Here is a 115,343-nt window from a genome sequence, read left to right on the forward strand (position 1 = left end):
CGGTAAGTCTGCTCCGCAGTGCGCCACAAACTTCCCCCCCTATCGCTCAAAAGAGCCCAATTCTGGCACCATAATCTTGGCACTTAGAGGCAGTAAGACATGGCCCGACGACCAACCGCCGATGAAGGGATAGATCTGGCTCCCTTAATCGACCACTCGCTGCTCAGCCCCGTCGCAACCGCTGAGCAGGTGGCCCAGTGGTGTGCCGAGGGCGATCGCTATGGTTTTGCCTCAGTTTGTATTGCCCCCTGCCACGTGCCCCAGGCGGTCGATCTGTTGCACAACAGCAGGGTCAAGGTCTGCACGGTGATTGGCTTCCCTACCGGGGCGACCACCTCGGCCACCAAGCTCTTTGAGGCCCAGGAGGCCGCCGATCGCGGTGCCGACGAACTGGATGTGGTGATCAACCTGAGCTGGCTGAAGGCGGGCCAGACCGATGCAGTCCACCGCGAGATCGCCACCATCTGCGAAGAGACCGGGCTGCTGGTCAAAGCCATTCTCGAAACCGCCGTGCTGAGCCCCGCCGAAATTGCCCTGGCTGCCGACATCTGCATGGATGCGGGGGCGACCTTTCTGAAGACCAGCACCGGCTGGCAGGGCGGGGCCACCGTGGAGGTAGTGCGCCAGCTGGGAAATATTGCCCAGGGGCGGGTGGGCATCAAGGCCTCCGGCGGCATTGGTACCGCGGCCCAGGCGGTGGCGCTGGTGCAGGCAGGCGCTACTCGCCTGGGCACCTCGCGGGGAGTCGAGCTGGTGCGGCAGCAGCAGGAAACGGCCGCATCGCAGTAGGGGGTGCTATCGATGCCGACTGAATGGCCCAATCAAAATGGCCCAATCAAAATGGCTCAATCAAAATGGCCCAATCAAAACCGACCGATTAGGTTTTGGGTGAGGGCCAAAAGACCTATCAGGGTCAGCAGCCCCAGCGATCGCCGGAAGTAGTTGACTCCAGCAAACAGCTCCTGCCAGGCCCAGGTATACCAGGTGCCAAAGGCAATCAGCGTCACGACGGATTGCAGGGCGCTGCTGGGCAGAATCGCCTGTAGCAGGGTGGCAACAACGGCCACGATCGCGGGCAGGTTGGGCTTTTGGCCGATCACGATATTGCCCTCGCGATCGCGGAAGATGCGATCCAAAGCGGAGTTGGGGGCTGATGACTTTAACTCGGTATTTTGTGGAGATGACATAGCTCTGATCGTAGGAGTTCGGACTGGACAGGGCAGGCGCACAGTTAGGCTGCAATGTCTGCCAAAAACGGTTGGTAGCGGGAAGGGTGTGCGTTGCGACCGCGCGCTAAACGGGACGTTTTAATCTCTATTGGCCAATGGAGCGGTACCGGGCCTGCACCATAAAAAAGATGCCGTAGGCCAAGAGCCCAATGGCCACGGTTCCCAGCACCCAGGCTCCGTAGGGCTGCTGCCGCAGGGAGGCAAGGGCACCCCCCAACCCCATCGCCTGATCGGGATTGGACTGCCGGGCCGCCTGAATGAAGAAAAACCCAATGATGGCAAAGACAACACCCCGAGCCGCAAACCCAAACCGACCGATGCGAATGATCCAGGTCTCTTCGGTCCGGCTCATGTCGCCGAGTTTGAGCTGGCGCTTAAATGACGCCTTGTAGGCCCGGTAAAACTGGTAAACCCCAAGCCCAATCATGAGGGCACCACCTGCGCCCACCAGCCACTGGCCAAAGGGCTGAGCCAGCAATCGGGCCGTCCAGTCGCGGGAGGCGGCATCGCTGTCGCTGGCGCTGGCGCCCGCCCAGGCGATCTGCACCGCCGTCAGCGCTAAACCGAGGTAGATCAGGCCATTCCCAATGTAGCTACTGCGCTGGAGCAGCCCTTTCATGTCGTGGCCTTTGTGCTCAAAGTCCGCGATCGCCTCCACCATGCGCCACAGGCCGTATCCCAGCAGGCCAACGGCGACCAGGGTCAACAAAACCTGGCCAAAGGGCTGCTCGACAATGGTGGGCAAGACGCCCTGGGCGTCGGTTGTACGGCCTCCGGTGCCTATGGCCACCTGGGCCGCCAGCAGCCCCACTAGCGAGTACACAATCCCTTTGGCGGCAAACCCCGCTCGCGCCAGACCCTCCACCCAGGGATTGTCTGCGGCCTCCCTGGCGGTTTGCTTTGCCTGGCCTCCGACGTCGCCAGTCGAAAATTTTCGCCCTCTCATGGGTGTTTCCCTTTGGATAAAGATTTTGCAGACTGCTGTAGTGACTGCAATCTATCCTCGGTAGAGTAGCCAACTGGCAAGGGCGTTAACGTCTGCCCCAGGTATGGAGTCAAAGGTATAGAAATAAGACTTAATTCAACGCCATAGGGAGGCTTTAAGATTGGCCATTTATTTCGCCCCTTTTAGACCCGACCTAAGCGCCAAACGGGAAAGGCGGCAGGCCTGGCACGGGGGCCGCGATCGCAAACACATCCCCCGAGTAAAAGCCCTGCTGAATCTCCTTCTGGCTCAGCCCCACTGAGGCGGTGGTAACGTAGAGCGTCTCCAGATTGGGCCCCCCAAAGGTGGGGCAGGTGGGGCGCGGCACCGGCAGGTTTACCCGGCCCAGGGCCTCGCCGCTGGGGCTAAAGCAGACCAGGCAGCCCCCATCCCACAGTGCGGTCCAGAGGTTGCCCTCGCTGTCGATGGTGAGGCCGTCGGGTTCTACGGCGTCGTCCTCATCGTTGAGGTCGATGGCAACGCGGCGATCGCTGATCTCCCCCGTTTCGCCATTGAACTGGTAGGCAAAAATCTTGCGCTGGGGTGAGTCCGTCAAGTAAAAGGTGCCGCCGTCGGGGCTCCAGCCCAGCCCGTTGGAAATCGTCAGGTCGGTTTCCATTTTGCGCATGGAGCCGTCGGGGTCGTAGCGGTAGAGGGCGGCGTGGCCGGGCTGCTCCGGGCTCATGGAGCCAATCCAGAAGCGGCCCTGGGGATCGCACTTGCCGTCGTTAAAGCGGGTGCCAGGAGCGTCAAACTCAACGGTGTGCAGGGTTTCGACCTCGCCCGAGGTGAGGTCAAGGCGGGCGATGCGGTTGCCCATAGCTACCAGCAGTTGGTTGCTCCGCATCAGGGCTATGGCGCTGCCCACATCGCCCACATCCCAGTGGCAGTCGTCGCCGCTGCTGGGCTCAAACACGTGCACCCGGTGGTTGAGAATGTCAACCCAGTAGAGCGCCTGCTGGTCGCTATCCCACAGCGGCCCTTCCCCCAGGCGGGCGCGGGCATGGAGCACGTTTTGGGCGGAGAGATCGGGCAGGGTGGTCAGAGACATAGGCGAAAAACCGGGACTGTTTACTGCAGGGTCTCACAGCGGCCCTGGCGACATGCCTATCTAAAGGCAGAGGCCGAGCTTTTGGAGTCATACCATGGCTGGATTAAGTGGAGGTCAAGGGCGGTAGGGGTGAGGAGATGAGGGGCTGAGGGGGTGAGGCGTGGGATGGAGGTGAGTCATTCCCCGGTAGGGATAAATAGCCTGCTGGGGCAAGTTTTTTTCTAAGCACAAGCTCTCCTAGCTTTTGGGTCTCAGCCCTCTAGAGCCCCCCTGCCGCCTGCCGAATCGCCTCGGTGGCCGCAATTTGATCTGGGCTGAACCCTGCCTGGGCCAGGTGATCGAGGTAGGTGCGGCTGGCGTAGCGGCTGTCGAGGGCCAGCGCCTGGCGGTAGTTGGCGATCGCCTGGGGGCTGTCCTGGGCCGACCAGTAGGCCAGGGCCAGCGCTACCCAGGGGTGGGGGTTGCCGGGCTCTAGCTTGGTGGCAAGCTGGGCGGCGGCGATCGCCTGCTCCGGCTGCCCCAGCCGCTGGTAGGCCAGGCTGAGGTTGTAGTGGGCAATTTCGTTATCCGGCTGGAGAGATGCGGCCAGGGTGTGGGTATCGACCGCCGCCTCCAGCTGCCCGTCCACCAGGTAGACAATGCCCAGGGCGTTGAGGGCAGGCACGTGGTCGGGGTTGTGCCGCAGTGCCGCTTCGAGCGCATCGACGGCGGGGGCAGGGTAGCCCGCCAGATGCTGAGTCCAGCCCAGCAGCACCTGGCCCTCGGCGTTCTGTGGGGCCAGGGCAGCGGCAATTTTCAAAGTCGCGATCGCCCGCTCAAAGTCTCCCTGCTGCCGAAACGCCAGCCCCTGCTCGCGATAGCGCGCCGCCCGCTGGGTATCGATCAGAAAGGGTGGGTAGGCGAGGTTGTCCAGCGCTTCTAGCGACAGCGTGGTCTGCTGCCACGGCACCGCCGCCTCACGCTGGCAACCGACCAGGGCCAGGGTTGCAAGCAGCATCCAGGAGCAGGCTTTTCCCATTGTGGTGTCGAGGGGTAGGGGGCGATCGCTTCGGCGATCGCTTTAAACTGTAGCGGGTCTCGACCCCCCACGGCCTGCGCCTGGCCAGCGCCACCTCAGCCACTGCGGGCCTGGGCGCAGGTCCGTCGGCCCAAAAACCTCTCTCCAGAGAGTTCTCCATGGACTTTCTGGAGTCATCATTTCATGGCATACCAGTGGCCACCTGGCAAATGGAAAATAAAGGCAAAGAGTATCCATCGCTTTAGCTATCCCCAACCGGTAGATGCAGCCTAGAACGCCGTTAGCGAAGACCTTTTGCCTTAAAATTTGGTCAACGGCGGTTACCCTCCCGACAGCTCGGCTCTCAGTTCACTTCCTTTAACGGCAACCTATGGCTACCGGATATCTCGCGCTCGTGCTCCATGCCCATTTGCCCTACGTGCGTCACCCCGAGAGTGACTACGTCTTAGAAGAGGAGTGGCTCTACGAGGCGATCATCGAAACCTACGTGCCGCTGCTCACCATGTTTGAGGGGCTGAAGCGCGACGGGGTCGATTTCAAGCTCACCATGAGCATGACTCCGCCCCTGGTCTCCATGCTGCAAGACCCGCTGCTGCAAGAGCGCTTCGACGCCCACCTGGCCATGCTCGAAGAACTCACCGAGCTAGAGGTCGAGCGCCACGTCCACAACGGCCACATGCAGTACCTGGCTGAAACCTACGCCAAAGAGTTCAACCACGTGCGCGACGTGTGGGAGAGCTACAGCGGCAATCTGGTCAACGCCTTCAAGCAGTACCAAGACACCAACAATCTCGAAATCATCACCTGCGGGGCCACCCACGGCTACCTGCCGCTGATGAAAATGTACCCCGAAGCGGTGTGGGCCCAAATTCAAGTCGCCGTCGAGCACTATGCCGATACCTTTGGCCGTGCCCCCTCCGGCATTTGGCTACCCGAATGCGCCTACTACGAAGGGCTAGAGCGCATGGTGGCCGACGCGGGGCTGCGCTACTTTCTCACCGATGGCCACGGCATTCTCTACGCCCGCCCCCGGCCACGCTTTGGCGGCTACGCCCCTATCTTCACCGAAAGCGGGGTGGCCGCCTTTGGCCGCGACCACGAGTCATCGCAGCAGGTGTGGTCATCCCAGGTGGGCTACCCCGGTGCCCCCGAGTACCGCGAGTTTTACCGTGACCTGGGCTGGGATGCCGAGTACGAGTACATCAAGCCGTACATTATGCCCAACGGCCAGCGCAAGAATGTGGGCATCAAATACCACAAAATTACCGGCAAGGGCCTGGGTCTCTCCGATAAGCAGCTTTACGACCCCTACTGGGCGCGCGAAAAAGCCGCCGAGCACGCCGCCAACTTTATGTACAACCGCGAGCAGCAGATTAGCCACCTCCACGGCCTGATGCAGCGCCCGCCGATCATCGTCTCGCCCTACGACGCCGAGCTGTTTGGCCACTGGTGGTACGAAGGCCCCTGGTTCCTCGACTACCTGTTCCGCAAGAGCTGGTTCGACCAAAACACCTACGAAATGACCCACCTGGCCGACTACCTCAAGGGCCACCCCACCCAGCAGGTCTGCCGCCCCTCCCAGTCGAGCTGGGGCTACAAGGGCTTCCACGAATACTGGCTGAACGAAACTAACTCCTGGATCTACCCCCACCTGCACAAGGCCGCCGAGCGCATGATCGACCTGGCCCGCCGCGAACCCGCCGATGAGCTAGAGTGGCGCGCCCTCAACCAGGCGGCCCGCGAACTGCTGCTGGCACAATCGTCCGACTGGGCCTTCATTATGCGAACGGGGACGATGGTGCCCTACGCGGTCAGGCGGACGCGATCGCACCTGATGCGCTTCCAAAAACTCTGGGATGACATTCTGCGCGGCAAAATCGACTCCGGCTGGTTAGAGAAAATCGAAGTAGTCGACAACATCTTCCCCAACATCAACTACAGAGTGTATCGCCCGCTGTAGAAGGTTCCCAAGAGCCCTGAGTTTTCTGGGAAGCTCAGGGCTCTGTTAGTGCTGCCGAAATTTGTCATGCTAGTTTACGGCTATACTTAGGTGCATTTCCTAATTTAATTAAACCTCATATGACTTACACAATAAAAGAGCGAAATGAATGTGAACCTACAAAGTTGGGACAAACAGTTTTTCATATGACATATACATGGGATGGGTCGAGTGATGAAGTGAATGTTCTTGAGGAAGAGGAGAACGTGGGTTTTGCGTGGCCTGTTCCTCGGTGGGAACCATCACGCCGTAGTAAAGAGCGGTTTTCTGATCTTCCAGAACATATTCAGCAAGCGTTCTTAGAACAATTATCTTAGACTGCTGGTAATTAGAGAGCAGGCTATAAAACATAGCTTATTCAAAGTGAAGCGAATCTCAGCCAATTGAACTCGCCTGACTATATGAAATCTTGGAAGATCAAGTCCTTGAAACTTGCTTAAACCGTTGCGGAAACCCGCTCCTAACTGAAAGTACAGATTGAAATTAATATTACATAAGTTTGGGTCAAGAAATATAACATGAAAAAACTTAACTATTATGAAATATTGGGAGTGGAGAAAAATGCATCTATTGACGAGATTAAACAGGCATATAGGAAAAAAGCCTTCGAGTGTCACCCAGACCATGGGGGAACGGTTACTGAAATGCAGATCGTAAATGAAGCATGGGAAATTCTCTCCGATCCTCACGCCAGAGTTGTATATGACCGAGAGCAGACTAATCCTAATGATCAGGAAGCTCAACGAGAAAATCGCCAGAACAGAGCAAGGGCTCAGCAAAAGGCTGCTGAGTATCCTAAGTCATGGGAAGCTTTTGAAAAGTATCTGAACAACTTGCTGAACGATATTAGAAATGCAGAATATCAAACAGAGTATGTCACATTAAAAGGAATTAGAATAGGGCTTCCCACATCAAGCAACAGTTATTCTGCACAACTATTCATGGGCGTTGGGGGAGTATTAGGGCTAATATTTATGCTCTTTCTATTTGGTTTCTTTGCTCCCGGATCACTATTTATAACTGTGGCGTCAGGATTTGCCATTGCCGGTGCGTGGGTAGGATATTTTTTGCATAAAATACTCAAAAACGAACTATAAAATATAAAGAATATGTAGATTGGGTGAAACAGAGTGTAACCCAACACCAGACTCAGCTTCGTTAGACTCCATTGGCGCTCTGTCTAACTTACAGCGCTACAATAGCTATTATGACTACAGGTATTGAAGGCATATGTCAGAAGTTTGCTAAAGATCAATTTGAGTTTTCTAAGCATGCTGTTTATCAATCTATTGTGCGTCAGATTTTGGTGAGGGAGGTTCGAGAGGCGATTAGGGGTCGATAAACCGGGGATGCTACAGTGAACCAATCGTATACCCTGAATCCTTCAAGGGTCTGTTACCATCAAATTAGCGCTCTTGGTGGTTACTCATGACGTTAGCGATCGCGACTGAGCCCACGCCTCTCAAATCAAATGAGGATGGCGTCGTTCTTGTCGGCAACACTCGCGTCACCTTAGATACTGTGGTTACCGCCTTTCTGGAGGGTGCTACCGCAGAAGAGATTGCTGAGCAGTACCCAGTTCTTCAACTAGCTGACGTATATTCAGTGATTGCGTACTACTTGCGGCGAAAAGCCGAAGTTGATGATTATTTGAAAATCAGACAAGAGCGTGCCGCACAAGTTCGTCAAGAAAACGAGCGACGTTTCAGCCCAATTGGAATACGCGATCGCTTAATGGCGAGACTTGACCATCAAAACCAGAGCTGAGATGCTACGCCTCTTAGCGGACGAGAACTTCAACAACCAAATTGTTCGGGGTATTCTTCGGCGCAAACCTGAAATTGATATCGTCAGAGTTCAAGATGTAAATCTGTCCGAAACTGATGATCGAGTCATTCTGGAATGGGCGGCACAGCAGGGCCGAGTTCTGCTCACCCACGATGTAGAAACAATGACCCGCTATGCCTATGAGCGTGTACAAGCAGGGTTGGCAATGCCAGGAGTCTTTGAGATTAGCCGCAATGCCCCAGTTGGGCTAGCAATCGAAGAAATTTTGCTAATTACTGAAGGTAGCCTTGAGGGCGAATGGGAACGTGGTGTTTGGCGAAGACCCGCCGCCCGATCTGGTGGTTGAGGTCGATATTACCCACACCGATATTGCCAAAAATCAGTTTTACGCCAGTCTGGGGGTGCCCGAGTTTTGGCGCTTTAACGGCAGGGTTTGGCGGGTGTATGGGCTGCAAGAGGGGGTTTACGGCGAAGTGGAACTCAGCCCGACCTTTCCCCAGGTGCCTAAAGACCGGCTCTATGAATTTCTCGCTACCGCCAAGGATGACGAAATTGCTGCGGTGCAGGACCTGCGGGCCTGGTGGCAATCGAACAATTAACTCAGCGGCGGGCGATCGCACCTCAGCCTGCGATCGCATCTGGGCACTCTAAGCCCTGTAGCATTCTGTCGCACTGCATGGTCTTTAACCTTCGACAACCGCTGCGCTTTGGCATTGGGGCCATTGTGCTGGCCGGAGTTGGGAGCGCGATCGCAGCTCCAGCCCAGGCCCAAACAGGGCCTACCGTGGCCATTCCCCCCGCCTATTGGCAGGCTGTTGAAGATGCCAGAACGCCCGAACCCCACGAAGTCTTTCGAGACCTGACCGCCATCACCCGCCACAACAGCGCCCTCCGTTGGGATGAGCAGGGCCGCGTCTTGATGGCGACCTGGGCCGACTGGGTGGGCTATAGCCAAAACGTGGGCAGTCAGCTGATTGCGACCCGCGATGTGTGGGTGACAGCTGTGCCCGACCTGCAACGCTTCTGCCAAGCCTACACCCCAACCCCAGAGGTTCCCCTGGCGGCGCGCCTGGGTCAGGTACTTGGCCTGCCGCCAGAATCCGCCGATCGCTCGGCCCAGCGCCAGGTGGTGGAGATCTGGGTGGATCCGCAGTTTTTGTTTCGCCCCAGCCCCGACCCCGAAATCACCGACCATGAGGCCGAGCTGACCTTTCGTGCCGCCAGCGAATTTGTCACAGTGCCGATCGCCTATCAGCACTGGTTTTACGCCCAGTACGACCAGCGCTACCAGTACCAGGGCCAGCCGATCGCCCTTGACGACGCAGACCCCCCCAGCGCCCTGCCCTACCCCTGGACTCAGCTGGGCTACACCTACGACTGGGGGAACAGCGCCGACTGGGCCACCCTCGACCGCGATCGCCCCGAGCATGTGGGCCTGAGCGAGTTTGTGGTGCGCCAGTGGTCACCGATCGCTATCCAGGCCGTGCAGCCCACCGATGTTTACTGCCGCGAGTCGGGCTCGCCCCAGCGCTAATTCGTCCGTCTGATAGAGTCCCTTAGCCAAACCCCTGGATGACAGTGGGTGTGACGTCTATCTCTGGCTCAACCTATGACCGCCTATACCCTAGAGGCAGCGGCGACCAAAGCCGCGATCGCCTCGCTCAACCTCTACCGCACCCACCTTTCACCCCACAAAGGCTTTGCCTGTCCCCACGGTGTGCTCTACGGCGAATCCTGCTCAGACTACGTGAAACGCATTTTGAGCGATCAAAATTTCAGCGCGGCCATTCGGCAAGCTCCCCAACAGTTTAGAAACTGCCGACTGGCGGCCCAAACGCTACAATCTCGCCGGGCTCAGGGCGGCTGTTTCATCATCCCCTGCTGCATTCCAATTCCGCTCTAGCTCTACCTGATGGAGCCAATCCACCCGTGCCGTTCACAGTCTGGTGGATAGCCGCTGAGTGGTTCTTTGGGCGATGATGGAGGAATGGCAGAGTAAGCCCCGGCTTTGGGCCCCTGGTGGAGGGACCTGGCTGTAGGTCTGGCCAGCTAGCGGCGGGCCAAATATGCGGTAGTCTGAGGGTTTGACAAACCCAACGCAGTTGGCTTGTGGTCGGGAGGTGAACCGCTTGAGGCAGGGGCTAGCCGCCTACTCACCAGCCCCGCTCCGCCTGGGTTTAGCTCCGCGATTACATCAGCTCGTGTGATGACATTTCATGATCAATCGCTTCAAAATTGGCACCAGAATCGGGGCCGGGTTTGCCCTGGGACTAACCATCCTCACCCTACTCGGGGCCGTTGCCTATAGAACCACCACTAACCTGATTCGCAATGCCCAGCGCGAGCGGGCCTCTCACCAAGTTTTGGGGTACCTGGCCGATCTGGAGGCGGAGTTAGCCAATGCCGAAACCGGGCAACGTGGCTATCTGATCACGGGGCAGCCCCTATACCTGGAACCCTACAACCAGGCCCTAACCCAGATTGACGAACTCGAACGGATGCTGCGTCAGCTCGACTTGGGTGACTCGGCTACCTACGGTCGCTTAGATGAGCTGAGCCCGCTGATTGATGCCCGTCTAGCGAGACTGAGGGAGGGGATTAATCGGCGTGAGACCGGCGGGTTTGCAGCGGCCCAGGCCTTCATTTTGACGGATCAGGGGCGGCAGCTCATGGTACAGGTGCGCAATCTAATTGATGAGCTGCGCCTGGAAGAAGAGGCTCTGCTGGAGGCTCGGGCCGAGCAAGCCCAGTTGGCGGCCCAGCAAACCCTCTACACCATTGCCTTTGGTATCCCGGCCTCGTTTGTTTTGCTGTCGCTGGTGGGCTGGGCGCTGGCCCGCAACATCTCCCGGCCCCTGCGAAATCTCTCCGATACCGCCGAGCAACTGGCCAAGGGTGATCTGACGATCGACCTGCCCCAGAGCACCTCCCAGGACGAAACCGGCATTCTGACCCGCACCTTTAACCTGATGGTGGTCAACCTGCGGGAAACCATTCGCGCCAATGAGGATCAGCGCTGGCTGAAGTCTAACCTGGCCGATCTGTCCCAGCAGCTCCAGGGCCAGCGCAGTCTGGAAGCCCTGGCCAACCTGGTGCTGACCTATGTGGCGCCGCTGGTAGGGGCCCAGCAGGGTCTGCTGTACCTGCTGGACACCGACAGCCAGCCGTCGCGGCTGAAGCTGCTCAGCAGCTATGCCTACCAGGAGCGCAAGCAGCTGGCCAACGAGTTTGCCCTGGGGGAGGGTCTGGTGGGTCAGTGTGCCCTGGAGCAGCAGCGGATTTTGCTGACCGAGGTGCCAGGCGACTACATTCGCATTCGTTCGGGGCTGGGGACGGCCCCGCCGCTCAATATCGTGGTGCTGCCGATTCTGTTTGAGCACCAGGTGCAGGGGGTGATCGAACTGGCGTCGTTTCAGCGGTTTGACGATCTCCAGCTCTCCTTTTTAGAGGAGGCCAGCGCCGTGGCGGGGGTGATGATCAATGCGATCGCCGCCTACCTGCAAACCCAGCAGTTGCTGGAGCAGTCCCAAATTTTGACCGAAGAGCTGCGCCAGCAGCAGGAAGAACTGCTCCAGAGCAACCAGCTGCTAGAGGAGCGCACCCAGTCCCTGCAGGAGTCGGAGTACACCCTGCAGCAGCAGCAGGAGGAGCTACAGCAGTCCAACGAAGAACTCCAGCAGCTCAACGAGGAGCTGGAGGAAAAAGCCGAGCTGCTGGAAACCCAAAAACAACAGGTGGAGCGCAAAAACCAGGAGATCGAGCTGGCCCGGCAGGCCCTGGAGGATCAGGCCGCCCAGCTGGCCCAGTCGTCGCGCTACAAGTCAGAATTTCTGGCCAATATGTCCCACGAGCTGCGTACGCCGCTCAACAGCCTGCTGATTTTGGCCCAGATGCTCAGTACCAACAGCGACGGCAACCTGACCGAAAAGCAGGTGGAGTACAGCCGCACGATTCACTCCGCCGGGGCCGATCTGCTCGATCTGATCAACGATATTCTCGATATGGCCAAAATCGAGTCGGGCACCATGCAGGTGACCGTCGAGACCCTGCCCTTTACGGCCATTCAGCTAGAGCTGACCCGCACCTTTGAGCCCCTGGCCGCCAGCAAGGGGCTCCAGTTCGACATTGTGCTCGACGAGACCCTGCCCCCCAGCCTCTCCACCGACCCCAGACGGCTCCAGCAAATTCTCAAAAACCTGCTCTCCAACGCCATCAAATTTACCGATCGCGGTAGCGTCACCGTACAGGTTTCGCCCCTGGCGGGCGATCGGGTGGCCTTTGCGGTCAGCGACACCGGCATTGGCATCGCGCCGGATAAGCAGCAGACCATCTTTGGCGCGTTTCAGCAGGCCGACGGCACCACCAGCCGCAAGTACGGCGGCACCGGCCTGGGGCTGTCGATCAGCCAGCAGCTCAGTCAGCTGCTGGGCGGCAGCCTGGATCTGGTCAGCCAGCCCGATCGCGGCAGTACCTTCACCCTCTCGCTGCCGCTGCACTACAGCGCCCCCAGCAATGGCGCTCCCAGCAGTGGGGCCGAGCCGGAGGCACCGGTGGTTCGCAGCCGCCCCGCCGCTCCTGAGACAGCGGCTCCGGTAGAGGTGCCCAATCGCCTGGCCCAGCCTCTGCCGCCGCTACCCCACTCCCTGGAGGACGATCGCGACCGGGTGCAGCCAGCGGGGCAAGACGGCGCTGACCAGGTGCTGCTGGTGATTGAAGACGACCCCAACTTTGCTCGCATTTTGCTGGAGATGGCGCGGGGGCAGGGGTTCAAGGTGCTGGTAGCCCTGGAGGGGCAGGCCGGGCTGGCCATGGCCCAGCGGTTTGTGCCCAGCGCCATCACCCTCGACCTGCACCTGCCCGACATGGAGGGGCTGACGGTGCTGGAGCAGCTCAAGCAGGACCCCGCCACGCGCCACATTCCGGTGCATGTGATGACGGTGAACGACCAGCAGCAGCAGGAATTTCAGATGGGGGCGATCGCCCACATTCAAAAACCCGTGGCCCCCGAGGTTCTAACCCAAACCCTGATTGACATCAAACAGTTTGTGGAGCGGCGGGTGCGCTACCTGCTGGTGATCGAAGACGACCCGGTGCAGGCCCAGAGCATCATTGAGCTGATTGGTGGGCCTGAGGTGACCAGCACCGCCGTCCACACCGGAGCGGCGGCCCTGGCGGCTCTGCGATCGCAGCCCTGCGACTGTATCGTGCTCGACCTGGGCCTGCCGGACATGAACGGCTTTGACCTGATCGAGCAGATCAAGCAGAATCCGGCCCTGGTGCGGCTGCCAATCATTGTCTACACCGGCAAGGACTTGACGGAGGCTCAGGAAACTCAGCTGCGCCGCCTGGCCGAAACCATCATCATCAAGGACGTGCGATCGCCCGAGCGACTGCTGGACGAAACGGCGCTGTTTTTGCACCGGGTGCAGGCCGATCTGCCGCCGGGGCAGCAGCAAATGCTGGAGCGCCTGCACCACAGCGACCCGGCCCTGGCCGGCAAAAAGGTGCTGATTGTCGACGACGATGTTCGCAACGTGTTTGCCCTCACCAGCCTGCTGGAGCAGTACGACATGGAGGTGGTGTTTGCCGAAAATGGCCGCGACGGCATTGCCACCCTCCAGGCCAACCCCGATGTGGGTCTGGTGCTGATGGATGTGATGATGCCGGAGCTAGACGGCTACGAAACCACCCGCCTGATACGCCAGCAGGAGTCGTTTCGATCGCTGCCGATTATTGCCCTGACCGCCAAGGCCATGCAGGGCGATCGCGAAAAGTGCATTGAGGCCGGGGCCTCCGACTACATCACCAAACCAATCGATACCGAGCAGCTGCTCACCCTGCTGCGGCTGTGGTTATACCCGTGATTCTGGCCCAAAATCCTCTCTTGGGAGTACAGTTTAGCCAGGCAACTACGTGAGAATAGATGTCAAGGTCGATGCGCTGGTCATCGGCTCTGGTAGCGGGAACAAACGCCTCGCGGGGCTGGTTCCGGGGGTGGATCGACCGGGGTTGATGACGCTGTTTTCGAGTGGATTGACCCGTTAATTGACGTCATTGTGCAGGACCAGTGAGTATCTTAAAGGCAGACGAAGTAGATATTCACCTGCTGGTTGAGGGGCTATACCATCGGTATGGCTACGATTTTCGCAACTATGCCAAGGCCTCGCTCAAGCGCCGCATCCACAGCTTTTTAAAGGCCGAATCAATCGCCAGTGTGGCTGACCTGCAGGTTCAGATGCTGCGCGATCGCGCCTGTGCCGATCGCCTGCTGCTGGGGCTCACCGTCAACACCACCGCCATGTTTCGTGACCCCGGCTTCTACATCGCCTTTCGGCAGCAGGTGGTGCCCCTGCTGCGCACCTACCCCTTTTTTCGCATCTGGCATGCGGGCTGTTCCACCGGCCAAGAAGTGTACTCCATGGCCATTTTGCTGCAGGAAGAGGGGCTCTACCACCGCTGCCGCATCTACGCCACCGACGCCAACGAAAGGGTGCTGCAAACGGCGCGCCAGGGCATCTATCCCTACAAACAAATGCAGGAATACACCCAGCTTTACCTGAAGGCGGGCGGGCAACGCACCTTTTCGGAGTACTACACCGCCAACTACGACAACGTGATTTTGCGCCCTTTTTTGCGGGAGAGAATTGTCTTTGGTGAGCACAATTTAGTCACCGATGGATCGTTCAATGAATTTAACGTCATTATCTGTCGCAACGTGCTGATTTATTTCAACCAAGCGCTGCAAAACCAGGTGCACGAACTGTTCTACAACAGCCTCTGTAAATTCGGTATCCTGGGCTTAGGTAAACAGGAAACCATTCGGTTTACCAAGTATGAAACGGCCTATGAGGACCTGGCTAAAGCCGAAAAGCTGTACAGGAGACGGAGCTAGTGGCCTATGAACTCCTGACCATAGGCACCTCCTTAGGAGGGTTGACGGCTCTCAAGACTTTGCTAGGATCGCTGCCTGAGTCGTTCCCCGCCGCCCTGGCGATTGTTCAGCACCGCCATCGGGAGTCCGATCAGGGTCTGAGCACGTTTTTGCAGCAGTTTACGGTTCTGCCTGTGCACGAAGTAGAAGACAAAGAATTCATCCGGCCTGGGCACGTTTACTTCGCTCCCGCCGACTATCATTTGCTGGTAGAATATGGGTATTTCTCTCTTTCGATCGATGACCCAGTTTGCTATGCTCGTCCGTCAATTGATGTGCTGTTTGAGTCAGCGGCCGATGTCTACAATGATCGCGTTATCGGCATTATTTTGACCGGAGCTAACCACGATGGGGTACAGGGCTTATCGACGATTAAGTCGCGGGGAGGGCTAACGATTGTGCAGGCTCCAGGCACCGCCGAAAGTCCAATTTTGCCTGAGGCGGCGATCGCAGCGGTTCCCGTCGACATGGTTTTGCCTATCTCCCACATCGGGCCTCATCTGATCAAACTTTGCGCGGCAGCGGGAGCCTAGGGATGCAGACCCCATCGCCAGTCAACATCTTGCTTGTGGACGATCAGCCCGAAAACCTGGTGGCGCTGGAGGCCATTTTGGGCGAACTGGAGGCCAACCTGGTCAAGTCCACCTCTGGAGAGGAGGCACTGCGCTGCCTGCTGCAGGAGGACTTTGCCGTGATTCTGCTGGATGTGCAGATGCCGCAGATGGATGGCTTCGAGGTGGCCACGCTGATTCGGCGGCGGCCGCGATCCCAGGACACCCCGATTATCTTTTTGACCGCCTTTAGCAGCAGCGAACAGTTTATGTTCAAGGGCTACGCCCTCGGTGCTGTGGATTACCTGATCAAACCGATCGCGCCCAACATTCTGCTGTCCAAGGTCGCCATTTTCATCGAGCTGTTCAAAAAGACTGAGGCCCTGCGCCAGAAGACCGCCACCCTGGAGCAGCAGACCACCCAGCTAGAGGCCATCAACACCGAACTTCAGGTCAGCGAAGAGCGGTTTCGCCTGCTCAGCACCTGTTCGCCGCTGGGGGTGTTTGTCACCGACCCGGAGGGCCACTGCATCTACACCAATCCACGGTTTCAGGCCATCTGTCGGGGGGTGCCCACCGCCGCCGGGCCCAGCTGGCTCGATTCGGTCCACCCCTGCGACCTCGACGGGGCGCGCTCCAGCTGGGCCGCCTACCTCCAGGAGGGGCAGGAATACGCCCAGGAGTTTCGGCTGCGGTCCGAGGGCGAGCCTGCCCGCTGGGCCTCAATCCGTGCGGCCCGCATGGTCTCGGAGCAAAAGACCTTTCTGGGCTACGTCGGCACCGTTGAAGATATCACCGAGCGCAAGCAGGCCGAGGCCGCCAATGCTCAGATCATGCGTGAGCAGGTGGCCCGTCAGGAGGCCGAAACCGCCAATCGCATGAAAGATGACTTTATTGCGGTGCTGTCCCACGAGCTGCGAACGCCGCTCAACTCCATTTTGGGCTGGGCTAACCTGCTGCAGGCGGGCAAGCTGGATCCGCAAAAAGTTGAGTTCGCCATCGACACCATCGAGCGCAATGCCCTGGTGCAGAAACAGCTAATCGAAGACATTCTCGACGTATCGCAAATTGTCCGCGGCAAGCTGCAGCTGCACCGCCAGCCCCTCGATCTGGTCACCGTGGCCGAAACCGCCCTGGAGACGGTGCGGCCAGCGGCCACGGCCAAGGCGATCGCCCTGACCACCAATTTCCACGACTACAATCGCCTGGAGGTGGTGGGCGACGCCCTGCGCCTCCAGCAAGTGATCTGGAACCTGCTGACCAACGCCGTCAAGTTTACCCCCGAGCAGGGGCGGGTCGATGTGCACCTGTCCGTGGTAGCAGAGCTGCCCCAGGGCCAGCTACCCACCGGGTCTTGCGCCCTCTCGGGCGCTCCGGCCCCTGCCTACGCACAGTTGCGGGTCACCGATACCGGGCTGGGCATTGACGCCAATTTTTTGCCCCACATCTTCGATCGCTTTCGCCAGGCCGACAGCAGCATCACCCGCTCCCAGGGGGGGCTGGGGCTGGGGCTGGCGATCGTCCACCACCTGGTGGAGCAGCACCAGGGCTGCGTCTGGGCCGAGAGCGATGGCCTCAACCAGGGGGCGGCCTTTACCGTGGCCCTGCCGCTGACCGAGTCGCTCTCCCCTACAGCGCCCCCGCCGGCCCCGGCGCCCGCCGGGGAGGTTCCCCCCCAGCAGGCCCTGAGCGGCATGCCCATCCTGATCGTGGAGGACGATGGCGACACCCGCGATTTTTTGGCCTTCCTGCTGGAGTCCCAGGGGGCTGAGGTGACCGCCACCGCCTCCGGGGAGGAGGCCCTGCGCCTGATCGGCACCCTCCAGCCCGCCGTGCTGCTGTGCGACATCAGCATGCCCGACATGGATGGCTACACCCTGGTTGAAAAGGTGCGATCGCAGCTGCCCGAACCCCAGGCCCATACCCCTGCGATCGCCATTACCGCCCACGCCCGGCTGTCCGACCAGGCCAGGGCACTATCCACCGGGTTTCAGCACCACCTGCCCAAGCCCATCGAGGCCGAAGCGCTCATTCACGCCATTTTGCAGGTTGCCGGTGCCGGTTCTGAGCCCTCCGGGGCAGGGTAGGCCTGAACCTGTGGACCTGAACCTGAAGTCGATGTCCGGCGTCGTCTTCAGGCATCGGTACAGGCCCGCGGGCCAAAGCCGCAGGTAAAGAATTCTCTCAGTGCCCCCCAACCCAACCCTATCTTGGCGACAATCAAAACCGTTGGAAAAACTGTTGGGTCCACCGGCCTGCGCGGCTCAGGGTGTTTCGGCAAACTCACGCTGACCACCGCCACTAAGGAGACTCACCCGATGAAACTGGCCTACTGGATGTATGCCGGCCCGGCGCACATTGGCACCCTGCGGATTGCCAGCTCGTTTAAGAACGTGCACGCGATCATGCACGCGCCACTGGGGGACGACTATTTCAATGTGATGCGATCGATGCTGGAGCGGGAGCGCAACTTTACCCCCGTCACCGCCAGCATTGTCGATCGCAACGTGCTGGCGCGCGGTTCCCAAGAAAAAGTGGTGGATAACATCGTCCGCAAAGACCAGGAAGAGCGCCCCGACCTGATTGTGCTCACCCCCACCTGCACCTCCAGCATTCTGCAAGAGGACCTGGCCAACTTTGTGCAGCGGGCCAGCCTGGATGCCAAAAGCGACGTGCTGCTGGCCGATGTCAACCACTACCGCGTCAACGAGCTTCAGGCCGCCGATCGCACCCTCCAGCAGATTGTGCAGTTTTATCTGGCCAAGGCCCGCAAACAGGGCACCCTGGCCACCGAAAAAACTGAGAAACCCTCGGTCAATATCCTCGGCCTCACCACCCTGGGCTTCCACAACAACCACGACTGCCGCGAGCTACGTACCCTGATGGCTCAGCTGGGCATTGAGGTCAACCTGGTCATGCCCGACGGGGCCAGCGTCCACGACCTGGCCACCCTGGGCCGGGCCTGGTTTAACCTGGTGCCCTACCGCGAGGTCGGCCCGCTGACGGCGGAGTACCTCAAAGAGGAACTGGGCATGCCCTACGTCGATATCACCCCCATGGGCATTGTCGAAACCGCCCGCTGCGTCCGCGCCATCCAGCAGGTGCTAAATGAGCTGGGGGCCGAGGTCAACTACGACGCCTTCATCGACGAGCAGACCCGGTTTGTCAGCCAGGCGGCCTGGTTCTCGCGCTCCATCGACTGCCAGAACCTGACCGGCAAAAAGGCGGTGGTGTTTGGCGACAGCACCCACGCCGCCGCCATGACCAAGATCCTGGCCCGGGAGATGGGCATTCACGTGGTGCTGGCGGGCACCTACTGCAAGTACGACGCCGACTGGTTCACCGCCGAGGTGGGCGAGTACTGCGACGAGATTTTGGTGAGTGAAGATAACGGGGAGATCGGCGATCGCATCGCCCAGATCGAACCCGCCGCCATCTTTGGCACCCAGATGGAGCGCCACGTGGGCAAGCGCCTCGACATCCCCTGCGGCGTGATCGCCGCCCCCATTCACATCCAGAACTTCCCGGTGGGCTACCGCCCCTTCATGGGCTACGAGGGAGCCAACCAGATCGTGGACCTGGTGTACAACTCCTTCACCCTGGGCATGGAAGACCACCTGCTGGAGTTCTTTGGCGGCCACGATACCAAGGAAGTGCTGACCAAGACCATGAGCGCCGACGCCGCTGGCCTCGACTGGAGCGCCGACGGCCTGGCGGAACTGCAAAAGATCCCCGGCTTTGTGCGGGGCAAGGTGCGGCGCAACACCGAGAAGTTTGCCCAGTCCCAGGGCATTCACCAGATCACCGCCGAGGTTCTGTACGCAGCGAAGGAGGCGGTGGGGGCATAGAAAATCGGGTGTTGCTGAACTGAGGCATGAATCTGGGTAGGGGCAAACAGCCGTTTGCCCCTACGGGAGGCGTTGAATTTTTGATTTATGCCTGTGTTCAGCAACGCCCTAATAGAGGTGTAGGCTGGGCACGTTCTGCTTTGCCCAGCTGCCCCAAACTTCGTAAGGATGGGCATAGACTTGTTTTCTATGCTTACTTTACGTTCATCTAGGGCAGCAGCTATTCACCATGTCTACAAAAGCCACCATCGCCTATGGGCAGACGTTTCACTTCTATCATGAAGCGCTGGACGACGACTACGTGTACCTGGAACTAGAGCAGGTGCAGTTTGAAGCCTCCTATAATCGGGTTATGGTGCCAATTCCGGTTCACATTTGGGAGGTGATTCGGCAGTATCCCGGTATTGATCTATCCTGGGCTGACAAGACCGATACAGAGATTTCAGACTACGTGAGCCAGAACGTAGACGATCGCATTCGCGACTACGAAGCGGCTGATCCCGATAAGAAGGGCTGGGTTTCGCTCTGTGGTGGCTTGGTGTTTGGCAAAGCCGATGAACCTCGGGACGCTCAGATTGAGCAGGGGGTAGCCCACTACCAACGGCTGCGGCAGCACCAGCAGCAGGTCAAGGCTGCGATTGCAGAGCTACAGCAGGCCCAGCGCAACCCGGCCTAGTTTTACGGTGCCCCATGCTTGAGCTGAGCAAAGTGCAACATCTAGCAGAGACCTACGCGCCCCAAGAGCTGTTTGCGGCCCTGGTGTGGCAGCGGCAGTTTAACCTGTTCGACGGGCCGCAGGTGATTACTGATTTGGCGAACCATACTGACCTATGGGAGAGCTTTGTGTTCACCAAGCCCGTTTTTGCACCCGACAAGCGCGGGCTGAGCTTCAGCGGTGTGGTGGATACGCTGCTGGCGATGGCCAACTACCGCCCCATGCCAGACACCAGCATCATCCACTTTGTGCAGTACCCGGCGGATACGCTCTACATTTTGGCGGAGAACCAGGATGCGACTGTGGCGCAGCTGATGGAGTTGGGCAAAAAGTGGAAGGCTGATGAGGTCTCTGCGTTTGATGGCGCTCTCGCAGAGGAGGAGGACTGGAAGTTTAGAAACTATCTGTCGCTGCGGCTGAAGGAGGGTCTGTGGGGCAAGCAGTCTGATCAGGATCGAGATGCGATCGTCGTCTCCTACTGGTGGGATTAAGGCAGACAAGACCCCTATGCCACAATAGGATCAGGCGTCACTTCCATTCATCTCTATGACTGCTGCCACAGACCTGCGATCGCTGAGCGTACAAGCTATGGTTCGTAGATACGTCCCGGAAGGTAAGTCTTTGGTAGATGAGCTGATTAGCGATCGCCGGGCTGAGGCTGAACTATTTGGCGCTACAGCCTCTTGTGCCACAATAAGGTTAAGATTCGGGCTTTCTGATGGTGACCTATAAGTAGAACTTAAACTATGAAAATCACCCTAGATATTCCTGATAGCCTGGCCGCAAGCCACACCTTCTCTCAGGTTGACTGGTTACAAGAGATTGCCGTAGCGCTCTTTCAGCAAGAGCTAGTTACCCTTGGCACGGCTAGCCAACTCGCTGGGATGAATCAAGTGGCCTTTCAAGAGCTGCTGTACGATCGCGGCATTGGCCTGCATTACGATCTGGCCGATTACCAGGCCGACATTGCTAGCCTGCGCGACAACAACTGGCGGTGATTATTGTCAGCGATACGTCGCCCATCAGTAACTTGCTGAGAATTGGGCAATTGCCCCTGCTGCAAGTGCTTTATGGCCGCGTAGTGATTCCTGAAAGCGTCTATGAAGAAATTAGGGAATTAGAATCCTTTGGCATAGATACGTCCTGGTTGAGCAACACCGAGTGGATTACCATTCAGCCTGTGGGCAATAGAGCCTTTGCTGAAAGCCTAAAAAATGAGCTTGACCCCGGCGAAGCCGAAGCCATTGCCCTAGCGATTGAACTTAAGGCCGATCGTCTTTTAATGGATGAGCGTTTGGGGCGGCAGGTGGCCCAACGGTTTAGCCTGAAAGTAACTGGGTTGTTAGGAGTGCTGGTGGCGGCAAAGCAAGACAGGCTAATTGCTGAGCTGAAGCCCATTTTAGACGACCTGATAACCCAGGCTAAGTTTAGAGTTCACTCAGACCTGTATCGTCAGATATTGCAGGACGTTGATGAGTGGGGTTAGGTGAGCCAAAACCCCTGTGCCACAATGAGAGCAAGCAACACCCACCACGTATCTCTATGACGGCTGCTACAGACCTGCGATCGCTGAGCGTGCAAGACTACCACCGCATGGTAGAAGCGGGAATTTTGGCGGCGGATGAGCGGGTGGAACTGATCGAAGGACAGCTCTATACGATTGCAGCTAAGGGAACGGCCCACAGCGCCGCAGTGACGCGCATCGATCGGGTGTTGTCGCGGCTGTTGGCGGGGCGGGCGCTGTTGCGGTTTCAAGACCCGGTGCAGTTGAGCGACCTTTCTGAGCCGGAACCCGATGTGGCAGTTGTTCACATCAATCCACTGGACTACGAAGACCACCACCCAACGCCGGGGGAAATCTTTTGGCTGATTGAGGTGGCCGATGGCACGCTGCGGCGCGATCGTGACCTGAAGGTGCCGGTGTATGGGCGATCGGGCATTGCTGAATACTGGATTTTAGATGTGCAGGAGCGGTGCCTGTATGTGTTTCGGCAGCCAGAGGCGGAGAGGTATGGGATGGAGCAGAAGCTCTATGAGGGAGAGACTATTGCACCCCTGGCGTTTCCCGATTGCGAGATTGCAGTGCGGGAGTTGGTGCGATCGGGCGAGCGGAGATAATGAGCGGTAGTGGCGGTTCTGGCGGATATGAATACCAAGACAATGCTGTTGGATACGTAGCGGCTCATATTTTGGCTGCTAGAGCACTTGATTGGGAGCTTGAGACTGGAGCATTAGATATCCCAACTGCTGTAGCGGTAGAGACAAATGGGCCAGGGGATGATCTCTGTATTACTTTGCAGAACAATGTCATTACCGAACTGCAAGCCAAACACGGATTAACAAAGGACAAGCTTTTTAATCCACTCCTGAAGTTAGCTAAAGGTTTACATGAAAACCCAGCTATGTACGGAGTCTTACTTACAGACTCATCAGCAAGTCTGACTATTCGAAGGGATCTGCGGCAGGATCTCGTGAAGCTTGGGCAAGAACGTTATGACAGATTAAAATCCATAACCTTGGAATTTCAAGATCAGCTTTCTTCGGCCAATTTACCTAGACAAGATCCAAATATATTCCGTAGGCTCCGTATTATTGTTTTAGATCTAGATGATGACTTGCAAGGGGCAAAAATAGCTCAGAATCTCTTGTCAAATTTAATTTCAGACCAAAATCAGGCTAGCCTGGTCTGGAAGATTCTGTGTGATGAAGGTCGAAAGCTTGCCAGCAATCCAGGAAGAAGGGATATTTACGCTTGGCGATTGCTTCTACAGAAGCATTCTATCTTTATTTCAGGGCAGGGAAATAGCGAAGGGTTCAGTCAGCAAACAAGCTGGCCAGAACTATGCCGAAAAATGCTGCCAACGGAGCTAGATTCAAATCCCCTCATCTCTGGGGATGGTGTAACGCTTGGCATTGAAGATATTTTGCCTTTAGATCTCGCAGAACGAAAAGAAAGACCTAGGCCAACGCGCGATCCTTCTCCTGAGAACTCTCAACAGGCTTTGGAAGAGCAAGAAGTACCTCTGCCCTACGATCAATTGTTCGTACGTGTTTTATCTGAATGTAGAAGCCTTAATCAACAAGGAAAAGGAATAGCTATTATAGGGGAACCCGGAGCGGGAAAGACAACGCTGTTGTGTGCGATCGCAAACTGGATTCTAAAACAGGATGAACTTCCCATCTTTGTTTCGCTTCGAGATTTGGACAGCAAATTAGAAGACTATGTTCTGCAGACTTGGCTTAGGCAAGCCAGTAATGCACTAAAAGCATCAGAGCAGCTTCAGGATGCTTTAGTGAAGCGATGTAACGCTCGTCAAGTATGGCTATTGCTTGATGGCATAGATGAGATGAGTCAGGCAGATCGAACCTTATATAACCTTGCCCAAGAATTGGGAAAAGGATGGCTCAGCAATGCTCGTGTCGTATTAACCTGCCGAATCAATATTTGGGATGCTAACAGAAATGACTTAGGTTCAAATTTTCAAAGCTTTAGAAGTAGAGGATTAAAGCACGGAGATCAAACTGTCTTTATAAGAAACTTTTTTGCACAAGCACAACAACCGGAAACTGGTGAGAAGCTTATCAAGGAGATAAAGAATGCTCCATTTAGGCTGAAAGACTTAATTAAAAGTCCTCTATGGCTCACCCTGCTGTGTCGTACTTGGAAGCGGCGATCAGGAAAGTTGCCGAAAACCAAAACAGAACTTTATAGAGGCTTTGTTAATACACTTTATGAATGGAAAAATAAGCCGTGCATTCCTGTGGGAAGGCGGCATCTTCTAGAACGAGCATTAGGAGAGATATCCAAAAGGCTAATTGATCGGGAAGTCTCCCGGTTTAGTTTTTCGGAGTCTTTCATTTGCGAAGAACTAAATAGATTTGATCCTTCTTTTTTTGGCATTGCCTGTGAACTAGGCTGGATCAATAAGTTAGGTATAGCGGCAGGAAATTCGGAAGAGCCTATTTATACTTTCTTGCATCCTACGTTCCAAGAATATTTTGCAGCAAAAGCAGTTCACGATGACCATTTCTTTTTGCATCATATCCCTGATGATCCAAGCAAAGGGAGATATCGAGTTCTTGAACCACAATGGAAAGAATGTTTTCTTTTTTGGCTAGGTAGAGAAGATGTTTCTGAGGAATGCAAGAACCATCTGATCGAAGCGTTAGCCAATCTTGCTGATGAGTGTGATGGCTCTACCAGTATAAGGCAAAGTGCTTGGCAGTATCAGGAATTTCAGAGTTTGTCGAATGCAATCTTAAAAAAATCTTGATTGAAGAAGTGATTTCTTGGCACCTAGGATTCTTTAGAACCGTTATTGATGATAGTAATTGGACGATTTTCCTCAATCCTAATGAGCTGGTTGATATAGCAGGATCAGCACTTCGAGAAACTGACAGAATATCTTTGATAGATTCGACAATTTCCTTAGCCAGAAAGAATCACAAAAACTCTATTGGCTGTGAGGCAGTTAAATTTTTAGGTCTATGTGGATACCACAGCTTAAAGGCTGTCGAAGGATTATTGGGAATATTGAATTTAGGCTTAGACAAGCAAATGCGAAATCAATCTATAGACAGCCTAGCCAAAATAGTAGAACAAGACGTTGATTTGATAGAACTCGTAAGATGTCATCTTATTGATATCCAGAACACTTCCGACAGAAATCGAATTTCAAAAGCTTTAAGTAACCTTCGACTTTGCAGTCTCAAGAACAATCCGTGTCTTAAAAAGGATAAAGACTTCTGCAAATTAAGGAATGCCTTATATGCTAGCAGGAATGATAAGGAAAAATTAGTAAGTGCTTTAAGATTTCTTCAGCTAGTACCCCAAGACAACGAAGCTATTTCTGCCTTAATAGAAATCTTAAATGTGACAAAGAGCAAAGAAATAAAAAAACAGATTATTGTCAGTCTGGGCACTCAGGCTCAAAGCAATACGTATGTTATAGATGCCTTTAGCAAAATTCTATGCCTAGAGAAGGACGAGGAAATACTTGTCATAACTTCCGAAATGATTAGGGACGTAGGTTATAGAAATAAGAATGCAGTTTCAGCGCTATACACGCTTATCAAGTCTAGTTATGAAACAAAACTTAAGTATCATTATGCGGAATGTCTTGGGGATGTAGATCCAGGCAACCTGCTGGCAGCCAATACTCTTTTGGAAGCTCTCTCCGAAGAAGATAGTAACGATGATGTAAAAGTATACGCCATCGATAGATTATACAGAATAGGGCTTGGAGACTTAACAACAAAAGCCCTTATTGAGGAAGAATTCGTAAAACTTCTGGCTGGTAGTGAAAGTCAACGAGTTCAGATAGAAGTCACTTGGCATCTATGGCTTTACTCAGCCATAAATGTCTACACTGTTTATAAGTTGCTAGCAAAGCAGGCTTTTGAGGAAGAACATGAGGAAAGGAGTGCTTCTGCTGTATGGCGGCTGAAACAAATTTTTCGTAACAAAGTGATCCACACCGATATCGCTTATAATGCAGTATCTACACTTTCAAGAGCTTTATCTAAAACAGCCTGTCAAGATAAGATTCAGCTTTATAGCATTTATTTTAATCTTGCGGTTTTCTTCGCACAGAGAATGAGTTATTCAGAGTTTTATAAGGCTTGGAATAATTGATGAGGTGAGTGACAAGTAAACAACGCTCACCCCAAGATTACTAACAAAACTAACGCGGCATGACATCATCCAACCGTAGCGCTAGCTGGGGCAACAGTGGTGAATTGATCGTCTCACCCAGTCGATACTGCTGCTGTTGATAGTCTTCGCCCACCAATCGACATACCGTAAACGTAGGCTGCTTGGGGCTGCCAATAAACACCCGCCCACCCAAACCTCGGTAGTCCACAATCCAATATTCTGGAATGCCAAACAAGGCGTACTCTTCTACCTTGCGGGCATAGTCCGTTTCCCAGTTAGTGCTCACCACCTCCACTACCAGCTTTACCGAACTGCCTAGGGTAATCACAGGTTCTCGTTCCCACAGCGGCTCATGTACCAGGGCTGGTTCGTCAAGCACCACCACATCCGGGCGGCGGGCCGTGGCAACATCGGCAAACGGGCGCAGCAAACAGGTGCGAGGAATAATCCACGGATGGCCCTGGCGATCGATTTCAATGCTGAGCTGGCTGGCAACTTTTCCGGCAGTGGTTTCGTGGAGGCCGGTGGGTGACCTGTCTACAAGTTCTCCGTCGGCCAGTTCGTAGCGCGGGTTATCGCCATAGCGGGTCAAAAATTCGTCAACGCCAAGTACCAGCGACGATGAGGTCTGAGTCATAAAAAAGACTCCCAGAGCTAAACGGGCATAGAACAATGGTAGAAAATTCGGGAAAACCTGACAGACCTTTCGCCAGGTAGCAATTTTGACTTGATCTGGGCGTCTGGATAGGGTACTTTACTGAGCTATGGCTGTCTGCGAGCAGTCTGAACTTCCCAAAAATTTGGTCTAACGCCACTGGAAGGTGCTACCAACACCAACCAGCGGCTAACCCCGTCGACTGAGCGACCAGTCTCGGAGGCTAAGGTTGATCATACCTGGCCGCCCTGAACTGCACATGTCTGGGGCGGCCAAGTTTTTGGGATTCCTTACCCACCGTTAGCAAAGGAATCCCTGAACTATGTTGTGTTTTACCCGTCAAGATCCCTGGGTTCTGCCAGAACCCAGGGATCTCAATCCCCTGCCACTGACCACTCCTTACCCCCCGCCGGGGCGCGAGCGACTGCGCCATCTGGTGATCGGCTCACCCGACGGAGTGCGCTCCACCATCCACACCCTGCATGTGCTAAACTACGCCGACCAGATGACCTGGAGCCAGCTGATTGCGATCCCAGAGTCGGGGATTTTGATTACCCCAGAGCAGGGGGAGGCGTTTAGCTACCTGATTCGGCATCGACAGGTAAGCTAGCCGCCAATGACAAAGGAGCCAGGAGTGCCGCCACGACCGGCTTCTGGCTCCTGGCTCCTGGCTCCTGGCTCCATTCTGTGACAGAACAGTGTCTCGCCTTACAGGGCTACCCCTAGCTGCCCTGGCAGCCAATCCATGTCCCCTGGTCCTCATAGACGAAGGGGGTGCCCTGGTCGCAGACCACCGAAATGGCGCTTTGGGGGCCGGGGATGGTGATCATCGAGACGGTGCCACCCACGGGGCTGGGCACGTCGGACAGTTCAGGCTCGCTCAGCGCCGACTCGGGCCCCACGGCATCGCCGGGGTTGGGCACCTGACAGCCGACCCAGTCCATGCCCATGTCGCTGTAGCTAAAGGGCTCAAAGCCCTCCTGGTCGCAGGTCACCATGGCCGCGGCGGCGGGGCCGGGCAGGCGCAGCTCTTTCACGGTGCCGCCATCGGGGCTCTCCACATCGCCAAAGAAGACATCGATCGTGGCGACGGGTTCTTCGGTGCCGGAGGCCCCGGCATCAGGGGCGTTGGGATCTAAAACTTCGACGGGTCTGGTGCAGCCCACGGCACCGATCAGGCAGAGCGCGGCCGCTGCCCCCAGGCGGCCCCAGGCAGAGGTCGATCGTTGGGAGCTGAACAAATGGGAAAAAAACATACAAAACCTACCTATTGAAGGGTTTTTTAGCAGTGCGTATTTTAGTAGTGCGTATTATAAACACTCCTGAGAACGGTTGACTAAGTTGCTAATCTTGCTGGTTTAGCCGTCGTGTAGCCGACAAATAAATAGGGGTACCCCGACGAGGCCTGGGAAAGCCCACTCTTCCTGGACACCCTTGGGAACACCGTTGTCAGTTAGGTGCACTTAGAGCACCGGTTCAGTATGGCTGAGATCTCCCATCTGCCACCGCAGGGTCTACAGAGGCCTACCGATTCCTTGGCAGCACAAAGGTTTAGACCGATGATCGATCGCTCCTTTCCGTCGGGTCCAGGGCGGCCAATGTTCGCGTTAGCGCCCCAGCAGGGGCGACGCCCCTAGTCGTAGGCCAAAGGCCGTGCGAAGCGGGCTGGGGCCAGCGAAATGGCCCTAGTAGCACCTTGGGCTTACCGCCGCAGTTGTGGCTCGCATGCCCCTAGCCTCGCTGCAAACTAAATACTGTACTGACGCTCTAGGGGTTGGGCAGCGGATCAACGGCCGCGATCGCAAAGATTCATCCCCAACCGGGGCAGGGCAGGCTCGTGAGCCCTATGATGGCACTACGGCTATTCCTTTGCTGTTGGCTATGACCAACCCAGATCTTCCTCCTGGCCCGCCCCCCAGCGGCGGCGGTACCGTCAAGTGGTTGCTGGCGGGCTGTGGTGGCTGCCTGGGACTCACTGTATTAGCCGGGCTGGCCCTGGCCTTTTTCCTCGATCGCACGCTGCGCTTTGCCGTCGGCCCCGACCAGGGCTCCGCCCCGACCGAAGCGCTGTTCACCTACGCCATCCCCGGCGAGAGCCAGACTATTTTCAGCATGGGGCTGTTGGGCCTCCAGGTCAGTCAGGTAGCCAGCACCGACTCGCCGCCCTCTGTCCTGCTGACAATGGGGCAGCTCCCCAGCTACCTGCGGGACCAGGAGGCGCAGCAAGCCTTTGTTGATCAGTTTCAGACCAGCACGGAGTTGGAGGGGAACTACCAGCTGAGCGAGCAGCGAATTGAGTCGCGCACCCTTTGCGACCAGCCGGTATCGGTGGTGATGCAGTCGGGGCGCTTTGGGGACGGCGATACCAGCTACGAGGCCGCAAGCCTGCTGACCTTTGTCGAGTACAACAACGACGCCCGCTTTGTCTGGGTTTTGGCCCATGGCGATACGCCCCAGGCCACCGCCGAGCAGGTGTTTACCAGCCTCGACTGCCGCTAAACCAAACCAAGATCAGGCCAGTCCCGACACCCAGCACCCGACACCCAACACCCGACACCCGACACCCGACACCCGACACCCCTCACTTCACCTGAGTTACCCGCCAGCTCAGCTTTAGATTGAGCCAGAAATTCCAGAAGGTGACCACCGCGATCGCCACCAGGTTAGCCAGGTAGGCCCAGCGCTGGCCAAAGATCAAGTTGTAGACCAGGTTCAGCACCAGCACATTCAGCACCAGCCCCGCCAGACAGACCAGGTTGAACTTGAGAAAGCGCTTCAGCCGCGCCGACCAGCCCTGCTGCTGCAAACTGATATCGGCAAAGGTCCAGGCATCGTTCCAGATAAAGTTGTTGATAATAGCGACTTCCGCCGCCACAATTTTGCTACGGGTCAGGGGTAGCCCCAGGGTGCTGTGCAGCAGGTAGAGAACAGCCATGTCCACCACCACGCCGCTCAGCCCCACCAGGCCAAAGCGCACAAATCGCTGCATCGGGAACCGCTGGTGCAGCCGCGACAGCCGCCCCCCCAGCCGCAGCCGCAGCAGGTGGTGAATGTAGTCGATGTACTGCCGCCAGGTCACCTTGCTGGCCCCCTCCTGCCGTTCCTGAAACACGTAGCCCACCTCAGCGATGGTGTTGATGGTGCCGCGACCCAGCACCTCCAGCAAGATTTTGTAGCCCTTGGGGTTGAGCAGCGGGCCTGCGATCGCCTCTCGCCGCACCATAAAGTAACCGCTCATCGGATCGCTCACCCGGCCCACCACCTGGGGCAGCAGCAGCAAGCCCACCGTCTGCGCCCCCCGTGACAGCACCCGTCGCATCAAGCTCCACTCGCTTACGCCGCCCCCCTCCACGTGGCGACTGCCCACGGCTAGATCAGCGCCCTGCTGAATTGCCTCCAGCAGCCCGACCAGCACCTCCGGCGGGTGCTGCAGGTCGGCGTCAATCACCCCCAGAATGCGGCCTCGTGCCACTTGCCAGCCGCGAATCACCGCCGAAGATAGGCCGCGCTCTTCCTGCCGCCGCAGCACCCGCAGCTGCGGATAGATCGACTGCAGCTCCAGCGCCGTATTCCAGGTTAGATCTGGGCTGTTGTCATCGACCACAATCAGTTCGTAGTCCTGGGGCAGGGCGCTATCGAGCAGCTGGGTCAGCCGCTCGACCAGAGGGCCGATGTTCTGACCTTCGTTGTAAGTCGGGATCGCCAGAGACAGAGATAACGTTGGCGGTGCTGGGCTGCTGCTGGTGGAGCTGGTAGCGGGTTCAGGTGCCGTTGCGGCCACGGGCAGAACCTGCAATGGTCCCCTGGGACAAGTCTCGAGTTTTTGTAACTGGGAGGGAGGAATTAGGGCCACGGCACGACATACCAACGATTGCGGTAGCCCAAAGCCCAAACCGCTACACGAATCTAGCGCCGATGCCCAAAGCTAACCGAAATTTTACATGAGCAATCATCCTACAGCAGTCGATCCCCCATCGTAAACGGTGAAGGGGCCAGGTAAAAAGCGATCCAAACAGCGTTCACGATTTCAAATTCTGTGCTAGGCAACGTCTGACCCCTGCTAAACCCGATCTGAAACGTTCTATTTTCTGGCCCAAACTCAGCCCATCGAATGTGTCTGGGGGAAGAGAGAGGCCGTGATTTGGCTACGTACTATACAGTGATCCACTGAGGAACCGATATGCAATGCCTAGTTTCCCGCTCTAGAGAATGGTTTAGCGACCGGCTGCGCGCGATCGCCCTGGTCGGCTTAGTTGGCCTTTTGGGCTGGCTCATGCTGGCCAGTTCACCGGCCTACGCCGCTGAAGCCAGGTCTGCTTCTACCCCCGTAGACAAGGCTCTGACCGCAGAACCCCGTGACCAGGCCTACGACGAGGCTGTGAAAGTCATTGACGATCCCAAAGGGGTGCAAAAAACCTACGAGGAAAACCTCAAACAATTCCGCCAGGAAAATCCCGACCAGGGGAGCGTAGTAGAGGGGGCTAAAGAGCTGGTCGGAAAAATTAAGCCCGGTCGTCAGTAGGGGCAGGGGTGATAGTTGGTGGGGGAGATGGCTGGTCTGTACTGACTGAACAGTCGGGACAGCTATCCCACAAGACACCCCAGGAGCAGGGCTGATTCGTTCAGGAACTATCTGGCAAGCCGATCAGGCTCACAACCGGGCCGTCCCCTACGCTCGATGGCTCAGCCCCACCGCGTTGGCGATGTGGGGCAGCTGGTACTCTTCCAGCTTGGCCAGCAGCCCGGCCAACACGCGCCGCACCATCCAGGGGCCTTCATAGATCCAGCCAGTGTAGACCTGGAGCAGGGTAGCGCCAGCCACAATTTTTTCCCAGGCATCGGCAGCTGTAAAAATGCCTCCCACTCCTACAATCGGCAGGGTGCCTTCAGTGCGCTGGTAGATATAGCGAATCACCTCCGTCGATCGCTGGCGCAAGGGCACGCCGCTAATGCCGCCCACCTCGTCGATGACCCGGTTGCCGGTCTGAAGCAGGCTCTGGGTTTTGAGTCCGGCGCGGGCAATGGTGGTATTGGTGGCAATGATGCCCGCCAGCCCGTGGGCCAGGGCCAGATCGACCACGGCGTCGATGTCGGGCCAGTCCAGGTCGGGGGCAATTTTGACCAAAATTGGCTTGCCGTCACCATTGGTCTCCTGCAGCGCGGTCAGAATGGGGGCCAGCTGATCGGCAGCCTGAAGCGACCTCAGCCCAGGGGTGTTGGGGGACGACACGTTGACCACAAAGTAGTCGCCGTAGGGGTAGAGCTGCTGAAAGCTAAACCGATAGTCCTCAGCGGCATCGGCCAACTCGGTAATCTTCGATTTGCCCAGGTTGATGCCAATCGGAATGCCAGGGCGTTCGTTGGACCAGTAAGCGCCGAGACGATCGGCCAACGCGGCTGCACCGCGATTATTAAACCCCATCCGGTTCAGCACCGCCTCATCCTGCACCAGGCGAAACAGGCGGGGCTGGGGGTTGCCCGGCTGGGGATAGCGAGTCACAGTGCCCAGTTCTGCGGCCCCAAATCCCATTAGAGGCCAGGCCAGGGCAGCGGTTCCATCTTTGTCAAACCCCGCAGCCAGGCCAATCGGGTTGGTGAAGTTGAGGCCCCAGCAGGTTTGGACCAGCCGCGAGTCACTGAGGCAGAGCTGCCGCCGCAGCCACGGGTAGATGCGAGCCGCCAGCGGGTGGGGACTCGGCTGCCCCAGCCAGGTCAGCAGGTCCATGGCGCGGTAGTGGAGAAATTCTGGGTCCAGGGTGAGGCCGTGGAATAGCAGCGGGCGAACAAACTGGCGGTAGGGATCTTTCACAGACGGTAGTGGTGTACGCAAACGGCAGGCGGGGTAAACTGATATTTAGGCTACAGGCACATTTTGGCTGCCGGTGGTCCTTGCAACGACGGAGCACGCCATGTGAGCACAACAATCAGCGGTCTTGGGGAAGGTGATGCGACGATCAAAGGCCCGCTCCAGGGGCGATTGTCCTGCCACCCTACCCCATTAAAGCAGCCCTGGAGGCCAGCTTGAGGATCGTTCAGTAGTTCTGGGTGGAGTCTACAGCAATCAAACCGTATCGCCTGGCCCAGCGGCTAGGGTTCTGCCACCGGAACCCTGGCCCATCGGTCGGGGTCGGTGAGATTAGCGCCCTGGGTCAACCCCAGGGGCTGGTACTGGGCTAACTTAATTCAACGCGCTAATTCAAGACCCAGTTCAGCCGTTTTCTGGTTCAATCCCCTCCCTGCAACCGAAGTGAGTGTTGACGCCAATGGCGCAATCCCAACCCCACCAACCCTCCTACGACCGTCACGACCATAAAATTATGGCTCTGTCGCGGGTGCTCAAGGCGCTGCGGGGGGCCACCACCGCCGAGGAAGCTGTGACCCTGGCCCTGAGCCACGTGCACCAGGAGTTTTCCTTTGAAGTGGCCTGGGTCGGCCTCTACGACCGGGTCAACCATCGTCTGGTCACCAAGGGGTGCCACAGTCCCCGCCAGATGCGCTCTATCCGCACCGTGCTCAACCTCACCCCCGGGGATGTGATGGAGCAGGTGGTGGTGCAGCAGCGTCCCCTGATTGTGGCGGATCTGCAAAACGAAATTCGGGCCGGTGAATGGGGCACCATTGCCAAACAGCTGGCCCTGCAAAGCGCGATTATTTTTCCGATCAAGCGCCAGGATGTGTGCTTTGGGCTGCTGGTGCTGGCCTCCCCCGCCTGGGGCAAGACTGCCTCCCTGGGAGAGCGGTCTTATCTGGCGATTGTGCTGGGGGAGTTGGCGGAGGCGCTGCACCACTTTGAGTCTGAGCAGCAGCGACAGCGGACGAAGCGGGTGGAGCAACCCCTGCTGGCCCTGATTGCCCGGTTGGGCACCCAGCCCGATATCGATAGCCAGCTCAGGGAAATTGTGCGGGAAACCCAGCGGTTTATTGCGCCCCAGCGCACCCGCATTTTCTGGTTCGAGCCCAAGGGCAACTACTTTTGGCAGCGCACCCCCAGCCCCCCCGCGCGCGCTGCCGCCCCTGAGGAGGAGCGATCGCTACAGATTGCCGTTGACGAGGTGCGCGGCCTGTACCAGGCCCTGGGCAACCAGCAGCTGGTGGTGGTGGGCGAGAGCCGGGGGGCGCTCAAAGCGATTGTCTCCGATCGCCTGATGCAGCAGCTCCAGGCCCAGTCACTGATGATTGCGCCGATCACCCGCCAGGGTGACCTGATGGGGTTCCTGTCGGTGGAGGGGACGGCCCCGCGCATTTGGGATGAGTCTGAGAAACAGTTTTTAATCGGCACTGCCCAGCTGCTCGGCGTCGCCCTGCCTGCGGCTGTCGCCAAAGAAACCGGACGCCAGAGTGAACTCGATCAGCACCTCACCACCGGCGTCATCCAGGGTATCCACGGCGATGCCGACTGGCACAGCACCCTCCAAACCTGTTTCACCGTGCTGCGGGATCGGCTGAGCATTCAGCAGTTTTTTGTGCTGTTGTTCAACCCCGATCGCAACGGCTACGACCTCTGCTTCCAAAGTCAGGCCAACCGCCCCAAGGGGGTACCCCTGCTGTGGCCCTGCCTGGACGATGTCGACTGGCAAATGCTGGAGCGTAGCCCCTCGGCCATCAGCATCGACAACCTGACCCACGAACTCAAGTTGATGGCCTGGCGACCCCACCTGCTCGACCTGGGGGCTCAGGCGGTGCTGGTGGGCAATGTAGCCCCTAGCAACGCCCCCGAGGGCTTGGTGCTGATCGGCGACAACATCAGCCGCCAGTGGACCACCACCGAGCAGTCGCTGTTTGAGGCTGTTGCCCGTCAGATCGGGGTCATCCTGCACCAGTGGCAGCTCCAGCGCCAGATCGATCAGCAGCAGCATATCTACGAATCAATTCAGTGGGGTCTCCAGGCCCTCCACAAGGGCCTCCACCCCGATCAACTGGAGCAGGTGACGCTCCAGCACATCATGCAGCTGCTGCACGGCTCAGCGGTGCTGCTGGTGACCTGGCAACCGGGCACCCCCACGGCTACGGTGTCCCAGGTGGTCAGCCAGGATACTAGCGTCAGCGTCGATACCCATCACCCCATCCCCGTCGGGTCAGACGCCCTGATCAACTGGGCGCTACAGACCGATGGCATGCTGCCCCTCTGCGTCGACGAACTGCCCGCTGAGACGAAAACCTGGTTTAGAACCACCGCGGGCAGCCGGCTGCTGATTACCGCCCTGCGAACGGCTCCGTCCCACGCGGTGGCGGGGATCGCGATCGCGGTGTCGCCGCCCCATCGCCAGTGGGCCAACCACCACTTCACCATTTTCAGGCTGCTCACCAGCCAGCTAGCCTGGTCGCGGCGGCACCTGGCCATGACCACCATGCTCACCCAGCAGCGGCAGGAACTGGAGAACCTGAACTGGTACAAACACCACCGCCTCGAAGACCTCTACCGCATGCTGGGCAAGCTGAGTCAGGATTTAGCCCATCTCCAGGCAAAAGACACTGCGATCGCCGGGGAGCTACAGCTGCTCCACGGTCAGATTGCCGCCGTGACGGAAAACGCCGAGGCAGTACTGGTGGGCGAGCGCTGGCAGCTGCACCGCGAACACCAGACCATGCCGCTGATCAGCCTGCTCAACCGCCTGATCGAGCGCGTCAACCCCATTCTAGAGGCCCGTCAACTCTGGTCCAAGGTGCACAACGAGAGCAATGTAGTGCTGGGGGGCGACATGCTCAAACTTGAACTGATTCTCTACGAAGTGATGGCGGCCGCCTGCAATCGTTCCCCCATCGGCGGACGGATTGACCTGTGGTGTCGAGTTCTCAACCTTGACTGGGTCGAGCTGTCGGTCACCGACGACGGCCAGTGCCCACCGCGGCTATTGGAAGAACTGAGTCAAAGCCAACTCCCCGATGTGCTGGCCCCGTCCACCCTGGATGGGCCACCGGGGCTACATCTGGCTATCTGCAAACTGTTGATCGATCAGCTAGGGGGGGAGATCAGCTTTTCCACCCTTGACGATGGGCGCACCCACAGCCGCATGTTGCTGCCTTTGGCGGCCTACCCCGAGCAGCACAAGGCCAAACCAATCATGAACCCTGCCGCCATCGAAACCAGCCATCCCAGCCCGACATGAGCTAGACAGCCCTGCGGAAACCGAATCGTATAACCCTGATTCGCCTAGTTCTGAATGGCGTCCGTGACCGGAGTGACAGCCAATTGAGCGGCGGGGCTTTGCAGCATCGGCGTTTGGGTAACGGCGTTGTTGGCAATGGTGAACAGCGGATTCGACAGAATTCCCGCCAGGGAAGTGGCCACCACCGCCAAAATTAAGCTGACCTGCATCGGCCGCAGCCCGGGCAGATCCCAGCGGATGGGGGGATAGGACTTGACCGCATCAGACATTTCCTGGGGCTCTTTGACCACCATCATCTTGATGACGCGGATGTAGTAGTAGATCGAGATCACGCTGGTAACCAGGCCCACCAGCACCAGCCCGTAGGCCCCAGCCTGCCAGCCCGCCCAGAAGATGTAGATTTTGCCAAAGAATCCGGCCATAGGCGGAATACCGCCCAGGGACAGCAGACAAATGCTGAGGCCCAGCGTGAGCAGCGGATCCTTCTGGTACAGTCCGGCGTACTCGCTGATCTGGTCGGTGCCCGTCCGCAGGGAGAACAAAATCACGCAGGTAAAGCCGCCCAGATTCATGAACAGGTAGATGAACAGGTAGAAGAGCATACTGGCGTAGCCGGCATCGGTACCCACCACCAGCCCAATCATCAGGAACCCAGCCTGACCAATGGAGGAGTAGGCCAGCAGGCGCTTCATGCTGGTCTGGGCCAGAGCCACCACGTTGCCCAGCACCATGCTGAGGATGGCCAGGGCCGTAAACACGAAGTGCCACTGCTCCGACACCAGGGGAAAGGCGGTGACCAGCAGCCGAATTGCCAGGGCGAACCCGGCAGTCTTAGAGCCGACGGACAGAAAAGCGACCACCGGCGTGGGCGACCCCTCGTACACATCGGGGGTCCACTGGTGGAAGGGAACGGCGGCAATTTTGAAGGCGATGCCCGCAATTACAAACACCAGGGCCACCACCAGACCGATGGGGGCCTCGCTGCCGTCGCTGACGATGCGGGTGGCGATCGCCGCCAGCCGGGTTTCTCCCCCCGACAGCCCGTACAGCAGCGATGAACCGTAGAGGAAGATGGCCGAACTGGCCGCCCCAATCAGCAGGTACTTGAGCGCGGCCTCGTTGGAGCGGGGATCGCGCTTCATGTAGCCGGTCAGCAGGTACGACGAAATACTCAGGGTCTCCAGGGAGACAAAGATCATCACCAGCTCGCTGGCCCCGGAGAGGAACATGCCCCCCAGGGTAGCGGTGAGCAAAATGACCAAAAATTCGGCCAGGGAGGTGCCCGACTGCTCGACGTAGCGAATCGCCATCGGCACCGTCACCACCGCCGACAACACGATGATGCCGCGAAACACAATGCTCAGGTCATCGGCGTTGAAGGCGCCCAAAAACCCCACCGGGTTGGCCATCGACCACTGCACCACCAGGGCGGCGGTAGACCCCAGCCCCCCGGCGATCGCCGCGTAGGGAGTCCAGGCGGAGGAGGAGCGGCCCTGAATCAGGTCGCCCACCAGAATCACCAAAATCGTGACCAGCAGAACGGCCTCCGGCCAGATGGTGCCAGCGTTGAGCTGCGCCCCGAGGTTGACGAGATCCATGGGTACCTTTTCTCTTCTCTGCGAGATTACTATACCAAGTCCAGCCCGGGATATGGTGTTTTTCCCTCGGCAGAACTCCATGCTGCACTCGGATGAGGTTTAGAACCAGGCCAGTGGTGCAGTGACCAGCCCCCCTGGCCTGGCTGTGCCAGGACTGTGAGTGGGCGGAATGGACAGTGCCAGCGGGGGAGCAGACTCGGCAGGACTGGACGATAGTTAGCGGAATGATCTATTTATTGAGCGTATAGATCTGTGTTGTTACATCGCTGGGCTGGTTGCCAATGATTAAGTTTTCCTAGCTAAGCACCCCAGCCGTTCAGCAGGTGTGCAGTACAGTGTTGATCAACTGGCCCTGCGCCTGCGAACTTTTGCCAGTTCCGTGGACCCTGAAGAGATTAAGTCTCATGAATCTCTTAATCGATGTCCCCAGGAGTTGGTTGAGTAGACTAAAAGAGCCTCCCCCGATTGCTAACGATTACCACCGAAGCGCCAGCAGCCCTATGTCAACCCTTGTCATTGTCGAGTCTCCTACCAAGGCCAAGACGATTCGCAACTACCTGCCGTCGGGGTATCGGGTTGAGGCGTCTATGGGTCACGTGCGCGACCTGCCGCGATCGGCCAGCGAGATCCCAGCCAGCGTCAAGGGCGAAAAGTGGGCCCAGCTAGGGGTCAACCCCGAGGCCGACTTTGAACCGCTATACATCGTGCCCAGCGACAAAAAAAAGGTGGTCAAAACCCTCAAGGACGCCCTCAAAGAAGCCGACGAACTGGTCCTGGCCACGGACGAAGACCGCGAGGGCGAAAGTATTAGCTGGCATTTGCTCCAGGTGCTAAACCCCAAGGTGCCCACCAAGCGCATGGTGTTCCACGAGATCACCCAGGAGGCGATTCAGGCGGCCCTGACCAACTGCCGCGACATCGACAGCCAGCTGGTTCACGCCCAGGAGACCCGCCGTATTCTGGACCGGCTGGTGGGGTATACCCTATCACCGCTGCTGTGGAAAAAGATCGCCGGGGGCTTGTCGGCGGGCCGGGTGCAGTCGGTGGCGGTGAAGGTGGTGGTGAAGCGGGAGCAGGAGCGGCGCGCCTTCCGCAAGGGTTCCTACTGGGATCTCAAGGCCACCCTGCTGAAGGATAAAAACGCCTTCGAAGCCAAACTCTACTCCCTGGGCGGCACCCGCCTGGCCAACGGCAGCGACTTTGACGAAGCCACCGGGCGCGTGGCCGAGGGCCGTGAGGTGGTGCTGCTCGACGAAACCCAGGCCCGCGAACTGCAAGCCCGCCTCCAGGCGGGGGTATGGACCGTCAGCAACCTGGAGGAGCGGCCCAACACCCGCAAGCCCTCGCCTCCCTTCACCACCTCCACCCTGCAGCAGGAGGCCAACCGCAAGCTGCGCCTCTCGGCCCGCGACACCATGCGCGTCGCCCAAAACCTCTACGAGCAGGGCTACATTACCTACATGCGTACCGACTCGGTGCACCTGTCGGAGCAGGCGATCGCCGCTGCCCGCGCCTGTGTCACCAACAAGTACGGCACCGACTACCTCAGCCCCAAGCCCCGCCAGTACGCCACCAAATCCAAAGGTGCCCAGGAGGCCCACGAAGCCATTCGCCCCGCTGGCAGCACCTTTAGAACCCCCAAGGAAACTGGGCTGACCGGGCGCGAAGCCGCCCTCTACGACCTGATCTGGAAGCGTACCGTTGCCAGCCAGATGGCCGAGGCCCGCCAGACCAACATCACCGCCTCCATTGAGGTGGAAAATGCCCTCTTTCGCGCCACCGGCAAACGGATTGACTTCCCCGGCTTCTTTCGGGCCTACGTTGAAGGATCTGACGACCCCGATGCTGCGATCGAGGACCAGGAGGTATTGCTGCCCGCCCTGGCCACGGGCGACGCGCTGAACTGCACCGACCTGGATGCGATTGGTCACGAAACCCAGCCCCCCGCCCGCTACACCGAGGCCACCCTGGTCAAGACCCTGGAGAGTGAGGGCATTGGTCGCCCCAGCACCTACGCCACCGTGATCAGCACCATCATCGATCGCGGCTACGTCAACCTGGTCAACAACAGCCTGATCCCCACCTTCACCGCCTTTGCCGTGACGGCGCTGCTGGAGCAAAATTTCCCCGACCTGGTGGATGTCCACTTCACCGCCCGCATGGAGCAAACCCTCGACGACATCTCGACCGGCGAAGTCGACTGGCTGCCCTACCTGAAGGCGTTTTACTCCGGCGATCAGGGCCTCGAAACCCTGGTGCAGGAACGGGAAACCCAGATTGACCCCACCGCCGCCCGCACCGTCTTGCTTAACGACCTAGAGGCCAAAATTCGCATCGGGCGCTACGGGCCCTACGTGGAAATTGGCGACGGCGAGGAGTCGGTGAAGGCGTCGATTCCCGCCGATGTGCCCCCCGCCGATCTGGACGGCGAGCAGATTGATCGGATCATTAAGCAGAAAGTGGAGGGCCCCGACAAGGTGGGGCTACACCCCGACACCGGAGAGCCGATCTTCATGCGGATTGGGCCCTACGGGCCCTACGTGCAGCTGGGCGAACCCACCGACGACAACCCCAACCCTAAGCGGGCCTCGCTGCCCAAGGGCACCCAGCCCGAAGCGGTGACCCTGGAGATGGCGGTGGGCCTGCTGCGGCTGCCCCGCACCCTGGGTGCCCATCCAGAAACCGGCAAATCTATCAAGGCGGGTCAGGGCCGCTTTGGCCCGTATATTGTCCATGACCAGGGTAAGGAGGGCCGCGACTACCGATCGCTCAAGGGCGACGATGATGTGCTGACGGTGACCCTGGAGCGCGCCCTGGAGCTACTGGCTCAGCCCAAAGCCGGTCGTGGGCGCAAGAAGGTGGATCCCCTGAAAGAGCTGGGTGCCCACCCCGACGACCAGGAGCCGGTGGCGGTGTTCAATGGCCCCTACGGTCTCTACGTCAAGCACGGCAAGGTCAATGCGTCCGTCCCGGAGGGCACCGACCTCGACGCCATTTCCCTGGAGGAGGCGATCGGCTGGATTAACGCTAAGGCCTCGACCAAAAAGGGCAAGGGCGGCAGGGGCAAATCGACCACCTCGCGCACGACGAAAACCGCCGCGGCCAGCAAGGCCAGCGGCACTAAAAAGACCACCAAAACCACAGCCAAGTCTGCGGCCAAGTCTACGGGCACCAAAAAAACGACTAAGTCCAGTACCGCTAAGTCGACAAAGGCCACGGGCGGGCGATCGACGACAAAATCGACCCCAAAGTCTGCCGCCAAAAAAGCCAGCGACACCCCTGCTGAAACCGATCAGGAGTGAGCGCCAGGGGCAGTCGGACTACCGGTGGGGCCAATCCATCGGTAGCTTCGTCAGTACCGGGATTCGTTAGTACCCGGATTCGTTAGTACACAACGCCTCGATAACGGCGCACGATAGCCCCATCGGCCAGCTTGTCATCGGCTGGTTTGGGTAGGGCCGTGGATTTCACCGCTGGCGGCGGCGGGGTAAACGCTTCCCTTGCTGACTTACGGGCTTTGCTGCTGCTGAGCGCCCGCAGCCCAGAGGTGACCCAGTCCACATCGTTAAGCGGGTCTGGCCCGACCGGTTGAGCGGAGACGGCAGACTCCTCGGGGGAGGCTTTGGGGCTGGCCAGCGATAGCCCAGGCAGTACGCCCTCGCTGGGGATTGGCCTAGGGAGCTTGCCCTGGCTGATCTGTGCCGACTGGGTGGTGCCCAGCTGGCGGCGGATGTTGAGCAGCACTGTTAACAGGGACTTTTCGTTTAAAAAGGGATAGTCGAGGCTGGTGAGAATACGTTTGACATTCTCGGTGGCGCTGCTCATCAGGGTATCGCGCTCGAAGCCGCTGAGAAAGTCCGTGGCTCCCTGCTGCTTGGCCCAGCGCCGTTCCGTGTCAGAGACGTGGAGCTGACGGCAGCGGGTGAGAAAAATCTGCATCTTCGGAAACGCGTTGCGACACCAGCGGCAGAATTCATAGGGGTTTAGCTCGGCGGCTTCGGCATCTAGCACGATGACGTCGGGCAATGTCAGGCCGGCTTCGGCGATTTGGCTGATGCAGTTAGCCAGATCGTCCTTGGCTGGTTCAAGAATGACGGCTAGTTTCTGTGATTTGAGCAGCGCCTGCCACATCAGCCCTTGCAGACGGTTGGATTGAACAATAAAAGCCAGCTTCTGCGGTGCATCCACGGTGTATAGAGTCCTTTTTATATATAGTGCGTCCAAAGAGTCAGGGGCCGGACCTGAGCGGTCCTGGGCTAGGAGCGGAGAAGCCAATTCAGCAACAGGCTCACACCGCCTAGCTGCATCGCGTGATAGCCTACAAGGCCTGGGCCTGAGACCTGGTCCAGAGAGGGGAACTCACCGGAGATTGGGTTCACAACGCCTGCCAGGGGCACTTCGCTGGGGCTTTTACGGTTGCACCCTGGAGGCTTCAGCCCAAACGACGTTTGGTGGCGTAATTCAGGAATAATTTTCTAAATGTAAGTGGGTTTTGTCGCCCAAAAAAGACAAACGCGCTACACAAATGAAAAAACTATGGGGAATATCGCTCGCTTAGCCCTAAATACGGGCTATTCTGCTAGTCCGTGGGTGAGCTCAGGACGGGGTTGGACCATGCTGTCGTCGGAAGCCAAGATTGCCCTGCTGATCGACGCCGACAATGCCCCAGCGGCAAAAATTGAGGCGATTCTAGCGGAGATTGCCCAGTACGGCGTCGCCAATATTCGTCGCGCCTATGGCAACTGGAAAAACCCGGCCCTTCGGCCCTGGGAAGACAACCTCCACGAATTTGCCATTCGGCCTGTGCAGCAGTTTGATCTCACCAAGGGCAAAAATGCTACCGACGCCGCGCTGATTATTGACGCTATGGATTTGCTTTACACCCGCAACCTGGACGCCTTTGCCATTGTGACCAGCGATTGCGACTTTACGCCTCTGGTGATGCGGATTTTGACCGATGGGCTCAAGGTCTATGGGTTTGGCGAAAAGAAGACGCCCAAGCCCTTTGTCTACGCCTGCTCGACGTTTCTCTATCTCGAAAATTTAGGCCAGGATGCGGATCTGGCTCAGGCTAAAACCGTTGAAAGTGTCAAGAAGACCACCAAGGAACTGCGCCAGGACGCCAAACTCGTCAGTCTGCTGCGCCGCGCCGTGACCACAGCCCAAGACGACGATGGCTGGTCGAACCTGGCCGTGGTGGGCGTCCATGTCTCTAACCAGGCCTCCTTCGACCCGCGCAACTATGGCTACGCCAAGCTCAGTACGCTGGTGGAGGCTACTGACCTGTTCGAGATGCAGCGCCGCCCAACGGGGATCTATGTAAAGGACAAGCGCGAGGCAAAGGGCAGCAAGGTTTAGGGCATCGCTACAATGGTGCCGATGCAGGGGGTGCTATGACGGGACCAATGACACAGGCCAGGCGCATTCTCAAGACCCGTGTGGATGCGACCAGCTACGAGGATGCCTGCGATCGCATTCAAACCTGGGTCGAGACCGGGCGCTGGGGCTACGTGGTGGCGGCCAACGTGCACGTGGTGATGACCGCCTACTGGGATGCCCACTACCAGCGCATTCTCGAGGCGGCAGCCCTGGTCACCTCTGATGGCATGCCGCTGGTGATGGGGCTGCGGCTGTTGGGCATACCCGGCCAAAGCCGGGTCTATGGGCCAGATTTGATGCTGGCCTGGTGCGATCGCGCCGCTCAGCTGGGCATGCCCATCTACCTCTACGGCGGCACCGAGGCCATGCTGGCACAGATGGCTGTCTACCTCAGGGAGCGCTTTTCTGGCCTGCCCATTGCCGGAACCCATGCCCCTCCCTTCCGTGCGCTCACCCCTGCCGAAGCCGCCGCCGATATCGAGCGCATCAATCAGTCGGGGGCGCGGGTAGTGTTTGTGGGCCTGGGCTGCCCCAAGCAGGAGCAGTGGATGCACCGCCACCAGGGGCAGGTGCAGGCCGTGATGGTGGGGGTGGGGGCGGCCTTTAGCTTTTTTAGCGGCGACGTGGCCCAGGCTCCCCGCTGGATGATGCGGCTGGGGCTGGAGTGGCTCTACCGCTTTGCCCAGGAGCCCGGTCGCCTGTGGCGGCGCTACTTGATTAACAACCCGGCCTTTGTGCTGCTGTTTGGGGCGCAGCTCCTCAAGCATCGGCTATGGGGAAGGCGGAATCGGGAACAGAGCTCAGGGTTTGACGTTTAAGGGTTGTTTGCACCCTTGCCTCTGGCACCTTCAACCTTAAACCCATCCCAATGATGGTTTCTCAGCACAATTGCGGAATACTAGGGGCAACGTGATCCCCTGCCTCTGCCCCCTGCTATGGCCCCTGCTATGGATTGTCACCGTGCTGTACCCGCCGCGATGCATCAGCGGCCCCGCCATCGCCAAGATATTCGCGCCCCCCGGCGGCTGAGACTACAGCTACGCGACGCATTTAGCAGCTCGGGGCGGCGGGGGTTGCTGCTGCTGGCCAGCGACATTTTGGCCCTGGGGCTGTCGTGGCACATTGCGCGATCGCTCAATCAGTTCTTTTCACCGATTCCGCCCCAGCTGGTGTGGTGGACCTGGCTGGGGCTGCCCAGTCCGTTTTGGGTGCTGGTGGGGTGCAGCGTGGGGCTATTTGCCTACGGCGGCCTCTACGACACTCAGCCCCAGGGGCAGCGACACCTGCGGGCGGGCAAGCTGCTGAGCCTGGTCTACCTGGGATCGCTGGTGGCAATGTACTTCTACGATCCCAAGCTGGACCTGCCGCGATCGCTGTTTTTCTCGGCCTGGCTCAGCGGGGTAGCCCTGGTGGTGGGGCTGCGCCTGGTGGCCACGCTGCTGCTGCGCCCCCTGAACCCGACCCAGACACCAGCCTCGGTATTTTTGATTGCGCCTGCGCCCCGCCTCAAGCGTCTGGCCGATGTGCTGGCCCAGCGGGCCAGGGTGCCGGTGATTGGGGCGGCGCTGGCCACCACCGCCAACTCGGCCACCACCTACCAGGCTATTTTGGCCTCGGGCGCAACCCTGGTGCTGGCCGAGAGCATTCCCTCGGCGGATTTGGCCTCGGAGCTGTACTGGAAGCTGCGGCGGGCGGGCATTGCCATGCAGCTGATTCCCACCAGCCGCGACATGCTCTACCGCCGGGGTACCCCCGAAACCGTAGCGGGCCTGCCCACCCTGCGCCTTGATGCGCCTGTGATGGGCGGCTGGGACTACCGCCTGAAACGCTGGCTGGACTACCTGGGTGCTGGTATCGGCATTGTGGCGCTGGGGCCGATGCTGCTGGGCATTGCCCTGGCCATTCGGCTCGACTCGGCGGGGCCAATTTTCTTTCGCCAGGAGCGGGTGGGGCTGCACGGCAAGCGCTTTCAGGTGTGGAAGTTTCGCACCATGGTGGCTGATGCCCCCCGACTCCAGGCCAGGCTGGAGCAGCACAACGAGTCGGCGGACGGGGTGTTATTTAAAGTCAAGCACGACCCCCGCATTACCCGGGTGGGTCGTCTGCTGCGCCGCACCAGCCTGGACGAACTGCCCCAGCTGTTCAACGTGCTCTGTGGCCAGATGAGCCTGGTGGGACCGCGTCCGCTGCCCGTACGCGACGTGGCTCGCTTTGACGGCTGGCACAACATTCGCCACCAGGTGCTGCCGGGGGTGACCGGGCTGTGGCAGATTTCGGGCCGCTCCGACATCGATACCTTTGACGATGTAGCCCGGCTCGACCTGCACTACATCGACAACTGGTCTCTCAACCTGGATTTAGAAATTCTCACCGCCACCCTGGGCATTGTGCTGTGGGGCAAGGGGGCCTATTGACCGCCAATTCTTCCCCAACTCCGGCAACCCCAGGGCCAGAGCATCTGCCAGAGCATGGCGCCGGGCGGGGAGCGAACTTTTGGGGTCGGGGGTTTGCCCACGCGCCGAGCTGGCTGGCGGGAGGGTTGGTGCTGGTGGTGTTTAGCTGGCTGCCCTTGAGCTACTACCGCATGGTAGGTTGGGCCTGGATTTTGCTCTGGCAGCTGGGGGCGGTGGCGCTGCTGGTGGGGCTGTGGCGGCAGCTGCGACAGGCCCTACCAGTCTCCGAGTCCGCCCAGGTAGAGGAGGTTGGCTCTGGAGTGACCGCCCCTAGAAGGGCCTTCTACGGGTTGGGCCACGGACTGGATTGGGTGGCGCTGGCGCTGGGACTGGGGCTGGGACTGGCGGTGCTGGTGTCGCCGTTTCCCCGCGTGGCGCTGTGGAATAGCAGCCTGGTTGTGACCTGTGGTGCGGTGCTGTACCTCTATCGCAACCTGGTTGATACGCCTTGGGCGCGGCCGGGGTTGACTCGTCTGCATCTGTGGTGGGGTCTGCTGGTGGTGGCCCTGGGCACAGCGGTGGTCAGCCTGGGGCTGTGGCGACCCGATGGGGCCATGTGGGCCTCAGAAAATTTTTTAACCGCCCTGCGCAACCACCAGCCCCTGGGTCATCACAACTTTGTGGGGGGCTACTTCACTCTGATGGTGCCCCTGGCGGTGGCCGCCGCGATCGCCGCCAGGGGCTGGATGCGGCGGGTGTGGATCGCGACCACCGGGCTGCTGTTGGCGGCCCTGTACGTCAGCGGGTCGCGGGGGGCAGTCCTGGGCCTGGTGGTCTGGCTGGGGGTGACCTGGATCAGCCGCCTGGGCCGGGTGAAGCCCGCTCACCGCTGGCGCTGGGGCCTGGCGGGGTTGGGCGGGGCCGTGGCGCTGAGCCTCGTCCTGGCCAGCAACCCCCGGATTCGGGCCTGGTTTAGCACGGGTGGCCTGACCGATGGCCCCACCCTCGATCGCTGGTTTATGCTGCGTCTGGGGGGCAACATTCTGCGCGATCGCCCCCTATTTGGGGTCGGCCCTGGGGTGATGAGTCGGGTGTCAAACCTCTATCGCCCAATTGAAGCTGGGGCCGGACTCGACCACATTCAGCAGCTGCACAATACCCCAGTGCAGGTTGCCGCAGAACTGGGCCTGGTGGGGCTGGGAACGGTTTTGGTGGGGCTGGGGCTGCTGCTGCGCCTGGGCCTGCGCCTGGGGCAACAGCCGCTGGAGCCCACCGATCGCGCCCTGCTGGGGGGGATTGGCGGCAGCCTGCTGGCCTACGGGGTCTCTGGCCTGACCGACTATCAGCTGGAAAACATTCCCATTGCTGGGGCTCTGCTGGGGCTGGTGGTGCTGCTGCTGGGGCTGGGCGATCGCTACCTGCCTGGGGCTCAACCCGTGGGAGCAGCGGCCAGGCGGCGCGGCTCCCTGGCGATCGCCCTCTGGCTGGGGCTGCTGCTGACGATCTGGCTGCCTTTTACGCTCACAGTGGCCTACGGAGCCCTGGCCGATCGCGCCTTTTACAGTCAGCAGCTCAACCTGGCCGACACCCGCTGGTACAAGGCCTACCGGCTGAGTCCGTGGGATCCGACCGCCTCGGCGGTGGCCACCGAGGCGCTGTGGGGCCTGGACCAGGTGCTGGGCGACTCGGAGGCCCAGGAAAACGTGCGATCGCTCCTGCTCGACTACGCCCAGCAGACCCAGCAGGCGGCTCCCAACGATGGCTGGTTCAACCACAACCTGGCGGTCCTGCGCCAGACCACCGATCCCGCCACCGCCTTGGTCTATGCCGCCCGCGCCGTACAGTTGATGCCCCGCCACCACCACTACGGCTACTGGCTGCTGGGGGATTTGCTGCTGCGGGTAGGTGCGCCGGAGCAGGCGATCGCAGCCTTTACCCTGGAGGCCCTGGTCAACCCGGCGGCCCTGACCTATCCCCACTGGCAGGAGGCTCCTTACCAGGCTATTTACCCCGCTGTGGCGCAGGCCACCCTGGCGGAGTACGACACCCTGCTGGCGGAGGTCGTCCCCCCTAGCCCTGGCCACAGCACCCTCTACGAGACCCGGGCCCTGCTTGCCTGGTGGACGGCCCAGGCGGAGTTCGAGGCCGACCTCAACCTGCTGCGTCCGGTGGCGGCGGGGGTGCTGCTGGCCGATGCCGACCCCGCCGCCGCCCTGGAGTCGGTGGCCCACGACCTGAGTCTGGGGCACCAGACCCCCGAACTGCGGCTGCTGGCCGCCTGGCTCGACCCCGAGACCTACCCCGCCCCAGCTCGACCCCAGGATGCTCCGCCCGATCTCGATACCCTGCTAATCGAGGAGAGCCTGGCCGTGCGACCGCTGCGGCTGTGGCTGAGATCCATTGTCACCAACCCCGACGAGGGCTACCGGGGGGCGCTAACCTTTGCCTACCGCAACTACCAGGCCAAGCAAATTACCCTGATGCTGACGCCGCAAAACCTCCAGCGCTATACCCTGGTGGCCAAGCTGAATCTGTTCCCGGCCTGGCCGAGGGAATTTCCGGCCCTCGATCGCCGCCTTGAGGCCCTGCGCAGTCAGGCGCTGGGGCTGCCCCACCCCACTCGCCACGGTTTTCGCCTCTCAGACTTAGAGCCTGTCGTCAATCTGGATTTGTCCACCCCTTAATTCCCTGCCGCTATGACTGAGGATGTCCATCTACCCAAACCCAAATCCGCCACCCAGGACCCCAGCGATGGGTCTTTGCTGGCCCTGGTGGCCGCGGCGCTGTACGTGATTTTTACCCTGCTGCCCGGCAGCAGCACCCTGATGCTGTCGTGGCCCTGGGTGTTTTTGTGGCAGGTGGGTCTGACGCTGCCCATCCTCTGGCTGCTGTGGCAGCTGTGGCATCGGCCCGTGGAGCGGTTGGGCCACGGCTTTGACGGGGTGGCGCTGCTGGCGATCGCGGGGTTGCTCATCTCCACCCTGGGGGCCGAGTTTCCGGCCCAGGCGCGCTGGTACGGCTGGGCGGCGGTGGGGGCGATCGCGGCTCTCTACGCCCTGGCGGGCTGGCTGCGTCAGCCCCAGCGCCTCCACACGCTGCTACGGTTTCAGGGGTACATTGCCCTGGCGTTTATTGGGCTCAGCCTGGGGCTCTGGCTGACGCAGATCTACTGGCCCGAGCTGGCTCGGCTGGAGGAGCTGCGGCGCTACGGCATCGATCAGTCCTTTAGCTTTGCGCTGACTAGCCTGCGCAACTGGCAGCCCATCGGTCACCAGAACTATGGGGCGGGTTACCTGGTGCTGGTGTTGCCCCTGCTGGCGGCGCTGGCCTGGGTAGAGCGGGGCTGGCACCGCTGGCTGTGGCTGGGGGGCCTGGGCCTGGGGCTGCTCAACCTCTATACCACTAGCTCCCGCGGCGGCTGGCTGGCGCTGATGGTCACTGGTTTCCTCGCCATCGGCATTGCTCTGTTTTACAGTCGGTTGCCCCGACCCGTAGCCCTGGCCCTGAGCGGTACGGCCCTGGGCGTGCTGGTGCTGGGCCTGGTGGCCAACCCGCGCCTGAAGGCGGTCTTGACCAGTCTGAGCCAGGGCAATTTTGCTGGGGGAGAGCTGTCTTACCGGGTGGTGACCAACGCGGTGGGCTGGCGCATGGGCCTCAGTCGGCCCTTTGCGGGGGTGGGACCGGGCAGCGTGCCTCTGGTGTACCAGCGCTACCGCCCCCACTGGGCCGGACGCGATGCCGAACTGCAATTTCAGCTCCACAGCACCCCGGCCCAGCTCTGGGGAGAGTTTGGCCTCTGGGGAATAGTCGTGCCCCTGGCGCTGGTGCTGGTGCTGGGGGTGCTGACGGTACGGTGGATGCGCCGCGGTGCCCAGGACACCCCAGCCGGTCTGCCGCCCGTGCTGGTCTGGAGCCTGCTGGCGGGGCTGTTTGCCTTTGGGCTGATGGGCCTGACCGACTACCAGCTCGACATCCCCGCGATCGCAGGGGTGCTCACCCTCTACCTGGCGGTACTCGCCCGCAGCTTCCGCCCCGTCGCCACCCCCGAGGCCAGGGCCGAATCGCCGCGACGCCACCGCTGGCTGGCCGGGGCTGGCCTCGGCCTGACCCTGGCGTTCACCCTCTGGCTGGTGCCCACCCATCGCGCCTGGAGCACCGCCAGCAGCGGCTTCTCGGCCCTGACCGACCAGCCCGCCGACTTCGATCGCTTTGCCAACCAGGTGGCCCAGGCCCACGCGCTGGCCCCCTGGGAGCCCTACTATCCCTACCAGCTGGGCTACCACCTGGGCGAGTTTGCGCTGCAGTCCAGCGACGACCCGGCCCTGCGTCAGACTCTGCTCACTGATGCGATCGCCTGGTTCGAGACCGGCAACCAGATCCTGCCCTACCAGGAGTTTGGCCAGTCTAACCTGGGCTGGCTCCAGCTCGAGAACGACCAGCCAGCCGAGGCTCAGGCTTCCTTTGCCCAGGCGATCGCCCTGGTGCCCGCCAAACGGGGCGTGTTTTTTGGCCTGGGGGTGGCCTGCCTGCAAACCGGCAATCTGGACTGTGCCACCGAAGCTCTGGCCCTCGAAAGTCTGCGCCATCCCGCCCTGCTGACCAGTCCGTTGTGGCAGAGGCCCCCCTTTGTGGACCTGGCCCCGACGGTCTTCGATCGGCTGGAGGAGCGCTACGGTGAACTGATCTCCCAGGCTGACGATCCTGAGTTTGAGCAATTTTTGCGTCAGGCTCGCGGCAGTCTGCGCTGGTGGCGCGGCGACCTGGCTGCGGCCGCTGAGGACTGGCCATCCGAGGACGACCTGAGGCAGGGGGTGCTGGATCTGGCTGTTGGCCAAACCGTCGATGCCACCGCCTGGACCGAAACTCCCGCTAAGTACGCGGTTTTGGCCTGGCAAACCCCCGAACAGCGCCAGGAACTGTTGCAACGGGCCTGGGTAACCCAGCCGGAGGATATTGACGACCTGACCCAGGCGCTGCCGCCGCCCCAGGTGATCGACCAGTTGGCCGCCAGTATGGAGGCCGCCAGTGACTTTACCGACTGGCTCCAGCGCACCGCTCCCAGCTGGCAACCCCGCAGCGAACGGCTGGGGTTTGGCATCCTGAGCCGCCACATCGATGGCCCCAACCCGTCGGACTTTTTGCCCCGGGTTGAGAATATTCCCGTTATGCAGTTCTTTGAGCCGCTGTTTCCGTCGCCGATCTTTTACCCGGCTTTGGATAATGCCCTGGAGCCGTACCAGGCCAGGCTGCGATCGCAGCAGTAGCGGGGCTACAGTGACATAGTCATGCAAAATCTGCTGTAGCCCAAGCAAGATTCGGCGTTGCTGAATCGAGTAATGAATCTGTAAACTTGACCCCCTTTCATCGCCCCCTTCAGTCCCCCCAATTTTGGGGGACTTTGAGATTTCGACTCCCCCCAGAATGGGGGGCTGGGGGGGGCATATCATACCTGCATTCAGCAACGCCCAAGATTCGTTATTAAGTGTCGTCGTGGGCGTAGCGGTGGTAGAGGAAGTCGAGGGCCTCGTTGCGCAGTTCGTAGAATTTCGGGTCTTCCATCATCCGGGCGCGATCGCGGGGGCGTGCAAAGGGCACCAGCATGATTTCGCCAATCTTGGCGGCGGGGCCGTTGGTCATCATCACGACGCGATCGCTTAAAAACAGCGCCTCGTCGATGTCGTGGGTGATCATCAGCACCGTAATCTGATGATCGCGCCAGATGGTCAGCAGCTCCTCCTGGAGTTCTTCCCGGGTGATTGGGTCGAGCGCCCCAAAGGGTTCATCGAGAATCAGCACCTGGGGACGCAGGGCCAGGGCGCGGGCAATGCAGACCCGCTGCTTCATGCCGCCGGAGAGGGCAGAGGGCTTCTTGTTGGCCACATCGGCCAGGCCCACCATCTCCAGGTGCTCCATCACGATGCGTTTTTTGATCGCCTCCGATTTGTTCGGAAACACCGAGTTGACGCCCAGGTAGATATTCTCGTAGGCGGTCAGCCAGGGCAGCAGCGAATAGTTTTGAAACACCACCATGCGATCGGGGCCAGGCTCGCGGATGGTCTGGGTTTGCAGGCGCACCTCCCCCTCGGTGGGCTGGCGGAATCCGGCCACCATGTCCAGCAGGGTCGATTTGCCGCAGCCCGAGTGGCCGATGACGCAGACGAATTCGCCTTCATTTACCGCCAGATCGATGCCGTCGAGCACGACAAAATTGCCGTTGGGGGTGGGGTAGACCTTCGAGAGGTTGTCGATTACCAGGAAGGGTTCCTGGGTCTGGAGGTGGTTGGTGGATTGGGTGGGAGTATTTAGCACTTGCATGGTCTTGGGTGATGAATGAGGTGTGCGAGCGGATGGGCAAAACCCGGGAAGCAACCGGGTTGCTATGGGTTACAGGATACTCACGGCATCCATAGGCACTTCTTCAATGCGCAGGTCGCGTTTGATCGCAAACTGATCCAGGTACCTCAGCGGCTCGTCGGGGTCAAACTCAATGCCGTCGAAGAGGTGGCTGCGGCGGCGATCGCGGCCAATGTCCAGCAGCCCCAGCTCGCGGGCGGCCTGGCCAAAAATATCGGCCCGCTTCACTCGCTCGGCCACCTCCAGCCAGTTGCGGGGGAAGGGGGTAATGCCCCAGCGGGCCATCTGGGTCATCATCCACACCGCCTCCGACACATCGGGGTAGTTGGCCTTGCCGGTAAAGAAGGTGATGTAGTTAAGGACCTGGTCGGGCTCGCTGCCGTCGCCCCGGTTGTAGGGATCGACAAAGCCCTGGCGAATCAGGGTCTCATCGGCTCCCACGTACTCGGGCTGGGCCAACAGCTCGGCAATTTCTTCGCGGTTACGGCGGTCGTCACAGTACTCACAGGCCTCCAGCAGGGCCTTGACCAGGGCCACGTGGGTTTTAGGATACTGGTTGGCCCAGGCTTCGGTAACGCCGAGAACTTTCTCAATGTGGCCGGGCCAGATGTCGTTGTCGGTGGCCATCACCACCCCCAGCCCCTCGGCCACGGCCCGAGCATTCCAGGGTTCGCCCACGCAGTAGCCGTCGATTGCACCGGATTTCAGGGTCGAGACCATCTGGGCCGGGGGAATCACCGTCAGGCTGACGTCGCGATCGGGGTCGATGCCGCCGGAGGCCAGCCAGTAGCGCAGCAGCAGGTTGTGCATGGAGGTGGGGTGCACCGCCGCCAGGGTATGCACCTGGTCGGGCCGGCGATCGATCGCCGCCTTGAAGTCGCCCAGGGAGCGCATCCCGGCATCCACCAGGCGCTTGCTAAAGGTGATGGCGTTGCCGTTGCGACTGAGGGTGAGGGCGCTCACCATTGGCCTGGGGCGCTGGTTGCCATAGCCCAGGGTCATGCCCAGGGGCATACCGGCCACCATCATGGCGGCATCGAGGCGGCCCGTGGCTACCCCATCGGCGATCGCATTCCAGCTCGGCTCCCGGTTCAGGGTGACATTGGTGAGGCCGTGGGCCTCAAACAGGCCCTTCTCCTTGGCCACCACCAGGGGCGCACAGTCCACCAGGGGAATAAAGCCCAGCTCCAGGTTGACCTTCTCCAGGCCGTTGGCGGCCACCGCCACCGTGGGCTTGGCCCGGTGCAGCTTGGCCCGCTTTTGCTGGTTGAGAAAGTAGACAATTTCGTTGCGCAGGCTGTAGTAGTTGGGGTGCTTCACCACCTCCATGCGCTCCCGGGGCCGGGGGAAGGGCACATCGACGATCTGGCCCACGTGGGCCTCGGGGCCGTTGGTCATCAGCACGATGCGATCGCTGAGTAGCAGCGCCTCATCCACATCGTGGGTGACCATCACGCAGGTGACTTCGTTTTCCTGGCAGATCTGCATCAGCTGTTCCTGCAAACCGCCCCGGGTCAGCGCGTCCAGCGCCCCAAAGGGCTCGTCCAGCAGCAGCAGCTTGGGGCGAATGGCCAGGGCGCGAGCGATCGCCACCCGCTGTTTCATGCCGCCGGAGATCTCGCCGGGGCGCTTGTGGGCGGCCTTTTGCAGCCCCACCATCTCAATGTGGTGGTCGATCATGCGATCGCGCACCGGCTGGGGGTGCTTTTTCATCACCCGGTTTACCGCCAGGGCAATGTTTTCGCGCACCGTCAGCCAGGGCAGCAGGGAGTAGTTCTGAAACACCACCATGCGATCGGGGCCGGGTTCGGTCACCTGCCGCCCCTCCAGCACAATGCCCCCCGCGCTGGGCTGATCCAGCCCCGAGAGAATGTTGAGCAGGGTCGATTTACCGCAGCCCGAGTGACCCACCAGGGAGACAAACTCCCCTTTGTGAATTTGCAGGTCGATATTTTTCAGGGCAATGTATTCGCCCCCGGCGGGGAGCTTAAAGACGCGATCGACGTGGTCAACTTCGACAAAGACAGCCATGGTGCAACAGGAGATAGGGTGCAGGCGAACAGAAATTTTGGATTGGCAATTTTGGATGGGTGAGGAGCCGTAGGGTGCATCCGCACAGCGAGGCATCGCTAGGTAATGTTTGACGAATGCATTTCGATGAGAAGAGGGTAGGGTGGGCACCGCCCACCACTCACCTCTGGCAGAATCACAGGTTTTGGCCGACGCACCCAGGCAAGATTGATTGCAGGTAGCGCGGCGGAATGGTGGGCAGTGCCCACCCTCCGGTTTTCCGGCTCCCCTCTCCCCCAGGGAGAGGGGCTGGGGGTGAGGGCGCTACTGCTTTTGTTCTTCGGGCAGTACCAGGCTGCCGATGAACACAATCAGGCGATCGAGCAGCAGACCGACAATGCCCACGTAGACGATGGCAATGATGATGTCGCTGATGCGGGAGCTGTTCCAGGCATCCCAGATGAAGAAGCCAATGCCCACGCCGCCAATCAGCATCTCCGCCGCTACGATCGCCAGCCAGGAGAGGCCAATGCCAATCCGCAGACCGGTAAAGATATAGGGCACCGTCGCCGGAAACAAAATCTTAAAGAAGTACTGGATCTTCGACAGCCGCAGCACCCGAGCCACGTTGTTGTAGTCCTGGGGAATCTGGCGCACTCCCTCGGTGGTGTTGATGATGATGGGCCAGATAGCCGTAATGAAAATCACGAAAATAGCGGAGGGGTTGGCCTGCTGAAAGGCGGCCAGGGAGATGGGCAGCCAGGCCAGAGGGGGCACCGTCCGCAAAATCTGAAACAGCGGGTCGAGGGCGCTGTACATAATCGAACTGGTGCCGACCAGAATGCCCAGGGCAATTCCCGCGATCGCGGCCAGGCTAAAACCCAGGGCCACCCGCTGCAGACTGCTCCACACCTGCCAGAACAGACCGCGATCGGTGCCGCCGTAGTCAAAGAATGGGTTGACGATCAGCTCCCAGGTATCCTGCACGGTGCGGATTGGGGTGGGTAGGTTGGCGTTTGGCCCCATGGTTAGCAGTTGCCAGATCACCACAAACAGCACAACGGCGATCAGGGGCGGAATCAGCCCTTTCAGCCAGTTCAACGCCTGGCCGCTGAGCTTTTGCAGGTTAAATCGCGATCGCGTCGATCGAATATCGAGGGGTGCGGTCATCGGGAACAGGTCTCCAGAGAGTACAGCGGGCGGACGAATGTTGGCCTGGGGATTTTGGATTTTGGCGAGTCCCAGATCCCCGACCGGGAGAGGTAGGGGTGGGTTTCCGGCCCCCTCGCCCGTAGGGCGAGGGGGATGAGGGCGAGGGGAGTCCTACACCCGCTTGATCGCCAGGCTGTCCAGGTAGGCCTGGTAGTTTTCGGGGTCAAACTGAATGCCGTCGAAGAAGGTTTCAACACCGCGCGACGTGCTGGCGGGAATGGCGTCTTCCTGACCCAGGGCGATCGCTGCCTCGCGCCAGAGGTCTTCGCGGTTGACCTCATCCACCCAGGCGTTGACGTCGGTATCGGCGGGCAGCTTGCCCCAGCGGATGTTCTCCACCAGGAACCACAGGTCGTGGCTCTTGAAGGGGTAGGAGGCGTAGTCGTCCCAGTACTTCTGCTTCAGGTCAGGCAGTTCCTCGACCCGGCCATTGCCGAAGTCAAACTTGCCCTGGGAGCGGTCAATAATGTCGTCGAAGGGCACGTTAAACCAGGCCCGCTGGGAGAGAATGCGGCACATTTCCTCGGTGTTTTCGGGCTGGCTGCACCACATGGCGGCCTCCATAGTGCCCATCAAAAGCGCCTTGGCGGCGTTCGGGTTGGCGTCCACCCAGTCGGCCCGCATACCAAAGGCTTTTTCGGGGTGGTCTTTCCACATTTCGCCCGTGGTCAGGGCGTTGTAGCCAATCTGCTGGTTCACGGTTTGCAGGGGCCAGGGCTCACCCACGCAGAAGGCATCCATATTGCCCACCTTGACGTTGGCCACCATCTGGGGCGGCGGCACCACAATGGTGTCGATGTCCTGGTCGGGGTCGATGCCGCCCGCCGCCAGCCAGTAACGAATCCATAGGTCGTGGGTACCGCCGGGGAAGGTCATCGCCGCCTTCAGCTCGCTGCCCGCGGACTTGCGCTGGGCAAAGATGGGCTGGAGGGGAGAACTATCGAGGCCGATGTTGGCATCGAGGTAGTCGTTGGAGAGGGAAATCCCCTGGCCGTTGACGTTGAGGCGGGCCAGGATGTACATGGGCACCTCGCGGCCATCGGTGACAATGCCCTTGGAGATCAGGTAGGGCATGGGGGTGAGAATGTGGGCCCCGTCGATGCCACCGCCACCGGAACCCAGCACCAGGTTGTCGCGGGTGGTGCCCCAGGAGGCCTGTTTTTCCACCGACACGTCAGTCATGCCGTACTTGTCGTAGAAGCCTTTGACCTTGGCGATGATCAGCGGCGCAGAGTCGGTCAGGGCAATGAAACCCAGCTTGGCGGTCGGGGTTTCGGGGGCATCTTCGGGACCGAGCGCCACCTCGGGGGAGTTGTCTGTAGCCGCTGGATTCGAGCCCCCCTGACTGCAGGCGTGAAGCAGTACAGTACCAGCAGCGGCGGTGCCAGCGTTGATCAAAAATTTACGGCGATTTAGTCGAGTCATGTTGCACTCACTCCAGGGTTATGCAAAGCGGTAAAAACAAAAAGTGATCAGGGTATCGGCTGACCGCCGTTGGGCCAATCTCTGTGCCGAGTCCACAGAAGGTTGGAGATTCACTCAATTGTTTGTTCTGACACCGACAGCTTTTGGATTTCTATAAAACCAGAAACTGCCCAGCTAAAATGTGGCAACGTTGGCAGAACAAATGGAATTTAAGCGATCAATTGGTCGGCTTTGGTTTAAGACAGGCATTTGAGCATTACCACTCCCGGCGCATCACTGAACCAAGAGACAGTTTTTTTAAGGGCTCTTCACCCTGTCGGCGAAGTAAAGTCTGAATTTTACAAAACCACAGCCCCGCAATTTTTTACTGAATTCTACTTGCGAACCGCCGCGACAAAGTCAACATTTCTGTGCTTCTGTATTGCGGCATTTGAGGTTAAGTTATTCAAACTCAGCCAGGGGTTTTGTATTTTTAGTTACGCTTTGCAATTAGCCATCCATTTATCGCATGAGCAAGATGTAGGATTTGCATAATTGACCCCAAAACCCCGATTCTCCGCGACCGCGGTAGCCCCAGAGCAGCAAAAGTAAGCCCCGATCGCGGCGACGGGAGCCACGACCGGGGCAACAGTGGGTTGGGTGGGCCTGGGAAAAGTGCCCAACTAGAGCCGACTCACCCGGATTGGTCACAAAGCAGCAATGGGCGACCGCCCCTGGCCTAAATTTGGCCTCCACCTGAAGCGCCCCCCAGGCAGCGGATTGCGTCCTGTCCAGGAATGGGGCCGGGGCTACAAAAGCTTGTTGGCCATCCCGATCAGCCCGGCCATCTGGCCCAGGTCGACCTCGCCGGAGAGCACTTTTTGCAGCAGCCCGCCGCCTTTGGCATTCGATCCTTTGACCAAAAACTGAGCGATCAGCGGAGTAACGCTTCTGACCATTGCTGGATCGGCCCCGACCCGCTGGGCGATCGCGGTGATTTGCTCGTTGGCCAGCAGTCGCTCCACCGCCCCTGTGGCTGCCACCGTTTGCAGCGTCGTCATCAGCGACCCCGGATTGTTCCGTCCTTTGGCCTGCAGCACGCCCTGGAGGCCACTGGCGATGCCGCCAATCTTGTTGTTCTCCACTGGGGCATTGTTGAGACTGCCCAAAATTGAACCCATCAGACCGCCGCTAGCTTCAGTATCGTTGGCGGCGATCGCCTGGTTGAGCACACCCATCAAATCCATCTGCTCAGTCCTCCGTCAAATGTTCCTGTCCCCTGTCTCGAATAGGCTAAGCCCTTTCCCCCCGGGCGGCAAGTCCACTGGGGAACATCTTCGGGCGCCATACTCGGACGCTATGCCAGGGGTCGATCCAGATCGAGCAGGCTGAGCTGGTGAATGGTGGGGTCTGTGGCCTGGGGTTTGGGGCGGCGGCGGCGCGATCGCGGTGGCGCAATGGCGACGTGGGCCACAAACCAGGTCCGCAGGGCCGCCGCCTCTTCTGGCCCCAGGTCGCTCAGCGGCAGCGCCGCCGGAAACAGATCGTTCCCAGGGGCTGCGGCCCAGCCCACCTCGCCGCCGTAGAGATCGGTGCCAAAGGGAGTCAGGTCTGAGGGCATCGGGGCCAAAAACGGCAGCAGGTTGCTGGCGTGAAGGAACTGGCCCCGCTGGGCTTCGAGTTGTTTGACCCGGCGCTGGCGGGCGGCTTTGTAGTTGAGAATGGGGGCCGGGTAGCCGGAGAGGGTGGGTGGGCGGCCCAGCTGGCTGGCGGGCACATCGGCCAACTCCGGCACCCAGCGCTTGATGAACTCCCCCTCCGGATCGCAGCGATCGACAGCCACCTGGCCAGGGTTGTAGATGCGGGTCCAGGTCTTGTCCACGCAGTGGGTAACCCCCGACTGCATGGCCCACTGGTAGTGGTCGATGGGGCAGTCACCGTCGATCAGGTGGCGCATGAAGTGCAGCGCTCCGTAGCGCCAGTCAATGCCGCCCAAATTGCTCAAAAAGCTAGCGTAGATGGCGCGGGTGCGAAAGTTTAGCGCCAGGTAGCCGCCCGTGGCCTGGAGGCAGCGCGCGGCGGCATCCACAATCGGGAAGCCGGTTTGCCCGGACTGCCAGGCCTGGTAGAGGTCGGCGTCAAAGCTCCAGCCTCCATAGTCGCCCCCACCGTCGCCCTCGTCAAAGGTACGGTAGAGCGATCGCAGCTCCAGCTGAGGCAGATAGCGAAACCGCTGGGCAAATCCGCTGCCCCAGCGCAGCCGCGAAATTAGCTGCTGGTGGCTGCGGCGCAGGCGGCTGTCGCCCCAGTCGGGAGCCTGACGAACGGTCTGCACGCACTCCCGCACCGAGATTACGCCGAACTTGATGTGGGGACTGAGGCCCGTGGTGGCTTCGGCGCTGGGGTAGGAGAGCTGCCAGTAGTAGCGATCGGCCTTGGCGGCCAGGAAGTCCTGCAGTAGGGTGCGGGCGGCGGCGGTACTGGCCGGGGGCAGCGGCTTGCCGTCGGCCTGGTGGCCCAGGCTGCCCAGGTCCGGCAGGGGCTCGGTGGGGAGATCCGGCGGAACCAGGACCTGGGTCGGCGTGGGCACCAGGGGCTGTCCCATTTCGCGGTACCAGATCTCGCGGTAGTCGGGGTAGGGGACCAGGGGGTCAACGCTGGCGGCCGGTTCAAACCAGCGAATCTTCAGGTTTTGCTCAGCCAGAGCCCGGTTGAGGCGGGCATCGCGCACCCGCCCGTAGATGCGCTCCACATCGGTGTGGGCATAGATGCCGTCGGCCCCGGTCGCGCGCAGCAGCTCGGGCAGCACCTGCACGGGGTCCCCCGATCGCAGGATCAGCCGTCCCCCCAGCCCCCTCAAGTCCGCATTCAGGGCGTGCAGGGCCGCCAGCAAAAAGGCCACCCGCGCCGACCCGGTTTCGGGGTGGTGCAGCAGGGCGCGATCGAACACAAACACGGGCACCACCAGCCCCCGCCGGGCCGCCCGCAGCAGCGGCTCGTGGTCAGACACCCGCAGGTCGCGACGAAACCAGACGATGGTTGTGTTCATGGCGGTGGCAGCAGGGCGATCGCGGTCAGGATGGCGTGGCTGGGTAGAGCCTGAAAGCAGGGGGGCGATCGCCCTTTTCAAACCGTAACAAAAAAATATGACCCCAGCCGCTTGCTGAATAGTATTTCTGTACTATACTTGTACTCGCAAGCTACTCCTGCGCTCTGCACCGTCCGCTGCCGTTGCTCTCCAGCGCTTCCCTCCGGGGGGCGATAACCGAGCCGACGGCAGGCATCGTCCCTCTGGCCTAAACACTATAGCTACCTGTCTCTGGTGCCTGGGGCATCGGTGGCCGGTGGCGCTTGAAAAGGTGTATGTCTTCCAGCTGGCCACCCACCCCTGGAGAAACTGGCCGGGTGGGGTTCAGGTTTTTGCCCCTGGTCGCTAATTCCGGCAGAGTTGGGAGCCCCCTGTTTCCATTCCCCAACAGTAGACAGCAAAGGTCAACGCCATGGCTCAACAATCCTCGTATCCGGTTTCGTCCCACTATCGCCCCCAGGTACCCCAAACTGGGCCGTCGGCGCCGTCTCAGGCAGCTGGCCAGGGCAATGCCCACCGCTCGTCCCAGCGGTCCTACCCGGGGCAGCAGACTCAGCGATCCGCTCACCCCTGGAGCGAAGGTCAAGCGGGACCCCAACCCTACGGCACCGCCCCAACGCGGATGAGCGGTCGGGCGATCTACGGCCAGGCGGGTCGCCATCAACCCCGTCAGGTGCTGGTGGCGGGCGGGTCGGTACTGGCCCTGGCGGCGCTGCTGATCACCCCCAACCTGAACCAGGAAACCGCCCAGGAGGTTGAGCCCTTTACCTGCCTTCGCCAGGAACAGCCCCAGGCCCTGGTGTCTCGCGACCAGGTCAAAAAGCTTTTAGAAACCGATCTACAGGCCTCCAAGGCCACGGTGCAGGAGTTCCTCAAGGCTCCCTACTGCGTGCTGTCGCCCGGAAAAACCGAGGCCGGGCTGCCCGCAGACCGCGAGGCCTACCCCCTGGAGTTTGACCCCCAAACCTGGCTGGTGGTGCTCTACGACGGCGATCGCTACGTCGGCTACGACTTTAGATTTCGCTAGTACTCTGCGGCGCAAGTTGGCCAACCATGCCTGACCCCTGGCACCCGGCACCCAACACCCACAGCAAGGGTGTTGTATTTCTGCCCGCCAACACCAGTTGGCCTAACCCAGGTCGGGGCCTGGAGCCCTTTTAGGGCGTGTCAACAATTGTGGCTAAACGACGGGCTAGGGGCTGTAACCCTTAATTTTTGATTGTTCAGCAGCTAATTGATGACCGCCCCCAGCAAACCGGCGGCGGTGCTTGTCTCGTCCTCAACGTTCTTTGCTAAAGTGGCAGGACAAATTGGCTAAGTGCTCTGGCTTAGCTTGCTACGGTGGTGCAACGGTGTTGAAACCCAAGCTGCAGCTGAAAAGACCTCCACTGCCCCTCGTGGTGGTGGCGACCCTGCTGTTTATGACCGGCGGCGTGCTGACGTTTTGGCTCACCGCCCGGCGAGGACAGCTGGCCAGAACCCTGCCTGCGGGAGCCAACGCCATTCCCGCCGACGCGCTGATGGTGGTGGCTCTCTCCAGCGATGAGGCCCAGTGGCGACGGCTGCGCCAGTTTGGCACCGAGGCCACCCAGGCTCAGTTCGATCAGCTTTTGGGGCAGTGGCGCGATCGCCTGCTGAGCCAGCACAACCTTACCTTTGCCCGCGATATTCAGCCCTGGGTAGGCCCAGAGATTACCCTGGCGGTGCTGCCCGATACAACGGCTCCCGCCGACCTGCCCCCCTCGCTGCCGGCCCCTGAACTGGCCCTTGGCGCCAACGTGGTGGTGGTGGTGCCGATCGCCGATGCCAATCGGGCTCAGAACGACCTGGGCGATCGCCTGGGTCAGGCCGAGCAGGTCGAAGATGCCCCCTACCGGGGGGTGAATCTACAACAGCTGGAAGGCGAAGCCGAGACACCCCTCTACGCCGCCGTGCTGAGTGCTGAAACGGCGGTGCTCAGCCCTCAGCTACCCCTGCTCAAGCGGGCGATCGATGCCTATCGCGGCGGCGACTCCCTGGTTGATCGGCCTGGGGTGAGCAGAGCCTTTGAGCAGATTACCGAAACCCGGCCGCTGGTCCGCTTCTATGTCGATGTTCCGGCCCTGGCCCAAACCATCGCCCAGGGGGCCGATCCGCCCATTGCCCCCAACCGTCTGCGGGCGTTTCAGGCCCCCCGGGGGCTGGTGGGCACCATCGCAGTCAAAAACCGTGGGGTGGCGCTGCAGGGCGTGAGCTGGCTGGAGCCGGGGTCGCAGACTTTTGCCACCGGCAACCCGGCCGGGCAGATGCCCCAGCGCCTGCCCACTGGTGCGCTGCTGGCCGTCTCTGGGGGAAATTTTCAGCAGTTTTGGGAGGACTTTCAGGCGGGCAATCAGCTCTCAGCGCTGCTGCCGCTGCAGGCCGAAGACATGGCCCTGGGGTTTCAGTCGGCCACCGGCCTCAGGCTGGATGAGAACCTGCTGCCCTGGATGGCGGGAGAATTTGCCCTGGGGGTGCTGACACCACCCGATGCCGCCACGGACAATACTGACGCTGCCACTGCGCCCCCCCTGCCCAACCCAGCCCTGGTGCTGATGGTCAAAGCCAGCGATCGCGAGGCCGCCACGGCCACCTTTGATCAGCTCAACGCCGTGATGGAAAGCCGCTACCGATTCACGGTGGAAGAGGCGGATCTGGGGGGCGTGCCCGTCACCCGCTGGACGTCTCCCTTTGACTCCCTGGTCATGGCCCACGGCTGGCTGGAGGGCGACATTGCCTTTTTCACCATCGGTCAGGGCATAGCGGAGCTGATCACACCATCGCCCGCTCGCCGCCTGGCTGAAAACAATCTGTTCCAGGCCTCCACCGGGGAAGCCCCGCGCCCCAACAACGGCCATTTCTTTGCCAACCTGGAGGCGCTGAGCGCCGTCGAAAACAACCTGCTGCTGCCGCCGCTGCCCCAGGAGGGGTTGCTCGGGTCTGAGGCGATCGAGGCGGTTGGGGTGACGGCAACGGTCCTCAGCGATCGCCAGGTGCGCTACGACATGATGGCCATTCTTCGGCGGGGCGGTCGCCCTGGGCCGCTGCCCCCCGCCGATGCGCCCCCCGCCGAAGCGGCCTCCCCGGTACCGGAGCCCGAGGCTGAAGCACCCCCCGAGAACCAGCCGGAGTAGCCAGCAGAGCCCAACGTCCGAGTCACCACCCAAGCCACCCGCCGAGCCCCACCCAATTTCAGACCAGAAAAGTCGGTAGTATAGGAGGTAATTCGTCTTCCCATCCTCTTTTTACGACCTATGGATTTGATTGCGCTCCAGGGCTGGCTTGACAACACATCCTTTGCGGTGCTGTTTATCGCCATGCTGCTGTACTGGTGCGGGGTTGCCTTTCCCCGCGCGACGCTGCTGCCAGCGCTGGGCACTGGGGCTGTCGCTGCGGGCAACCTCACCATCGCCGCACTGCTGGTCGCCCGCTGGATCGAGGGGGGATACTTCCCCATGAGCAATCTCTACGAGTCGCTGTTTGCCCTGGCCTGGGGGATTACCGCCATGCACCTGGTGGCCGAGCGCATGAGCCGCAGTTCGCTAGTGGGGGCTGTCACCGCACCCATCGCCATGGCGATTACGGCCTTTGCCACCCTGTCGCTGCCGGGCACCATGCAGGGCTCAGAGCCCCTGGTTCCCGCGCTCAAATCCAACTGGCTAATGATGCATGTCAGCGTCATGCTGCTCAGCTACGCGGCGCTGCTGGTGGGGGCGCTGCTGGCGATCGCGTTTCTACTCGTCACCCGCGGCCAGGCGGTGGAGCTGAAGGGCAGCTCTGTGGGCACGGGCGGGTTTCGCAACGTAAAACTCCACCGGGCCGCAGCTGAAGCCGCCCCCACCGGCGAGCTGGCCCAGCCCCTGGCGGCCTCCGCTGGCGGGGCCGCCGTGCTCGAAAAAGCCCCGGCGGCTACCGTGGTGCTCTCGCCCCAGCGACTGACTCTAGCCGATACCCTCGACAACATCAGCTACCGCATGATTGGCCTGGGCTTCCCGCTGCTGACCATCGGCATTATCGCCGGGGCGGTGTGGGCCAACGAAGCGTGGGGCTCCTACTGGAGCTGGGACCCCAAAGAAACCTGGGCGCTGATTACCTGGCTGGTGTTCGCCGCCTACCTGCACGCCCGCATTACTAAAGGCTGGCAGGGGCGTCGTCCGGCGATCTTAGCCGCCGCTGGATTTGTGGTGGTGTGGGTGTGCTACCTGGGCGTCAATATTTTGGGCAAGGGCTTACACAGCTACGGCTGGTTTTTCTAACCTCAGCCATGCTCACACCACAGCCGCCATCGACAACTCGAAAACGACTGGGTTTCTGGGCGCGATCGCTTTTTGCTTTTGTCCTGGGGGGGCTGATGGCCCTCGGCTGCGGCACCCTGGCGGCCGCCCAACTGCCCAATCCCTTCACCCCCGGCACCGGCACCCTGCCGCCTGCGGGGGTGAAGCGGATTGGCCTGCTGGAAGTCACCTCAGTCAGCCTCGACGGAATTGCCCTGTTCGACATTGCCTCTCCAGCGGTTTTTAACCGCAATGAAGCAGGTGCTGGGGTGCCGGTCGAAGTGCGGGCCCGCCAGATCGAGACCAATCTCAACCAGGTGGTGAACCGCGCCCTGCCCCTGATCGATGCCGACGAGTCCCTCAGCAGTGCGTCCCTGGAAATCAGTATCGAGCTGATTGGCGGGCAGCCGGTGCTGTTTGCGGTGGGTGCGGGGCTGGTGGAACCCAGGGTTTTGCTGACAGTGACCGACACCGATGCCCAGTACAACGAGGTTTCCCAGGGGGATCTGGCCGAGCGCTGGCAGGCAGAACTGCAGGACGAGCTGCGCCAGGCGGTCGACAGTCGTCTCCCCGGAGCCCGGCGGCAGCAAGTTCGCAGAACCCTCTGGATCCTGCTGGCCGCCATTCTCCTCACTTTGCTGCTGACCGGGATCTGGCAAGTGCTGGGCTGGCGCAAGAGCGCCCTGGAGCGCAGACAGACCGCCCAGGCAGACCTACCGGCAATCCCCGACGATGCGTTCCCCGCCCAGCAGATTCAGTCCCTGTTTCGTTACCAGATCACCCTGGAGCAGCGGCTGCAGGTGGTGGCCTTTCTGCGCTGGCTGATGTTCTGGGGAATTGCCTTTGTGTGGATTACCGGCATTGCCAGCGGCCTCTATATTTTTCCCCAAACCCGTGGCTATGCTGTTGGGCTGTTCTCCATCCCGGTGCTGCTGCTGCTGACCTGGTTTCTGGCCGGGCTTTTCAACCGACTGACCAATCTGGCGATCGAGCGGGTAGCCCAGGCCTGGAGCAAAAACGAGCTGGGCGATCTCGACGATATCCAGCGCAAATCCATGCGCCTTTCCACCATTACTGGGGCGCTGAAGGGGTTGAAGACTACTGTTGTCTACGTGCTGGCCACCCTGCTGGTGCTGCAAACCCTGCGGATTGCGCCAGCGTCGCTGCTGGCCTTCGGGGCGATCGCGGCCCTAGCCATCTCGTTTGCGGCCCAAAGCCTAGTCAAAGACGTGGTCAACGGCTTCCTGATCTTGCTCGAAGACCAGTACGCCATTGGCGATCTGGTCAGCATCGGCACCACCACCGGCATTGTCGAAAACCTCAACCTGCGCATCACCCAGATCCGCGGCGAAGATGGTCGCCTGGTCACCCTGCCCAACAGCCTGATTGCCCAGGTCGAAAACCTCAGTCGCTCCTGGTCGCGGGCCAATATCAGAATTGATGTGGCCTATGGCACCAACGTGGATGAGGCGCTGTGGGTGGTGCAGGAAACCGCCCATGCTATGGCCAGCGACCCCGAGTGGCGCTACGCCATTCTCAATCCGGTGGAAATGCTGGGCATCGACGCGATGACCCACGCTGGCCTCACGGTATTGCTCTGGATTCGCACCCGCCCCCTGAAGCAGTTTTTGGTGGCCCGTGAGTACCGTCGCCGCCTGCGAATTGCCTTTGACCGAGCGGAAATTGCCATTGGGGTGCCCCAGCAGACCTTTATGGGGCTGGACAATGGCCATAGCGGCGGGTCAAACAAAGGCTTGACCGAGCGGGATGACTCTGTCGTCGATGGCGGCGGGGCTCACTCCTCAGCGACACCAGAGCCGATTGAACCCCGCTAAAGCATCCGAGGTCTACTTTAGCTTTTGTTTGATGAAAGCCAGCACCTTGGCCAACTGCCCCTTGAGCTGCGCCACTTCGCCCTGCAGCTGCTTCACCTGGGCCTGGAGAGCCTGGAATTCGGCGGCGCTGATGTCGCCACCGCCGCCAGCGGGGGCCGGGGCCGCTGGGGTCGCAGCAGCGGCGGCAGGAGCAGCGGTGCGGCGGGGCTTGCGGGCCTTGACCATGGCCGCTTTGATCGCCTCGATTAGCTCTTTTTGCTCAAAGGGCTTTTGGATGAACTCGAAATACTCAAAGGGTTCGGTAATTTTTTCGGTGACTTCTTCCTTGCGGCCCGACATCAGCACCAGGGGAATGTGCTGGAGGTCCGGGTTGGCCTGAATTTCCTGAAATACTTCCCAGCCGCTCATGCGGGGCAGCAAGAAGTCGAGCATGATCAGGTTGGGGCGCTGGCTGCGAATGGCATCCATGCCTTCGACTCCGTCTTGGGCCTCAACGACTTCAAAGTTGCCCTGGGGCAGCATGTCGCGCACCCGCATGCGGATGACCCGGCTATCGTCGATGACCAAAATCTTGTGATTTGTCACAGTTGACTCCTCTTGCGGTGTCGAAGGGCTTGGTAGACGTGAAATCAGTATAGTTCAGGTTTTTAGAAAGTCCTTGCCAGAAATGAGAATCTCTGACGCCAGGAGTTGCTGGGCAAATTGGCCCGCCTGAACTGCTCTAGGGGCTGTCACCATTTTGTTGGTCACGGCGCTCTGAAGGCGTCATCAATGACCGCTGCTAGCTTGAGGGGCTGTGTGAAAGCCCCTGGCCTGGCTATTGGGCCGGGGATGGACCCGCTGGCGTTAAACGTTCTTTGGCCAGAGTTGGTGACGCGCCCTAGGGCTGGTTAAAGAGTTCCCCCAAATCCTCCCCAAATCGACAGCTCGCTCCAGATTCCTGGGGGCTAACAGGGCTAAACAAGTGGCGTTGCTGAACCTCGGCATGAATCAAGCATTTAGCGCCTCCCGTAGGGGCAAACGGCCCTTTGCCCCGGCCCACGTTCATGCCCTAATTCAGCAACACCAAACAAGTTAACCGATTGAGGGGTTTACCCCTGGGGCGGCGACAGCAACAGGTGAGCCGCCTGCTTCACCTGGTTGAAGGGGTTGGGGCTGGGAGCCAGAGCCGCCAACCGTACCACGCACTGGTTTGGAAACAGCGCGGCGGGGAGGTCCAATCCGCTTTGGTAGCGGTTGTGGACAATGTAGCGCTGGGCAATGCCGCGATCGCCCAGGGTCTGATTCAGCCGGTGGGCCTCGGCTAAAATCGCCGACTGGTTTTGCACCACGCCAATGAATTCGGTGTGCTGGGGGTCTTGGAGCTTGGCCTGGGCGGCCATCACCCGCTGGCGCAGGGTGCGCAGACGACCCATAAATTCCACCCGGCCTACCACATCTTTATATTTGATCCACAGCTTGAAGATCCACCCCAGCCAGTCACCCAGGGCGGTGGGCATCTCCAGGAAGCGCAGCAGATGACCGGTGGGGGCAGTGTCGAGCACAATCAGCTGTTGCTCGTTGCGCTCCAGCAGGTCCATGACGGTGATCAGCGAGAGCATTTCGTCGATGCCGGGCAGGGCCTGGGCGACAATTTGCCGCCAGGCGTCGGGGCCGTAGAGCAGTTGAATGCCGTCGGCCACCTCGCCATCCCCCGCCATCATGTCCGCCAGTTCCCACAGGTAGTCGGAGCGAAACTGGTCAAGCACCACCTCGGCGCTGACCTCTTGGGCCTGGAGGTTGGGGCGCAGGGGGGTGGGTTCGTGGCCCAGGGGTTGGCCAAAGGCATCGCCCAGGGAGTGGGCCGGGTCGATGGACATCACCCGCAGGTTGGCTTCGGGGTGGCGATCGGCCAGGCCCCAGCTGAGGGCGGCGGCCACGGTGGTTTTGCCCACGCCTCCCTTACCTCCGACGACAATTAGCCGCCGCCCCGCCGCCACCAGATCTTCGATTAAAGGGGGGATGGGCTGGGGGACAGGTTCTGCCTGGGCCTGAGTGAAGACCGTGACCCCGGCGGCCTGGTTCAGCACTTGCACCTGGGGCATAAGGGCATCGAGGGCGGCGGCACCCACGGGTTCACCAGGTTGGGTGGGCACCCACAGCACCGGCTGCCCCTGGGCAATGGCGGCAAACTCGTCCAGCAGGTGACGTTGAATGTCGAGCGGGTGGCCTCCGTTCTGCATCACTCGGTTGATCACCAGGCCGCCGAGGGAAATGCCCAACCGGCCCAGGGCAACAATAAAGCGATCGCTCTCGGCCCAGCTCATTGGCTCCGGGATACCCACTACCCAGCAGGCGGTGCGATCGCGGTCTTGCATTAACCCCCGGCCCTGCTCCAGGTCGTGGCGCATGTCCACAATAAACGCATCGGCCTGGTCGGGGGTGTAGCGGCCCGCCAGGGTTTCGGTCAGGGTGCGATGTTTTTGTTGGAACTGCCCCAGGGACCCCAGCAGGATGTCCATAAAGTCCATCAGGGCGAACAGGCTGAGGGTGTGGCCGCTGGGGGCCATGTCGACGACGACGCGATCGGCGGTGCGATCGCGCAAAATCCGCTGGATCTCGAGCAGCGCCATCAGCTCATCCAGCCCCGGCCAGCCCATATCCCACACCGGGCTGAGGTCATCGCCCGCCACAAAGCTACCCCGCTCCACCAACAGCTCCAGCACCGTGCCGTAGTCGGCCCTAAACTGTTCCAGCAAAGCGACGGCATCCAGGGCCCGCACCTGGAGGTTGGGCAGGTCGGGCAGGGGGGTAGGAGTATTGTCAACGGCCACCAGCAGCACATCCCCCAGGGAATGGGCCGGGTCGGTGGAGATCAGCAGCACGGTTTCGTCGGGGCGCTGCTGCGCCAGCTGTCGGGCAAAGCCGCAGGAGAGGGTGGTTTTGCCCACACCGCCCTTGCCGCTAAACATAAAAAGTTGTTGGGGCGCAGATGCCAGCATGGCTGATCCCTGGACGGTGCTCTTTTAGGGTGCCCGCTACGGCAGGAGAACGCCAGCGCAGCTACGAAATTTAATCGCCCCCCATCCACTCATCTACCCATTCACTCATCCACCCCTCTAGCGCACCGGATTCTCCGGCCCCCTTCCCCGGTAGGCATCAATGAACGTAGCCGCTGCCTCGGGCTCAAACTCCGGCAGGCGCAGCTTTTGGGTCCAGGCGGTGAGCACCACTTCCTGGCCCAAACCGGGGTGGGGCACCACCACCAGGCCATCCCAATAGCCCGGAAATTCTCGGGCCCAGGCGGTGAGGGTATCCACGGCCCGCTGGCCGGGCTGGTCGATGTAGATCACGATGTTGCCGTGCTCCAGGGAATGCACCAATTCCTCTAGCCGCTGGGGCTGGCCGTAGACGCCGGGCAGCACGGGGTTGGGGTCGTGGGGGCCGGAGGTGGGGAAGTCGGTGTCGTAGTTGACGGGCTGGCCGGGGGCGACGTGGGCCTGCCCCTGGTCAGGGAAGGTTTGAACGTTGGCCATCGCCGCCTCTCCAGTAGTGGTGTTGGGCTCAAAGGCCACCGTTTGGGGCCGGTTGCGGTACCACAGCCCCCCAATCAAGGCGACCATCAGCACGGCGATACCTACAGGCCCCAGCAAAAATGACAGGGGGTTGGGGGCATCGCCCCGGCGGCGGCGCTTGGTGCGGGTAGACTCGGTCATGTTTTCGGCAGGGCTAGAGTAACTGCAACGACAGCTTAACAATTGTCCTTAATCAGTGTAGCAATGCAGCTTAAAGGGCCGGGTGCCGGAAAAATGCCCTTTCTCTTGCAATTCCTTTCAGTCGGCACGGGGGCTAGGATAGGGGATAAACCTGTTCTAATACATCAAAACGTCATACATCAAAACGTCCGGTTGTCTACTCTCGCGCAAGCCAGAGAACGTCTGCTGCTCGATGCTAGACCAGCGATCGCCAGTGCCGATCCCGCTTTTGATCCCTATCCCGTACAGCAACTATGGACATGAGCGCGGCCCATCAGAGCGGTGATGGCTTCAACGCCATCCCCTTTACCTTCTAGTTGGCTATAAGGTTTAAAGTGAAGATATCCTTGCTTTTTACAGAGAGGGTTGGCTATGGCTGTGGCAACGCGGTTGAAGATTGGCGATGTGGCCAAGCAAACCGGCATTGCGGTGGGAGCGCTGCGCTACTACGAAAGCCTGGGGCTGCTGAGTTCTGAACGGGGCGATAACGGCTATCGCTACTACTCCCCCGAGGCCGTTCATCAGGTGCAGTTCATCAAAAAAGCCCAGGCCCTGGGGTTCTCCCTAGACGAAGTGGGAGACGTATTAAATGTGCACCAGCGGGGCGATGTGCCCTGCGAGTTTGTGCGATCGCTGCTGCAAGCCAAAATTCAGCAGCTGGAAACCCAGATTCAGCAGATGACAGCGTTTAAGGCCGATCTGGAGCAGTACCGCGATCGCTGGGCCGAGACGCACCCACGCCCGCAGCCGGGGGATATTTGTCCGCTGATCGAAACCGTGGCGTTGGCGGAGTGAGGGTGTTGGGTATTGGGTGGCGGGTGACGGGTATCGGGGGTATACGGTGCACGGTGTACGGTTCAAGGTTTGCCACAAACCGTATACCTGAAACCCAAAGCCTGACACCTAACACCCCAAAAATCCCCCATCCCCCCTGAGCTACAATAGTTCACTGGACTGTACCCAGAACCCACGTATTGGCCATGGCAAAGATAGTAGTCGGGCTTTCCGGCGGCGTAGATAGTTCGGTAGCGGCGGCCACCCTGCACCAGCAGGGCTACGACGTGGTGGGCCTCACCCTGTGGCTGATGAAGGGCAAGGGCCAGTGCTGCTCCGAGGGCATGGTGGATGCCGCCAGGCTCTGCGAGGACCTGGGCATTCCGTACCACGTGGTGGACAGCCGCGAGGTGTTTGAGCGCGAGATTATTAATTATCTGGTTGAAGGCTACGGCAGCGGCATTACGCCCCTGCCCTGCTCCCAGTGCAATCGGGCGGTCAAGTTTGGGCCCATGTTGCAGTACGCCCGCGAGGAACTGGGCGCAGACCGCATTGCCACTGGCCACTATGCCCGCATTACCCAAAACCCGGAAACAGGCCGCTACGAGCTGCGCCGTGCCGTGGACCCGGCTAAGGATCAGTCCTACTTTCTCTACGACCTGACCCAGGATTTGCTGGCTGGCTGCGACTTCCCCCTGGGCCACCAGACCAAGACCGAAACCCGCCGCATCGCTGCCGAGCTGGGCCTGCACACCGCCGCCAAGCCCGACAGCCAGGACCTGTGCCTGATCGAGCACCACGGCTCGATGCAGACCTTTCTAGACAAGTACCTGGCCCCCAAACCCGGCGACATCGTGGACACCGAGGGACGCATTCTGGGACAGCACAATGGCATTCACCACTACACCATTGGCCAGCGCAAGGGCCTGGGCATTGCTGCTCCCAACCCGCTGTACGTGGTGGGCTTTGACATGGGCAAAAACCACGTGATTGTGGCCGATCGCAGTGATGCCCACTGGCCTGACTGCACTGTGCAGCGGGTCAACTGGGTCTCGATCGCCGCGCCCACCGAACCGATGCCCGTGTCGGTGCAGATCCGCTACCGCAGTGAGGCCGTGGACGCAACTCTGGTACCGCTAGCCGCTGAAACGGGAACGGGTGAGCGGGTGAAAATTGTCTTCGACGAGCCGCAGTTTGGCGTCACCCCTGGCCAGGCGGCGGTGTGGTACGACGGCGACCGGGTGCTGGGCGGCGGGCTGATTGAGGCGGCGGCGGTCCCTGAGGTGGCGGCACCAACCTCGAATGCCCGTGTTCTGAGTCATTAATAGCGATCGCCATGGCAGACACGACCAAAGACCAGCAGCACCCGCAGTACAAGACCGATCGCCAGGTGGTGAGCCAGCTTTTGGTCGGCGAAGCCACCGACTACAACCTGGTGGAACTGGCCCGGTTGATGATTCGCTACGACGGATTTCCCGGTGCCCGCGACATCCAGGCCGACCTCAAAAAAGCCCTTGGTCGCTGGCAGCTCACCGAAAGCGAGCTGTTTGAAAAAACCCGCGCCATTCACCAGCAGGGCGAGGTGTATAAGGGGCTGGGCCGAGGCCGCGAAGACTGGAGCTAGAGGTAAGGTAGAAGACAGAACTCCAGATCTTGAGAAGAGCTAGGTGTGGCAAAGCAAGGGAAATGCGGAGCAACTCTATGACCCCATCCACCGCAAAAGTACTTTGTACGTTTGAAGACTACATTGCCTATGATGACGGCTCTGAGAATCGCTACGAGCTAGTTGATGGGGAGCTAGTTGCAATGTCACCGCCTGTTATGGAGCATTTTTTAATTGCCAAATTCTTAGAACAGGCACTAGATATCGAAATTAGGAGACTTCAGCGTCCTTGGCTATGTTTTCGTGAATCAGGTGTAAGGACTGGACTACGAAAATCACGACTCACTGATGTGTCTGTAGTTACACTCGATCAGGCCCAAGAGCTAAAAGGCAGATCGGTTGTTTTTTCAACTTCTCCCCTGCTGGTGATAGAAGTCGTCAGCCCCGACTCTGTTACCCGTGACTACCGCTATAAACGCACCGAGTACGCTGCCCTAGAGATTCCTGAATACTGGATTGTTGATCCTCTAGAACTTAAGGTGACGGTGCTGACGTTTAACGAAGGGCTTTACGACGAAACCGTATTTGTAGGGGATCAGCCCCTGGTGTCGCCTACGTTTCCAGCGCTAGCGTTGACGGTGGATCAAGTTTTGGCAGCGGGGGAGTTGCCCTAGTATTGACGGGCAGAAATATAACAATCCTTGCTGTGGGTGTTGGGTGCCGGGTGCCAGGTTTCAGGAATGGTTGGCCAGCTTAAGCCGCAGAGTAATCGGCTAGAACCCAGGTTTCAGCGGTGGGTTTAGAGTTGCCTAGGCAGTTGCCGCAAAGAAACCCGTTTTCTCTCCACAGCGAGCCTTACAACGAGCGGTATACTAGCCAGCTATGAGTAGTCTTAAAGCGAATCGGGGTGCCATCGCCGCAGGGCACACCCTCACCGCCGAGGCAGGGGCCGAGATGCTGCGCCAGGGGGGGAATGCCTTCGATGCGGCGATCGCCGCTGCCTTTGCCGCCTGCGTGGTGGAATCGTCGCTGACCTCGCTGGCGGGGGGCGGGTTTTTGCTGGCCCATACGGCGGCGGGCGAAAACCGGCTGTTTGATTTTTTTTGCCAAACACCCAGATCAAAGGACAGCGGGCGATTCCGGGACGGAGACTCGTTCCAAGTCGGTTCCCGAACGCTTCGCGAATCGCTCGACTTTTACCCGATCCACGCCAACTTTGGCGACACCGTGCAGGAGTTTCACATTGGCCTGGGGTCGATGGCGGTACCGGGGGCGATCGCCGGACTGCTGCACGTTCACCAAACCCTGGGTCGCCTGCCCCTGGAGCTGGTGGTGGCCCCGGCCCAGCACTGGGCGGTTCAGGGCTTTGATGTCGATGCCTTTCGAGCCTACAGCTTTGAGATTCTGGCCCCGATTCTCACTGCCACCGCCGCCGCCCAGGCCATCTATGCCCCCCAGGGCAACCTGCTGAAGGCGGGCGATCGCCTCTACATGCCCGACTGCGCTACTTTTTTGCAGAACCTGGTGCGCCACGGGGGCGACTGGTTTTACCAGGGCGAGCTGGCCCATGCGATCGCCCAGGACTGTCAGGCCCAGGGCGGCTACCTGAGCCTGGAAGATCTGCAAACCTACCGGGTGATCGAGCGCGAACCCCTGAGCGTGGTCTACGGTGGCGACACCATTCTGACCAACCCGCCCCCCAGCTCCGGCGGCACCCTGATCGCCTTTGCGCTGCACCTGCTGGCACAGGCATCAACCGCCAGTACTCCCCACAGCAGCCCCCGCCACGTGGCGGTTTTGCGCGAGGTCATGGGGTTAACCAATTTGGCTCGTCAGCAGGGTTACGACGACCACCTCTACCGTCCCAGTATTGCCCAGGAGTTTCTCGGCCCCGCCCATCTCGCCCCCTACCTGAAGCAGCTGCGGACCACCCTCAGCCAGGGTGGCAGTCGGTGGGGCAGCACCACCCACATCAGCGCGATCGACGGCGAGGGCAACGCCGCCAGCCTCACCACCTCCAATGGCGAGGGCTCGGCCTACATCATCCCCGGCACCGGCATCATGATGAACAACATGCTGGGCGAAGAAGACCTCAGTCCCCAGGGCTTTCACCAGTGGCCCGCCAACCAGCGCATGTCGTCGATGATGGCCCCTACAATTGTGCTCAAAGACGGCAAACCCCACGTGGTGCTGGGCTCGGGCGGCTCTAACCGCATCCGCACAGCCATTTTGCAGGTGATCTCCAACGTGCTCGACTTTGGCATGGATATTGAAACCGCCGTGCAGGCCCCCCGCCTGCACTGGGAGCGCGGGGCGCTACACTTGGAGCCTGGCTACGACCGAGAGAAAATTGAAGCCCTGGGCATTCCCGGCGATGACGACTGCACCTGGTGGCAGGGCCACAACATGTTTTTTGGCGGTGTCCACGCGGTCGCGGTTGGCTCGGATGGGGTTTTGTCGGGGGTGGGCGATGGGCGGCGGGGCGGGGCGTGTGTGGTGGTGGATGGGTAGGTGAGTGGGAGGGTAGGTGAGTGGGAGGGTAGGCATGGAGCGACTTTCTGGAAAGTGGTGATGAGGAGATGAGGGGATGGTCCCTGATCAGGTTGAAGGGATAGGAGCCGTATCTGTTTCCCCTGGTTTTCTGAACTGGTTCACAATTAAGAGAGTACTGACATCTCCTAACCTATGGCTCCTTCGGCACCGCCTAAAGCGCAACCCTCTGTAGCACCTGCGGCCCTGTGGGCTGCTGCGATCGCCCAGCCCGCCACAGAATTTGCCGCCACTCCGCTGACTGTCTTAGAAGGCGAACTACCCGTCGGGCTGAAGGGCACCCTCTACCGCAACGGCCCGGCCCGCCTGGAGCGGGGGGGGGTTCAATTTAGTCACTGGTTTGATGGTGATGGGGCGGTGCTGCGGGTAGGGTTTGATGGCGGTTCGGCTGTGGCCAACTATCGCTACGTGCGCTCTGCCGGATTTGTGGAGGAGGAAGAGTCTGGGCAGTGCCTGTATCGAGGTTACGGCACCCTGCCGCCCGTTTCCATCTGGCAGCGTTGGCAGACTCAAATTAAAAATGTCGCCAATATCTCAGTACTGGCTCTGCCCGATCGTCTGCTGGCTCTGTGGGAGGGGGGACTGCCCCATGGGCTCGATCTCGAAACCCTGGAAACGCTGGGGCTGGATAATTTAGACGGGCTCAAGCCCAGCGACACGTTTACGGCCCACCCTAAGCGCCACCCCCGCACGGGCAAAATCTTCAGCTTTGGCCTGGTGCCAGGGGGCAACGCCACCCTCCAGCTCTACCGCCTCAGCGCTGCCGGAGCCGTGGAGAAAACAGGCAGCATTCCCCTCAGCGGCATTCCGCTGATTCACGACTTTGTATTGGCCGATCGCTACCTGGTGTTTTGCGTATCGCCCGTGCGGCTTAGCCCGCTGCCGGCGCTGTTTGGCCTCAGCAGCTTTAGCGATGCGCTCCAGTGGCAGCCCCAGCAGGGCACCCAGATTATTGTGGTAGATGCAGACAGTCTGGAGCCGATCGCCTTTGACGCTACAGACCCCTGGTACCAGTGGCACTTTGGCCACAGCTACCTCGATTTTGACGGTTCGGTTGTGTTCGATGTGGTGCGCTACAAAGACTTTGCCACCAATCAGTACCTCAAAGAAGTGGCCTCGGGCCATATGACCACCCCCGCCGATGCCCAGCTCTGGCAGTACCGCATCGACCCCAAAACTGCGAGAATTTTGGATCAGCAGTGCTTGGTTGACCGCCACTGCGAGTTTCCGATCGCGATCGGCCAGGACGAAACGGCTGTCAGTTACCTGAACGTGCACCGCGACGACTTGGTGCCATTGAGCGAGCTGTTTGGCGCGATCGCCTGCTTTGACCCCAAAACTGGCCTTACCGTCGCCGATGCTGGCCCCGGCTGCTACCCCTCCGAACCGATCCCGGTGGAAAATGCTGCCAACCCTCAGCAGCCGTGGGTGCTGACTGTGGTTTACGATGGCTGTCACCACCGCAGCGAGGTGTGGGTTTTCGAGGGTCACGACCTGGAGAAGGGGCCAGTTTGCCGCCTGGAGTTGCCCAGCGTTGTACCCCCCAGCTTCCACGGCACCTGGGTGAGTGGGTAAATTTAGGTGTGCCTAGTACGGGTTGTCAGAGATAGGGCAACCCTTGCTGGGGGTGTCAGGGGTTAGGTGTCAGGAACAGCTGGCTGACTTGAGCCGCAGGGTACTAGGTCATCGGTGGCTAACGCGGCGGCACCCAGGTACGCAGAACGCGACCGGGGATCGCTTTCCCCAGCCAGGGGGTATTGGCCGAGAGGGAACACAGGGTTGACGTGCTGACCGTCCAGGTAGTGTCGGGATCAAACAACACCATCTCGGCGGGCTGCTGGGGCTGAATGGTGGGCAGCGTTTGCCCCCAGCAAGCAGCAGGATTGGTGCTCAGTGCCCGAACCAAGGTTAGCGGCGACCAGTCGCCCTTGACCACAAAGGCATCCCACAAAATCCCCAGGGCCAGCTCCAGGCCGATCGCTCCCGGTGGGGCCGAGGGAAAGCCCACAGTTTTGTCTTCGTAGGTGTGCGGGGTATGGTCGATCGCGATCGCATCCACCACCCCCGCCTTTACCCCCGCAATCAGCGCCAACCGGTCTTCAGGATTTCCCAACGGCGGCGACAGGCGCAGGGTAGGGTCGTAGCCGCCCAGATCCTTCGTGCTAAACAGCAAATGCATCCAGGTGGTGCTGGCGGTCACGGACAATCCCCGCTCCTTGGCCTGCCGCACCAGCTCCACCCCTCGCGCCGTCGAGAGCCGCATCAGGTGAACCGGGGTGCCCACCTCGGCCACGCATTCCAACAATGCCGCCAGGGCAGCGGTTTCAGAACTGGCCGGGTCGCCCACCAGACCGTAGATCAGCGAAAAGGGGCCTTCACGGGCCACGCCGCTGTCGCGCAGGGTGCGATCGCAGCTGTACAGCGCCACCGGCTTGCCCAGGGGCTTGAGGTACTGCAACAGTCGCTGAGTCAGCAAAGGATTTTGAATCGCTCGACCATCGGCAAAGCCCGCGATCGCAGCTTCCGCCAGCTCCGCCAACTCCACCATCTGCTGGCCCTGGGCACCCTGGGTCAGCGCCCCCCAGGGGTAGAGCTGGGGCAAAGACGGATCACCACCCGCCAGGGCGTCTCGCCGCGACCGTAGTTTCTCCACCATCGCCGAATGGTCGATCGCAGGTTCGGTATCGGGCAAAATCCCCAGTCGGGTAAAGCCCCCCGCCTGCCCTGCCGCCAGCAGCGACTTCAGGGTTTCGCGCGGCTCGTGGCCCGGTTCCCCCGAGTGGCTGTAGAGATCCACTAGGCCCGGCAGCAGAATTTTTCCCTGACCGTCGACCATCTCGGCCCTGGCGGGAATGACGGTGATCGACGGGGCGATCTCTGTCACTACCCCGTCCTGTACCAGCACATCGGCGGTGCGATCGCTCCCCATGACCGCATCCAGCACCCGCACCTGCTGAATCAGCTGCGCCCCCGCTGCCGCAACCTCCGTCACAGTGCCCCCGCTGCGGTTTTGTCCAGCACGCTGCCCGACAGGTGAATGGTGATATTGGCCGTCACCAGCACCGGGGCGCTGTCGATACCGTTCGGGTAGTCGATCACGCTGACGGCACCATTGCCCTGCTTAAACCGCCAGAACGACTCTGGCCCCAGCCCCAGCACGTGGCACAGCAGCGCCTTGTTCACCGCATCGTGAGCGACAACGAGAACGGTCTGCACTTCCTCGCTGCCGCTGTGGGCCGAGACGATTTCCTTCCAGGCCGCGATCGATCGCAACCACACCTGCTCCAGGTTTTCGCCCCCCGGCATTTGCACGGTTTCGGGCTGGCTCTGCCACTGCTCCAGCATGCCGGGATAGTTGGTCTCAATTTCCGACTCGTACAGCCCCTCCCATTCGCCGTGGCTGATTTCTCGCAGCTCGTTGATCGAGTGCAGCGTCAGGCCAGGGTGGTGCTGCAGAATGATTTCCGCTGTTTCTTTGGGGCGGGCCATAAAGCTGGTGTAGGCCGCATCGATGGTCACGGGTTTAAGAAATTCTGCCGCCTTCTCGCCCTGGGCGCGGCCATTGTCGTTAAGCGGCACATCGATCTGGCCCTGAAAGCGGCCCTGGCGGTTCCACTCGGTTTCTCCGTGGCGCACCAGCAGCATGCGGGGGCCTCGGTGACCGCGGCGCATGTCGGGCAGCGGTGCGCTCATGTGGCTGGTCAGGTTCATGGCCTCGACCTGCACCGGGCTGCCCCAGCCGCCTGCGAAATTGAGCACGCTGATGTTGCAGTTGGCCTGGTTGAGGCTGTTAAAGCGCTCTGGCCCCAGCCCAATGGCGGTGCTAATCAGCGCCCGGTTGATGGCGCTGTGGGCCACAATCAGCACAGTCTGGCCCTGGTGCGCCGCCAGCAGCTCCTGCCAAAACCGGGTGGCCTGCTGATACAGCTCGCGAATGGGGTAAAACTCTACAGTCGTGCCGTCGGACTGGGGCACGGCCATAACAAAGTTGGCCGGGTCGGTGCGCCACTGCTCAAAGGTTTGGGGATACTGCGTTTCGGCCTCGACAAAGGGCATCCCCTCCCACAGGGGCAGGCTGATTTCTTTGAGGTTGTCGGTAAAGCTGGGGGCGGCCAGAGCCGGGGTGCTCTTTTGCAGCTCGGCGGTAATGATTTCTGCCGTTTTGCGGGCGCGCTTGAGAGGGCTGGCCCACACTGCATCAAAGGGAATGCCGACCAGTGCCTGCCCCACCTGCAGCGCCTGGGCTTCGCCGCCAGGGGTGAGTTCTGACTCATCGCAGTGGCCTTGAATGCGCTTTTGCTGGTTGTAGGTGCTCTGCCCGTGGCGAACGATAATTACGCGGGTTTTCAGGGGTCTGTCCTCTCAGTTGTTCAACCAACGTCAGATTTTACCCTGTTGGGGAGTCGCCCCGCAGCTTTGCTGCACACGTGTCTGAATGATCAATCGAATTCTTGACCTCAACCGTTGTCCTGACGATAGATCCATACTTCTCCAGAGTTCATCGCTGCCCGAACAGCATTGAGCAAGTTGAGAGATTACCAATAGCGCTGGCAGGCGTGGGATAATAGTATTGTTGAAGCAGTGAGAAGAACTTAACTCTGGTGATTCATATCATTAGAAAGTGAGGAATGTATGGCCTTTCAATTTACAGTCACTATTGAAAAAGATGATGAAGGGTATTATGCTCATTGTCCGCAATTGCCGGGGTGCCAGAGCCAAGGAGAAACGTTAGAAGAGGTAAAAGCAAACATTCAAGAGGCTATTGAACTTTACCTGGAAACTCTTTCCTACGCCGAAAAACAGGCTTTGGCTAAACAAGAAATTTTGACTATGCAGCTTGAGGTACAAGTTGCCTAAACAACCAAGGCTGACTCACCAAGAGGCAGAGCAGAGGCTACTCAAAGCTAATTTTTTACTTATACGTACAAAGGGTAGTCATCGTATTTATTTCCGAGAAGGAGTAAGAGTTGTCGTGCCTTGCCACTCCGGGAAAACTTTGCATCCAAAGATAGTTAAGCAGGTGCTTGAAGCAATTGAGTCGTTTGACAATGACTAGGGTTTGCTGACTGAGGAGGTTCTCGTAGGGCATAGCTTTTTGCTTTACCGCTGTCGCCACTGGCCGGGAGTGACCCCCAGCAGGCGCTTGAAGTGGCGATTCAGATGGCTCTGGTTGGCGAAGCCTGTCTGGTAGGCAATGTCGGCGATCGCCAGGTCTGGCCGCGCCAGCAGCGCTTTGGCCCGCTCAACCCGGCAGCGAATGACGTACTGGTGCGGCGCAAACCCGGTGGACTGTTTGAACAGCTGGGCGAAGTAGTGGGCGCTCATGCCCGCCAGGGTGGCGAGGGTGTCGAGGCTGAGGTCGGCGTCTAAGTGGCTGTGGATGTAGTCGATCACCCGCCGCAGCTTGGGGCGAGATAGGCCGTCATTGTAAGTCGTCAGCTGGGGCTTGCGGGTGGCGTAGGTTTGCAGCAGATGCACCGCCAGTGTGGTCGTCAGCGACTCGGCATAGAGGCGGTTTGGAGCGCCCGTCTGCAACAGCCGCCGCAGGGCCAGACCCAGCTGCAGCACCAGCAGATCCTGGGTGGCGAAGTGGGGCACCAGCTCGTAGGTGGTGCCATCGGCAGCTTCGTCGAGCGATCGCCCCAGGGCCGCCGGGTCAAACACCAGGTTCATAAACTCACCGGGCACGTTCCAGCGCGATCGCTGCCCCACCCCGGCAGGTAGCACCAAAATATCGCCCGGATGCACCCGCTCCAGCTTGTACTGGCCATCGATGCAGCGCTCAGCCACCGCCGTATCGGGCAGCTGGGTAAACAGCACAATAGCGTGCCAGGGAGTCGCAACCTCGGTGGCGGTTTCACCCGGCGGCTCCCAGCGGCAGTCTACATAGGTGTTGCGCCAGCAAAAATCGACCGTAGACAGCAACGGCGGTGCCGTAAACACGGCATCTACCTGCTCTGGGGTGGAGAGAATCTGAGGGGCCATGCTGTAGCTCGATGGGTACACGCCTAACCCGGACAACTTCAGCTTAGCCTATTCCTATTACAGCCGCTGGGCCAGCGCGATCGCCAGCGGACTGAGCAGCAGCGCCGGTAAAAACGAGGCCACCCGCACCTGGCCAATCTCCAACAAATTCAGGCCCAGCCCTAAAATCATTAGCCCGCCCGTGCCGGTAATCAGCAGCACGTGGGGGCTGGTGGTGGGGTCTGGAATGATTGCCCCCGAGACACTGGCCAGCAGCGATAGCCCCCCCTGCACCGCCAGCACGCTTAGGGCCGAAAAGCCCACCCCAACGCCGTAGGTGCCGGTCAGGGCGATCGCGGCCAGCCCGTCCATCGTTGCCTTGAGCGTCAGCAGGGTATTGTCGCCAGTCAGGCCGTTGTTGAGGCTGCCCACGATCGCCATCGGGCCAATGCAAAATAGCAGGCTGGCCGCCACAAACCCCTCGGTAAAGCGTCCGCCGCCCCGCACCCTGGCCTTGAGCCAGTCGCCCAGCACCGACAGGCGCTTCTCAATCTGCCACCATTCCCCCAGCAGCCCCCCCGCCGCCAGCACCAGCAGCGCCAGAATAATCCCGTCGATGGGGCCAGCGTCGATCGCAGACAGACCCGTCGCCATCGATACGCCAATCACCACCGTCATCAGCCCCACCGCCTGGGTAATGATCTGCTGCATTGACTTTGGCAGTCGGCTGCGCAGCATCAGCCCCAGAGCCGTGCCCAGCAAAACAGTGGCGACGTTGATCCAGGTGCCGCTGGTGGTTGCCCACAGGTTGAGCATAGAGAGTCCTCATGACGAACTAAATAAAGTGCAAAATTCAAAGTACAAAATTTTGAATATTCATTTTTGAACCCATCCCCACCCCACAAATACCAACTCCACCCACCTACCCACCCATCTACCCATCCACCCACCCACCTGCCTACCCATCCACCCACCCACCCCTCCCCCATCCGCGTTATTCTCCAAGCAGACCCATTTCCCTGGAGACTATCATGGCCGTACCCGTCAGCCTGATTCAGGCCCAGTCCTACGATCGCGATGACCTGGCGCGCGCACTCGCCCAGGTGCTAGAACCGCTGGGGGGCATGGCGGCCTTTGTCAAACCGGGCGATCGGGTGCTGCTCAAGCCCAACCTGCTGACCGGCTCCCGCCCCGCCAACGAATGCACCACTCGACCTGAACTGGTTTACGCCGTGGCCCAGCAGGTGCAGGCCGCAGGCGGCAAACCCTTTTTGGGCGATAGCCCCGCCTTTGGCAGCGCCTATGGGGTGGCCAAGGCAAATGGGTTATTGCCCCTGGCCCAGGCGCTCGACCTGCCCATCGTAGAGTTACACGGGCAGCGGTACCCCACCGAAAGCCCCGCGTTCGACCACCTGCGGGTTTCGAAAGAAGCGATGGAGGCCGATGTGGTGATCAACCTGCCCAAGGTCAAGTCCCACGTGCAGCTCACCCTAACCCTGGGGGTGAAGAACCTGTTTGGCTGCGTGCCCGGCAAAATGAAGGCCTGGTGGCACATGGAGGCCGGTAAAGACGTGCAGCGCTTTGGCTCTATGCTGGTGGAAACCGCCCGGCTAATTGACCCCGAACTAACGATTGTCGATGGCATTGTGGGGCACGAGGGCAATGGTCCCAGCGGTGGGGAACCCAGGGCTTTGGGGGTATTAGGAGCCTCTGGCAACGTGTTTGCCCTGGACCGCGCCATGGTAGCGGTGCTGGGAGTCGATCCGCTGAGCGTACCCACCGTGGCCCAGTCCCTACGGCTGGGAGTCTGCCCTGCCTGGGACGAAATCACGTTTCCGCTGCTCCCCCCCGACGAGCTGCGGGTGTTCGACTGGCGACTGCCCGCCGAACTCATGCCCATCGACTTTGGTATGCCGCGAGTGGTGAAGTCGACGTTTAAGCACCTCTATATTCGCTTCATCAAAGAGCCCATGACCGCCTACGCTGGTCGGCTGTAGGGGCATTGCCTGCAATGCCCCTACAAGCTGGCTACAACCAAGCAGGTTCCGTATAACCTACTCCGCCGGATCGAGTCGGCCCAGGCGGTTGGCCCCTGTCGGAGCCGGTCGCCCCTGCCTGGCCAGGATCGTTTGCTCTAGCACTTCGATGGCGCGGAGGAACTGAGCATCGGCCTCGGTACCGAGCAGGGCGGGGTTGCTAAATAGCTCGCGGCGCTGGCTATCGCTCAACTCGACCGGCACGTCGGGGGTAATGCCCCGGGTGCTGATGTCGGTACCGTTGGGGGTGTAGTAGTGGGCCACGGTAACGGTGAGGCCAGAGCCATCGGTGAGGCCGTGGAGCGACTGCACCAGGGCTTTACCGTAGGTGGTAGTGCCAACGACGGTAGCCCGGTTGTTGTCCCGCAGCGCCCCGGTCAAAATTTCGCTGGAGCTAGCCGATCGCCCGTCCACCAGCACCGTGAGGGGCAGATCGGTCAGCGCCGTGCGGTTGGCCGAAATGGCGCTGTCGTTGCCGCTGCGATCGAGGGTGCGGACAATGGGACCGTGCTGCAGCCACATGCGGCTGATGTCGATGCTGGCCAGCAGCAGCCCGCCGGGGTTGCCGCGCAAATCGAGCACAAACCCTTCGACCCCAGCCTCGCTCAGGTTGCGAATGGCGCTGGCCATCTGCGGAGCGGCATGGGCGTTGAACTCAATCAGGCGAATGTAGCCGATGGGGCGGCCCCCCACCGTTTTTTGCGAATATTCCACCGTGGGCAGATCCATCCGAGCCCGGGTGAGAATCACCGTGCGGGGAGCCCCACCGTTGCGGGAAACGGTCAGCGTCACCTGGGAACCTTCGTTGCCCCGCAGCTGCTGCAGCACCCCCTCCGCGGTCAGGCGCTCGGTACTCTGCCCATCGACCAGCAAAATGCGATCGCCCGTCGCAATGCCCGACTGCGCGGCCGGGGAACCCGGCGCCACGCTGGTCACCAGCACTGCCCCGGTTTGGCTATTGCGCTCCAGCCGCACCCCAATGCCCGAAATCTCCCCCGAGGTTTGCTCGGTGAGGTCAGCGTACTCAGCTGGTGACAGGAAGCGGGTGTAGGGATCGTTCAGCCGCCGCAGCGCTGCTCGCAGCGCGGCATAGGCCGCGTCCTGGGAGGTGTACTCCCGACTCAGCAGGTCGTGGCGCACCGCCTGCCAATCCACCTGGTTGAAGTTGTTATCAACGTACTCCCGGTTGACAATCTGCCAGGCTTCGTCCACGACGACCTTGGGACTATCTTCAAGTTCCGTCAGCGTGGTGGCGGCGAAGGTGGCTTCTGCTGTCACCGTAGCGGCGAAGGCAAGGGGAACCAACGCTACAGCCTGGATAGAAGGCGTCAGCCGAGATAGCAGCCGGGAGAAGGAGGAAATTGGCATTGTGAATACAGCCTGGACGAAGGGAGGCAACGGACCCGATTACGGTTGGCCCTATTGTGACTGATGATTTAATGCTTTGGCCAGATGCAAAGGCTACTTTTGGCGATTTTTGGATTTTCTTTAGCTGTACGAAAAGCCGACAGGGCCGGGGATGCACAGACAACGCCCTTGGCAGTGACCCCAGGCTCAGCCCTCAACTGCCACAGTAGGGCTTGACAAGCCGCGATCGCCTCTAAAGCCTACCCTGGATAATGTCGCCACAACGGTTACAGCTCCCGGTGCAGCGCCAACTAAAGATCAGGGCGCTCGTAAGTTGGGTAAACCGCAGGGTCACCCAACAGTAGTCAGCCCGGTTGGGTGCTGCTGGCCCGTCACCCACATCCACATCCAGGTTTGACAAACCAGTAGCCTATTTCTTGGCTCGGGCGTGGCAAGGCTTGATATAACGGGCTTTTAGCCACGATTGATGACACGCCCTAGGCTCGGTTGGTGGCGTTGATCTCGTCTAAAATCGCCTGAGCGCCCTGGCCCCGCAGGGACTGAGCCAGCTGGCTGCCCAGGGCCTCGGCCTCGGCGCTAGGCCCGGCTACGGTGTCTTTGATCACCCGCTGGCCGTCGAGGCTGGCCACCAGCCCGGTGAGGGTGAGGGTATCGCCATCGAGGCTGGTGTTGACGCCGATGGGCACCTGACACCCCCCCTCCAGCTCCCGCAGAAAGGCGCGTTCGGCCAGGCAGCGGGCGGTGGTGGTGGCGTCGGAGAGCACACTCAGCAGCTGGAGGATTTCGGCATCCCCCGTGCGGCACTCGATCCCCAGCGCCCCCTGCCCCACGGCGTGGAGGGAGATCTCGGCGGGCAGAATTTCGTGGATGCGATCGCTCATATCCATGCGGTGCAGCCCCGCCGCCGCCAGAATGATGCCGTCGTAGCCACCCTCGTCGAGCTTGCGCAGGCGGGTGTTGAGGTTGCCGCGAATGTCTTTGAAGGTGAGGTGGGGGTAGTGGTGGCGCAGCTGGGCCAGTCGCCGCAGGGAGGAAGTGCCAATCACCGCCCCCTCGGGCAGGGTAGCCAGGGTTTTGTCCCTGTTTTTTTCGTGCACCACCAGGGCGTCGGCGGGGTCTTCCCGCTCGGTAATGCAGCCCAGCATCAGCCCCTCGGGCAGGCGAGTGGGCAGGTCCTTGAGGGAGTGCACAGCAAAGTCGCTGTCGCCGCGCAGCATGGTGTCTTCGAGCTCCTGGGTAAACAGGCCCTTGTCGCCGATTTTAGACAGCGACACGTCGAGCACCTTGTCGCCCTGGGTCTCCATGGTGACAATCTCGAAGCCCAGATTGGGGAAATGCCGCTGGAGTTCGTCCCGCACCCAGTGAGTTTGAATCAGCGCCAGCTGGCTCTTGCGAGAGACGATGCGAATGGTGCGCTGGGGGGTCGAAACAGTTGGGGATGCGGTGGATTGCATAGTCTGAAACGAGGCTTGCAAAGGGTTTAAGGATGGCTCTAGACAGGACGGGTTAACCGCCACCGAATTTCCAGGTTACAGGATGGCGGCTACCTCTATGGTGGGCCTCCAGGAGATGTTAAGGGGTTGTCACATTAGGGCGCTGGCGGCGTCTATGATAAGTGAGCAGCTTGGCAGAGAACCTTGCCCAAAACGTTCTTTAAACCCCGATTTTTGTCCAGTCAGGGGCGTCTACAGCGCGGTCTGGGTTCAGCGGTCCTGGCGATCGCCCTCACCCTCGGCCTTGCTCCCCGGACCCTGGCCCAGGCGCTACCGCCAGCGGTGCGCTTTCCCTTTTTGGCCGACCCGCTCCAGGACAACCCTCTCGATCCGCTGCTGCCCCGGCCCCTGGTGTCGCGCCCCCCCAGTCCGCTGGAGCTGTACGCCCTGGATCAATCGCTGGATCAGCTGGCGCTGGAGGCTGAGACCCTGGCCCAGGCAGGGGATCTGGCCGAGGCTCGAATAATTTGGCGGCGCGAGATTCGCCTGCGCCGTCTGCTGGGGGTTGAGCGCGAACTGGCGGCGATCGACCGGGTGGGCCAGTGGCTGCGCGATCGCACCGCCACCCAGGACCTCCAGCTCTACGCGGTGCGGCTGGACGAGATTCGCGCCGACCTGGTGCTGCCCGCCGACCAGGCGCTGCTAGAGCGGATGGCCAATACCTACGTGGTGCTGGGCGCGATCGATGCCGCCGCTGACATTCGCCGCGACCTGGCCGAGGCAGCGCGGCTGGCGACCAACGGCACGGAATACCGCCGCCAGCTCGAAATTCTGGCCGCCCTGCGGGCCGACTGGTTTCAGTTCGCCGAGGCGGCGGCGGCCTACAGTGAGCTGGTGGCGCTAAACCCGGCTGACCTCAACCCAGAGGCCGAACGGCGCTACCTGAGCCTCCAGGCCGAAAATCTGGAGCAGGCCCAGGACCCGGCCGGGGCGATCGCCCTGCAGCAGCGCCTGCTGCGCCTGTACCAGGAGGACGAGAGTCTGTGGCCGCAGATTCCCCCCTTGCAGCACCGAGTTGCCCAAAACTACCTGGCTCTAAACGATGTGGCTAACGCCGCCCGTCAGCTCCAGGTCGCTTACACCAACGCCATTGACCAGGAGCAGGTTGAAGTCGCCGCCAACGCCATCAACGACCTGGCAGCCATCTACAAAACCCTGGGCCGCTGGACCGATGTGGGCTACCTCTACGAACAGCTGCTGGTGGTCCAGCGGCAGGCCCACAGCGCCTACGGCATGATGGCCGCCTACGACGAACTGGGCCAGGTGCACGAGCAGCTGGGGGCGACGTCGTCGGCGCTGGCGGCCTACCGCGAAGGGCTGGTGCTGGCGCGGGTGCTGGGCACTCGCCAGGCCTACTTTGAAGCCCAAATTGCCCGCTTAACCGAGGAGGCGACCTGATGGTGATTGAATGGCTGACCTTTGCGGTTGACCCCGAAAACCGCGAAACTTTTATTCGCCTGGACCACGACATTTGGACGGCGGCCCTGAGCCAGTACCCCGGTTTTATTTCGAAGGAAGTGTGGATTTCGCCCGATCTGCACGACCAGGTGGTGTGTATGGTGCGCTGGCAGACCCGCGAGCAGTGGAAGTCGATTCCCCAGGCGGAGCTAGACGCCGTTGAGCAACGGTTTGACGAGGCCGTGGAGTTTCCCTACCGCATGATTGATGCCCGCGAGTACCAGGTGCGGCGCTATCCCTCGACTTGAAGCTGAACGTCCGAGGCGATCGCCCTGGCGGCTGATCAGCGCCCCCATCAGCCCCTGATCTGGTCACAATTAAGACTTGGCAACACGACTGGGCTGATGGCGAGTTTACTGGCACATTCCTCCCTATGCTTGACCCCATTCAGGCGCTTGCCCAATGCGTTCGCAAAGGGCTGCTGCCAGAGCTGCACCTCGAAAGCCTCGATCCCCACAACCCTGTGGTGGTTCACCGGGTGCCGGTGCCCTGGCGCTGTCTGGGCACCGGCAACTATGCCGCTGTGTTTCTCCACCCCGACTATCCCGAGCAGGTGGTAAAGGTATATGCCCCGGGTCGCCCTGGTCTCGAAGCCGAGGTCGAGGTCTACCGGCGGCTGGCAGACCATCCGGCCTTTTCGCGCTGCTACCTCAGCGAAGCGCCGTTTTTGGTGCTCAAGCGCCTGCATGGGGTAACGCTGTACGACTGTCTCCACCGGGGCATTGCCATTCCGCCCCAGGTGATTCGCGACATCGATGCTGCCCTCGACTACGTGCGCAGTCGGGGTCTGTTTCCCCACGATGTCCACGGCCGCAACGTCATGCAGTGCGAAGGGCGGGGCCTGGTGGTGGATGTGTCTGATTTCTTGAATTCTCAGCCCTGCCGGGCCTGGCAGGATGTCAAGCGCGCCTACTGGTGGATTTACCGACCCTTTTTTCTGCCCCTGGGCCTGCGAATACCCTATGCTTTGCTGGACGGGGTGCGGGCTGGATACCGTCTGTTTCGTCGCCTTCTGGGCGGCGGGCTGCGTTAGCATACGGCCATAGCTGTTGAATGTATGGCCCTGCCCCATTGCTATGCTGTCGTGCCCCCGTTGCCAGGCCACCCTTGAACCCGCGGCGCTCCAGTGCCCCCGCTGTCGGCTGCCGCTCAAGGCCCACGGCCATCCGGGCATCCCGCTGCACCGCACCGAGGGCGACGAGCCCCTGTGCGCCACCTGCCTCTACGATGCCGACGACACCTGCAACTTTCCCCAGCGTCCCCACGCCGAAACCTGTACCCTGTATCGGTCAGTAAACGCCGCCAAAGATTTGGATCTGCCGTCACCCTCTCCAGGGCAGCAGATTGGTTTTTGGCTGCGCAACCACCGAGGATTAATTGGTCTGATTGGGCTATTGCTACTGAGCCTGGCGATTGTGCTGGTGAATTGAAACGTTAGTTCTCAACTCTAATCTGGGTCCTTCAGCCAGTATTACAATATAAAGTAGGGTATCTTAATGCCTTGGTGCAATTTAAAAAAACTACTCCTCACGGCTAAAAAATGGGCAAGGGGGTGGCTATGGACAGCGCATTCCGTCTAGTCACGCCAGTGTTGGCGGCTGCACTGGTGACAGTGATAGGGGTTCCTAAGTTGATGCTGTATGGCTGCCGTGGCTAGGACACTGGCTCCAGGGCAAAAAAGTCAGCAAAGATTTTTTCGCTGACGGTGTTGAGACGGGTTTGCAGGTTGTCGAGAAATTCGTGCAGCCCCTGCTGGGTGATTTCTTCAATGGTGAGGTAGTCGAGTTCGGAGCGCAGGCGACCGAGGGCGCGATCGCTGCCCGTGCGCCAGGTACCCGCTGGGGTGCCCGAAATGCAGTGCAGCGATCGCTCTGCCTCCAGCAAACAAAACTGAATCGACCGCGGAAACTCCCGATTCAAAATCAAAAACTCGGTCACCCCCCTAGGGGTAATCCGGTACTGGCACTTGCGGTACATCTCGTAGGCGCTGGCTGACTTCAGCAGGGCAATCCACTGTAAATCGTCCAGGGGAGAGCCCACGTCAGTGACCGAGGGCAGCAAAATGTAGTACTTGACGTCGAGGATACGAGCGGTTTTGTCGGCTCGCTCCAGCAACCGCCCCAGCTGACCAAAGTGCCAGCCCTCGGTGTGGGCCATGGTGGCATCCATCACCCCCGCAAACAGGTGGCTGGCCATTTTGACTTCGGGGAAAAAGTTGTGCAGCTCCGACAGCAGGCCCACGTCGGCGGCCTCATTCACCATCAGGTAAAACGAGTTCACCTGCTCCCACATCTCTGACGAAATCACCTCTCGCACCGATCGCGCATTTTCCCGCGCCGACCTGAGGCAGGAAATGATCGAGTTGGGGTACTCGCGATCGAAGGTCAAAAACCGCAGAATATTCTCCGCCGTCGGTTCACCGTAGCGCGCCTCAAACATGGCCTGATCGCCCGTAGTTCGCACCAGGGGCTCCCACTGCTGCTCCATGCCAGGGGGCGCATCCAGCAGCAGGTTCAGGTTGACATCCACAAAGCGGGCGACGTTTTCGGCCCGTTCAACGTAGCGGTTGAGCCAGTAGATGGAGTCGGCGACGCGGCTGAGCATAGTGGTAAAGGGTGGATGGGTGGGAGGGTGGATGGGTGGATGGGTAGGAGGGTGGATGGGTGGGTGGGGCAGCTACTTTTCTGCGTCCACCCATCCACCCGTTCACACCCTCAACTATGTTGAGGTCGGCAGCTGGGCGTTGGGGTCGACCGATCGCACTACCCAGGTGTCTTTGCTGCCGCCGCCCTGGGAGGAGTTGACCACCAGGGAGCCGCGCTTGAGGGCGACGCGGGTGAGGCCGCCGGGATTTACATAGATATCCCGGCCGTAGAGGATGTAGGGGCGCAGGTCCACGTGGCAGCCCTCGAAGCTGTCGTCGATCAGGGTGGGAACTCGCGACAGGCAGAGGGTGGGCTGGGCGATGTAGCCCCGGGGGTTGGCGCGAATGCGATCGCCGAATTCCGCCCGCTGCTCCTCGGTGGCGTGGGGGCCGACCAGCATGCCGTAGCCCCCCGAGGCGTTGGTGGCCTTGACCACTAGCTGATCGAGGTGGCTGAGGACGTGGGCCTGCTGGGTCTCGTCTTCGCACAGGTACGTGGGCACGTTGGGGATGATCTGGTCTTCGTCGAGGTAGTAGCGAATCATCTGCGGCACGTAGGCGTAGACCAGCTTGTCGTCGGCGACGCCGGTGCCGAGGGCGTTGGCCAGGGCCACTCGCCCCGCCCGGTATACCTCCATTAGCCCTGGTACCCCCAGCAGCGAGTCGGGCCGAAAGGCCAGGGGATCGATAAAGTCGTCGTCAATGCGGCGGTACATCACATCGACGCGCTCCAGGCCCTTGGTGGTACGCATTTTCAGGTAGCCATCTGACACCACCAGGTCACGCCCCTCCACCAGTTCGGCCCCCATCTGCTGGGCCAAAAACGAGTGCTCAAAGTAGGCCGAGTTGTACATGCCCGGCGTCAGCACCGCTACTCTGGGGTTGTCAAGCGCCTCTGGGGCCAGGTTGAGCAGAGCCTCCAGCAACTGGCTGGCGTAGTCGTCCACCGCGGCAATGTCCATGGCCGCAAACAGGTGGGGGAAGGTATTCTTCATCACCCGTCGGTTTTCGAGCACGTAGGAGACGCCCGAGGGGCAGCGCAGGTTGTCTTCCAGCACATACCAGCTGCCGTCCTTGTCGCGCACCAGGTCGGTACCGGTGATATGGCACCAGATGTTGTTGGGCGGGTTGAGGCCCATACAGGGCTTTAGAAAACCGGGAGCGCTCTCGACCACGTGGCGCGGTACCACCCCGTCGTTGAGAATTTTTTGCTCGTTGTAGACGTCGTGGATGAAACAGTTGAGGGCGTAGATACGCTGCTTGAGACCTTTTTCAATCCACTCCCACTCGTGGCCGGGCACAATGCGCGGAATCACGTCGAAGGGAAAAATTCGCTCGGTGCCCTGGTTGTCGCTGTAGACGTTGAAGGTGACCCCCAGCTTAAACAGGGTATTTTGCACCGCCTGCTGCCGCTGCTGTAGCTCCACCAGCGCCATATCGTTGACCCGCCGCACCAGCAGTTCTGCCTCTGGGCGAGGCTGGCCTGGCTTCAAAAAAAGTTCATCGAAGAAATCGCCGGGGTCGTAGGCGTCAAATAGCACCAGGGGTCTCCTAAAACTAGAACTTGGGAGTGGGCGCTGTGGGTACAGTGCCACAGGCTTTGATCATTACCGGGGAGAGTCGCTTCAAAGCTGTAGTTTACGATACGAATTTACGAGGCCAGGGCATTTCCAGCGAGGTTTAAATACCCTGGCCCTACCCCATTGGATTGGGTTGGGCTGGGGAGCAAGCGCTGTTGGTTATCGCCGTTTCCAACGGTCCCTGCCCATCGATTGCTGCCAACCCGTCGCCCCTTTTCGTTGGTAGAAAGATTTATTTTCTTGTCTATTGCAATCGTTTTTTATCGTTTTTCTGCCCGTTATGAAGCCAGGATTGATGATTTAAACAGGGCTCTGAACAGCATCGTCCGCACTGGGGGCTGTCATCAATCAGGCCTTTGCAGGCTCAAAGACCAACGGTCACAGCGCCTGGTCTGTTGTTTGGGATGGGCGTGAAACGCTGATGGTCAAAATCTTTTGGCCAAAATTGATGGCACGTCCGGTTGCTTAAGCCATAGCGGGGATCATCTTAGATCCTCACCGATCGCTGTATCTACAGGGAGAATTGCGCCATGGAACGGTTTGACTACATCGTTTTGGGGGCAGGTCTGGGGGGGCTTTCGGCGGCGGCCTGTCTGACGCGCCAGGGCTACCGAGTCGCCGTGCTCGAACAGCACTACCTGCCTGGGGGCTGCTGCCATACCTTTGACTACGGCAACTTTCGATTTTGTGCCGATGTGCACTACATTTCCCAGTGCGGACCGGGGCAGGCGATCGCCCAATTCCTGGACTACATTGGCCGGGAGGTCACTTTTAATTCCCTCGATCCCAACTGCATCGATCGGGTGATTACTCCGGCGGTGGATTTTGCCATTCCCCTGGGGTGGGAGACCTTCCGCCAGCGCCTGCTGAACCAGTTTCCAGCGGACGCGACCCCCATCAACCGCTACTGCGATGAGATCAAGCACCTCCACCACGACATTCGCCAGCTAGGCCAGGAGGTGCGCTGGTACGACCAGCGGTGGCACGACTGGCTGAAGCTACCCAAGTATTTCAATCTGTTTCAAAAGCGGCTCTGGACGCTGCAGGACCTCTACGACCACGTGGGCATGCCGCTCAAACTCCAGGCCCTGCTGGCCGGACAGAGCGGGGACTATGCCCTGCCACCCGAGGAGATTGCCCTGATCACCCACACGGCGCTGGTCTGGGACTATTCGGAGGGCGCGTACTACCCGAAGCACCACTTTAAGGGCTTTGTAGACACCATTGTTGAGGTCATCCTGGCGGGGGGTGGCACCGTGCGCTACATGGCCCCGGTGGAGCACATCGAGGTGCGCGATCGCCGGGTGCAGTGGGTGACGGCGGGGGGCACCCACTACGAGGCGACCCATGCCTACATCAGTGACCTCGACCCCAAGCTGACAGTGGAGTTGATGCATGGAGCCGAACTCAGCCCGACAGAGCGGCAGCGTCTCACCCAGTACGAGTATTCCGCCAGCGCCTTCAACCTCTATCTGGGCCTCAGCGATCGCTTTGACCCCACCCACTACGGCCTCGGCAACTGGAATATCTGGTACTACCCCACCGGGGATCTCAACCAGGAATACCGGCGGCAGCTGCAGGGTAACCTCGATCGCCCCTGGATCTTCCTCTCCTGCCCCACCCTCAAATCCTCCGCGCCGGGCATGGCCCCCGCCGGGCACCACGTGCTCGAAATTGCGACGGTGTGCCCCTACGAGCCCTTCAAGCAGCTGCGCGAAAGCGATCCTGCTGCCTACAAGGCCAGAAAACGGGAGGCGTACAAGGCGATCATGACCAGCGTGCGTGACCTGATCCCCGATATCGATCGCTACATTCGCATGAAGGTCTACGGCACCCCCACCACCAGCGAGCACTACCTGGGCCAGCCCCAGGGCAATATCTACGGGGCCAAACTGGTGCCCCGGCAGGTAGGCCTTAACCGCCTGGGGTACCACACCGAACTGCCCAACCTGTTTTTGGTCGGGGCCAGCGCGGGCTACCCCAGCGTGCCCGGCGTGATTGGCAACGGCATGGACGTGGTGGAGCTAGTCACTGGGGAAACCGTGCGGCGATCGCCCGCCAAAGCTGCGGTTGAACCACCGCTATCGATGGCTCGGTAGTCGGCAGCGGGAAGAGGAGGCGGTGTGCGGTGTGCAGTAAACGGCTTGCGGCCAGCGGCCTACGGTGCAAAGTAAACCGCAGACCTTGCACCGTACACCCTGCCAAACCCCTGGCGCCCGTCAGCCTGGTTGAGCCTAGGCCACCTGGAAGGCCGCCCCCAGGCCCGCCCCGATTTCCGCCGGGGAGAGCTTGCCGTCGTGGTCCAGGTCGAGGGCGTCGAACACCGCATCGGTGCCCAGCCACTCCTCGCGGGTGATAAACCCGTCGCCGTCGAGGTCGTAGGCCTTAAACAGGTCGTCGCGGGCGTGGGTGATGCGCTCTTCGCCCTGGGTGAGTTGGGTGAGGCGAGTGGCCAGCAGATCTTCCAGGGTCTCGAGCGCTTTGCTAAAGCCTTTGATGCCCTCGTCCAGCTTTTCGGAGGCCATGCGATCGCCTTCGTGCATGGACCGAAAGGTCGCTTCATCCATGGAGATCTTCTCGATCTCCATGGATGAAGCCTTGGCGGGGTCGAGCTTGCGGGGCAGGTCGGCCTGGGTGCTGTCCAGCTGCGCCAGCAGCTGGGGCGAAATGGTGAGCAGATCGCAGCCCGCCAGTTCGGTAATTTCGCCAATGTTGCGGAAGCTGGCCCCCATCACCTCGGTCGGGTAGCCAAACTTTTTGTAGTAGTTGTAGATCTCGGTCACCGACACCACGCCGGGGTCTTCGTGGGAGGGGTAGTCTTCGCGGCCCGTGTCTTTTTTGTACCAGTCGAGAATCCGGCCCACAAAGGGAGAGATCAGGGTGACGCCTGCCTCAGCACAGGCGATCGCCTGGTGAAGGCCAAACAGCAGCGTCAGGTTGCAGTGAATTCCTTCTTTTTCCAAGATCTCGGCGGCCTTGATGCCCTCCCAGGTGGAGGCAATCTTGATCAACACCCGCTCTGGGGTAATGCCCAGCTTGTCGTACTGGCCAATGATCTCCCGCGCGGTGGCCACGGTGGCTTCGGTGTCGTAGCTGAGACGGGCATCGACTTCGGTGGACACCCGGCCCGGAATGATGCTGAGAATCTTGTGGCCAAAGGCCACCGCCAGGTTTTTGAAGGCCAGGTTGGCGATATCTTTATCTGAGGCACCCGCTCCGGCATCGACCTTGGCCTTGAGCAAGGTGCCATCGACGATGGACTGGTAGTGGGGGATCTGGGCCGCCGTGGTAATCAGCGAGGGGTTGGTGGTGGCGTCGCGGGGGGTAAATTTTTCAATGGCTTGAATGTCTCCGGTGTCGGCGACTACGACGGTCATCTGTCGGAGCTGCTCTAACAGGCTGGCCATGGGTTTCTCCTGAACATTGAGGGGCTAGGGGGCGTTTATGTGTTGCCCACATTCTAAACAGGGGATCTGAGGCAGGTATTAACCCTTAATTAAAGCTACCGGGCCGTTACAAAACATTGCGTGTCCCCTGAACAATTCCCAAAACCTTACGGTTTCTTAAGGGTTCAACCGCCGGGGCGGGGGTTAGCAAGCTTCAACTCACCTTTTTCGTTGACAGAAGGATTCAATTCGGTGCCTCAATTTGGCCAAAGCTTGGCATGATGGGGAAGATTTAACTGCCTCTGGCTCACCTCGCCTATGCTGACCTCCGTATGGCAACAGCTGACTCTGTCTACCTTTGCCCTTGAGCAATGGCGCGAAGCCAGCGTAATACATCAGTTGCTGGCCCCCTTGCGACGCTGGCGCCAGGGCAGTTGGCTGCTGCGCTGGGGAGATTGGATCGGCCTGGCCATTGTAGTGGTGTTGTTTGCCCTGGCTCCCTACGTCTCGACTACCTTGATTGGGGTGCTGCTGCTGGCGGCGGCGGCGCTGTGGGCCCTGCTCACCCTTACCGACGAGGCTGGCACTGGCATGACGCCCGTGCACATCGCCGTAGCGGTGTACTGGGGGGTGATGGTGATGGCTACAGCCCTGTCGCCGGTGCGGGGGGCGGCTCTGAGTGGCCTGATCAAGCTCTCGCTGAATATTCTGCTGTTTCTGCTGGTGGCACGGGTGGCGCGGCAGCCCCGGGCCAGGGGCATGCTGATTCTGGCCTATATTCTGACCACCCTACCGGTGGCGATCTACGGGCTCAGGCAGTACTTCTTTGGCGCCACGGCCCTGGCCACCTGGGTCGATGTCAACTCGGCGGTGGCCGATGTGACGCGGGTATACAGCTTTTTGGGCAACCCCAATCTGCTGGCGGGCTACCTGATCCCGGGGGTGATGCTGAGCGCCTCGGCCGTGTTTGCCTGGCCCCGCTGGACGCCAAAGGGCCTGGCGGCTCTGGCTACAGTCATCAATACCCTGTGTTTGATTTTGACCCTCAGCCGGGGCGGTTGGATCGGCTTTTTAATCGCCGGGTTTGTGCTGCTCACCCTGCTGGTGCAGTACTGGAGTATATGGTTTACCCCCTTCTGGCGGCGCTGGGCGCTGCCGATCTTGCTGGGCGGGGCCGCCGCCGTGGTGGTGCTGGGGGTGCTGTCGGTCAGCTCCCTGCGGGCACGGGTGCTGAGCATGTTTGTGGGGCGGGCCGACAGCAGCAACAACTTTCGCATGAACGTCTGGGCGGCGGTGATCGACATGATCCGCGCCCGCCCCATCCTCGGCATTGGCCCTGGAAATTCGGCGTTTAACGCGATCTACCCACTGTTCCAACGGCCGCGCTATACGGCTCTGAGCGCCTACTCGGTGTTTTTGGAGGTGCTGGTGGAGGCCGGGGTGGTGGGCCTGCTGGCGTTTTTGTGGCTACTGCTGCTGCTGTTTCACCAGGGCTGGGTGCAGCTCCAGCGGCTGCGGGAAACCCAGGACGCCCAGGGCTACTGGCTGATGGGGGCGATCGCATCAATCACCGGTATTTTGGGCCAGGGCATTGCCGACACGGTGATGTATCGGCCCCAAATCAGCACGCTGTGGTGGATGGCGATCGCGATCGTCGCCAGCTACTACCCGGCCCAGCAACTGTTGGGCAAACGGTCTTTTAAGCTGAGGCCCGAGGGGCAGGACTGAGCGACCTTCTGCTCGGCGGGGACGGCTAGATTGCCGCCCCGCTAGATGAGCTCCTGGCTACCGTCCCAGGTGGCGTGGGGCATCAGCTTGACTTTGCCTTTGAAGGGCAGGGTTTGATCGATGGTTAGACTGCCGCCGTTGAGGGCCAGATGGGTCTTGAGGCGTTTTTTGGCCTCGGCGATCGATGCCACCCGCAGGTTGAGAATGTAGAGGTAGGGAGAAGGGCTTTGGTCGAGATCACTCGCGCTCTCCCAGATGCGGAGCCGAATGCCGTCGGAGTCGTTGATGATTTTGTAAAACAGCAGATGGTCGTCGGCTGGTGCGTACCGGCTGAAACTGGCGGAAGACGGAGTGGACATGTTCCAAAAACCAAAACCAAACGACCAGACCAAAAATCTTGACCATCAGCACCTTCCTTGAGATTACCCAGGAACGGATGCAAAATCTAAGGGGACTTCACAATTTCCTTACATTTGAATCGGCTATATGGAGTCCCTTTGAGGGCCTTTGAGGGCCTTTGCAGGGATAGACGGACCTAAATGTATGGCTACAGCTAACCTGATCTCCGGCGGGCCTAGCCCCACCTGAGACCGGCCGCAAGCAGCGCTATGGGCCGCTGGGCCTGACTTTTAGTATCTGCTAAATCGATCCGAGGGCCGAGGTTTTTGCGGCCTAACTCGGTAAAAATGCCTAAAAGTTTATGTTCCCTAAAGATTAGACGAAGCGGCCCGCCGCTCCATCTCCGTCCGCAGCGCCTTGATGGTGTCGATCAGGCTGGCCTCGAACAGGTTGTAAAACAAAGACTTAAACGGACCTACATCCGCTTCGGCCCGCACCTGCTGGGAGAGCAGGCACAGGGGTTCGCGACCCAGAGAGGCTGGGGCGGCATCGATGCGCCAGTGACCGTACATGTACTCAAGGTTGCCTTCGAGCAGGCGAAAGCTGATCTGCTGTCGGTCAAGCTCCAGGTTTTCGGTCAGCACCTTCGACTCCATGGTGGTGAGTAGAATGCGCCGCCGATCGATCTGTTCGACAATGGTGCGATCGCCCTCCGCCTCCACTACCCGGCTTTTGACCACCGTGGGCAGGAACGTCTCAAAACTGCTGTAGTCGGTCAGCACCGCCCAGGCCTCGGCCTGGGAGACCCGCGTGGCCAACATCAGGCCGTACTGGCCCTGGCCTCCCTTGACCACCACATCGCGTTTGGCCAGGGCAGCCCAGTCAGCATCGGTGAGTTTGGCCAGATACGCCTCGGCCGGCTGAACCTGACGGGATAAACGCGACATAATACCAGAGAACCAGACTTCAAATACTGTAGCGCAACCCGCGGCGGGCGCTACAGTATCGTTGGTTGTACTTACCGCCTGTTGGCAACTGCTATGCCCAGTTTTGATTCAGTTTTAGCGGCCTACCAGGGGCTACCTACCCGCGTGTCCAGTCTGATGCTGAGCACGGTCAGCGGTGAGGGCACCCCCCACGCCAGCTATGCCCCCTACGTGATCGACGACAGCTATCAGCTCTACATCTTTACCAGTGGCCTGTCGGCCCACACCCAGAATCTGCATACCACGGGGCTGGCCAGCGTGCTGCTGATTGAAGATGAGGCTGCGGCTGTCCAGGTGTTTGCCCGCCAGCGCATTACCTACGACTGTCGGGCCGAGATCTTGCCTCGGGGTACGGCCGCCTGGGAGGGCGTGGCCGATCGCTTTGAGCAGCGCTTTGGCGAGATCATTGCCATGCTGCGATCGCTGGACGACTTTCAAATCTTCTGCCTCAGCCCCCAGGGGGGCCGCTTTGTGATGGGATTTGGCGCAGCCTACGCCGTGGATGCTCAAAACCTCAGCCAGCTGGTAGGTCCACCCCAAACTGGAGTCGAAAACGCCGCGGTCCAACCCCAGGCGGGTTAGCCGTTGACCAGAATCGCGATGCCCAGCAGGGCAACCACTGCGCCCGCCACCGCCCTCAAACTGACGCGATCGCCCAGGGCCGCCGCCAGGGGCAGCACAAACAGCGGACTGGTGGAGGTCAGGGCCTGGGCAATGCCAGTGGCGGCATACTTGAGGGCTATCTGCTGCAGATAGATGGCCAGGTAGGTGCCCAGCACAGCTGCTAGGGCCACCCCTGCTAACAAGCGCGGCGATCGCAGGGGTCTGAGCGCCCCTACCACAGGTCCCCGGTAGCGCAGAATGCCCAACAGGATAATGCAGCCCCCACTCAGCCGCAGCAGTGAACTCCACAGCGGGGATACCGCCGTATCGGCCAGCATGGCCCGCGACATCACGGCCCCGGTGGCCTGCCCCAGGGCCGCCAGCAGACCGTAGCCCACCCCCCGGTAGTCCAAACGACCAGCGGCGGAACCTTCGGGCAGGCGCTCGGCGATCACCCACACCACCCCGGCCAGGGTGAGGCCAATCCCCATCCAGGCGCGGGGGCTGAGGGCCTCCTGCAAAAAGGCCAGCGCCATCAGGGCGGCGAGGGGGGGAGCCAGGGTTTCCAGCAGCAGCGCCCGGCGAGGGCCGAGCCGATTGATGGCCGCGAAGTAGGCCGTATCGCCCAGCCCAATCCCAATCACCCCGCTCAGGGCCAGCACGCCGATCGCCCGGCGGTCCAGTCCAGCGGTGCTCTGCCCCAGCAGCGCCAGGGTCAGGATTAGCAGCGTCAGGGCGATCGCCCCCTTGGCCAGGTTGAGCACCAGCGGCGGTAGTGCCTTACCCAACCGGCCAAACATAACCGTGGCGATGGCCCACAGCCCCGCTGCCATCAGTGCCGCTAGTTCCCCTCGCATAGACCCCTAATCGGCACTGGCCGATAGTTTGTCAAACCTGAATACTTTTACCCAGTACTGTCACCATAGCGGAAGCCAACAGAATCTTCACATTTCTGTCCCAGGATTGTGCTGATTGGCGACCTGGTCAGCGTAGAGAGAACCAGACAGTCTGACCAATCCTAGGAATTTTGAGTTATGCGCGTCTGGGCTCTAGCATCCTGTAGCGGGCTACTGGCTTTGGCGGCCTGTAGCGCCGAACAATCTAGCCCTCCCGACCTGGGCAATACTCCTGCCGATGGCGACGATGGGGTTGAGGTTAGCGCTCAGCCGGGTTTGCGGGCTATTTCCTCCAGCCCTATGGCCCGTCCGGAACTGCGCCCGCGCCAGGGGGGGCTCGACCAGGCGCGCTTCAGCCCCCGCCCGAGCGGCCTCAACCACGCCTCCACCCTAACCAACCGGACGGGGGCTGGCCGACCGCTGCCCCAGGCCGATCAGCTCCGACAGCGGCTGCAGCGCCTGCGCACCCAGCAGGGGGCGAGGTTATCTCCCCAGACACCCCTGACCACGGCCCCGCTGCCCGCCGCCCTTTCCCTCACGCCTCCCCGTCCGGCTGAGGCCCAACCGGTCAACCCGCTCGCGCCTCAGGCGGAGACCGCGCTCCCGGCTGTCCCGTCAACCCTCGAGTCTGGGCGTCAGCCCGGGGAAGTGGTCGCATTGTCGGCTCCGCTCCGGCCCAATGTCGCGGCCCCAGAACTGGGGCTGCCGTCAGCCGCCAGCAGCGCCATTGATCTGGGACCGGTGGCCTCCACTCAGGTGGGTGCCCCCCTGACTCCGCGCCGCCACCAGGGCTACAGTACCCGATCGCAGCAACCCGCTCCCGTGATTACCTCCGTTACCCCCGCCGCGCCGGAGGCCCTGACCGTCAGGCTGCACGGCGCACCATCGGCTGGGGCCGCTGACGCCGTAGCCGTGATCCCCGCCGGAGAGCCTGCTGCCCTGCAGCAACCCGAGGTAGGCGCGCCGGTGGTCGAGACTGCCGCTCCCGTAGCCGATCCCCTGGACCCTGCCGAGGCAGCAGACCCCGCTGCTCCTCTGGTCGCCTCGCCCCCAGCGCTGGTCCACCAGTCGAGTACCCCACCCGCCATCAGCCTAAGACCCCAGCCGATCGCAGCAACAGTCTCCGCGTCGGCTCACCACAGCCAAGGCCCCCTCGTCCGGCCAGCCGCAAGCGCCCTTCCCGAGAGCTTGCCCCTGCACCAGGACACCCCCCGCCTCAGTCCTGCGCGTCCGGCGGCCCAGGTTGCCGCACCTACCGCAGCTGTTCCCATTCCGCCTGTGTCCCAGCCGTTGGCGGTTGAGCAGCCCACGCTGCCCATCGGCACAGCCCTCGGCTCCCCCGTAGCTGGGACACCCATGTCCGAGGCACAAACCCTGGGCACCGATCTCCCCCGTCCGCTCGGGTCGGCCCACCAGAGCCAGAGTCAGCCAGAACCGCTCAGCCTCACCCCCACCGTTAGTACCAGCGTCAAAGACTTGCCTGCCGCCTACTGCGCTCGGGTTGGCGAACCGATCCCAATCGACGCCGCCCAGGTTGGGGCCGAGCAGCCGCTTGAGGCTGAAGCGGCGCTCCGCTGGCCCAGTTCGACGGATGCTGCCCTGGCACTGGGCGATGATCTGGATAAAGCCCAGCCTGCGGTGCTCTGCGCTGAATAGATCAGCCCTGCCAATCCCGCCAGTTCGGCGGGATTGGTCAATTAGGGCAGTCTTGCCCCTGGGGTTGCACAGCTGGCCTTTCGGAGGAGAGCCCTGCCCCAGACACGACCTGCGCCGTCAGCATGGTCATCTCAGTGCCGAGTCCTTAGAATGAACCGGGGCCACTTCCGCCGCTGGACGGCTCCACCGGGTTCCTTCCTTTGGCTTGACCATGCGACTGTACTGCGAAATTCGAGGCGTGGGCTTTCCCATCCTGTGTCTGCATGGGCACCCCGGTTCGGCCCAGGCTATGGCGGTGTTTACCGAAAGCCTGAGCGATCGCTACCAAACCCTGACCCCCGATCTGCGGGGCTACGGCCGCAGCCGCACCCCCCTGGACTTTGAGCTTCAGGACAGCCTGAATGACCTGGTGGAACTGCTCGACACCCAAAACATTGAGCGCTGCCTGGTGCTGGGCTGGTCCCTGGGGGGGATTCTGGCGATTGAACTGGCCCTGCGCCACCCCGATCGCATCGCCGGACTGATCTTAGTCGCTACGGCGGCGCGCCCGGTGGGATCGCATCCGCCTGTTACCTGGCCAGATCTAATCAACACCGGGCTGGCGTCGTTGATTAACCTGGCGATCCCCGGTCATCCCTGGGTAATTCAGACCCTGGGCAAGCGATCGCTCTACCGCTACCTGCTCCAACAGCACAGTTCTGGAGCCTACCATCGCCTGGCAAAAGAGGGGTTCTGGGCCTATCTCGGCACCTCTAAGCAAGCCAATCGAGCGCTAAACCGGGCCCTGGCCCAGCGCTACAACCGACTGCCCAACCTGGGGGCGATCGCCGCTCCCAGCCTGGTCCTCTGCGGGGCTCAGGACCGCCATATAACGGCCCAGGCCAGCTTAGAAACCGCGGCCCATCTGCCCCAAGCCGACAGTCGCTGCTATCCAGACACCGCTCACCTGCTACCCTGGGAAATTCCCGATCAGCTTCTGCAGGACATTCACCAGTGGCTAGAGCAGCAAACAGACGCCCTGGGGCTGAAGGACAGCTGGGCTGGGTAATCAGGTCTAGGATCGCCCGCTAAAGGCCGGAGTCGGAAACTCCCCCAGCGGAGCGTCCCACTCGCTGGTGATGGTGAGCTGCTCGGGACGGCTGCACAGCTGCACATTGACTTGAATGTTCTGCGCCCCCTCCTGCTCCAGATCTTCGATGTAACCGCCCTTGGCGGCGTAGGCTTCAGACTCACTGTCGAAGGGACCAAAGTAGTAGGTGCAGGTAGGCTGACTGGTCTTGATCTCCACCCACCAGTCCTTGCTCTGGCCTAAAATGCCCGCCAAAAATCGACCTAAAAAATTGTTCATAGATCCTGCCTATCTGCTGAGTTCTAAAGAGTTTTTGTGGGGCAAGCCCGGCTATAGACTGTCCTGAGGCAGCGCTATCCCATGTTTCGTTATACTGCCTTGCTTTTGATTTTGCAAAGAGGAAATTTGTAGTTGCGCCACCCATTGATGACGATAGATCTCATAGAGGGCCATGCCTGTAGCCACTGATGCATTTAGGCTAGGAACTGAGCCGCGCAGGGGAATGGAAACCAGCGTATCGCAGCTCTGCTGCACCGTCAGGCTGAGGCCGCTGCCCTCGGCTCCCACCACTATCACCGTTGGGCGATCGAAGGTGGTGCGATGCACCGGTTGGCTGGCCTCCGACGACAGGCCGTAGATCCAAAATCCTTTTTCTTTCAGGGTGTCAAGGGCACGTTTCAGGTTGACCACCCGAGCCACGGGCAAATGCTCCAGAGCCCCGGCGGCTACCTTGGCCACCGTGGCCGTCACCCCCGCCGCCCGCCGCTGGGGGATCACCATTCCCTGGGCGCCTAGGGCCTCGGCGGTGCGAATTATGGCTCCCAGATTGTGGGGATCGGTAATGCCATCGGCGGCGATGATGACCGGTACCTTGGCCGCACCGAGGGCGGTTTCGATCATCTCGTCGAGGTCGTGATAGGTGTGCGCCGCCGTCTGGGCCGCGATCCCCTGGTGGTTGGCGCCGCCGGTAATCTGGTTGAGGCGCTTGGTGTCAACCTCATCGATCACCGCACCGCTGGCCTTGGCCTCATCAATCAGCGGCAGAAAGCGGGGATCGTAACGAATGCGATCGTTGACCCACACCCGATTGAGCGGGCGATGCGCCTGGAGGGCTGCCTCCACCGCGTGGCGGCCGTAGATCAGATCGGTTTCATCCTGCTGGTCGTCCCCTGAACCCAGCCCCTGAGGGCTGACCCCCAGCGATCGCGGCGGCCCAGCGTCTCCGCGATGCCTGAAGGACTCGCCGCGTCCATCGCTGCCCTGGTAACGGGGCCGATCGCTCTGATGGCGAGGCTTGTCATCTCTATAGCGGGGTTTGTCATCGCCGCGCCGGTTGCTGCCCTCGTAGCGGGGCTTACTGCTGTCGTAGCGGGGGGTTTCGTCCCTAGGGCGAGGCTTGGCACCGTCGTAGCGGGGTTTGTCACCCTTGTAGCGCGGTTTTTCATCCCCGTAGCGGGGCTTATCGCCCTGGTATCGGGGCTTGCCCTCTTTGTAGCCAGGTTTGTCGTCCCTGTAGCGGGGCTTGCCCTCGGCCGGCCTGGGCTTACCGCCCCGATAGCCTTCGGGCTGCTGGCGGGATTTCGACCCAGAGGGGCGTTTGGGGTTGCGAGAAGGCTTGGGGGTCGACATAGCCACACCTATACGGGTTGGGAACCAAAATTAAGCAGAAAACCTAGGCTAGCACGCCCTGTCCCTTACCCTAGCATCCTGGTTTTTTGTTTTGTTTCTAGGGTCTGTCGTCTATTTGGGCCAGGATCCTGGCCTTGCTTGTTGGACTTACCTTTGGAACTAGGCCAGGCGGACTAGGCCGATGCGGAGAGGCTCTATCTAGCCAAGGGCTTAAATTTGAGCATCTGGTGACACAGAGGCCACATCCCAAAAATAATCCTTCACAATGGAAAATAACATGCCCATACTGGAGTGATGCCAATGCCTCACCCATTTAACGGTACGAAGCTCGATTGCCCGGTTCATCTGGTCTTGTCGTACATTGGCAGCAAATGGGCTATCCTCATTCTGCAAGAGCTGTTTCAGGGTAGTCGACGCACCAACGAGTTTCTGTCGGCCCTGCCTGGAATCAGCACCAAGACGCTAACGGCCCGCCTGCGAGAGCTAGAAAGCTACGGCCTGGTCAAGCGCACGGTTTTTCCTGAGGTTCCGCCGCGGGTCGAGTATTCGCTGACGGCCAAGGGGCGAGAGGTGCAACCCATTATGGCGGCCCTCAACCAGGTCGGGCAGCAGTGGCTGGTGCACAGCCCCGGTGAGGGCCGAAACACCCCTTCGAACCGTTCGACAACCTCCTACGGTCCCCGCAGCCGGTAGCTATGGACGGGTTACCTATGGGGCCGTCGATGGCAGCCCCTTGGGACGTGCCATCAATTGTGGCCAAAAGTTCTGTAGCCAAAAGTTCGCTACATCAAGCCTTGCCACGCTCGACTGCCACGCTCGACCGCCAAGCTGGACCGCCAAGCTGGACCCAGGAAGCAGCCTGAGAGCTGTAACCGTTCCTTGCTGGGACATCGGAGGCTAATGGGTGACGGCCCCTAGTCATTGCTCCAGGTTTCGTGGGGGATCAGATCGCCAATGCGATCGCGCAAACCGTAGTCATTTTCCTCTAGCTCAGCCTCAATAAACGGCCACTCTCGGGCGGCGATATAGCCACACAGCGCGCAGATAGGCTGACATCGATCCAGGGTGCCGCAGTCAACGAGTTGCTTGGCCTCATCGCGAATGGCGTCGATGGTGAGGTGTCGGCCAAGCAGTGGTTTTGTGGTCGTCGGGGTCATAGCTGTAGCCCTCCAGTAGAACCGGCAGTGAGAGTATTTACTTACCCGTCCATCTACATAGTGCAACCCGCATTTTTGAGATCAACGGATTTGATGCGTATCCTTACCTTTGTTTACCTGGCGCAATAATGTAGTCTGTTACACCGTTTTAAGCCTGCTCCAGGGCGGCGATCGCCTGGTGAGTACTGAGAAAAATTCGCTCCTTGCCCCCCAAATGCTGGACAAACCTGGCCCGCTCTAGCTGGTCCATGACCGGACCTTTGACCTCGCTGAGGTAGACCGTCACCCCGGCTTCTCTGAAGTTGTCTACCAGCGCTTCTAAAGTTTCGAGGGCGCTGCCATCGATGTGGTTGATGGCGCTGCAGATCAGCACCAGGGCATTGGCAGTTGGGTGCTCAGCCACCGCCTGCATCAAGTAGTCTTCCAAATATTTGCTGTTGGCAAAGTAGAGGCTTTCGTCAATGCGAATGGCCAGCACCCCAGGGCAGGTGTGTACCGGATGGCGCTTGACGTTGCGAAAATGTTCGCTGTCGCCCACGCGCCCCACCTCGGCAATGTGAGGTTGGCTGGTGCGCCACAGGTAAAAGGCCACCGAGGCCACAAACCCGACGACGATTCCCGCTTCAATCCCAAGGGTGAGCACCGCCCCAAAGGTAATGGCCAGGCTGGCCGCATCGGATCGAGAGACTCGCCACAGGTGACCAACGCTCCGAAAATCCAGCAGATTGATCACCGCCACCAGAATAACCGCCGCCAGGGCCGCCTGGGGCAGGTTGTAAAACAGCGGCGTAAACAGCACCACGACCAGGGCGACCAGCCCCGCTGTAATTATGGACGCCAACCCTGTGTTGGCCCCTGCCGAAAAATTCACGATCGATCGGCTAAAGCCGCCGGTGACCGGATACCCGCCGGTAAAGGCGGCCCCCAGGTTGGCGGCCCCCAGCCCAATCAGTTCCTGGTTGGCATCGATGCGCTGCCGCCGTTTGCTGGCCAGGGACTTGGCTACCGCAATACTCTCCATAAAGCCGACAAAGCTGATGGTCAGGGCTGTGGGAAGGAGCCGTTGCCACAGCGTCAGGTCCACGGGCGGGTAGGTCAGCGGCGGTAGCCCCCGGGGAATGTCCCCCACAATGGCCACCCCAAAGCGGCTATCCAGGTTGAGTAGCCCCACCAGCGCGATCGTCGTGATCACCACCAGCAGAGGCCCTCCACGGCTCACAGGGCCGATCCACGCCGGGGGGACTCCCCAGCGGCTCAGCACCTGGGGCAAATGTCGATTAAAAAAGAGCAGCACGGCCAAGCTGGTCAGGCCCAGCCCCAGGCTGACCCCATTGCTGTCGGGAGCCGCCTGCGCCAGGTGGTGAGCCGTTTCAAAGAAACTCTCTGACTGGGGAATTTTGATGCCCATCAGGTGCTTGAGCTGGCTGAGGCCAATCACCAGGGCCGCGGCATTGGTAAAGCCTACGATCACGGCATGGCTGAGAAAATTCACAATGAACCCCAGCCGCACCAGCCCCATGCAAACCTGAATCAGCCCAATCATCAGGGCCAGGGCCAGGGCTGCAGCCCAGTAGTCGGGGCTGCCGGGGGCGGCTACCTGGCTCAGACTGGTGGCCACCAGCAGCGACACCATGGCCACTGGGCCAACGGCCAGCGCCCGACTGGTGCCCAAAAGGGCGTAGATCAACAGCGGCACGATACTGGCGTAGAGCCCCACCTGGGGTGGCAGCCCAGCCAGCATCGCGTAGGCCATCCCCTGGGGGATCAGCATCACCGCCACGATGGTACCGGCCATCACATCTCCCACCAGGTCGTGGGGGTTGTAGTGCAGGCCCCAGTCCAGGGCTGGGACGTAGCGACTGAGCAAGCGAACGACAGGGCATTGGGATGACGGGGCGCAGGAGTGGGGCATAGCGGCGACGGGGCGATCGCAGAATGACAGCGGAGCGATCCCGGCTCCAGCATACCCCGATTCAGGCGCTATATAACCACTTGGTTGTTTGGTAATGTCCTGCTGTCACTGCCCTAGCGGGGTCTGGCAAACACCTGGGCCCAGTAGATCCGACCTCCCCCGGTGGCCTGCCCTACCCCCAACTCGGTGAAGGCCGGGTTGAGAATATTCTGGCGATGGCCGGGACTGTTCATCCAGGCCCGCATGACCGCGGCGGGGGTGGGCTGACCCATGGCCACGTTTTCGCCAATGGTGGACCAGCGGTACTGGGTGGCATCGATGCGCGATCGCATCGTAGAGCCGTCCGATCCGGTGTGGCTCATGCGGCGGCTGGTGGCCATATCCTGGGCGTGGCGCTGGGCGGCCGCCGTGAGCTTCTCGTTAAGCACCAGGGGGGCAGCATTGACTCGCCGCCGCTCGACATTGACCAGCCGCAGCAGTTCCTGGGCGATCGCGTCATTGGTCTGGGCTACGGCCACTTTCGGGGCGGGAGCAGGGGTCTGGGCGATCGCCGGCAGGAGCGCGGCGCGGGTCATGGCCGGCCCCCCCAGCCCCGCCACAACTGCCGCTAGCAAAAGCGCGCGAGGGAGTCGCGGGCACAACATACGTTTCCATGGCTGCATGGGTTATCTCCTGAGAATGAGTATGGGACTGCCGTAGACCACCCTGCCCTCACCTTTGACGCAGCCCAAAAGAGTCGGTTCCACCGGCACAGGGTTTCGGCAGGGATCAACTTCAGGATTCCCAGGTTGGATCGTTCCAGGGCGTGGGAATCCCTAGCGGGGATGCAGCGCCATCAGCTGACGCACGGCTTCGGCATGATACGAGCTGCGGGTCAGGGGCGACGACACCACCTGCAAAAAGCCCTTGGCTTCCCCCGCTACCCGCCAGGCGTCAAACTGGGCTGGGGTGATAAACTCCGCTACCGGCAAATGCTTGCTACCCGGAGACAGGTACTGGCCCAGGGTCAAAATGTCGCAGTCTACGGCCCGCAGGTCATCCATCACCTGCTGCACCTCGGCGTCGGTTTCCCCCAGCCCCATCATCAAGCCCGACTTGGTGTACACCCAGGGGGCCAGCTCCCGACTGCGCCGCAGCAGTTCCAGGGAACGGGCATAGTCGCCCTGGGGCCGCACCCGCCGGTAGAGGCGGGGCACGGTTTCGGTGTTGTGGTTAAGCACGTGGGGCCGCGCCGCCAGCAGGGTCTCCAGGGCCTGCCAGTTGCCGCACAGGTCCGGGATCAGCACCTCAATGGTGGTGTCGGGGGTGGTTTGCTTGACCGCCTCAATGCAGGCGACAAACTGACTGGCACCACCGTCGGCCAGGTCATCGCGGTTCACGGAGGTAATCACCACGTGGTTGAGCTTCATGCGCCGCACCGACTCGGCCAGGCGCAGGGGTTCCGTGGGGTCTAGGGGTTTAGGCTTTTTTTCAAAATCAATGTCGCAGTAGGGGCAGGCGCGGGTGCAGGCTGGGCCCATAATCAAAAACGTAGCGGTGCCCGCCTTAAAGCACTCGCCAATGTTGGGGCACGACGCCTCTTCACAGACGGTATTGAGGCCCAGGTCCTGCAGAATCGCCTTGACCTCCCCCACCCGTTCCCACTGAGGGGCTTTTACCCGTAACCAATCTGGTTTTACCGCCACAGTCTCAAATCCCGGCACAATGTCTGCTTTCCAATCATATCAATCCCCTGCTCTCCTTGCCCTGGCTCCCTGCCTGAGCCCAATCCAGAACAAGAAGATGGCAGTATGCTGAAAATTGGATGCGGGTAAACGACATCGGGCTATGGATTCGCCATCTCCCTTAAATCGCTGTCTCATGGTGCTGTGCTACGGCGCGGCCGGACTGCTGGCGGCCGCCACCTGGCAGGACCAGGTCAACTCGCGCTGGCGGTTTGAGACACCCTTTGAGCGTACCCGATTGGTCCGGCTGCTGCCGGTCATCACCCAGGCACCCGAAACCTTCATGACCGCCAACACCCGGATAGTTATCAGCCTCAGTCGGCGACGGCTGACGCTCTATCAAAACGAAGAGGTACTCGACGAGTTTCCCGTCGCCATTGGTCAAGATACCTGGGAAACCCCGGTGGGCGAATTTGCCGTCCGCGACATGCGCGTCAACCCCGTGTGGCAACACCCCATTACCAAAGAGGCCGTCGGCCCAGGTCCCGGCAATCCCCTGGGCTCCCGCTGGATTGGCTTCTCGTCCCAGGACCGGTTCCGCATCGGTATCCACGGCACCAATCAGGAAACCCTGATCGGCGAGGCCGTCTCCCACGGCTGCGTGCGGATGCTGGAGAAGGACATTCACACCCTCTATAGCCGAATTAAAATCGGCACTCCAATTAAAGTCTTGCCTTAGGCAGCGCCAAGGCTAAAACGTCTGAAGCTTAGGGGGTGTGATCAATTGTGGTCAAAAGCGCGGTTTATCAAGCTTTGCCACCCCCGACCCAAACGTCAGGCTAGGGGCTGTAACCCTTAATTTTTGGGCATTTGGCAGCTAATTGATCACAGCCCCTAGGGTTCTGGTCGGTTGGGGTTAGACCTGGAGGGCCACCGGCAGGTCGGTGCCGATCGCGGCCAGGTCGAAGTGATGCCAGGGTTTGCCGTCGAGGGCCATCTGTTCGATCAGACTGGCTAGCCGCAGGGCCTTGAGCGCCTGTTCGCCGCCTACGGAGGGCTTTTCGCCGCCGCGCACACAGTTGATAAAGTGCTCCAGCTCAGCGTGGAGGGGCTCAATATTACTGGTGTAGACCTTCTCGATCAGGCCGTCCTGGCGGTAGAGCACCTGGCCGTAGTCACTGGAGCAGTCGGCGGTGGTCTGCCGGTGGATCAGGATCTCGTTGTTGAGAAAGTCGGCATCGGTGAGGGAGTTTTTGCAGTGGGCGGTGATGCTGCGAATTTTGCGGTGAGTGACCTTGCTGGAGGTCAGCGTCGCCACAATGCCGTTGCTAAAGCCCAGGGTGGCGGTGACGTAGTCCAGGTAGCCGGAGTTGGAGGCGCGGCTGCCGCTGGCGGTGAGGGTGGCGACCGTAGACCCGGCCAGTTCGAGCAGCAGATCAATGTCGTGGATCATCAGGTCGAGCACCACCGACACGTCGTTGGCCCGCTGGGAGTAGGGGCTCATGCGGCGGGCTTCCAGGGCCAGCAGTTCTTCGGTCTTGAGGACTTTGTGCAGCTCCTGAAAGGCGGGGTTAAACCGCTCGATGTGGCCCACTTGCAGAATGCAGTTGGTGGCGGCAGCGGCATTGACCAGGGACTCGGCTTCGGCAATGCTGGCGGCAATGGGTTTTTCAATCAGGATGTGGACACCAGCCTGCAGGCAGGCCATGCCCACGGAGTGGTGGAGGCGCGTCGGGACCGCCACACAGACGGCATCCACGTGCTTGAGCAGCTCCTGGTAGTCTTCAAAAAACCGAATTCTATACTTGCCTGCCGTGTCCAGCCCCCGCTCGACGTTGACATCAGAAACCCCAACTAGCTCTACGTCTTTGAACCGGCTGAGGACACGGGTGTGGTGCTGGCCCATATTGCCCACGCCAATAACGCCGACACGAATAGGATCTGGCAGGTTTCGGGATGATTGCATGTCTAAGGCAGATGACAACATGGGTTCTTGCACGCCTGTCCTTCCTTAAGGAGACAAAGTACGCCGACAGCTAAACAACTCGTGCGTTGCGAACGTCAGAGCAAATGGAGAACTGAGACGGCCAGGTAAAATTACTCAGATACTATCACAATGCTTCACACTGTAAAGAATAGCGACATTCCGTCCCAGGGAAGCACAAATTTAGGCCAGATTTGCAAGTTGGTACAGGTTTACACTCATTTTTTAGGCTTTTTGTCCGCCCTATCATGCTACAAATACCTGCCTAAGCCGTCTAGCGAGTTGTGGCAGTTGGCCAGCTGTCCAGAATGCCAGCGGCTGAGGGGTCAAGACCGCAACGATTCATCAATTTCATCGATGTTGGGGGAGGGACTGCCCCCAGGGCGATCGCTGCCGGAGTCCTGGGGCAACGGGTCGTGTAAATCCAGCGATCGGGCCAGAATGTCGTTGAGGCGTGGCCCATCGGTAGACAGCACCACCCACTCCAGGCCGCCAAACACCAGGCGATCGCCCGCCCTGGGGATCTTCTGCATCTGGTAGATCAAAAAACCGCCCAGGGTCTGATAGTCGTCGGCGTAGGGCAGAGCCAGGTTGAGCAGGTCGTTGACCTCCTCTAAATCGGTGTGGGCCTTGATGCGGTAGGACTGATCGTCGAGCATCTGCACCAGCTGTTCGTCGTCATCGGGCTCGTGAATCTCGCCGATGATCTCAGTGGTCAAATCGTGAAGGGTAATCAGCCCGGCAGTGCCGCCAAACTCATCAACCACGATCACCAGTTCCTGCCCGGTGCGCTGCATGGTGGCCAACAGCTCGTGCAGCGGCGTATGCTCAGGCACAAAGCGAGCGGGTTTGACCCAGGCCGCCAGGGGGGTATCGGCATTGATCTGCTGGCGGGCCAGGGGCTGCAAAAACTGCTTCAGCTCTACCATGCCCTGAATGTCATCGAGGGAGTCGCCCATGACCGGGTAGCGGGAGTGCTCGGTGGTAGCCACAACCTCGATCAGCTCTCCTAGGGTGGAGGACTGGGGAATGGCGTGGATCTGAGTGCGGGGCACCATGATTTCCTCGGCGGTCACATCGCGAAACTCAAACACGTTGTTGAGCAGTTCCCGTTCTTCGGCATCGAGGCCGGGGGTCTCGGCGGTGGTGCGGATGATCAGCTGGAGTTCCTCGGGGGTGAGGCGACTGTAGCTGACCTGGTCGCTGTAGCGAATGTTGACCAGCCGCAGCAGCAGCCGGGTGGACTGGTTCAAAATCCAGATAAAAGGGTTGAACAGGCGGGCGATGGTCAAACTGGAGGGGCCTAAAAACCGGGCGACCTGCTCGGGGTAGAGCATGGCGACGGATTTTGGGCACAGCTCCCCCAGCACAATCTGCAGGTAGGCGACCAGAAAAAAAGCGGTGGGAATAGCCAGGGTGTGGGCCAGAGCCGCGCTCTGGGCCGGGTTGAGCGGGGTTTTGCTGATCCAAAAGGCCAGGGTGACGGCCATAGTGCCCTCCCCCACCCACCCCAGGGCCAGGCTGGACAGGGTAATGCCAAGCTGGGTGGTAGACAGCAGGCGATCGAGGCTGCGCTGGAGCTGCTGCACGGTTTTGGCCTGTACGTCGCCTTCGGAGACGAGCTGGCTGATGCGCGATCGCCGCACCGAGACCATAGAAAACTCTGCCGCCACAAAAAAGGCGTTGATGCCAATCAGCAGCAGTACCGCCAGCAGGCGCGACGCGATCGCGCCTGCTGGCATCTGTTCGGGAATGACAACGGCTAATACATTGGGGAAAGCGCCCATGACCCAGTGCCTAAGAGCTACTGGCCGCCGCTAGTGCGAACTTTCACCTGCTGCAAAATCTCAGCTTCGTTGACCAGGACCACGTCGCCGTGGCCGCCGCCTTCGCGGGCGATGGGAGAACCGCTGGTAGGCCGAGTTTCTGGTTGGCGCACTCCGGTCAGCGCCTGACGACCCAGGGTAAACCCCCACGACGCGCTAACCACCCCCGACCCGATCATCAGCGAGAGCAAAATCAACGTAAACGCTACGGCAGGGTTCATGGCAGGGGAAAAAGTGAATAACCTGAGCAAAGGAGACCGTTGAGACCGCTTGGGTCAAATCCAGGCTTATAACCTTACCCCAATTATAAAGTTTCGGACTCAAACAAAATTTAAGATTAGGGTTTAGACCTGCGCGTACAATGGGATATGCTCTACCGTCGAGGTAGCATCCCAGGGTTGGCCGAGCGGATTAGGCAGCGAACTCATAATTCGCCTCAGGCAGGTTCAACTCCTGCACCCTGGATTTTTAATCTGAAAGGCCAAGCCCAGTCCCCAATAGACCAGGGCGCGATCGTCGGTTAGGACCGCTAGCGGACAATTAGCGCCAGCCCCCAAAGCCGAAGCCAGGGGACTGGCGAGAACCTAGCCGAAGGAGAGGGGCTAGAAGCTTTCAAAAATGAACTCTGAGCCAATGGAGGGGCCGGCGCCGACGGGGCTGGTCAGCAGGCTGCTGGTAAAGGGGGTGGCCAGATCCGGCACCCGGATGGTGGGGTCGCTGGTGTTTTGCAGCAGCAGGATGTCTCGGACGGCGGCGGAGGTGGCGTTGCTGTCCCACTCCAGGGCCCGTTCAGGAAAATCGAGGCCGAGAATGCGCTTGGCCTGGCGAGTGATGCCCCGGTTTCTAAAGAAATCACCGGAGTAGGTGGTCGTCAGAGCGTCCAGGGCGTCAGGGATGGTCTGGGGTGCCGTATCCTGGGCGTGCCCGGCGGGCGCGATGACCGCCGCCGCCAGCAGCGCCAGCGTCAGACCCGAAATATGATTTAATTGAATGCCCATGGCCAAGCCTCCTCAACTCAGTAGGTTAGTGCGGGGAATTTGATCCGATTCTGGCGGTGCCCGCCCCTACGCCGACACAGGATAGAGGGCAAAAATCTCCCTACTTTACCTGAATTTTGCCGAACCGATCCCCCAGTGCATGTCCTTTATAGCGCGATCGCGGAAAACTGGAGCATTTTTAAGGAATTAATGACCCATGGCTGAGCTATTGCTGAAAATTGCCCCCTCTGATCTGCTGAGTCTGGAAACCGCCGCCCTGCGATCGCCCCTGCTCGATCTGTTTTGCCAGGGCGCCTACCAGGAGGGTGACTTTGTGCTCACCTCAGGGCAGCGCAGCACCTACTACATCAATGGCAAGCTGGTCACCCTGCACCCCCAGGGGGCGCTGCTGGTGGGCCGTCTGCTGCTCGATCGGGTTCCGGTTGAAACCACCGCCGTGGCCGGACTCACCCTGGGGGCCGATCCGCTGGTGACGGCGGTGAGTCTGGTGGGTCTCCAGGGCGATCGCCCCCTGTTTCCGCTGATTATTCGCAAAGAGGCCAAGGGCCACGGCACCCGCGCCTACATTGAGGGGGTAACGCTGCCCCCCGGCAGCGCCGTCACCGTGCTCGAGGATGTGGTTACCACTGGTCAGTCGGCGCTTAAAGCCGTCGATCGTCTCCAGGCCGCCGGGTACCAGGTCAACCAAATTCTGGCCCTCGTCGATCGCCAGCAGGGCGGGGCCGAGCTTTACCAGAGCCACAGCCTCCCCTTCAATGCCCTATTCACTATCCAGGATATCCAGGCCCACTGGGCTACCCTCCACTCCGCTGAATGACCGCCCGTCCTCGCCCCGACATCGGCTTTGTGCCGACCCCAGCCGACGCCGCCACGGCCATGCTCAGGCTGGCCGCGCTTTCGGCCGCCGATGTGATCTACGACCTGGGCTGCGGCGACGGTCGACTGCTGATCCAGGCTGCCCTTGGCTACGGCGTGCAGGGGGTAGGCATTGATGTGGATCCACTGCTGTTGGAGCAGGCCCGCGCCAGTGCCCAGCAGGCCGGGGTGAACCAGCACCTCACCTTTGTCCAGGGCAACCTGTTCGAAGCCGATCTACACGGGGCAACGGTGGTGCTGATCTACTTACTGCCGCACCTGAACCTGCGGCTGCGATCGCGTCTGCAAACCCAGCTGCGATCGGGCAGCCGCGTCATCTCGCACATGTTCGACATGGGCGACTGGCCCCCCGATCGCACCCTCCGCCTGGAGCCCTCTGAGGAAGATTCTGTGCTCTACCTGTGGCAGATTCCCTGATCACCACCTAAACCACAGCCCCGAGTAAATCAGCCTGCCGCTGGCTTACAGGCTACCCAGTACTTGCTCATAAAGTGAACCTGGTTGCTGACCTCCTCAAAGCCAGCATCGCTCAGGCGCTGGTTGAGGTCATCGGTGGTGTAGTGGCGGTAGTAGGGCTCATGGAACATGGCCGGGAAATTTTCCATCGCCACCTCAAATTCAGGCGAATCGATTCGCTGAATTGAGTCACACAGCACTACGGTACCGCCGGGCTGGAGTACCCGATACATCTCGTCAATCACGTTCTGGCGAGCCGTCGCCGGTAGTTCGTGGAACAGAAACACGCTGGCCACCCCATCGAAGTAGTTGTCGACAAAGGGCAGACTCTCACCGTTGGCCTGAATCAACTGCGGCAGTACACCGGGCTTGGCACTCAGGGTTTCATTGGCCTTGCGCAGGTAGGTTGGCGACAGGTCAACGCCGTACAGCGACGCCTTGGGCAGAGCATCTCGAACCATGCCCAGGGTACGCCCGGTGCCGCAGGCCACATCCAGCACCTTGGCCCCTGACCCAACGCCAGCGGTGGCCAGCCCCTGCTTGAGGGGAGCCAGAATGCGCCGCCGCATGGGATCAGCGGTGCCGTTAAACAAAATTTCCACCTGGAGGTCGTACAGGTTGGCCGACAGGTCGCTCAGGTAGCCATTGGTCTGATGGTGGAAGTTTTGCAGGTAGTACTTGGGGTAGCCATCGGTGTCCACATCCTCGGTAAAGGTGTGATAGTCGCGCTTGTTGAGCCGGTCCCAGATATTGGGCAAATCCAGGCAAACCAGCGGATAGAACCGGAAGAAGTCATCCCAGGGGTTGTCGAACAACAGCTCTTTTGGGTAAATTCCAGCCTCGGCATCCTGCCAGTCACGCTCCAGCAAAGCGCTCATCCGCTGCTGCAGCAACTGCAAATCTTTGACATCTAGGGGCTTGGTTTGAATGTGTTTGGGCGGGTTGACCGCCTGCATAACCTGCGTGGTGACAGTTTTGTGGGCCAGCCCAAAGTAACTCTTACCCTGTTGGAAGGCTTGGTAGGCCAGTTTTGTGATGGTGTCAGGCATACGACCAGCAATAAATTATTTATTGGGCGAAGGATATTCTATCGGTGTAAAAGATTGTAACGAAATCTTAGGGGCTATGTGTTCCCCACAGGAGGGGAACCTGAGGGGAATCCCCAAGGTTCGAGCGGGCGGCAAACAGGTTCACTACCTCTGCAGATACAAGGGGCAAACGGCCGTTTGCCCCTACGAGATGCGCTGATTTTTTGATGGTACTTGCGTTCAGCAGCGCTCCTGCGGCTAAAGCAGGGATCGACCCCCTACAGGCACATGGATTTCTTGCCGAACCGTCGGTTTAGGCATTCCCAGCGCAGCAATGTCCCGCCCTAGAGCGTCGGTACAGTATCTGTTTTGCAGCGAGGCTAGGGGCATGCGAGCCACAACTTCGGCGGTAAGCCAAAGGTGCTACTGGGGCCATTTCGCTGGCCCCAGACCCCCCGCTTCGCACGGCCTTTGGCCTACGACCAGGGGCGTCGCCCCTACTGGGGCGCAAAGGCAGCTGTTGGCCGCCCTGGACCCGACGGAAAGGAGCGATCAATCATCGGTTTGAACCTTTGTGCGGCCAAGGAATCGGTAGGAATCTGTAGACCCTGCAATGGCAGATGCGAGATCGCAGCCATACTGAATCGGTGCTCTAGGCGCGAGCGCTCTGAATTTGCTGCAAAAGCCCGTCGATGTCGCTGAGCAGAGCGGCCTGGGAGAGGCTGGTTTGCTCGCCGGAGCCGAGCCACTTAATCTGCACGGTGCCCTGGGCCGCCTCATCGTCGCCCAGGATCAAGCAGGCGGCAGCACCGCTGCGATCGGCCCGCTTAAACTGTTTGCTGAAGGCG

100 protein-coding genes and 1 tRNA gene (1 of these 101 running past the window's edge) are annotated in these 115,343 nt (G+C 60.4%); 57 read left to right on the forward strand and 44 right to left on the reverse strand.

The features are described 5' to 3' along the window. The first annotated feature begins 99 nt into the window (after nt 1-99). The gene (gene deoC, locus NF78_RS19535; RefSeq protein ID WP_035991004.1) at nt 100-789 is read left to right on the forward strand and encodes a deoxyribose-phosphate aldolase; all 690 of its coding nucleotides are present in this window, start codon (nt 100-102) and stop codon (nt 787-789) included. Nucleotides 790-863: 74 nt separating this feature from the next. Here deoC and NF78_RS19540 read toward each other — a convergent pair whose 3' ends face one another. The 4 genes from NF78_RS19540 to NF78_RS19555 all read right to left on the reverse strand — a co-directional run bounded on the left by NF78_RS19540 (nt 864) and on the right by NF78_RS19555 (nt 4,283). Then, nucleotides 864-1,187 carry a hypothetical protein gene (locus tag NF78_RS19540; protein WP_035991006.1) on the reverse strand — a complete coding sequence of 108 codons (324 nt, stop codon included), beginning with the start codon at nt 1,185-1,187 and terminating at the stop codon, nt 864-866. Nucleotides 1,188-1,314: 127 nt separating this feature from the next. Beyond that, nucleotides 1,315-2,175 carry a DUF1206 domain-containing protein gene (locus NF78_RS19545; protein WP_052050760.1) on the reverse strand — a complete coding sequence of 287 codons (861 nt, stop codon included), beginning with the start codon at nt 2,173-2,175 and terminating at the stop codon, nt 1,315-1,317. 193 nt (nt 2,176-2,368) lie between these two features. Then, nucleotides 2,369-3,265 (reverse strand): SMP-30/gluconolactonase/LRE family protein, encoded by an 897-nt coding sequence (locus tag NF78_RS19550; protein WP_035991008.1) that lies wholly within the window; start codon nt 3,263-3,265, stop codon nt 2,369-2,371. A gap of 259 nt (nt 3,266-3,524) precedes the next feature. After that, a complete protein-coding gene (locus tag NF78_RS19555) occupies nt 3,525-4,283 on the reverse strand; it encodes a tetratricopeptide repeat protein (RefSeq protein WP_072016194.1) in 759 nt (252 codons plus the stop codon). Between the two features lie 370 nt (nt 4,284-4,653). On the opposite strand from NF78_RS19555, the gene NF78_RS19560 reads away from it, so the two are divergent. Continuing rightward, nucleotides 4,654-6,243, forward strand: coding sequence for a glycoside hydrolase family 57 protein (locus tag NF78_RS19560; RefSeq protein WP_035991010.1), 1,590 nt, complete (start codon nt 4,654-4,656; stop codon nt 6,241-6,243). 156 nt (nt 6,244-6,399) lie between these two features. Here the strand turns inward: NF78_RS19560 and NF78_RS32550 are convergent, their stop codons facing one another. Next, nucleotides 6,400-6,633: a hypothetical protein gene (locus NF78_RS32550; RefSeq protein WP_225885379.1), complete on the reverse strand. Its 234-nt coding sequence runs from the start codon at nt 6,631-6,633 to the stop codon at nt 6,400-6,402. 167 nt (nt 6,634-6,800) lie between these two features. On the opposite strand from NF78_RS32550, the gene NF78_RS29810 reads away from it, so the two are divergent. The 18 genes from NF78_RS29810 (at nt 6,801) to NF78_RS19645 (ending at nt 25,750) form a co-directional block, all read left to right on the forward strand. After that, complete coding sequence (locus NF78_RS29810; RefSeq protein ID WP_035991012.1) at nt 6,801-7,379, forward strand: J domain-containing protein; 579 nt, start codon at nt 6,801-6,803, stop codon at nt 7,377-7,379. Between the two features lie 331 nt (nt 7,380-7,710). Continuing rightward, nucleotides 7,711-8,049, forward strand: a complete 339-nt coding sequence (locus NF78_RS19570) for a DUF433 domain-containing protein (RefSeq protein WP_035991015.1) — start codon at nt 7,711-7,713, stop codon at nt 8,047-8,049. Continuing rightward, a complete protein-coding gene (locus NF78_RS29815; protein ID WP_318655492.1) occupies nt 8,027-8,416 on the forward strand; it encodes a DUF5615 family PIN-like protein in 390 nt (129 codons plus the stop codon). The genes NF78_RS19570 and NF78_RS29815 overlap by 23 nt, the downstream gene beginning before the upstream one ends. Continuing rightward, nucleotides 8,376-8,669, forward strand: a complete 294-nt coding sequence (locus NF78_RS19580) for a Uma2 family endonuclease (protein ID WP_263970661.1) — start codon at nt 8,376-8,378, stop codon at nt 8,667-8,669. Before NF78_RS29815 ends, NF78_RS19580 begins: the two co-directional genes overlap by 41 nt. Beyond that, on the forward strand, nt 8,651-9,604 hold the full coding sequence (locus NF78_RS19585; protein ID WP_156119884.1) for a hypothetical protein: 954 nt from the start codon (nt 8,651-8,653) through the stop codon (nt 9,602-9,604). Before NF78_RS19580 ends, NF78_RS19585 begins: the two co-directional genes overlap by 19 nt. A gap of 75 nt (nt 9,605-9,679) precedes the next feature. Then, nucleotides 9,680-9,973: a membrane protein insertion efficiency factor YidD gene (gene yidD / locus NF78_RS19590; protein WP_035991019.1), complete on the forward strand. Its 294-nt coding sequence runs from the start codon at nt 9,680-9,682 to the stop codon at nt 9,971-9,973. A 313-nt stretch (nt 9,974-10,286) separates the two neighbouring features. After that, nucleotides 10,287-13,934 (forward strand): response regulator, encoded by a 3,648-nt coding sequence (locus tag NF78_RS19595; RefSeq protein ID WP_052050762.1) that lies wholly within the window; start codon nt 10,287-10,289, stop codon nt 13,932-13,934. 203 nt (nt 13,935-14,137) lie between these two features. Next, complete coding sequence (locus NF78_RS19600) at nt 14,138-14,962, forward strand: CheR family methyltransferase (RefSeq protein WP_035991021.1); 825 nt, start codon at nt 14,138-14,140, stop codon at nt 14,960-14,962. Further along, nucleotides 14,962-15,534, forward strand: coding sequence for a chemotaxis protein CheB (locus NF78_RS19605; RefSeq protein ID WP_035991023.1), 573 nt, complete (start codon nt 14,962-14,964; stop codon nt 15,532-15,534). Before NF78_RS19600 ends, NF78_RS19605 begins: the two co-directional genes overlap by 1 nt. A 2-nt stretch (nt 15,535-15,536) precedes the next feature. Beyond that, nucleotides 15,537-17,639, forward strand: coding sequence for a response regulator (locus tag NF78_RS19610; protein ID WP_035991025.1), 2,103 nt, complete (start codon nt 15,537-15,539; stop codon nt 17,637-17,639). Between the two features lie 231 nt (nt 17,640-17,870). Next, nucleotides 17,871-19,400 carry a ferredoxin:protochlorophyllide reductase (ATP-dependent) subunit B gene (bchB, locus tag NF78_RS19615; protein ID WP_035991026.1) on the forward strand — a complete coding sequence of 510 codons (1,530 nt, stop codon included), beginning with the start codon at nt 17,871-17,873 and terminating at the stop codon, nt 19,398-19,400. A gap of 229 nt (nt 19,401-19,629) precedes the next feature. After that, on the forward strand, nt 19,630-20,076 hold the full coding sequence (locus tag NF78_RS19620; protein ID WP_035991028.1) for a hypothetical protein: 447 nt from the start codon (nt 19,630-19,632) through the stop codon (nt 20,074-20,076). 32 nt (nt 20,077-20,108) lie between these two features. Continuing rightward, entirely contained in the window at nt 20,109-20,606 is a 498-nt protein-coding gene (locus tag NF78_RS19625) for a hypothetical protein (RefSeq protein ID WP_263970662.1), read from the forward strand. A gap of 255 nt (nt 20,607-20,861) precedes the next feature. After that, nucleotides 20,862-21,113 carry a UPF0175 family protein gene (locus NF78_RS19630; RefSeq protein ID WP_035991033.1) on the forward strand — a complete coding sequence of 84 codons (252 nt, stop codon included), beginning with the start codon at nt 20,862-20,864 and terminating at the stop codon, nt 21,111-21,113. Then, nucleotides 21,110-21,601 (forward strand): DUF3368 domain-containing protein, encoded by a 492-nt coding sequence (locus NF78_RS19635; protein WP_035991035.1) that lies wholly within the window; start codon nt 21,110-21,112, stop codon nt 21,599-21,601. Before NF78_RS19630 ends, NF78_RS19635 begins: the two co-directional genes overlap by 4 nt. A gap of 56 nt (nt 21,602-21,657) precedes the next feature. Further along, nucleotides 21,658-22,233, forward strand: a complete 576-nt coding sequence (locus tag NF78_RS19640; protein WP_035991037.1) for a Uma2 family endonuclease — start codon at nt 21,658-21,660, stop codon at nt 22,231-22,233. Continuing rightward, nucleotides 22,233-24,389 carry an NACHT domain-containing protein gene (locus NF78_RS29820; RefSeq protein WP_072016196.1) on the forward strand — a complete coding sequence of 719 codons (2,157 nt, stop codon included), beginning with the start codon at nt 22,233-22,235 and terminating at the stop codon, nt 24,387-24,389. The genes NF78_RS19640 and NF78_RS29820 overlap by 1 nt, the downstream gene beginning before the upstream one ends. Beyond that, entirely contained in the window at nt 24,335-25,750 is a 1,416-nt protein-coding gene (locus tag NF78_RS19645) for a hypothetical protein (protein WP_156119885.1), read from the forward strand. Before NF78_RS29820 ends, NF78_RS19645 begins: the two co-directional genes overlap by 55 nt. Nucleotides 25,751-25,799: 49 nt before the next feature. Here NF78_RS19645 and NF78_RS19650 read toward each other — a convergent pair whose 3' ends face one another. Next, nucleotides 25,800-26,408 carry a Uma2 family endonuclease gene (locus NF78_RS19650; protein ID WP_052050763.1) on the reverse strand — a complete coding sequence of 203 codons (609 nt, stop codon included), beginning with the start codon at nt 26,406-26,408 and terminating at the stop codon, nt 25,800-25,802. A gap of 340 nt (nt 26,409-26,748) precedes the next feature. Here NF78_RS19650 and NF78_RS19655 point away from each other — a divergent pair, with 340 nt between their 5' ends. Beyond that, nucleotides 26,749-27,036, forward strand: a complete 288-nt coding sequence (locus NF78_RS19655) for a hypothetical protein (protein ID WP_052050764.1) — start codon at nt 26,749-26,751, stop codon at nt 27,034-27,036. Nucleotides 27,037-27,148: 112 nt separating this feature from the next. Here the strand turns inward: NF78_RS19655 and NF78_RS19660 are convergent, their stop codons facing one another. Then, complete coding sequence (locus NF78_RS19660; protein ID WP_035991041.1) at nt 27,149-27,682, reverse strand: hypothetical protein; 534 nt, start codon at nt 27,680-27,682, stop codon at nt 27,149-27,151. A gap of 625 nt (nt 27,683-28,307) precedes the next feature. Here NF78_RS19660 and NF78_RS19665 point away from each other — a divergent pair. Continuing rightward, nucleotides 28,308-28,925, forward strand: coding sequence for a hypothetical protein (locus tag NF78_RS19665; RefSeq protein ID WP_156119886.1), 618 nt, complete (start codon nt 28,308-28,310; stop codon nt 28,923-28,925). A gap of 82 nt (nt 28,926-29,007) precedes the next feature. Here NF78_RS19665 and NF78_RS19670 read toward each other — a convergent pair whose 3' ends face one another. Beyond that, complete coding sequence (locus NF78_RS19670) at nt 29,008-30,207, reverse strand: glycosyltransferase (protein ID WP_318655493.1); 1,200 nt, start codon at nt 30,205-30,207, stop codon at nt 29,008-29,010. Nucleotides 30,208-30,606: 399 nt separating this feature from the next. Here NF78_RS19670 and NF78_RS19675 point away from each other — a divergent pair, with 399 nt between their 5' ends. Then, complete coding sequence (locus NF78_RS19675) at nt 30,607-30,948, forward strand: hypothetical protein (RefSeq protein WP_156119887.1); 342 nt, start codon at nt 30,607-30,609, stop codon at nt 30,946-30,948. 147 nt (nt 30,949-31,095) lie between these two features. Here the strand turns inward: NF78_RS19675 and NF78_RS19680 are convergent, their stop codons facing one another. Continuing rightward, a complete protein-coding gene (locus tag NF78_RS19680; RefSeq protein WP_035991049.1) occupies nt 31,096-32,235 on the reverse strand; it encodes a quinone-dependent dihydroorotate dehydrogenase in 1,140 nt (379 codons plus the stop codon). Nucleotides 32,236-32,689: 454 nt separating this feature from the next. Here NF78_RS19680 and NF78_RS19685 point away from each other — a divergent pair, with 454 nt between their 5' ends. Then, the gene (locus tag NF78_RS19685; protein WP_052050765.1) at nt 32,690-35,533 is read left to right on the forward strand and encodes a GAF domain-containing protein; all 2,844 of its coding nucleotides are present in this window, start codon (nt 32,690-32,692) and stop codon (nt 35,531-35,533) included. Between the two features lie 44 nt (nt 35,534-35,577). Here NF78_RS19685 and NF78_RS19690 read toward each other — a convergent pair whose 3' ends face one another. After that, nucleotides 35,578-37,131 (reverse strand): NAD(P)H-quinone oxidoreductase subunit N, encoded by a 1,554-nt coding sequence (locus NF78_RS19690; RefSeq protein ID WP_035991051.1) that lies wholly within the window; start codon nt 37,129-37,131, stop codon nt 35,578-35,580. 500 nt (nt 37,132-37,631) lie between these two features. On the opposite strand from NF78_RS19690, the gene topA reads away from it, so the two are divergent. Further along, entirely contained in the window at nt 37,632-40,433 is a 2,802-nt protein-coding gene (gene topA / locus NF78_RS19695) for a type I DNA topoisomerase (RefSeq protein ID WP_035991054.1), read from the forward strand. Between the two features lie 82 nt (nt 40,434-40,515). Here the strand turns inward: topA and NF78_RS19700 are convergent, their stop codons facing one another. Beyond that, a complete protein-coding gene (locus tag NF78_RS19700) occupies nt 40,516-41,319 on the reverse strand; it encodes a response regulator (protein WP_035991055.1) in 804 nt (267 codons plus the stop codon). 426 nt (nt 41,320-41,745) lie between these two features. Between NF78_RS19700 and NF78_RS19705 the strand changes: the two genes are divergently transcribed. The 5 genes from NF78_RS19705 (at nt 41,746) to NF78_RS19725 (ending at nt 50,167) form a co-directional block, all read left to right on the forward strand. After that, a complete protein-coding gene (locus NF78_RS19705) occupies nt 41,746-42,489 on the forward strand; it encodes an NYN domain-containing protein (protein ID WP_035991057.1) in 744 nt (247 codons plus the stop codon). A 47-nt stretch (nt 42,490-42,536) separates the two neighbouring features. Beyond that, the gene (locus tag NF78_RS19710; protein WP_225885380.1) at nt 42,537-43,328 is read left to right on the forward strand and encodes a WecB/TagA/CpsF family glycosyltransferase; all 792 of its coding nucleotides are present in this window, start codon (nt 42,537-42,539) and stop codon (nt 43,326-43,328) included. 129 nt (nt 43,329-43,457) lie between these two features. Then, nucleotides 43,458-44,924: a sugar transferase gene (locus NF78_RS19715; protein WP_156119888.1), complete on the forward strand. Its 1,467-nt coding sequence runs from the start codon at nt 43,458-43,460 to the stop codon at nt 44,922-44,924. After that, nucleotides 44,921-47,587, forward strand: coding sequence for an O-antigen ligase family protein (locus tag NF78_RS19720; RefSeq protein ID WP_156119889.1), 2,667 nt, complete (start codon nt 44,921-44,923; stop codon nt 47,585-47,587). The genes NF78_RS19715 and NF78_RS19720 overlap by 4 nt, the downstream gene beginning before the upstream one ends. Before the next feature lie 12 nt (nt 47,588-47,599). Continuing rightward, nucleotides 47,600-50,167 carry an O-antigen ligase family protein gene (locus NF78_RS19725; protein WP_072016197.1) on the forward strand — a complete coding sequence of 856 codons (2,568 nt, stop codon included), beginning with the start codon at nt 47,600-47,602 and terminating at the stop codon, nt 50,165-50,167. 214 nt (nt 50,168-50,381) lie between these two features. On the opposite strand, the gene NF78_RS19730 is transcribed toward NF78_RS19725, so the two are convergent. From NF78_RS19730 to NF78_RS19755, 6 genes are all read right to left on the reverse strand, one after another. After that, nucleotides 50,382-51,218, reverse strand: coding sequence for an ABC transporter ATP-binding protein (locus NF78_RS19730; protein ID WP_035991064.1), 837 nt, complete (start codon nt 51,216-51,218; stop codon nt 50,382-50,384). A gap of 69 nt (nt 51,219-51,287) precedes the next feature. After that, nucleotides 51,288-53,288, reverse strand: a complete 2,001-nt coding sequence (locus NF78_RS19735) for a nitrate ABC transporter ATP-binding protein (RefSeq protein WP_035991066.1) — start codon at nt 53,286-53,288, stop codon at nt 51,288-51,290. A gap of 303 nt (nt 53,289-53,591) precedes the next feature. Beyond that, a complete protein-coding gene (gene ntrB / locus NF78_RS19740) occupies nt 53,592-54,437 on the reverse strand; it encodes a nitrate ABC transporter permease (protein WP_052050766.1) in 846 nt (281 codons plus the stop codon). A gap of 153 nt (nt 54,438-54,590) precedes the next feature. Next, a complete protein-coding gene (locus NF78_RS19745; protein WP_035991068.1) occupies nt 54,591-55,904 on the reverse strand; it encodes a CmpA/NrtA family ABC transporter substrate-binding protein in 1,314 nt (437 codons plus the stop codon). Nucleotides 55,905-56,692: 788 nt separating this feature from the next. After that, on the reverse strand, nt 56,693-57,130 hold the full coding sequence (locus NF78_RS19750) for a hypothetical protein (protein ID WP_035991070.1): 438 nt from the start codon (nt 57,128-57,130) through the stop codon (nt 56,693-56,695). 110 nt (nt 57,131-57,240) lie between these two features. After that, nucleotides 57,241-58,932, reverse strand: a complete 1,692-nt coding sequence (locus NF78_RS19755; protein WP_035991071.1) for an FAD-binding domain-containing protein — start codon at nt 58,930-58,932, stop codon at nt 57,241-57,243. A 451-nt stretch (nt 58,933-59,383) separates the two neighbouring features. Between NF78_RS19755 and NF78_RS31365 the strand changes: the two genes are divergently transcribed. From NF78_RS31365 to NF78_RS19775, 4 genes are all read left to right on the forward strand, one after another. Then, entirely contained in the window at nt 59,384-59,998 is a 615-nt protein-coding gene (locus NF78_RS31365; RefSeq protein ID WP_156119890.1) for a hypothetical protein, read from the forward strand. Between the two features lie 325 nt (nt 59,999-60,323). Next, entirely contained in the window at nt 60,324-62,123 is a 1,800-nt protein-coding gene (locus NF78_RS19765) for a DUF3352 domain-containing protein (protein WP_156119891.1), read from the forward strand. Nucleotides 62,124-62,243: 120 nt separating this feature from the next. Further along, entirely contained in the window at nt 62,244-63,245 is a 1,002-nt protein-coding gene (gene ccsB / locus NF78_RS19770) for a c-type cytochrome biogenesis protein CcsB (protein WP_035991073.1), read from the forward strand. Nucleotides 63,246-63,253: 8 nt separating this feature from the next. Continuing rightward, entirely contained in the window at nt 63,254-65,098 is a 1,845-nt protein-coding gene (locus tag NF78_RS19775; protein ID WP_081972774.1) for a mechanosensitive ion channel family protein, read from the forward strand. Between the two features lie 12 nt (nt 65,099-65,110). On the opposite strand, the gene NF78_RS19780 is transcribed toward NF78_RS19775, so the two are convergent. The 3 genes from NF78_RS19780 to NF78_RS19790 form a co-directional block, all read right to left on the reverse strand. Then, nucleotides 65,111-65,683 (reverse strand): response regulator, encoded by a 573-nt coding sequence (locus NF78_RS19780; protein WP_035991075.1) that lies wholly within the window; start codon nt 65,681-65,683, stop codon nt 65,111-65,113. 506 nt (nt 65,684-66,189) lie between these two features. Next, nucleotides 66,190-68,079 (reverse strand): ArsA family ATPase, encoded by a 1,890-nt coding sequence (locus NF78_RS19785; RefSeq protein ID WP_035991077.1) that lies wholly within the window; start codon nt 68,077-68,079, stop codon nt 66,190-66,192. Between the two features lie 117 nt (nt 68,080-68,196). After that, complete coding sequence (locus tag NF78_RS19790) at nt 68,197-68,793, reverse strand: DUF3105 domain-containing protein (protein WP_035991079.1); 597 nt, start codon at nt 68,791-68,793, stop codon at nt 68,197-68,199. A 411-nt stretch (nt 68,794-69,204) separates the two neighbouring features. On the opposite strand from NF78_RS19790, the gene NF78_RS19795 reads away from it, so the two are divergent. The 6 genes from NF78_RS19795 (at nt 69,205) to NF78_RS19820 (ending at nt 75,334) form a co-directional block, all read left to right on the forward strand. Next, entirely contained in the window at nt 69,205-69,627 is a 423-nt protein-coding gene (locus NF78_RS19795) for a heavy metal-responsive transcriptional regulator (protein WP_035991082.1), read from the forward strand. Nucleotides 69,628-69,812: 185 nt separating this feature from the next. Beyond that, entirely contained in the window at nt 69,813-70,931 is a 1,119-nt protein-coding gene (gene mnmA / locus NF78_RS19800; RefSeq protein WP_035991084.1) for a tRNA 2-thiouridine(34) synthase MnmA, read from the forward strand. An 11-nt stretch (nt 70,932-70,942) separates the two neighbouring features. Further along, entirely contained in the window at nt 70,943-71,230 is a 288-nt protein-coding gene (locus NF78_RS19805) for a DUF3288 family protein (protein WP_035991086.1), read from the forward strand. Nucleotides 71,231-71,307: 77 nt separating this feature from the next. Beyond that, nucleotides 71,308-71,883: a Uma2 family endonuclease gene (locus NF78_RS19810; protein WP_035993413.1), complete on the forward strand. Its 576-nt coding sequence runs from the start codon at nt 71,308-71,310 to the stop codon at nt 71,881-71,883. Nucleotides 71,884-72,091: 208 nt separating this feature from the next. Beyond that, nucleotides 72,092-73,720, forward strand: coding sequence for a gamma-glutamyltransferase (gene ggt / locus NF78_RS19815; RefSeq protein ID WP_035991088.1), 1,629 nt, complete (start codon nt 72,092-72,094; stop codon nt 73,718-73,720). A 174-nt stretch (nt 73,721-73,894) separates the two neighbouring features. Continuing rightward, on the forward strand, nt 73,895-75,334 hold the full coding sequence (locus tag NF78_RS19820) for a carotenoid oxygenase family protein (RefSeq protein ID WP_035991090.1): 1,440 nt from the start codon (nt 73,895-73,897) through the stop codon (nt 75,332-75,334). 118 nt (nt 75,335-75,452) lie between these two features. Here NF78_RS19820 and NF78_RS19825 read toward each other — a convergent pair whose 3' ends face one another. Next, nucleotides 75,453-76,751: a dihydroorotase gene (locus NF78_RS19825; protein WP_072016198.1), complete on the reverse strand. Its 1,299-nt coding sequence runs from the start codon at nt 76,749-76,751 to the stop codon at nt 75,453-75,455. After that, nucleotides 76,748-78,109: a histidine phosphatase family protein gene (locus NF78_RS19830; protein ID WP_035991092.1), complete on the reverse strand. Its 1,362-nt coding sequence runs from the start codon at nt 78,107-78,109 to the stop codon at nt 76,748-76,750. Before NF78_RS19830 ends, NF78_RS19825 begins: the two co-directional genes overlap by 4 nt. A gap of 282 nt (nt 78,110-78,391) precedes the next feature. Between NF78_RS19830 and NF78_RS19835 the strand changes: the two genes are divergently transcribed. Both NF78_RS19835 and NF78_RS29825 read left to right on the forward strand, forming a co-directional pair. Then, nucleotides 78,392-78,616 (forward strand): type II toxin-antitoxin system HicB family antitoxin, encoded by a 225-nt coding sequence (locus tag NF78_RS19835; protein ID WP_035991093.1) that lies wholly within the window; start codon nt 78,392-78,394, stop codon nt 78,614-78,616. Continuing rightward, nucleotides 78,609-78,815 (forward strand): type II toxin-antitoxin system HicA family toxin, encoded by a 207-nt coding sequence (locus NF78_RS29825; protein ID WP_072016199.1) that lies wholly within the window; start codon nt 78,609-78,611, stop codon nt 78,813-78,815. Before NF78_RS19835 ends, NF78_RS29825 begins: the two co-directional genes overlap by 8 nt. 44 nt (nt 78,816-78,859) lie before the next feature. On the opposite strand, the gene NF78_RS19845 is transcribed toward NF78_RS29825, so the two are convergent. Both NF78_RS19845 and NF78_RS19850 read right to left on the reverse strand, forming a co-directional pair. Then, nucleotides 78,860-79,744, reverse strand: coding sequence for an AraC family transcriptional regulator (locus tag NF78_RS19845; protein ID WP_052050770.1), 885 nt, complete (start codon nt 79,742-79,744; stop codon nt 78,860-78,862). Between the two features lie 57 nt (nt 79,745-79,801). Beyond that, complete coding sequence (locus NF78_RS19850; protein WP_035991097.1) at nt 79,802-80,539, reverse strand: DUF554 domain-containing protein; 738 nt, start codon at nt 80,537-80,539, stop codon at nt 79,802-79,804. A 215-nt stretch (nt 80,540-80,754) separates the two neighbouring features. Between NF78_RS19850 and NF78_RS19855 the strand changes: the two genes are divergently transcribed. Beyond that, complete coding sequence (locus NF78_RS19855) at nt 80,755-81,720, forward strand: DUF362 domain-containing protein (protein ID WP_035991099.1); 966 nt, start codon at nt 80,755-80,757, stop codon at nt 81,718-81,720. 57 nt (nt 81,721-81,777) lie between these two features. Here NF78_RS19855 and NF78_RS19860 read toward each other — a convergent pair whose 3' ends face one another. Beyond that, nucleotides 81,778-83,127, reverse strand: coding sequence for a S41 family peptidase (locus NF78_RS19860; RefSeq protein ID WP_081972777.1), 1,350 nt, complete (start codon nt 83,125-83,127; stop codon nt 81,778-81,780). A gap of 476 nt (nt 83,128-83,603) precedes the next feature. Then, nucleotides 83,604-84,581 (reverse strand): hydroxymethylbilane synthase, encoded by a 978-nt coding sequence (gene hemC, locus NF78_RS19865; RefSeq protein ID WP_035991101.1) that lies wholly within the window; start codon nt 84,579-84,581, stop codon nt 83,604-83,606. A gap of 213 nt (nt 84,582-84,794) precedes the next feature. On the opposite strand from hemC, the gene NF78_RS19870 reads away from it, so the two are divergent. The 4 genes from NF78_RS19870 (at nt 84,795) to NF78_RS19885 (ending at nt 87,508) form a co-directional block, all read left to right on the forward strand. Beyond that, nucleotides 84,795-86,018 carry a hypothetical protein gene (locus NF78_RS19870; protein ID WP_156119892.1) on the forward strand — a complete coding sequence of 408 codons (1,224 nt, stop codon included), beginning with the start codon at nt 84,795-84,797 and terminating at the stop codon, nt 86,016-86,018. Next, entirely contained in the window at nt 86,018-86,326 is a 309-nt protein-coding gene (locus tag NF78_RS19875) for a TIGR03792 family protein (protein ID WP_035991103.1), read from the forward strand. Before NF78_RS19870 ends, NF78_RS19875 begins: the two co-directional genes overlap by 1 nt. 125 nt (nt 86,327-86,451) lie before the next feature. Continuing rightward, nucleotides 86,452-87,111, forward strand: coding sequence for a serine/threonine-protein kinase (locus tag NF78_RS19880; protein ID WP_035991105.1), 660 nt, complete (start codon nt 86,452-86,454; stop codon nt 87,109-87,111). 43 nt (nt 87,112-87,154) lie between these two features. After that, nucleotides 87,155-87,508, forward strand: a complete 354-nt coding sequence (locus tag NF78_RS19885) for a hypothetical protein (RefSeq protein WP_035991107.1) — start codon at nt 87,155-87,157, stop codon at nt 87,506-87,508. 223 nt (nt 87,509-87,731) lie between these two features. On the opposite strand, the gene NF78_RS19890 is transcribed toward NF78_RS19885, so the two are convergent. Next, on the reverse strand, nt 87,732-88,682 hold the full coding sequence (locus NF78_RS19890; protein WP_035991108.1) for an alpha-E domain-containing protein: 951 nt from the start codon (nt 88,680-88,682) through the stop codon (nt 87,732-87,734). 114 nt (nt 88,683-88,796) lie between these two features. Beyond that, nucleotides 88,797-90,263 (reverse strand): circularly permuted type 2 ATP-grasp protein, encoded by a 1,467-nt coding sequence (locus NF78_RS19895; protein WP_035991110.1) that lies wholly within the window; start codon nt 90,261-90,263, stop codon nt 88,797-88,799. Between the two features lie 569 nt (nt 90,264-90,832). Here NF78_RS19895 and NF78_RS19900 point away from each other — a divergent pair. Beyond that, nucleotides 90,833-92,401 (forward strand): phytoene desaturase family protein, encoded by a 1,569-nt coding sequence (locus tag NF78_RS19900; RefSeq protein ID WP_052050771.1) that lies wholly within the window; start codon nt 90,833-90,835, stop codon nt 92,399-92,401. 135 nt (nt 92,402-92,536) lie between these two features. On the opposite strand, the gene NF78_RS19905 is transcribed toward NF78_RS19900, so the two are convergent. Then, complete coding sequence (locus tag NF78_RS19905; protein WP_035991112.1) at nt 92,537-93,709, reverse strand: transaldolase; 1,173 nt, start codon at nt 93,707-93,709, stop codon at nt 92,537-92,539. A 297-nt stretch (nt 93,710-94,006) separates the two neighbouring features. Here NF78_RS19905 and NF78_RS19910 point away from each other — a divergent pair, with 297 nt between their 5' ends. After that, nucleotides 94,007-95,416 (forward strand): IctB family putative bicarbonate transporter, encoded by a 1,410-nt coding sequence (locus NF78_RS19910; RefSeq protein ID WP_035991114.1) that lies wholly within the window; start codon nt 94,007-94,009, stop codon nt 95,414-95,416. A gap of 41 nt (nt 95,417-95,457) precedes the next feature. Here the strand turns inward: NF78_RS19910 and NF78_RS19915 are convergent, their stop codons facing one another. Both NF78_RS19915 and NF78_RS19920 read right to left on the reverse strand, forming a co-directional pair. Continuing rightward, the gene (locus tag NF78_RS19915; protein WP_035991116.1) at nt 95,458-95,775 is read right to left on the reverse strand and encodes a hypothetical protein; all 318 of its coding nucleotides are present in this window, start codon (nt 95,773-95,775) and stop codon (nt 95,458-95,460) included. A 348-nt stretch (nt 95,776-96,123) separates the two neighbouring features. Then, a complete protein-coding gene (locus NF78_RS19920) occupies nt 96,124-96,702 on the reverse strand; it encodes an SRPBCC family protein (RefSeq protein ID WP_052050772.1) in 579 nt (192 codons plus the stop codon). Nucleotides 96,703-96,795: 93 nt separating this feature from the next. Between NF78_RS19920 and NF78_RS19925 the strand changes: the two genes are divergently transcribed. Next, nucleotides 96,796-97,323 (forward strand): HugZ family protein, encoded by a 528-nt coding sequence (locus NF78_RS19925; protein WP_035991118.1) that lies wholly within the window; start codon nt 96,796-96,798, stop codon nt 97,321-97,323. Here the strand turns inward: NF78_RS19925 and NF78_RS19930 are convergent. Next, nucleotides 97,320-98,201, reverse strand: a complete 882-nt coding sequence (locus NF78_RS19930) for a DMT family transporter (protein ID WP_035991119.1) — start codon at nt 98,199-98,201, stop codon at nt 97,320-97,322. The two genes, NF78_RS19925 and NF78_RS19930, sit on opposite strands and share 4 nt — an antisense overlap. A gap of 177 nt (nt 98,202-98,378) precedes the next feature. Here NF78_RS19930 and NF78_RS19935 point away from each other — a divergent pair, with 177 nt between their 5' ends. Then, nucleotides 98,379-99,896, forward strand: coding sequence for a hypothetical protein (locus tag NF78_RS19935; protein ID WP_156119893.1), 1,518 nt, complete (start codon nt 98,379-98,381; stop codon nt 99,894-99,896). Nucleotides 99,897-100,107: 211 nt separating this feature from the next. Beyond that, nucleotides 100,108-100,944: an alpha/beta fold hydrolase gene (locus NF78_RS19940; RefSeq protein ID WP_072016200.1), complete on the forward strand. Its 837-nt coding sequence runs from the start codon at nt 100,108-100,110 to the stop codon at nt 100,942-100,944. Nucleotides 100,945-100,950: 6 nt separating this feature from the next. Here NF78_RS19940 and NF78_RS19945 read toward each other — a convergent pair whose 3' ends face one another. Both NF78_RS19945 and rlmB read right to left on the reverse strand, forming a co-directional pair. Next, entirely contained in the window at nt 100,951-101,244 is a 294-nt protein-coding gene (locus NF78_RS19945; RefSeq protein ID WP_035991123.1) for a DUF1816 domain-containing protein, read from the reverse strand. Nucleotides 101,245-101,295: 51 nt separating this feature from the next. Then, entirely contained in the window at nt 101,296-102,594 is a 1,299-nt protein-coding gene (rlmB, locus tag NF78_RS19950) for a 23S rRNA (guanosine(2251)-2'-O)-methyltransferase RlmB (protein WP_035991125.1), read from the reverse strand. A 300-nt stretch (nt 102,595-102,894) separates the two neighbouring features. On the opposite strand from rlmB, the gene NF78_RS19955 reads away from it, so the two are divergent. After that, nucleotides 102,895-103,287 carry a winged helix-turn-helix transcriptional regulator gene (locus NF78_RS19955; protein ID WP_197064925.1) on the forward strand — a complete coding sequence of 131 codons (393 nt, stop codon included), beginning with the start codon at nt 102,895-102,897 and terminating at the stop codon, nt 103,285-103,287. Between the two features lie 221 nt (nt 103,288-103,508). Here NF78_RS19955 and NF78_RS19960 read toward each other — a convergent pair whose 3' ends face one another. From NF78_RS19960 to lipA, 4 genes are all read right to left on the reverse strand, one after another. Next, nucleotides 103,509-103,751: a DUF4327 family protein gene (locus tag NF78_RS19960; RefSeq protein ID WP_035991128.1), complete on the reverse strand. Its 243-nt coding sequence runs from the start codon at nt 103,749-103,751 to the stop codon at nt 103,509-103,511. A gap of 148 nt (nt 103,752-103,899) precedes the next feature. Continuing rightward, the gene (locus NF78_RS19965; RefSeq protein ID WP_052050775.1) at nt 103,900-105,663 is read right to left on the reverse strand and encodes a SulP family inorganic anion transporter; all 1,764 of its coding nucleotides are present in this window, start codon (nt 105,661-105,663) and stop codon (nt 103,900-103,902) included. Between the two features lie 113 nt (nt 105,664-105,776). Next, complete coding sequence (locus tag NF78_RS19970) at nt 105,777-106,238, reverse strand: CAP domain-containing protein (RefSeq protein ID WP_197064926.1); 462 nt, start codon at nt 106,236-106,238, stop codon at nt 105,777-105,779. Between the two features lie 240 nt (nt 106,239-106,478). Beyond that, nucleotides 106,479-107,348 (reverse strand): lipoyl synthase, encoded by an 870-nt coding sequence (lipA, locus tag NF78_RS19975; RefSeq protein ID WP_035993434.1) that lies wholly within the window; start codon nt 107,346-107,348, stop codon nt 106,479-106,481. 142 nt (nt 107,349-107,490) lie between these two features. On the opposite strand from lipA, the gene NF78_RS19980 reads away from it, so the two are divergent. Then, the gene (locus NF78_RS19980) at nt 107,491-108,066 is read left to right on the forward strand and encodes a L,D-transpeptidase (RefSeq protein WP_035991133.1); all 576 of its coding nucleotides are present in this window, start codon (nt 107,491-107,493) and stop codon (nt 108,064-108,066) included. Between the two features lie 177 nt (nt 108,067-108,243). On the opposite strand, the gene NF78_RS19985 is transcribed toward NF78_RS19980, so the two are convergent. The 3 genes from NF78_RS19985 to NF78_RS19995 all read right to left on the reverse strand — a co-directional run bounded on the left by NF78_RS19985 (nt 108,244) and on the right by NF78_RS19995 (nt 111,358). Continuing rightward, the gene (locus NF78_RS19985) at nt 108,244-109,293 is read right to left on the reverse strand and encodes a Gfo/Idh/MocA family protein (RefSeq protein WP_197064927.1); all 1,050 of its coding nucleotides are present in this window, start codon (nt 109,291-109,293) and stop codon (nt 108,244-108,246) included. A 344-nt stretch (nt 109,294-109,637) separates the two neighbouring features. Then, nucleotides 109,638-111,098, reverse strand: a complete 1,461-nt coding sequence (locus NF78_RS19990; protein ID WP_052050776.1) for a hemolysin family protein — start codon at nt 111,096-111,098, stop codon at nt 109,638-109,640. Between the two features lie 17 nt (nt 111,099-111,115). Continuing rightward, complete coding sequence (locus tag NF78_RS19995; RefSeq protein ID WP_035991137.1) at nt 111,116-111,358, reverse strand: hypothetical protein; 243 nt, start codon at nt 111,356-111,358, stop codon at nt 111,116-111,118. A 171-nt stretch (nt 111,359-111,529) separates the two neighbouring features. Here NF78_RS19995 and NF78_RS20000 point away from each other — a divergent pair. Next, nucleotides 111,530-111,602 (forward strand) — tRNA-Ile (locus NF78_RS20000). A 137-nt stretch (nt 111,603-111,739) separates the two neighbouring features. Here the strand turns inward: NF78_RS20000 and NF78_RS20005 are convergent. Next, nucleotides 111,740-112,135 (reverse strand): hypothetical protein, encoded by a 396-nt coding sequence (locus NF78_RS20005; protein ID WP_035991139.1) that lies wholly within the window; start codon nt 112,133-112,135, stop codon nt 111,740-111,742. 196 nt (nt 112,136-112,331) lie between these two features. Between NF78_RS20005 and pyrE the strand changes: the two genes are divergently transcribed. Together pyrE and NF78_RS20015 are read left to right on the forward strand one after the other, a co-directional pair. Then, a complete protein-coding gene (gene pyrE / locus NF78_RS20010; protein WP_035991141.1) occupies nt 112,332-112,952 on the forward strand; it encodes an orotate phosphoribosyltransferase in 621 nt (206 codons plus the stop codon). Next, nucleotides 112,949-113,428 carry an SAM-dependent methyltransferase gene (locus tag NF78_RS20015; RefSeq protein WP_035991143.1) on the forward strand — a complete coding sequence of 160 codons (480 nt, stop codon included), beginning with the start codon at nt 112,949-112,951 and terminating at the stop codon, nt 113,426-113,428. The genes pyrE and NF78_RS20015 overlap by 4 nt, the downstream gene beginning before the upstream one ends. A 29-nt stretch (nt 113,429-113,457) precedes the next feature. Here NF78_RS20015 and NF78_RS20020 read toward each other — a convergent pair whose 3' ends face one another. Together NF78_RS20020 and hisS are read right to left on the reverse strand one after the other, a co-directional pair. Next, the gene (locus NF78_RS20020; protein ID WP_035991145.1) at nt 113,458-114,516 is read right to left on the reverse strand and encodes a class I SAM-dependent methyltransferase; all 1,059 of its coding nucleotides are present in this window, start codon (nt 114,514-114,516) and stop codon (nt 113,458-113,460) included. Nucleotides 114,517-115,147: 631 nt separating this feature from the next. After that, nucleotides 115,148-115,343, reverse strand: partial view of a histidine--tRNA ligase gene (gene hisS / locus NF78_RS20025; protein ID WP_035991148.1) — the end only. It continues 1,118 nt past the right edge of the window; 196 of the gene's 1,314 nt are visible here — the last part of the coding sequence; the start codon falls outside the window, past its right edge; it ends in the stop codon at nt 115,148-115,150.

Source organism: Leptolyngbya sp. KIOST-1, assembly GCF_000763385.1.
Lineage (GTDB): Bacteria > Cyanobacteriota > Cyanobacteriia > Phormidesmidales > Phormidesmidaceae > Nodosilinea.

Coding starts and splice junctions, on each gene's coding strand:
- deoC (WP_035991004.1), top strand. CDS start 100: ATGGCCCGACGACCAACCGCCGATGAAGGGATAGATCTGGCTCCCTTA.
- NF78_RS19540 (WP_035991006.1), bottom strand. CDS start 1,187: ATGTCATCTCCACAAAATACCGAGTTAAAGTCATCAGCCCCCAACTCC.
- NF78_RS19545 (WP_052050760.1), bottom strand. CDS start 2,175: ATGAGAGGGCGAAAATTTTCGACTGGCGACGTCGGAGGCCAGGCAAAG.
- NF78_RS19550 (WP_035991008.1), bottom strand. CDS start 3,265: ATGTCTCTGACCACCCTGCCCGATCTCTCCGCCCAAAACGTGCTCCAT.
- NF78_RS19555 (WP_072016194.1), bottom strand. CDS start 4,283: ATGGGAAAAGCCTGCTCCTGGATGCTGCTTGCAACCCTGGCCCTGGTC.
- NF78_RS19560 (WP_035991010.1), top strand. CDS start 4,654: ATGGCTACCGGATATCTCGCGCTCGTGCTCCATGCCCATTTGCCCTAC.
- NF78_RS32550 (WP_225885379.1), bottom strand. CDS start 6,633: ATGTTTTATAGCCTGCTCTCTAATTACCAGCAGTCTAAGATAATTGTT.
- NF78_RS29810 (WP_035991012.1), top strand. CDS start 6,801: ATGAAAAAACTTAACTATTATGAAATATTGGGAGTGGAGAAAAATGCA.
- NF78_RS19570 (WP_035991015.1), top strand. CDS start 7,711: ATGACGTTAGCGATCGCGACTGAGCCCACGCCTCTCAAATCAAATGAG.
- yidD (WP_035991019.1), top strand. CDS start 9,680: ATGACCGCCTATACCCTAGAGGCAGCGGCGACCAAAGCCGCGATCGCC.
- NF78_RS19595 (WP_052050762.1), top strand. CDS start 10,287: ATGATCAATCGCTTCAAAATTGGCACCAGAATCGGGGCCGGGTTTGCC.
- NF78_RS19610 (WP_035991025.1), top strand. CDS start 15,537: ATGCAGACCCCATCGCCAGTCAACATCTTGCTTGTGGACGATCAGCCC.
- bchB (WP_035991026.1), top strand. CDS start 17,871: ATGAAACTGGCCTACTGGATGTATGCCGGCCCGGCGCACATTGGCACC.
- NF78_RS19620 (WP_035991028.1), top strand. CDS start 19,630: ATGTCTACAAAAGCCACCATCGCCTATGGGCAGACGTTTCACTTCTAT.
- NF78_RS19630 (WP_035991033.1), top strand. CDS start 20,862: ATGAAAATCACCCTAGATATTCCTGATAGCCTGGCCGCAAGCCACACC.
- NF78_RS19640 (WP_035991037.1), top strand. CDS start 21,658: ATGACGGCTGCTACAGACCTGCGATCGCTGAGCGTGCAAGACTACCAC.
- NF78_RS29820 (WP_072016196.1), top strand. CDS start 22,233: ATGAGCGGTAGTGGCGGTTCTGGCGGATATGAATACCAAGACAATGCT.
- NF78_RS19650 (WP_052050763.1), bottom strand. CDS start 26,408: ATGACTCAGACCTCATCGTCGCTGGTACTTGGCGTTGACGAATTTTTG.
- NF78_RS19655 (WP_052050764.1), top strand. CDS start 26,749: ATGTTGTGTTTTACCCGTCAAGATCCCTGGGTTCTGCCAGAACCCAGG.
- NF78_RS19660 (WP_035991041.1), bottom strand. CDS start 27,682: ATGTTTTTTTCCCATTTGTTCAGCTCCCAACGATCGACCTCTGCCTGG.
- NF78_RS19665 (WP_156119886.1), top strand. CDS start 28,308: ATGACCAACCCAGATCTTCCTCCTGGCCCGCCCCCCAGCGGCGGCGGT.
- NF78_RS19675 (WP_156119887.1), top strand. CDS start 30,607: ATGCAATGCCTAGTTTCCCGCTCTAGAGAATGGTTTAGCGACCGGCTG.
- NF78_RS19685 (WP_052050765.1), top strand. CDS start 32,690: ATGGCGCAATCCCAACCCCACCAACCCTCCTACGACCGTCACGACCAT.
- NF78_RS19690 (WP_035991051.1), bottom strand. CDS start 37,131: ATGGATCTCGTCAACCTCGGGGCGCAGCTCAACGCTGGCACCATCTGG.
- topA (WP_035991054.1), top strand. CDS start 37,632: ATGTCAACCCTTGTCATTGTCGAGTCTCCTACCAAGGCCAAGACGATT.
- NF78_RS19705 (WP_035991057.1), top strand. CDS start 41,746: ATGCTGTCGTCGGAAGCCAAGATTGCCCTGCTGATCGACGCCGACAAT.
- NF78_RS19710 (WP_225885380.1), top strand. CDS start 42,537: ATGACACAGGCCAGGCGCATTCTCAAGACCCGTGTGGATGCGACCAGC.
- NF78_RS19715 (WP_156119888.1), top strand. CDS start 43,458: ATGGATTGTCACCGTGCTGTACCCGCCGCGATGCATCAGCGGCCCCGC.
- NF78_RS19725 (WP_072016197.1), top strand. CDS start 47,600: ATGACTGAGGATGTCCATCTACCCAAACCCAAATCCGCCACCCAGGAC.
- NF78_RS19730 (WP_035991064.1), bottom strand. CDS start 51,218: ATGCAAGTGCTAAATACTCCCACCCAATCCACCAACCACCTCCAGACC.
- NF78_RS19735 (WP_035991066.1), bottom strand. CDS start 53,288: ATGGCTGTCTTTGTCGAAGTTGACCACGTCGATCGCGTCTTTAAGCTC.
- ntrB (WP_052050766.1), bottom strand. CDS start 54,437: ATGACCGCACCCCTCGATATTCGATCGACGCGATCGCGATTTAACCTG.
- NF78_RS19745 (WP_035991068.1), bottom strand. CDS start 55,904: ATGACTCGACTAAATCGCCGTAAATTTTTGATCAACGCTGGCACCGCC.
- NF78_RS19750 (WP_035991070.1), bottom strand. CDS start 57,130: ATGGATTTGATGGGTGTGCTCAACCAGGCGATCGCCGCCAACGATACT.
- NF78_RS19755 (WP_035991071.1), bottom strand. CDS start 58,932: ATGAACACAACCATCGTCTGGTTTCGTCGCGACCTGCGGGTGTCTGAC.
- NF78_RS31365 (WP_156119890.1), top strand. CDS start 59,384: ATGGCTCAACAATCCTCGTATCCGGTTTCGTCCCACTATCGCCCCCAG.
- ccsB (WP_035991073.1), top strand. CDS start 62,244: ATGGATTTGATTGCGCTCCAGGGCTGGCTTGACAACACATCCTTTGCG.
- NF78_RS19775 (WP_081972774.1), top strand. CDS start 63,254: ATGCTCACACCACAGCCGCCATCGACAACTCGAAAACGACTGGGTTTC.
- NF78_RS19785 (WP_035991077.1), bottom strand. CDS start 68,079: ATGCTGGCATCTGCGCCCCAACAACTTTTTATGTTTAGCGGCAAGGGC.
- NF78_RS19790 (WP_035991079.1), bottom strand. CDS start 68,793: ATGACCGAGTCTACCCGCACCAAGCGCCGCCGCCGGGGCGATGCCCCC.
- NF78_RS19795 (WP_035991082.1), top strand. CDS start 69,205: ATGGCTGTGGCAACGCGGTTGAAGATTGGCGATGTGGCCAAGCAAACC.
- mnmA (WP_035991084.1), top strand. CDS start 69,813: ATGGCAAAGATAGTAGTCGGGCTTTCCGGCGGCGTAGATAGTTCGGTA.
- NF78_RS19805 (WP_035991086.1), top strand. CDS start 70,943: ATGGCAGACACGACCAAAGACCAGCAGCACCCGCAGTACAAGACCGAT.
- NF78_RS19810 (WP_035993413.1), top strand. CDS start 71,308: ATGACCCCATCCACCGCAAAAGTACTTTGTACGTTTGAAGACTACATT.
- ggt (WP_035991088.1), top strand. CDS start 72,092: ATGAGTAGTCTTAAAGCGAATCGGGGTGCCATCGCCGCAGGGCACACC.
- NF78_RS19820 (WP_035991090.1), top strand. CDS start 73,895: ATGGCTCCTTCGGCACCGCCTAAAGCGCAACCCTCTGTAGCACCTGCG.
- NF78_RS19835 (WP_035991093.1), top strand. CDS start 78,392: ATGGCCTTTCAATTTACAGTCACTATTGAAAAAGATGATGAAGGGTAT.
- NF78_RS19845 (WP_052050770.1), bottom strand. CDS start 79,744: ATGGCCCCTCAGATTCTCTCCACCCCAGAGCAGGTAGATGCCGTGTTT.
- NF78_RS19850 (WP_035991097.1), bottom strand. CDS start 80,539: ATGCTCAACCTGTGGGCAACCACCAGCGGCACCTGGATCAACGTCGCC.
- NF78_RS19855 (WP_035991099.1), top strand. CDS start 80,755: ATGGCCGTACCCGTCAGCCTGATTCAGGCCCAGTCCTACGATCGCGAT.
- NF78_RS19860 (WP_081972777.1), bottom strand. CDS start 83,127: ATGCCAATTTCCTCCTTCTCCCGGCTGCTATCTCGGCTGACGCCTTCT.
- hemC (WP_035991101.1), bottom strand. CDS start 84,581: ATGCAATCCACCGCATCCCCAACTGTTTCGACCCCCCAGCGCACCATT.
- NF78_RS19875 (WP_035991103.1), top strand. CDS start 86,018: ATGGTGATTGAATGGCTGACCTTTGCGGTTGACCCCGAAAACCGCGAA.
- NF78_RS19880 (WP_035991105.1), top strand. CDS start 86,452: ATGCTTGACCCCATTCAGGCGCTTGCCCAATGCGTTCGCAAAGGGCTG.
- NF78_RS19885 (WP_035991107.1), top strand. CDS start 87,155: ATGCTGTCGTGCCCCCGTTGCCAGGCCACCCTTGAACCCGCGGCGCTC.
- NF78_RS19890 (WP_035991108.1), bottom strand. CDS start 88,682: ATGCTCAGCCGCGTCGCCGACTCCATCTACTGGCTCAACCGCTACGTT.
- NF78_RS19900 (WP_052050771.1), top strand. CDS start 90,833: ATGGAACGGTTTGACTACATCGTTTTGGGGGCAGGTCTGGGGGGGCTT.
- NF78_RS19905 (WP_035991112.1), bottom strand. CDS start 93,709: ATGGCCAGCCTGTTAGAGCAGCTCCGACAGATGACCGTCGTAGTCGCC.
- NF78_RS19910 (WP_035991114.1), top strand. CDS start 94,007: ATGCTGACCTCCGTATGGCAACAGCTGACTCTGTCTACCTTTGCCCTT.
- NF78_RS19915 (WP_035991116.1), bottom strand. CDS start 95,775: ATGTCCACTCCGTCTTCCGCCAGTTTCAGCCGGTACGCACCAGCCGAC.
- NF78_RS19920 (WP_052050772.1), bottom strand. CDS start 96,702: ATGTCGCGTTTATCCCGTCAGGTTCAGCCGGCCGAGGCGTATCTGGCC.
- NF78_RS19925 (WP_035991118.1), top strand. CDS start 96,796: ATGCCCAGTTTTGATTCAGTTTTAGCGGCCTACCAGGGGCTACCTACC.
- NF78_RS19930 (WP_035991119.1), bottom strand. CDS start 98,201: ATGCGAGGGGAACTAGCGGCACTGATGGCAGCGGGGCTGTGGGCCATC.
- NF78_RS19935 (WP_156119893.1), top strand. CDS start 98,379: ATGCGCGTCTGGGCTCTAGCATCCTGTAGCGGGCTACTGGCTTTGGCG.
- NF78_RS19940 (WP_072016200.1), top strand. CDS start 100,108: ATGCGACTGTACTGCGAAATTCGAGGCGTGGGCTTTCCCATCCTGTGT.
- NF78_RS19945 (WP_035991123.1), bottom strand. CDS start 101,244: ATGAACAATTTTTTAGGTCGATTTTTGGCGGGCATTTTAGGCCAGAGC.
- rlmB (WP_035991125.1), bottom strand. CDS start 102,594: ATGTCGACCCCCAAGCCTTCTCGCAACCCCAAACGCCCCTCTGGGTCG.
- NF78_RS19955 (WP_197064925.1), top strand. CDS start 102,895: ATGCCTCACCCATTTAACGGTACGAAGCTCGATTGCCCGGTTCATCTG.
- NF78_RS19960 (WP_035991128.1), bottom strand. CDS start 103,751: ATGACCCCGACGACCACAAAACCACTGCTTGGCCGACACCTCACCATC.
- NF78_RS19965 (WP_052050775.1), bottom strand. CDS start 105,663: ATGCCCCACTCCTGCGCCCCGTCATCCCAATGCCCTGTCGTTCGCTTG.
- NF78_RS19970 (WP_197064926.1), bottom strand. CDS start 106,238: ATGACCCGCGCCGCGCTCCTGCCGGCGATCGCCCAGACCCCTGCTCCC.
- NF78_RS19980 (WP_035991133.1), top strand. CDS start 107,491: ATGGATTCGCCATCTCCCTTAAATCGCTGTCTCATGGTGCTGTGCTAC.
- NF78_RS19985 (WP_197064927.1), bottom strand. CDS start 109,293: ATGCAATCATCCCGAAACCTGCCAGATCCTATTCGTGTCGGCGTTATT.
- NF78_RS19990 (WP_052050776.1), bottom strand. CDS start 111,098: ATGGGCGCTTTCCCCAATGTATTAGCCGTTGTCATTCCCGAACAGATG.
- NF78_RS19995 (WP_035991137.1), bottom strand. CDS start 111,358: ATGAACCCTGCCGTAGCGTTTACGTTGATTTTGCTCTCGCTGATGATC.
- NF78_RS20005 (WP_035991139.1), bottom strand. CDS start 112,135: ATGGGCATTCAATTAAATCATATTTCGGGTCTGACGCTGGCGCTGCTG.
- pyrE (WP_035991141.1), top strand. CDS start 112,332: ATGGCTGAGCTATTGCTGAAAATTGCCCCCTCTGATCTGCTGAGTCTG.
- NF78_RS20015 (WP_035991143.1), top strand. CDS start 112,949: ATGACCGCCCGTCCTCGCCCCGACATCGGCTTTGTGCCGACCCCAGCC.
- NF78_RS20020 (WP_035991145.1), bottom strand. CDS start 114,516: ATGCCTGACACCATCACAAAACTGGCCTACCAAGCCTTCCAACAGGGT.